Origin of the sequence: Citrobacter sp. Cb023 (genome assembly GCF_030336805.1) — a bacterium.
Lineage (GTDB): Bacteria > Pseudomonadota > Gammaproteobacteria > Enterobacterales > Enterobacteriaceae > Citrobacter > Citrobacter braakii.
In genome coordinates, this window is the sequence record NZ_JAOWCV010000025.1 from 458740 (window position 1) to 545160 (window position 86421).

Here is an 86421-nt window from a genome sequence, read left to right on the forward strand (position 1 = left end):
GCAGGTATCTTCAGCAAACGGAATCGGCTTCGCGGCCCCTTTCGCATTCCCCAGCAGACCGACGGCTTTTTTACGCATCGCGTAAATGCGTTCGACGCCTGCCAGCTCGGTACATAGCTGCCAGCCTATAACACCCGCTTCCTGACGCGCGATTAAGCCATCCAGCCGTTCGCACAGTGCGCTGACTTGCGAATCAATCAATGCTTCATCGTCACCGGCAAACTCCACAATATTCAGACCCAGCATCTCTTTATCCGCCACATCGGTAATCAATTCACTTACCGAGTGCCAGACAATATCTTCCCGTGCCAGGTTAAGCACTTTGGAGTCGACGGTTTCTACCGACAGCGCGCGCGCTTCCACCATCACCGGGGCATTACGCAATGCCGAGTCGAAAGAGTCGTACTTAACGTTAACCAGTTGTCTGACTTTGGGTAGTGGCGTGATATCCAGACGGGCTTCGGTGATAAACGCCAGCGTACCTTCAGAGCCAGTAAGAATGCGGGTTAAATCAAATTCGGTCATCTCATCGTTAAAGACGTGCCGCAGATCGTAACCGGTCAGGAAGCGATTAAGTTTCGGGAATTTATCAATGATCAGCTGTCGGTTGTCGCGGCAACGCTCATAAACCGTCTTGTAGATGCGGCCAATAGTGGTGTTGCTATTACCCAGCGTTTGGGCAAGTTCGACCGGCATTGGCTGGGTATCAAGAATATCGCCGCCCATCAGCACCGCGCGGATACCCAGCACGTGATCGGAGGTTTTACCGTAAACCAACGAGCCTTGTCCGGATGCGTCGGTATTGATCATCCCACCCAGCGTTGCCCGGTTACTGGTGGATAACTCGGGGGCAAAGAAATAGCCGTAAGGCTTCAGAAACTGGTTGAGCTGGTCTTTTATCACCCCGGCTTCAACCCGCACCCAACCTTCCTGCACATTGATTTCAATGATGCGGCTCATATAGCGGGACATATCAACAATAATGCCCTGATTCAGCGCCTGACCGTTGGTCCCGGTGCCGCCGCCGCGTGGGGTAAAAATCAACGAAGAGAAAAGAGGTTCCGCCGCCAGACGAGCAATGAGCGCCACATCTGCGGTTGAACGAGGGAATACGACAGCATCAGGAAGCAGCTGATAAATACTGTTATCCGTCGACATTGTCAGACGATCGGCATAGCTCGTTGCCGTATCGCCCGTAAATCCTTGCTGCTCCAGTGCCTGCAAAAAATTGAGCACCAGTTGAACGACACCTGGCGCCTGAGAAATTTGTGGAATCATTATAGTGACCCTTTCCTGCGGTCTGTGTTGTGAATTTAATCGTTTGCGTGTTGCTTTGTTTGTTGTATCACATTTTTTTCTAATACGCTCAGCAGATTTACAGGCAGAATCCGCCTGTTAAAAACCGCTGAAATTGCTCATCATTACAGGGTGTCATTTAAGTGTTCACGTCGCGTCAACGTTCTGGCGCAAAGACAAAGGTGAAAAGTATTTATGGTAAATTTCCGCCAGCCCAAGGATATTGCACAAGTGCTGCTATCGGCGCTGTTTTTAGCCGTCATGATTGTGGCCTGTCTTTGGATTGTTCAGCCCTTTATCCTCGGTTTTGCATGGGCGGGGACGGTGGTCATTGCGACCTGGCCGATCCTGCTACGCTTACAAAAATTGCTCTGGGGCCGTCGCTCGCTGGCCGTGCTGGTGATGACCCTGCTGCTGGTGCTGTTGTTCATCATTCCTATCGCGCTACTGGTCAATAGCATTGTTGATGGCAGCGGGCCATTGATCCATGCCGTAACCGCAGGCGATATGACCCTGCCGGATCTGGCGTGGCTGAACAGTATTCCGTTGGTCGGCGCAAAATTGTATGCCGCGTGGCACAGTCTGCTGGATATGGGCGGCGCGGCCATCATGGCCAAGGTTCGTCCTTATATCGGCACGACGACGACCTGGTTTGTTGGCCAGGCTGCTCACCTTGGCCGCTTTATGATGCACTGTGGTCTGATGCTGCTGTTCAGCGCCCTGCTGTACTGGCGCGGTGAACAGGTGGCGTTAGGTATTCGCCACTTCGCTTGTCGCCTGGCATCCAAACGTGGCGATGCCGCCATTCTGCTGGCAGCACAAGCCATTCGCGCCGTCGCATTAGGCGTTGTGGTCACCGCGCTGGTGCAGGCAGTGCTCGGTGGCATTGGTCTGGCGGTAACCGGCGTGCCGTACGCCACGCTGCTGGCGGTATTGATGATCCTGTCTTGTCTGGTGCAACTGGGGCCATTGCCGGTGCTGGTCCCGGCCATTATCTGGCTGTACTGGACGGGCGATTCAACCTGGGGCACGGTGCTGCTGGTGTGGAGTGGCGTGGTCGGAACGCTGGATAACGTTATTCGCCCGATGCTGATTCGCATGGGGGCCGATTTGCCGCTGATCCTGATTCTCTCAGGGGTCATCGGCGGACTGATTGCCTTCGGCATGATTGGTCTGTTTATCGGCCCGGTGGTACTGGCCGTGTCCTGGCGTCTGTTCTCTGCCTGGGTAAACGAAGCCCCTGCGCCAGGTAGCGATCCCGACGAAATCCTCGAAGAAATTGCTGAAATCGAACGCAATAAGTAATCCCACGTCAGGCGGCACCGCCGCCTGATTGTTTAACAATACTAATCAATTCCGCCCGCTTACTGAATAAGACCCAACGTTATCCTTCTTTAAATACTCATTTGCTTCGCAAATTATTTACAGTTTTTAAACTATTGAGATGAATCTGATCGACGTAAAAAATCAGTATGCCTACTATTAGCCCATGGCTTTAGATCAACACATTGATTTATAAGCATGGAAATCCCCTGAGTGAAACAACGAATTGCTGTGTGTAGTCTTTGCCCATCTCCCACGATGGGCTTTTTTTTGTCCTTCGCGCGCCTCGCCACCAACCTTACCGCACCACAGCTCCGCTCTTCCCCGTTGATAAACAAATAATATTGCACAAGATACTGTGACTCTCTTCAAGCCGAAATATCCACAGCAATGTTATTACTATTCCACCGTCTTTTATGAGGTGATCAAATAATGAACGCATTAGAACTCCAGGCTATCCGCCATATTTTTGCTATGACGGTAGAAGAAAGCGCTATGTATATCTCGCGGGATCACAATGTTGCCGCCTGGCAACAATGGGAGAATGGCGAAAGGGAAATCCCGGAAGACATCACGCGCATTTGTGCAGAAATGAAAGCCAGACGAAAGTTAAGAATTAACGCCATTATCGAAAAAATAAATAACCGTATCGGTAATAACACCATGCGTTTCTTTCCCGATCTGATCTCTTTTCAGGCGGTTTATCAGCACGATGATTTTCTCGACTGGAAAATCTATCAATCGGCCGCTGTTGAACTGTATGCCCACGACCTTGAGCGTTTGTGTTAAGAGACCGCAGCGCCACACTCATTTAGCCTCTTCGCTGAGTAACATATTATGAAAAACACCTATTTCTCCACTGCGATAGGGCTGTACTTTAATTACCTGGTACACGGCATGGGGGTCATTCTGATGAGCCTCAATATGTCTTCACTGGAACAACAGTGGCACACCGATGCCGCAGGCGTCTCAATTGTTATTTCCTCACTCGGCATTGGCCGTTTAAGCGTGTTATTGGTGGCGGGCATGCTTTCCGATCGCTATGGCCGCAGACCGTTTATTATTTTCGGCATGGCCTGCTACCTGCTGTTCTTTGTAGGCATCATCAATACTCACAGCATTTATATTGCCTATGCTTTTGGATTTTTAGCCGGAATGGCAAACAGTTTTCTTGACGCCGGAACTTACCCCAGCCTGATGGAGGCGTTTCCCCGCTCTCCCGGCACGGCTAATATCTTAATTAAAGCGTTTGTTTCCATCGGTCAGTTTCTGCTGCCGATGATTATCAGTCTGCTGGTGTGGGCAGAACTTTGGTTTGGCTGGTCCTTCCTTGTGGCGGCCGCGGTAATGCTAATCAATGGCATATTTTTGTTTCGCTGTCGATTCCCGGCCCATCCTGGGCATCAAGCCCACCTCAAGGCATTACCCGTTGAACAGAAAAGCATACAATCTGAACATCGTTGTTCTCTTCTCGATCTCGCCAGTTACACTCTGTACGGCTACATCGCCATGGCGACATTTTATCTGATAAGCCAGTGGTTGGCACAGTACGGACAGTTTGTCGCCGGGATGTCCTACACCTTATCAATCAAGCTGTTAAGCATTTACACCTGCGGTTCTCTACTGTGTGTGTTGATCACCGCGCCACTGGCACGAAAGACGGGGCGCGCAACCTCTCTGTTAATGCTGTACACCTTTATCTCATTTATCGCATTGCTGATGGTTTGCCTGCATCCGTCGATCTACATGGTGATCGTCTTCGCGTTTGTCATCGGTTTCTCTTCAGCCGGAGGCGTTGTACAAATCGGTTTAACGCTGATGGCCGCACGCTTTCCCGATGCGAAGGGCAAAGCTACCGGGATTTACTACAGCGCGGGCAGCATTGCGACCTTCACCATCCCACTGATAACGGCAAGACTCTCGCAGACCAGCATTGCTCACATCATGTGGTTTGATACCGGCATAGCCGCGGTAGGCTTCCTGTTAGCATTGTTTATTGGCTATCGCAGCCGTATCGCGACAAAGCAGCAACTAAACATGGCGACGGTCGTAAAATAATGCGGATGCAATATTGTTCTCCCCCGCTGCAAAATAATTGGTCGCGGTTTTAAAACTTCAGCAAAATGTTGGTTGAAAGAATTAAGTTTCACAGTTGAGCATGCAACATACCTGGTAACTTAAACGCCATGCTATGTAGGCACAATATCAGCGCCTCGGTATATTAATCACAAGGTCGCCGCAATTTAAACAAAATCGACGAGCACAGAACAATTTTAAAATCCGCAAGGAGTTGTGAACATGTCTCAAAATAAGACCTTTAATACGCCATTCCTTTTGGCGATAATCTGTATTTATTTAAGTTATTTTTTACACGGCATTAGCGTCATTACACTGGCGCAAAATATGAGCTCTCTCGCAGAAAAATTCTCCACTGACAATGCTGGGATAGCCTATTTAATTTCCGGCATTGGTCTTGGTCGCCTGGTGAGTATTTTATTCTTTGGCGTGCTCTCAGATAAATTTGGTAGACGGGCTATCATTCTGTTAGGGGCAATTCTGTACATGCTGTTTTTCTTCGGCATTCCCGCCAGCCCGAATCTGATGATTGCCTTTATTCTCGCTGTTTGTGTCGGCGTCGCTAACTCGGCCCTGGATACAGGTGGCTATCCGGCTTTGATGGAATGCTTCCCTAAGGCGTCTGGGTCAGCGGTTATCCTGGTTAAAGCGATGGTCTCATTTGGGCAGATGATCTACCCCATCGTCGTCAGCACCATGCTGCTCAACCATATCTGGTATGGCTATGCGGTCATTATCCCGGGGGTACTGTTCGTCGTCATAACGTTGATGCTGCTCAAAAGCCGTTTCCCCAGCCAGATGGTGGATGCGGGCATTGCAAAAGAGCTACCACAGATGAACAGTAAACCGCTGGTCTGGCTGGAAGGTGTAGCCTCCGTTATGTTTGGGGTGGCCGCATTTTCGACCTTTTACGTCATCGTAGTCTGGATGCCGAAATATGCGATGGCATTTGCCGGCATGGCAGAAGCCGACGCGCTGAAAACCATCTCTTACTACAGTATGGGTTCGCTGGTCTGCGTGTTTATTTTTGCTGTACTGCTCAAGAAAATGGTTCGACCCATTTGGGCGAATGTGTTTAACGCCGGACTGGCAACCCTCACCGCAGCGGTTATCTATTTATATCCATCCCCATTGGTGTGTAACGCCGGTTCATTTCTTATCGGGTTTTCTGCCGCAGGCGGTATTTTACAGCTCGGCGTTTCGGTGATGTCAGAGTTTTTCCCCAGGAGCAAAGCCAAGGTCACCAGTATTTATATGATGATGGGGGGCGTAGCCAACTTTATTATCCCATTAATCACCGGATACCTTTCAAACATTGGCCTGCAGTACATCATTTTGCTGGACCTCGCATTTGCTTTGCTGGCCTTCATCACCGCCATCATCGTCTTTATTCGTTACTACCGCGTATTTGATATTCCCAAAAATGATGTGCGGTTGGGCGAACGTTATTTTCAATAAATTGCTTAGAAGGAGTATCAAATGGACGTAACTGCAAAATATGAACTGATTGGTCTGATGGCCTACCCTATCAGACACAGCTTGTCGCCTGAAATGCAAAATAAGGCATTAGAAAAAGCGGGATTACCTTTTACCTACATGGCATTTGAAGTCGATAACTCCACGTTTGCTAATGCGATTGCCGGGCTGAAGGCCTTAAAAATGCGCGGTACCGGAGTCTCGATGCCCAACAAGCAGCTGGCATGTGAATATGTTGATGAATTAACGCCTGCAGCCAAACTGGTCGGCGCGATTAATACTATCGTCAATGATGATGGTTACCTGCGCGGCTACAATACTGATGGTACGGGTCATATTCGTGCCATCAAGGAAAGCGGTTTCGATATCAGGGGTAAAACTATGGTACTGTTGGGCGCAGGCGGCGCGTCAACGGCCATTGGCGCCCAGGCGGCGATTGAAGGCATCAAAGAAATCAAACTCTTTAACCGTCAAGATGAGTTCTTTGCCAAAGCGCAGGAATTCGCCAAACGTGTTAATGAAAATACCGATTGCGTGGTCACCGTTATCGATCTCGACGATCGACAGGCTTTTGCGGACGCACTGGCCAGCGCGGATATTCTGACCAACGGTACGAAAGTGGGAATGAAGCCGCTGGAGAACGAATCTCTGGTGACCGACGTTTCCCTGCTACGCCCGGATCTGCTGGTGACTGAATGCGTCTACAACCCGCATATGACCAAATTATTGCAACAGGCACAACTTGCCGGTTGCAAAACGATTGATGGTTACGGCATGTTGTTATGGCAAGGGGCTGAACAGTTTAAACTCTGGACCGGGAAAGATTTCCCTCTTGAGTATGTGAAACAGGTTATGGGTTTTGCAGCCTGATGGGCAAGCATTTGTAAAATAATTAAAGGGTAATCGATGAAAACCGTAACCGTAAAAAACCTCGTCATTGGCGAGGGTGCGCCGAAGATCATTGTCTCACTGATGGGTAAAGACATCGCAACGGTAAAAAGCGAAGCGCTGGCCTATCGCGAGGCGGATTTCGACATTCTGGAATGGCGCGTTGACCATTTCACCGAGGTGTCCTCCGTTGATGCCGTACTGGAAGCTGCACGCGCCATCCGCGAGGTGATAGCTGACAAACCGCTGCTGTTCACCTTCCGTAGTGCCAAAGAAGGTGGTGAACAGGCGCTGGCTGTCGAAAACTATATTGCGCTAAACCGTGCGGCGGTAGATAGCGGTCTGGTCGATATGATTGACCTGGAGCTTTTCACCGGTGACGAACTGATTAAAGCCACCGTCGAATATGCACATGCAAAAAATGTCGCCGTCATTATGTCGAATCATGATTTCCATAAGACGCCAGCGGCACAAGAGATTGTCCTGCGCCTGCGTAAAATGCAGGAGCTTGGCGCTGATATCCCGAAAATCGCCCTGATGCCGCAAAACAAGACGGATGTATTGACCCTGCTTGGCGCAACTCTGGAAATGCAGGAACGCTATGCCGATCGCCCGATCATTACTATGTCGATGGCTAAAACAGGGGTGATTTCACGTCTGTCCGGTGAGGTTTTCGGTTCAGCGGCAACCTTTGGCGCGGTGAAAAAAGCCTCTGCCCCTGGGCAAATTTCGGTCACCGACCTACGTACCGTTTTGACCATATTGCATCAGGCGTAATAGTACCGTTTATCCATATTAATATCAGTAATGCCCTGCCCCAGATATTCGCTTAATCACGAATATCGGGCAGATGGCCGGACATTATTAAATAACTCACATTATTATTGTCGAAGATAGCGACAGGTAGTCGCACGCATATAATCTGGAGTTCACATGAAATTATCAAGACCAAAACGCATTGATGGTCGGGTCCCCGTATTATCCGCAGCGGATGCCATTAATTATATTCCTGATGAGGCAACGCTCTGTGTATTAGGCGCAGGCGGCGGTATTCTCGAAGCAACAACATTAATTAACGCGCTGGCTGAAAAATATAAAAACGCACACTCCCCCCGAAACTTATCATTGATTAGCCCAACGGGATTAGGTGACCGTGCTGACCGTGGAATTAGCCCGTTAGCACAAGAAGGTTTAGTCAAATGGGCATTATGCGGCCACTGGGGACAATCACCACGAATTTCCGACCTCGCTGAGCAGAATAAAATTGCCGCCTATAACTATCCTCAGGGCGTATTAACCCAGACCCTGCGTGCCTCGGCAGCCCACCAGCCGGGTATTCTGAGTGAGATCGGTATCGGAACATTTGTCGATCCCCGCCAACAGGGCGGAAAGCTGAATGAAGTGACCACCGAAGATCTGATCAAGCTGGTGGAAATTGATAACAAAGAGTACCTCTACTACAAAGCCATTGCGCCAAACATCGCCTTTATTCGCGCCACCACCTGCGACAGCGAAGGTTACGCCACGTTTGAAGATGAAGTTATGTATCTCGACGCGCTGGTGATTGCTCAGGCCGTTCACAACAACGGCGGTATCGTCATGATGCAGGTGCAAAAAATGGTGAAGAAAGCCACACTGCACCCAAAAGCCGTGCGTATTCCGGGCTATCTGGTCGATATTGTGGTCATCGATCCCGATCAAACTCAATTGTACGGCGGTGCGCCGGTTAACCGCTTTATCTCGGGCGATTTTGTCCTTGATGACAGCCAGCAGACTGCCCTGCCGCTCAATCAGCGTAAACTGGTGGCCCGACGCGCCCTGTTCGAAATGCGTAAAGGCGCGGTCGGCAACGTTGGCGTGGGTATCGCCGATGGTATTGGTCTCGTTGCACGCGAAGAAGGCTGCGCTGACGACTTTATTCTGACGGTCGAGACCGGCCCGATTGGCGGAATTACCTCCCAGGGCATCGCTTTTGGCGCCAACGTCAACACCCGCGCGATTCTGGATATGACCTCCCAGTTTGACTTCTACCACGGCGGTGGGCTGGATGTATGCTATTTAAGCTTCGCCGAAGTGGATCGCCAAGGCAACGTCGGCGTACATAAATTCAATGGCAAAATTATGGGGACCGGCGGTTTTATCGATATTAGCGCCACCTCGAAGAAAATAATATTTTGCGGCACCTTAACTGCCGGAAGCCTGAAAACGGAAGTTGCCAATGGCAAATTAAATATCGTGCAGGAAGGCCGGGTGAAAAAATTCGTCAACGAACTACCTGAAGTCACATTCAGCGGAAAAATTGCACTCGAGCGCGGACTGGATGTGCGTTACATCACCGAGCGTGCTGTATTTACGTTAAAAGAAGATGGTCTTCATTTAGTCGAAATTGCGCCAGGTGTCTCTTTACAGGAAGACATTCTGGACAAAATGGATTTCCCTCCGGTTATTTCTCCGGAACTGAAACTGATGGACGAAAGATTATTTATCGATGCTTCGATGGGTTTTATATTGCCCGATGCCGCCAATTAAAAGGAGTACCCTGATGGATTTTTCATTAACTGAAGAACAAGAGCTGCTGCTTGCCAGCATTCGCGAACTGATTACCAGCAATTTCCCGGAGGAATATTTCCGTACCTGCGATCAGACGGCTACCTATCCGAAAGAGTTTATGCGCGCCCTTGCGGACAACGGTATTTCAATGCTGGGCGTTCCGGAAGAGTTCGGCGGTATCCCGGCAGATTACGTCACGCAGATGCTGGCACTGATGGAAGTTTCCAAATGCGGCGCACCCGCTTTTTTAATCACGAACGGTCAGTGTATTCACAGTATGCGTCGTTTTGGATCCGCCGAGCAGTTACGTAAAACGGCAGAAAGCACCATGGAAACGGGCGATCCGGCTTATGCGCTGGCATTAACCGAACCGGGAGCAGGTTCAGACAATAACAGCGCCACCACCAGCTACACCCGCAAAAACGGCAAGGTATATCTCAACGGGCAAAAAACCTTTATCACCGGCGCTAAAGAGTATCCTTATATGCTGGTACTGGCTCGCGATCCGGAGCCGAAAGATCCGAAGAAAGCCTTTACGCTGTGGTGGGTGGATTCGAAGAAACCCGGTATTAAGGTTAATCCGCTGCATAAAATCGGCTGGCACATGCTCAGCACCTGCGAAGTTTATCTTGATGATGTTGAAGTAGACGAAAGCGATATGGTCGGCGAAGAAGGCATGGGCTTCCTCAACGTCATGTACAACTTTGAGATGGAACGGTTGATCAACGCCGCGCGTAGTACCGGTTTCGCCGAGTGCGCCTTCGAAGATGCCGCCCGCTATGCTAACCAGCGCATCGCATTTGGTAAACCGATTGGCCATAACCAGATGATCCAGGAAAAACTGGCGTTGATGGCGATTAAAATTGAAAACATGCGCAATATGGTGTTGAAAGTGGCCTGGCAGGCCGATCAGGAACAGTCGCTGCGGACCAGCGCGGCGTTGGCAAAACTGTACTGCGCCCGCACGGCAATGGAAGTGATTGATGACGCCATTCAGATCATGGGCGGGCTGGGTTACACCGATGAAGCGCGAGTTTCCCGATTCTGGCGCGATGTTCGCTGCGAGCGCATTGGCGGCGGCACCGACGAAATTATGATTTACGTCGCCGGACGCCAAATCCTGAAAGATTATCAGAATAAGTAAGCGATAATCCGTGCCGGATAGCGCACAAGCGTTTTCCGGCACGAGCCAGGGTAATCAGACCTCTGGCATCAAACATTCCTGCTCAACCAGATTATTTTTAAACTGCTTGCGATAATCACTGGGGGTACAACCTACATGCCGCTGAAAGAGTTTGGCAAAGTGATCGACATTTTCATACCCTACTCGCCAGGAGATTTCCGCTAACGAAGCTTCCGTATTCGTCAGGGCAAATTTCGCCTCGGTCATTCGTCGCTGAATCACATAATTTATCGGCGAAATTCGATACTCCTTAGTAAATTCATGGCAGATATAACTCACGCTGGCCCGGAATTTTTTGGATAACTGATCGAGAGTAATTTTTTCACGGAAGTTATTATTTAAATAAACCAGCACATCTTTAATTAAGACATCTTTTTTAATATAACCTTGCTCAGAACGATAGGCATTTTTAAAGTTTTCGTAAAATAAAACGGTTAGAGCATAAGCAAAAGCGTCGTAGGCTGAAGATGTCAGGTTATTTTTGCTCTGGGGGAGCATAACCCCTAACTCATTAAAGATACTCTTAATAACCTCCTTCCCCTGAGTAACGCTAATCACCGGACACGAGTGCATCTGCAATAGCTGATTATCCTGCCAGCCGTTGAAACGAAAACCGTAGAGCGCGCAGGTGTAAGTCGTTGCAGGCGCGCTACTATCCGAAGCAACCGCATGGAGTCGCCCTTGCTCTATCACCACGATATCCCCGGCATGCGCGACATACAGCGACGAATCGATAATTAATCTTGCGACCCCTTTTTTGACATAAATAAGCTCTGTTTCATTATCGTGAACGTGATGACCCGACTCCCAGTTAGGGTCATCACTGATGACGAATCGCGAGAATCTCGGGGTTTTTCCCTGTTCAAAAAGGGTCTCCACGGCATTATCAAAGCAGCGTTGATACATGACAACCTCCACCTAAAGGCAGCAATTTTGGGATTATTAATATCAGAAAATAAAAATGATAATGACGTTATACAACGTTATTCCTTCCCGGCGAAACAAAATTATTTGCGCCATCTGCAAGATGACACCTTTTGCTTTGGTACATTGCTGTCATTGATTATTTGCGTTTTATAATAATCAAAAAGAATAAATGTTATTAAGTCTGCATTAATAATTTACATATAAGAAACAAATTCAGCGCAGAGGCGATTAAAAACATGACGCATTTCGCAATTATTTTCACTGTCTTTGTGTTCCCGTTTTTTCCTCTGGTACGCACCGTCTGATTATTGCTGATAAACCAGGCATTCCCGGGACGTTTTTTTTGCAAGATTGTTGGCAATGAAAACAGATTTCCCCGTCGAAAACAGCCCTCCCTCTGTCGCACACTATTTTCAGTCAATTTTCCCTACTGTCGATAATGACGCACCACGTCATCATCCACACGAGAATCACTGGAGATGCCATGAAAATAATAACCTGCTTTAAGTTGGTGCCTGAAGAACAGGACATTGTTGTTACCCCACAGCGCTCGCTTAACTTTGACCGGGCCGATGCCAAAATCAGCCAGTTTGACTTAAATGCGATAGAGGCCGCAGCGCAGCTTAGCGCGGAGGGTGATGAAATCATCGCCTTAACGGTGGGCGGGTCGCTACTACAAAACTCCAAAGTGCGTAAAGACGTGCTGTCCCGCGGGCCGGACAGTTTGTATATGGTGCAGGATGCACAACTGGAGCATTCATTACCCCGGGATACCGCTCAGGCGCTGGCCTGTGCGGCCAACAATATGGATTTCGACCTGATGCTGTTCGGTGAAGGATCGGGGGATATCTACGCGCAGCAGGTCGGCTTACTGGTTGGCGAACTATTACAGCTCCCGGTGATTAATGCCGTCAGCAGCATCCAACGTAACGGCGATCGCCTTGTGGTTGAGCGCACGCTTGAAGATGAAGTCGAAGTAATTGATCTGCCGCTCCCCGCCGTACTGTGCGTGACGTCGGATATCAACACACCGCGTATTCCCTCGATGAAGGCGATTCTGGGCGCGGGTAAAAAACCGGTCACCCCGTGGCAAGCCAGCGATATTGGTTGGATACCTGCGTCACCGTTAGCGGAGCTGGTGAGTCTTACCGTGCCGCCGCAAACCGAACGTCAGCACATCATTCTGGAAAATGACTCAGCAGAAGCCATTGCCGAACTGGCTGAACACCTGAAAAAAGCCCTGAACTAAGCCCAACGGAGAGAAATCATCATGAGTAAATTAGCCAACGTCTGGGTGTTCAGCGATAACGTAGAACGCTATGCAGAATTAATGGCCGGCGCTCGCCTGTGGGGTGAGCAGGTACACCTTATCGTACAAGGCAGCGACCAGGCCAATCAGTTGCAAGCCCTGGGCGCCGATAAGATAGTCGTGCTCGACGCAACCTCCGGTTTACAGCGTGTTGAAAATTACGCTGAGACCATCGCCGCCCTGATGCAGGAACACGCCGGGCTGCTGCTGATGTCCGCGACTAAACGAGCCAAATCCCTTGGCGCACGCTTAAGCATTCAGCTCAACGCAGCGATGGTGAACGACGCCACATCGGTAACGCTGGATGCAGGCATTTTGTTCGCCGAACACCGGATGTATGGTGGTCTGGCATTTGGCAAAGAAAAAATCAAAAGTACGCTGGCGATTATCACGCTTGCCCCAGGCCAGCTTGAACCGGTCGCGGAAAACGCCTTGCACAACTGCCCGGTTGTCTCAGCAACGTACATCGCGCCGTACCATGAAGTGATGTGCCTGGAGCGTCGCGCCAAATCCGTGAGCAGTGTGGATCTCAGCAAAGCTAAGCGCGTGGTGGGTGTGGGTCGCGGTCTGGTGGCGCAAAACGATCTGGAAATGGTGCGCCAACTGGCATCGGTGCTGGGTGCTGAAGTGGGTTGTTCACGACCGATTGCCGAAGGCGAAAACTGGATGGAACGCGAACGCTACATTGGCGTTTCTGGCGTGTTATTGAAATCAGACCTGTATCTCACGCTGGGCATCTCAGGACAAATTCAGCATATGGTCGGCGGTAACGGCGCGAAAGTCATTGTCGCCATCAACAAAGATAAAAAAGCCCCTATTTTCAATTACGCCGATTACGGTCTGGTGGGCGACATCTACAAAGTGGTTCCGGCCCTTATCGACCATCTCAGCCGCTAATCCCGTTAACGCACATCTCCCGCTGCCCTCGCGGCGGGAAAGGAGCATAAAGCATGTCAGATGAAAAATTTGATGCCATTGTGGTCGGGGCTGGTGTAGCGGGTACAATGGCAGGCTACGTTATGGCCCGGGCCGGACTGGACGTACTGGTCATTGAGCGCGGCAACAGTGCGGGCAGTAAAAATATGACCGGCGGGAGACTCTACGCGCATAGCCTTGAGCGCATCATGCCCGGATTCGCACAGGAAGCGCCTCTCGAACGTAAAGTCACCCGCGAAAAAATCTCCTTCCTGACCGAAGAGAGCGCCGTTACCCTCGACTTCCATCGTGAAAAAGACAACGCGCCAGCGCAGGACTCTTATACCGTTTTGCGCAACCGGCTTGACCCATGGCTAATGGAAAAAGCGGAACAGGCTGGCGTGCAGTTCATCCCCGGCGTGCGCGTCGACGCGCTAATTCGCGAAGGCAATAAGGTCACCGGAGTGCAAGCCGGGGACGATATCCTTGAAGCCAATATTGTCATCCTAGCCGATGGCGTTAATTCTATGCTGGGACGGTCGCTGGGAATGGTTCCCCCCTCTTCTGCGCAGCACTATGCCGTTGGCGTAAAAGAGCTGATCGGCTTACCGTCGGCGGTGATTGCGGATCGGTTCAATCTGTCAGGCAACGAAGGTGCAGCCTGGCTGTTCGCAGGCTCACCGTCTGATGGACTGATGGGAGGCGGATTTCTGTATACCAACCAGGATTCCATCTCTCTGGGCCTGGTGTGTGGTCTGGGGGATATTGCCCATGCCACGAAAAGCATTCCGCAAATGCTGGAAGACTTTAAGCGACACCCGACTATTCGTCCGCTGATTGCCGGCGGTGAACTGCTGGAGTATTCCGCACATATGGTACCGGAAGGCGGTCTGGCAATGGTTCCGAAACTGGTTGATGACGGGGTAATGATCGTCGGCGATGCCGCTGGTTTCTGTCTGAATCTGGGTTATACCGTGCGCGGCATGGATTTGGCGATAGCCTCCGCAGAAGCCGCCGCCCAAACAGCCATTGCAGCAAAAGAGCGCCAGGATTACTCGGCCAGTAGCCTGATGGATTACAAACGCGCCCTCGAACAGGGCTGTGTGATGCGTGATTTGCAGCATTTTCGCAAGATCCCGGCGCTGATGGAAAACCCGCGCCTGTTCACCCAGTATCCCCGCATGGTGGCCGATATCATGAACGATATGTTTACCGTTGACGGAAGCCCAAATCAGCCCGTTCGCAAGATGATCATGTCCCATGCCAGGCAGATTGGGCTGATGAACTTACTGAAAGACGGCATCAAGGGGGCCACCGCACTATGAATCAGGACACTAACGTTAACGTCGACGTCAAACTGGGCGTCAATAAATTTAATGTTGATGAAGGCCACCCGCACATCATTCTGGCTGAACATCCCGACCTTAATGAATTTCGCAAGTTGCTGAAAGCCTGCCCCGCCGGACTGTATAAACAGGATGAGAGTGGAAATATTCATTTTGATTCCGCAGGCTGCCTGGAGTGCGGCACCTGCCGGGTGCTGTGCGGTGACACGATCCTCACACAATGGGAATACCCGCTCGGAACATTTGGCGTTGATTTCCGCTACGGCTAACGGATTTTGCATGTTGTACGCCGGATTGGCCCCGCCTGGCCATCCGGTCAGATGTATGCCGAAATAATCCTGGGAATAACTTCATGAGTATCACACTTACGTTTAACGCCGAACGTCGCCAGGCCTGGCGACAACTGGGTTTATGGGGAGATGCTTCGCTTGGCGATTACTGGCACCAAACCGCCAGAGCCATGCCGGATAAAATCGCCGTGGTTGATAATCATGGCGCTTCATATACCTACGCTGCACTCGACGATGCTGCCAGCAGTCTGGCAACCTGGTTTGTAGCCTGCGGGATCCAACCCGGCGATCGCATTGCCTTTCAGTTGCCTGGCTGGTGCGAGTTCACCATTATCTACCTGGCCTGCCTGAAAACCGGAGCCGTTTCCGTACCACTGCTGCCTGCCTGGCGCGAAGCGGAACTGGTGTGGGTACTGAACAAATGCAAAGCGAAGATTTTTTTCGCACCGACGTTGTTTAAACAGACCCGACCGGTTGATCTGATCCTCCCCTTGCAAAACCAGTTGCCGCATCTGCAACAGATTGTCGCCGTAGATAAACTGGCACCGGCCACCGCCTCGCTGGCGTTCAGCCAACTGCTTCAGGCTCCGCCATTAACCCAGGTTATTAACGTTCACGCCGATGAACTGGCTGCCGTGCTGTTTACCTCCGGAACCGAGGGAATGCCGAAAGGCGTAATGTTAACCCACAACAATATCCTTGCCAGCGAACGCGCCTACTGTGCCCGACTCAATCTCACCTGGCAGGATGTGGTTTTGATGCCCGCCCCACTGGGACACGCTACCGGTTTTTTGCATGGCGTTACCGCGCCGTTTTTAATCGGCGCACGCAGCGTATTGTTGGATATATTCACCCCAACCGCCTGTCTTGAACTGCTCGAGCAACAACGCTGTACCTGCGTGCTCGGTGCAACCCCCTTCGTCTACGACATGTTGTGTAGTCTGGAAAAACGGCCCTGTGATCTCACATCACTACGTTTTTTCTTATGCGGTGGCACCACCATTCCGCAAAAGATTGCCCGTGACTGCCAACAGCGCGGCATTAAATTGTTAAGCATCTATGGTTCGACGGAGAGCTCGCCGCATGCGCTGGTCAATCTCGACGATTCACTTTCACGCATGATGAACACCGATGGATATGCCGCCGCAGGCGTGGAAATTAAAGTCGTCGATGAAGCGCGCAATACGTTGCCTGCAGGGGTCGAAGGTGAAGAGGCCTCGCGTGGCCCCAATGTTTTTATGGGCTACCTCGATGAGCCTGAACTGACCGCCCGCGCGCTGGATAAAGATGGCTGGTATTACAGTGGCGACTTATGTCGCATGGACGAAGCGGGATACATCAAAATTACCGGGCGTAAAAAAGATATTATTGTGCGCGGAGGGGAAAACATCAGCAGCCGCGAAGTGGAGGATATTTTATTGCAGCATCCGCGCATTCATGATGCCTGCGTTGTCGCGATGCCAGACGATCGGTTAGGTGAACGGTCGTGCGCTTATGTGGTGCTGAAACCGCCGCATCATTCGCTGTCGTTGGAATCAGTGGTGGCCTTTTTTAGCCGCAAACGGGTGGCAAAGTATAAATATCCGGAACACATCGTCATTGTCGAAACGTTACCGCGCACGGCGTCAGGCAAGGTACAAAAATACCAGCTGCGTCAGGATATCATTCAGCGTTTAAGCGTGGAGAGTGTGGAAAGCGTTGAAGGGTAAAGTACCGGATGGCGATGCTAACACCTCTAATCCGGCCTACGTTGCATACTAACCGTAGGCCGGGTAAGGCATTTACGCCACCATCCGGCATGATGTTACTTCTTCAGTTCAGCCAGGCTCAGCCAGGTCTGCACGACGGTGTCCGGGTTCAGCGACAGACTGTCGATCCCCTCTTCCATCAGCCAGGCGGCGAAGTCTTCGTGATCGGATGGACCCTGACCGCAAATACCCACGTATTTGCCCTGTTTCTTGGCTGCACGAATCGCCATCGACAGCAGCGCTTTCACCGCGTCGTTACGCTCGTCAAACAGTTCAGAAACCACACCAGAGTCACGGTCCAGTCCCAACGCCAGCTGCGTCATGTCGTTTGAACCGATGGAGAAGCCGTCAAAGTACTCAAGGAACTGTTCGGCCAGCAAGGCGTTGGACGGGATCTCACACATCATGATGATCTTCAGTCCGTTCTCACCGCGTTTCAGCCCCTGACGCGCCAGCTCTTCCACTACCGCTTTCGCCTGGGCAACGGTACGGACAAACGGTACCATCACTTCTACGTTAGTCAGGCCCATATCGTTACGGACACGTTTCACTGCGTCACATTCCAGCGCGAAACAGTCGCGGAAGCTATCAGCAATGTAACGGCCCGCCCCGCGGAAGCCCAGCATCGGGTTCTCTTCATGCGGCTCATAACGCTCACCGCCGACGAGGTTGGCATATTCGTTGGACTTAAAGTCTGACATACGCACGATAACGCGTTTTGGATAGAACGCCGCACCCAGCGTAGCGATCCCTTCCGTCAGACGACCAACGTAGAATTCACGCGGGGAATCAAAACCTTTCATCATGCCGCGGATTTCGTTTTGCAGCTCAGGCGTCTGGTCATCGAACTCCAGCAACGCACGCGGGTGTACGCCAATCATGCGGTTGATGATAAATTCCAGACGCGCCAGGCCGACACCTTCGTTTGGCAGACAGGCGAAGTCGAAAGCCCGGTCCGGGTTACCCACGTTCATCATCACCTTCAACGGCAGATCCGGCATGGTCTCCACGCTGGAACTCTTCACGCTGAAGTCGAGCATCTCAGCGTAAACATAACCGGTATCACCTTCGGCACAGGAGACAGTGACTTTCTCACCGTCCTTCATACGCTCGGTGGCATCACCACAGCCAACCACGGCCGGGATCCCCAGTTCACGGGCAATGATCGCCGCGTGACAGGTACGACCGCCACGGTTGGTGACAATCGCCGCCGCTTTCTTCATGATCGGTTCCCAGTCCGGATCGGTCATGTCGGTAACCAGGACGTCGCCAGGTTCGATACGGTTCATTTCGCTGATGTCCTGAATGACTTTGACCGGACCCGCGCCAATGCGGTGACCGATAGCACGACCTTCAGCAATAATTTTACCCTGAGCATGCAGCGTATAACGCTCCATCACCTGGCCGCGCGAGCGCACGGTTTCCGGACGCGCCTGCACAATGAACAGCTTGCCGGTATGACCGTCTTTCGCCCATTCGATGTCCATCGGACGACCGTAGTGCTTCTCGATCTGTACCGCCTGCTTCGCCAGCTCCTGCACTTCTTCGTTGGTCAGGGAGAAAATGTCGCGCTGCTCCTGCGGTACATCTTCAATCGTCACCTGCTTGCCGTGTTCCTGGGTTGGCGCGTAGACCATACGGATTTTTTTCGAACCCATTGTGCGACGGACGATCGCCGGACGGTTTGCCGCCAGAGTCGGTTTGTGCACGTAGAATTCATCCGGGTTAACGGCACCCTGCACGACCATCTCGCCCAGGCCCCATGCGGAAGTGATGAACACCACCTGATCGAAACCGGATTCGGTATCGATGGAGAACATTACGCCGGAAGACGCGAGGTCTGAGCGCACCATCCGCTGAACGCCAGCAGAGAGCGCTACGCCACGATGGTCATAACCCTGGTGAACGCGATAAGAGATTGCTCGGTCGTTAAACAGCGAGGCGAAGACGTGTTTGATAGCAACCAGTACGGCATCAAATCCCTGGACGTTGAGGAAGGTTTCCTGCTGACCGGCAAATGACGCATCTGGCATATCTTCTGCGGTGGCGGAAGAGCGCACGGCAAAAGAGGCATGGGCATCGTCTGCTGACAGCTGCGCGTAGGCATCGCGGACGGCATTTTCCAGCTCCGGCTGGAAAGGAGTGTCGATAATCCACTGGCGGATCTGTGCGCCGGCTTTCGCAAGCTCGGTGACATCGTCAATATCCGTTTTATCCAGCAGCTCATAAATGCGCTGGTTTACACCGCTCTGGTCCAGAAACTGGTTAAACGCATCGGCGGTCGTTGCAAAACCATTCGGTACGGAAACACCCATACCGGAAAGGTTAGTAATCATTTCACCCAGGGAGGCATTTTTGCCCCCAACTCTGTCTACATCATTCATGCCGAGTTGGTTATACCAAAGCACCAGCGGTGACGAGCCATTGTTGGACATCGAACAATCCTTATATATGAACGAGGTTAGGAAACTCAATTTTGCGTAATTATCTTTGCATATTTACTTCAGCGAAAAAAACGGTGAATCGTTCAAGCAACTTTATTTTTTATTTTTTCAGATTGTTTCCGCATTTGCGCAAACCCGCGAGCCACAGGGGATCACCACAAAAACTACCGGTATAAACATTTGTTCCGAAAAATGAAATGTACTTTTCAGTAAATATAAAAATACCGTTTCATTTTACAAAATAGATGCAGCAATATTCGCTTCTGGCGAATTTTAATTTATGCTTTCAGAGAATTATGTCAGCCCCAGGATGAGCAAAATGGATAATGCTGTTGATCGTCACGTATTTTATATTTCTGATGGTACGGCCATCACCGCCGAGGTATTGGGCCACGCGGTAATGTCGCAATTTCCGGTTACGATCAGCAGCATTACGCTGCCGTTTGTGGAAAATGAGAGTCGTGCGCGAGCGGTTAAAGACCAGATTGACGCGATCTATCAACAAACTGGCGTGCGCCCTCTGGTGTTTTACTCTATCGTTTTGCCGGAAATTCGCTCGATCATTTTGCAAAGCGAAGGATTTTGTCAGGATATCGTGCAGGCGTTGGTTGCCCCACTGCAACAAGAGATGAAGCTCGACCCTACGCCGATCGCCCATCGTACCCACGGCCTGAACCCCGGCAACCTTAACAAGTACGACGCGCGCATTGCCGCCATTGATTATACCCTCGCTCATGACGACGGTATTTCGTTGCGCAACCTCGATCAGGCGCAGGTGATCCTGCTTGGCGTTTCCCGTTGCGGTAAAACCCCGACCAGTTTGTATCTGGCCATGCAGTTTGGCATTCGCGCGGCCAACTACCCCTTTATTGCCGATGATATGGATAATCTGGTGCTGCCAGCGTCCCTGAAGCCGTTACAGCATAAATTGTTCGGCCTGACCATCGACCCTGAGCGCCTGGCAGCCATCCGCGAAGAGCGCCGGGAAAACAGCCGCTACGCCTCGATGCGCCAGTGCCGGATGGAGGTTGCTGAGGTGGAAGCGCTGTACCGAAAAAACCAGATCCCATGGCTGAACAGTACCAATTATTCGGTAGAAGAGATTGCTACCAAGATCCTCGACATCATGGGGCTGAATCGCCGCATGTACTAGAATGCTAGTGCATTGGTTCGATTTTTTGTTATTATGCTCGCCACCAGGCAGGATGAGTATGATATTGTGATATACATCACTTCCCGGTAGTCCTGCCGTTGAAGCAACAAATTTCTGAGACAAGTAATGAACAGAACCGATGAACTCCGTACTGCGCGTATTGACAACCTGGTCACTCCAGCAGAGCTTGCGCAACGGCATCCTGTTTCGTCCTCCGTCGCCCGTCATGTTACGGACTCCCGACGCCGGATAGAAAAAATTTTAAATGGTGAAGACGCTCGTTTACTGGTGATCGTAGGTCCCTGCTCGATTCACGATCTTGATGCCGCCATGGAATACGCGACGCGTTTACAGGCGCTGCGCGAAAAACATCAGGCGCGTCTGGAAATCGTGATGCGCACTTATTTTGAAAAACCGCGCACCGTAGTGGGCTGGAAAGGCTTAATTTCCGACCCAGATTTAAACGGCAGCTACCGCGTGAACCACGGCATTGAACTGGCACGCAAACTGCTGTTGCAGGTCAATGAACTGGGCGTACCCACGGCAACAGAATTCCTCGACATGGTGACCGGTCAGTTTATTGCCGATTTAATCAGTTGGGGAGCCATTGGCGCACGCACCACCGAAAGCCAGATCCACCGTGAAATGGCCTCTGCGCTTTCCTGCCCGGTCGGCTTTAAAAACGGTACGGATGGCAATACGCGTATTGCCGTCGATGCGATTCGCGCCTCCCGTGCCAGCCATATGTTCCTCTCTCCGGATAAAACCGGCCAGATGACCATTTATCAGACCAGCGGTAATCCTTACGGGCATATCATCATGCGCGGCGGTAAAAAGCCGAATTATTATGCTGAAGATATTGCCGCCGCCTGCGATACCCTGCACGAATTTTCCCTGCCTGAACATCTGGTGGTCGATTTTAGCCATGGCAATTGCCAGAAGCAGCATCGTCGTCAGTTGGACGTTTGTGATGATGTGTGCCAGCAAATTCGCAATGGTTCGACGGCGATTGCCGGGATTATGGCGGAGAGTTTCCTGCGTGAAGGTACGCAAAAAATCGTTAGCGGCCAGCCGCTGGTTTACGGCCAGTCCATTACCGACCCGTGCCTGAACTGGGAAGATACTGAACTGCTGGTTGAAAAACTCGCCTCTGCGGTTGATAGCCGTTTTTAATGCTGTTCGCCGGGTAACATCACGTTGCCCGGTGCTAATCCTTTGTTTTCCCCCTCCTTATTGTACAAAATCTATTCTCGTCACAATTATTTCACAAAAAGGCTTGCCGCAATTTTGCAGTCTGATGATAATGATTATCATTGTTAAATTGATTGTTATTTTTAAACACTATTCACGTATGGATAACACAACAACGCCCGCAAAAGAAAAAACACCGCCTGCCGTCGCGCCAAACGAGCGCCGAATTGACAGTAAAAGTCTGCTGGGCAAAGAGGGGCGCGTGATCATAGAACACGATGGTCAGCTCTATCTGCTGCGCCAGACACAAGCCGGAAAACTCATTCTGACCAAATAAACACCACTTTTCGCCAGCCACCCAGGTAGTACCCAGGCAGCCAGCGCTTTTCGATTTCCTAATGGAGAGTTGCTATGCCACACCTGCACACTGCATCCCTGCGCCCTTCGCTCTTGGCGCTGGCGATTATCAGTAACCTGCCCGCCGTCGCGTATGCGGCGGTAGAAGATATGACCGTCACCGCTACCGGCAATGCCCGAAGTGCTTTTGAAGCACCGATGATGGTCAGCGTGATTGATGCCACCGCGCCGGAAAACCAGACCGCCAGCTCGGCAGCCGACCTGTTGCGTACGGTTCCGGGCCTGACCCTTGACGGCACCGGTCGCACTAACGGCCAGGACGTGAATCTGCGCGGCTACGATCGACGTGGCGTTCTGGTGCTGGTTGATGGCGTTCGTCAGGGAACCGACACCGGACACCTGAACAGTACCTTCCTCGATCCGGCGCTGATCAAACGCATCGAGGTCGTCCGTGGCCCTTCTGCACTGCTGTACGGTAGCGGCGCGTTAGGTGGAGTGATCGCCTATGACACTGCGGATGCCAAAGATCTGCTGGAAGCCGGACAAAACAGTGGTTATCGCGTGTTCGGTACCGCGGCAACCGGCGATCATAGCCTCGGTATGGGCGCCAGCGCGTTTGGTCGCACCGATACGCTGGACGGACTGCTTGCCTGGTCCAGTCGCGATCGCGGTGATTTGCGCCAGAGCGACGGTACTACGGCGCCAAACGACGAAGCGATTAACAATATGCTGGCGAAGGGCAGCTGGAAAATCGACAGCGCCCAGACGCTGGCCGGCTCGCTGCGTTACTACAACAATGACGCCCGTGAACCTAAAAACCCGCAAACCAGCGCGGCGGATGCCACCAGCAACCCGATGACCGATCGCTCAACCATCCAGCGCGACGCGCAACTGACCTACTCGATTGCTCCAGCCGACAATGACTGGTTGAACGCGGATGCCCGCGTCTACTGGTCCGAAGCACGCATTAATGCGCAAAACACGGATAACACCGGCGAGTTTCGCAAACAAACCACCAAAGGCGGCAAAATCGACAACCGCAGCCGCCTGTTTACCGACTCTTTTGCATCTCATTTACTGACCTACGGCGGGGAATACTATCGTCAGGAACAACAGCCAGGCGGCGCAACCACCGGTTTCCCGGAGGCAAAAATCGATTTCAGCTCCGGTTGGCTACAAGATGAAATCACCCTGCGCGACCTGCCGGTTACGCTGCTGGGCGGTACCCGTTATGACTCTTATCGTGGCAGCAGCGACGGCTATGAAGATGTCGATGCCGATAAATGGTCGTCCCGCGCCGGGCTCACCGTTGCGCCAACCGACTGGCTGATGCTGTTCGGTTCATACGCTCAGGCCTTCCGTGCGCCGACCATGGGCGAGATGTATAACGATGCGAAACACTTCTCGATTGGCCGTTTTTACACCAACTACTGGGTGCCAAACCCTAACCTACGCCCGGAAACCAACGAAACCCAGGAATACGGATTTGGCCTGCGCTTTGACGATCTGTTGATGGCGAGCGATGCGCTCGAATTTAAAGCCAGCTATTTCGACACCAAAGCGAAAGATTACATCTCCACCAGCGTCGACTTCGCCGCCGCGACAACCATGTCCTATAACGTACCCAACGCCAAAATCTGGGGCTGGGACGTGATGGCGAAATATTCCGCCGATCTGTTCAGCCTCGACATGGCCTATAACCGTACGCGCGGCAAAGATACAGACACCGGCGAATACATTTCCAGCATTAACCCGGATACCGTCACCAGCAAACTGAACGTACCGGTTGCGCACAGCGGTTTCTCCGTTGGCTGGATAGGTACATTTGCTGACCGTTCAACGCATATCAGCAGCAGCTACACGAAACAGCCCGGTTATGCGGTAAACGATTTCTACGTGAGCTATCAGGGCCAACAAGCGCTGAAAGGCATGACCACCACGCTGGTACTGGGCAACGCCTTCGACAAAGAGTACTGGTCGCCGCAGGGCATTCCGCAGGATGGTCGTAATGGCAAAATTTTCGTGAGTTATCAGTGGTAATCACTTTTCCCCGGTTCGCCGGGGCAGCAATCTGGAAGGAAGAGACAATGAATCATTACACACGCTGGCTGGAACTGAAGAAAGAAAATCCTGGCAAATACGCACGTGATATTGCGGGATTGATGAATATTAGCGAAGCCGAACTGACCTTCGCGCGCGTAGGTCATGACGCCTGGCGCTTACGGGGCGAAGTGCGTGAAATCCTCGGCGCACTGGAAGCCGTCGGCGAAACCAAATGTATATGCCGCAACGAATATGCGGTGCATGAGCAGGTTGGTGCGTTTACCAATCAGCACCTGAACGGTCATGCCGGACTGGTACTCAATCCGCGCGCCCTCGACCTGCGCCTGTTCCTCAATCAGTGGGCAAGCGTGTTCCATATCAGCGAAACAACCGCCCACGGCGAACGTCAGAGCATTCAGTTCTTTGACCATCAGGGGGATGCGCTGCTGAAGGTCTATGCCACACAGAATACCCTCATTGAGGAATGGGCTGCGTTGCTGACCCGTTTCATCTTCGCTGAAAACCCGCCTCTGGCGCTGCAACCCGCCCCCCCTTCTGCTCCAGCCACCGTCACGGTCGATGCGCAGACCGTTGATCAAGAGTGGCGAGCCATGACCGATGTACACCAGTTCTTCGGTCTGCTGAAACGCCACGATCTCACCCGCCAACAGGCGTTTAACCTGGTGGGCGACGATCTGGCCTGTAAAGTCGCAAATAGCGCTCTGGCGCAGTTACTCGACACCGCGCGCCAGGATGGCAATGAAATTATGGTCTTTGTGGGTAATCGTGGCTGCGTACAGATTTTTACCGGTGTGATAGAAAAACTGGTGCCGATGAAAGGCTGGCTGAATATATTCAACCCGACATTTACCTTACACCTGCTGGAAGAGAGCGTGGCAGAAACATGGGTAACGCGCAAACCGACCGCCGATGGCCACGTCACCAGTCTGGAACTGTTTGCTGCCGACGGCACGCAAATCGCCCAGTTGTATGGTCAACGAACGGAAGGTGAACCGGAGCAGACGCAATGGCGCGCGCAAATTGACGCACTGACGCCGAAAGGGCTGGCCGCATGAAAAAACTGCTGGTCCTGATTGCGCTACTGCCCATCGTCGCGATGGCTGCGTCCAGGGAACGGGTTGTTGCTCTCGGTGGCGATGTCACCGAGATTGTATACGCACTGGGAGCACAGTCTTCCCTTGTGGCGCGAGACAGCACCAGCCAGTGGCCTGAAGCAGCAAACGCCCTACCTGATGTCGGTTATTTGCGCCAACTCAACGCTGAAGGGATCCTTGCCACCCGCCCTACGCTGGTCCTTGCCAGCGCGCAGGCGCAGCCCTCTCTGGCGCTAAAACAGCTCGAACAGAGCAACGTCAGGGTTGTGACGATCCCGGCAAGCAACGCGCTTAATGTGATTGATGAAAAAATTCGCGTCATCGCCGAAGCCACCCATAGGGAGGCCGATGGCGAAACGCTGCGCACCCGCTTCCGTCAGGAACTGGCGGCGCTGCCGTCATCTGAACTCAACAAACGCGTGCTGTTTATTCTCAATCATGGCGGGATGACCGCGATGGCAGCGGGCCAGCAAACCGCAGCCGATGCGGCTATTCGTGCCGCCGGTTTGCGCAACGCAATGCAGGGTGTTAACCGCTATCAGCCGCTGTCGCAGGAAGGCGTCATTGCCAGCCAGCCCGATCTGGTGGTGATTTCACAGGACGGCGTTAAGGCGATGGGGGGCGAAGATAACCTGTGGGCGCTGCCGGGCCTGGCGCAGACGCCTGCCGGACGGAATAAACAGGTATTGCAGGTTGACGATATGGCGCTACTCGGCTTTAGCGTACGCACCCCGCAGGCCATTTTGCAGCTTCGCGCTAAAGCTGAGCAATTGCCCTGATGTCGCGACGTATCCGTTGTTCTTTATGGACACTCGCACTCATGTTGGTCGTGATGACTATTATGGCTACCGGTTTTGGCGCGTTGCGCCTGCCGGTAAGTCTGCTGTGGCGTGATGGCGATGAGGCACTGCGTCAAATCTGGCTCACCATTCGCTTGCCCCGCGTCCTGCTGGCGCTGGTGATTGGCGGTTCTCTGGCGCTCGCGGGCTGCGTGATGCAGGGCCTGTTTCGCAACCCGCTTGCCGATCCGGGATTACTGGGGATAAGCAGCGGAGCCGCCTGCGCCGTCGCCCTGTGGGTAGTGCTGCCGGTCTCTTTGCCCGCGCTGCTAATGCTGTACGCCCCCATGCTGGCCGCTTTTCTCGGTGCGCTGGCAGCTACGGTGGTTATTTTTATCCTTAGCCAACAGCACGACGCTTCACTCTCACGTCTGCTGTTGGTCGGTATTGCCATCAACGCGCTGTGCGGGGCGGCGGTTGGCGTTCTGTCGTGGGTCAGTAATGACGCGCAACTGCGCCAGCTGTCGCTATGGGGGATGGGCAGTCTGGGGGCCGCGCAATGGTCCACGCTGCTGGCTGTCACTTCATTGACTGTCCCGACGGTGCTGATCATCTGGCGTCTGGCACCGGCGCTGAACCTGCTGCAGTTAGGTGAGGAAGAGGCGCATTACCTCGGCGTAGATGTGCGTACCGTTCAGCGTGTTTTGCTACTTTGTAGCGCATTGCTGGTTGCCGCAGCCGTGGCGGTAAGCGGCGTAATTGGCTTTATCGGGCTGGTTATCCCGCATCTGATGCGCATGTGGCTCGGCTCAGACCATCGGGCCGTTATCCCAGGTTCCGTGCTGGCGGGCGCATTTTTATTGCTGATAGCCGACACGCTGGCCCGTACGGCGGTTGCGCCTGCGGAAATGCCGGTCGGTTTGCTAACCAGTCTTCTCGGCGCACCGTGGTTTTTATGTCTTATTTTTCGTCAGCGAGGACCGCATGGCTGAACATTTCATCGCTGAAGGGCTTCACTATCGCGTCGCGGGCAGAGCGGTGATTGACGACGTCACTCTTGCTCTCGAAAAAGGTGAACTGGTGGCGCTCATCGGCCCAAACGGTGCGGGGAAATCCACCCTGTTGCGCCTGCTGACCGGTTTTCTGAAACCGGATACAGGGCGCTGCGTGCTGGCGGGTAAACCGCTGGATGAATGGCATAGCCAAACACTGTCGCGGCATCGGGCGGTGATGCGCCAGCAAACGCAACTGGGATTTGACTGGCCGGTAGAGGCCGTCATCGCGATGGGGCGTGCGCCCTGGACCCAGCGGTCGGAACCTCGACTTATCGCTCAGGTGATGGAAATGACCGGATGTACACCGCTGGCGGGCCGGCAATACGCCGCGCTTTCCGGCGGCGAACAACAGCGAGTACAGTTAGCCCGTGCACTGGCGCAACTTTGGTGCGACGGCGCGCCTCGCGGCTGGTTATTCCTTGATGAGCCGACCTCTGCGCTGGATCTTTACCACCAGCAGCATCTGTTGCGCTTGCTGAAGACGCTTACCGCTTCACAAGAGCTGCATGTGTGCATTGTGCTTCACGATCTGAATCTCGCCGCACTGTGGGCAGACAGAATAGTGTTGCTGCACAACGGCAGACTGGTGTCGCAGGGAACGCCTGAGGCCGTGTTACAGGCCGATGACCTGAAGCGCTGGTATGGCGCGCAGGTACACGTTGGCCAGCATCCGGCCAACGGATCCCCGCAGGTGTTTCTGGCCCCTTAGCTTGAACAGCTCACTTCCAGCCGTTTACCCCAGTCAGGTGGACGGCTGACATAGTCATCATCACGATCGACAAATGGGGTACGCAACGCTTCGTGTAACCGATGCAGCTCGGCGTAATCCCCCTGCTCTGCCTGATTAATCGCCCGTTGCGCCAACCAGTTACGTAATACCATCGTCGGATTAGCCGCCTTCATCTGCGTTTGTCTGACTGCGTCGGCAATGTTGTCTTGCTGCAGGCGTGAGCGATACCGTGTGAACCAGTCATCAAATGCTGCGCGGTCGATAAACTCATCGCGCAGCGGGGATTGCGCGCTGTGTTGTTCCGTCTGACTGAGCATGCGAAACGTTCGGGTATAGTCGCTTCTTTCCCGCGCCATCAGGTTAAACAGTTCACTAAGCAGTTCGTTATCGTTTTTTTGCTCGCTAAAGAAGCCAAGCTTTTGTCGCATCCGCTGACCGTAGCGTGTTAACAGCGCCAGTTGATAACTGTCCAGCGCATCATTAAGCGCCTCGACCGGGATAAATGGCGACAGAGTTTGCGCCAGACGTTGCAGGTTCCAAAGCGCCGCGGCCGGTTGATTATCGAAACTGTATCGCCCCTGGTTGTCTGAGTGGTTGCAGATAAAATCGGGCACGTAGTCATCAAGGAAACCGAATGGGCCGTAATCCATCGTCAGTCCCAGAATCGACATGTTGTCGGTGTTCATGACACCATGCGCAAATCCTACCGCCTGCCAGTCCGCGATTAACGTCGCAGTACGCGTGACAACATCGTTAAACCACAGCTGATACTTATCGGCTTCTTCCTGCCATTGCGGCCAATAATAGCGAATCGCAAAGTTAGCCAACTGGCGCACTTTTTCCGGCTCACGGCGATAGTAAAAATGCTCAAAATGGCCAAAGCGCATATGGCTTTGCGCCACGCGAATGAGCATCGCCCCTGATTCTACCGTTTCGCGATACACCGGCGTGTCGCTGGTAACAATCGACAATGCCCGCGTGGTCGGTATTCCCAGGTAATGCATCGCTTCGCTGGCCAGGCTTTCGCGAATTGTCGAGCGCAGTACGGCGCGACCATCCCCCATACGGGAATAAGGCGTAAGTCCGGCGCCTTTCAGGTGCCAGTCACACGTTGAGCCGTCAGCGAGCTGTTGTTCTCCCAACAGGATCCCGCGTCCATCGCCAAGCTGGCCCGCCCAGACGCCAAATTGATGTCCGCTATAAACTTGCGCTAAAGGCGACATCCCGGGAAGCAACGATTCACCGCCCCAAACACCGGCTCCGGTCGGAATATCAAATAGCGTCTCTGGAATAGCTAATTGCTCCGCCAGCGCATCGTTATGCCAGATCAGGCGCGCGTTTTTCAGGGGAGTGGGTGAAAGTGCTGTATAGGTTGCTGGTAATTCATCACGCCAGCGGGTGGTAAAAGACAGGGTCATAGGGCCTCCTGTCTCTAGTGTAGACTGTTAAAAGCCTGTTAAACACCAGCAAATATAAGGGTTATATCTTCGCGAGCGAAATTATCTGCGCGGGGGGCACAGCAGGCCACAGCGCGCCCTGCATGGCGCTGAATCCCAGAGGCAGTACGCGCGCTAACATCTCGGGTGTATCAATACCGCTAATGATAATTGACTCACTGCTGGGAAATAGCTGTGCCAGGATAGCCCGCATAAAGGGCTCAAACGAAATATGTGTAATCCTTTGTTGAACAAAGTTTTTATCGAGCACGACGCGTTTGAACAGCCCATCAAAAATTGCCCGATTTGATATGCCACCAGCACCATAGTTTGTCAGTACTAATGGAAATCGCGCCGCCAGTGCTGCCAGCGTTGGATTCGCTTTTCCATTATTTAACTCTGGATAGTTTTCATTAATAGCCAGTTCCAGAAATGACAATCGTTCAACTTGTGAAGCAAATTTAGCATCTGATAATAAAGTATTAGCAATTGCCGGCGTTAAATTAATCCAGGCAGAAACCTTTCGTTGAATAAAAAAATGTTGGCACGTTTCGATTAATTCAAGCTTTTCGGTAAATAAGCGACATTGCTCTTCGTCCGACATCCGAGGTAGGACCAGCTCGGTGGGTATACGCACATCCCTCTGCGCACTGGCAAAACTGGTAATGATATCTACGTATTCAAGATCGCCTTTTTCGTTTCTCGCAGGGAGAAAAGAGAACTCTGAATGGTAAAGAGTATCCATTGAAACAATCATCGTGCCAGCCCCTCTGCATAGGTGTTATCCGGCATCCTGTAGCAAAGGATGGAGAAATACGTTATTGCTGATGCAAGTAGAGGCCCTTTCATTTTTCCCTTTATAGCCAGTAAATCGAATCCCTTTTTTTTAGCTTATCCTGATTATAAGCGAATATCCAGCTTTGCACTTTTTAATATCTCGGAATAAATCATATTTTTAGCAAGATACGCTCTTAATGTTCAGGGGTATTGTCCGGCTGGCGGCAGAAATAAGAAGTTACTAACAAATGGAAATGTCGAGGCTGCTCAGCCGTAGGCAGCCTCGTGACTGATGAGGATTAAATACGTCGCGCCTGCCAAAAGTTTTTGCGCCAGTAAACGTTGTCCAGTGACGAGCGCATCACACCACGGCTGGTTGAGGCATGAATAAATTGATTATTGGTATCGTAAATTCCGACATGCAGACCGCTTTCCCCAGACCCGGTTTTAAAGAACACCAGATCGCCGGGCAGCAAATCATCTTTATCAATTTCGGTACCAATCTTTGATTGCGTGCGGGTATCACGCGGGAGTTGCAGATCGAATTTATCGCGCATTGTCATCAATACAAATCCAGAACAATCCACTCCGCTACGGCTCATGCCGCCATAACGATAGGGTGTGCCATGCCAGGTTTGTAGCTGGTCATTAAGCCCGGCGATAACGGCGATAGAATCCGACAAGCGGGCATTTGGCGCAGGAGCACGATGGCTGCTGCAGCCCGCCAAAAACAATGCTGTGATGAAAAGAAGCCAAAAGCGCATTCAGGACGAATCCTCTGAATTATATTTTTATGTCAATTTAGCGTGGAAATTATATGATTTTCAAGAACCCATTTAACTTAAGTGGTTGATATGAGCATTCTGTGGCCTTCAATATCCAAACGACGGAAGTTCACGCCATAAGCCGCAGACAGATTGGCCGGCGTTAGTACCGTATCACGAGCACCACTGGCAAGCAGCTTCCCGCGTTTGAGGAGCCAGGCCTTGTGCGCATGACGTAAGGTGTGATTAAGGTCATGGCTGCTCATTACAATCGCGATGCCCTGTAAACACAGTTGACCCAGCATCCGGTCCAGTGCATTTTGTTGCGCCACGTCCAGGCTGTTCATCGGCTCATCCAGCAGCAAAAGCTGGCCGAATGGATTCGCTTGTGGGCAAATCTGCAGGATAACCGCAGCCAGGCGCACGCGCTGCCACTCACCGCCGGAGAGCTGATTCACGCTGCGTCCCAGCTTATCCCCAAGCCCAAGCGCATCGGCGACTTCCTGTAACAGATCGGTGCGTGCTTTATCGGGTTGATGCAGCGTCAGAAAATGCCAGACCGGCATCGCAAACGGCGGGTTTTGCTGTTGCGCAAGATAAGCACGATATTGCGCCAGCTTTGCTGCCGGCCATTCATCCAATGACACATCACCAAAGGTGATGCTGCCCTTGCCAGTCGTCAGCCCCGCCATTCGCGCCAACAGCGTGCTCTTTCCTGCGCCGTTAGGCCCCACTAAATGCAGGATCTCCCCTGCTTTTATCTCACCAGAAAGCGGGCCAAGTCGGGTCGATTCTGCTACGTCCTGTAGCTGCATCAATCGAGACATTAGTTTGCCAGCGCCGTCTTGATGGATTGCACCAGAACAGGATCCTCAGGCGTCATATCGGGTGAAAATCGTTGCAGTACCTGACCATCCCGACCCACTAAAAACTTCTCGAAATTCCACAGAATATCGTCCGGGTAGAGCGGCGCCCGACCTTTACTCGCCATACGCTCATAGAATCCACTATCCGCAGGCGCAACGGCGGTTGGCGCGGCATCAATCAGTTTCTGATACAGCGGATGGCGTCCCTCGCCGTTGACCTCAATTTTGCTGAACATCGGGAAGGTAACGCCCCAGGTGGTACTGCAGTACGTTTTTATTTCCTCTTCACTGCCCGGCTCCTGGCCCAGAAACTGGTTGCAGGGGAACCCAAGAACGGTAAAGCCCTGCTGATGCCAGGCTTTCTGCAGATTCTCCAGTTGCTCATATTGCGGCGTTAGACCACATTTTGAAGCAACGTTGACGATTAACAGCACATTTCCGGCATACGGCTGCAGTGAGGTCACCTCGCCGTCGATGGTCGTCACGTCTGTATCGAGGATAGTGTTTTGCATAGTATCTCCAGAACAACAGGTGGATTTTCAGTTTTTAATCATAGACCGAATCAACGCGTTCTAGCGCGCGGCTTTTAACAATAGCCAGATAAATACCGGTGCGCCCATGGTGGCCGTCACCACGCCAATTGGCAGCTCAGCCGAGGCCAGCACCAGACGCGCGACAACATCAGCCAACAGTAATACGATAGCGCCAGCCAATGCGCAGCCCGGCAGTAACACGCGATGATCGGTTAAGCCGCACAGCCGCAGAATATGTGGGATCACAAGCCCAATAAAGCCAATCGCTCCTGCCAGAGCCACGCTTACGCCAACCATCCAGCCCGTGGCGACCACCAGCAGGTTGCGCCAGAACCATAATGGCAATCCCAACTGACGTGCAGAAGTCTCCCCCAGCGCCAGCATATTCATCGGCTGCGACTGACAGCAGATCCACACCAGCACCGGAATCAACGCCACCATGAGCCAGGCCTGATGCCAGTCAACGCCGCCAAAGCCCCCCATCATCCAGTACATTAGCTGTCGCAAATCAAAAGAAGTGGAGAAGTAGATGGCCCATGTCATCAGCGCGCTACAGATAATGCCCAGCGCCACCCCCGCCAACAGCAGACGGCTGGTAGACAAATGACGGCGGGCAAAACGGAGCAGAATAAGCGTGATAATCAGCGCCCCTGCGATGGCGCATAAACCCAACGCCCAGCCAGGGAGCTGCCCCTGCCCCAGCAGCACCGCCGCGATGAGCCCGACTCCCGCGCCATTCGACACGCCCAGTAATCCAGGCTCTGCGAGCGGGTTTTCAAAGAGAGCTTGCATCACTGCGCCAGATAAGGCCAACGCAGCGCCTACCAGCAAAACGGCGAGGGTACGGGGAAATCGGATTTGCCAGACGAACAGATCGCCGCGGGCGCTGAACCAGTCGCCGGGGGCGATCCACTGTTCTCCTGCGCATAAGCTAATCACGAGCATGACCAATAGCAACAGCGATAAAGTGCCTAACCAGTATCGGTCTCGCCGACGTTGTAATTGTGCAAAAGGTTGCATGTTTATACTTTTTTTATGGGTTATCTCATTAATTTTACGATGAAAGCAAAAAACATGGAAGGAAGCTCTACCGCAAATGAGGCAATGGCCCAAAACAGCATGAACCTTAGTCTTTTGCATAATGCAATGCTGGCAGCAATACCAGGTAGTAGCTGTCATTATTAATATCGTTCCTGAGATTAAATAAATAACCACAACCGGACAAGATGTCCGGTTGCAGAAGTTTTGTGTGATTGTCTTCTCATCAATACGTAAATATATTGTGTAGTCTTCATATCATCATAACACCCTCAGGAATTATCTTATGGATATAATTCTTTCGCTTATTGCCGGTGCAATTATTGGTTTCATATTTACATTAATAAAACTCCCCATTCCAGCCCCTGCTGCCTGGCCTGGTGTATTTGGTATCATCGGTGTACTTAGTGGTAATCAGATCTTTAATTATTTATTCAACAAATAAATTCATTCACCAAAGAAATTAACGTATAGACAAAATAAACTTATTACATGGACCTCTCATCACATTCATGAAAAGTGAGGATTAGATGCCCTGTCGTTACAAAAAACAGCGTCTTCGCTATATTTTAACACTACTCAAAAAACAAGGAAGTGTAAAAATATCATCTCTTGTTAAGGTACTTGATGTTACGGAAAGAACACTCCGCCGCGACATCAATGACCTCGTAAAAACAGGACATGTCCGCTCATGCTATGGAGGTGCTGTATATAATCACGACAATGCATTCCCATTATATGAGAATAACTCTCTTTATTTGCACCAAAACATCATCATTAACCAATCAAAGATCGAACGAGAAATATCAATGAACGAAAACAATGGGAAAGTTTACATTCTGGGTTCATTTAATACTGACTTAGTATATCGGCTTCACCGTTTTCCTATTTCAGGGGAAACTACGCGCGCGCTTTTTTCCTGTTGTTTACCCGGAGGGAAAGGCAGTAACCAGGCGATAGCATCCGCACAAGCCAATGCTCGCACTTATTTTACAGTCAAATTAGGTGAAGATGAGTTTTCAACCAAAGCCCAGCATTTTTTAAATGGCGTAGGATTAGAAAAGCTAACCATCTTTACCAAAAGTGATGCACCAACCGGCAGTGCCGTAGTGATGATATCCGAAGAGGCTGGCGATAATGTAATCGTTATTAATCCAGGGGCTAATCAGGAAATAACGAGTGAAGAAATTATATCCTGTTATGACGAGATAGGCACCGCCAATGTTTTTTTGACGCAGATGGAAAACAATCCTGACGCTACAGCTCAAGCTATTAAGTTCGCACATGCCGCAGGGGTGATGACAATCCTGAATCCAGCGCCATGGCGCAAGGAGGTGACAGACCTTCTCCGCTGGACACACATCCTGACCCCAAACCTCACAGAAGCAGAGGCGATTATTGGCAAGGCTATTCGTACGCCAGACGATATTCGTCAGGCCGCCGAAATCATGCACCAAATGGGACCACAATATATTCTAATTACGTTAGGCAAAGATGGGTGCTGGTTATTTGATGGATCTACACACCAACAGTTCCCGGCATATCCCGCCGTTAATATTGATACATCCGGCGCCGGTGATGCATTTAATGGTGCACTCGCTGCACGACTTGCCTGTGGAGAAAATATTGCCAACGCAATTCATTACGCCTGTGTATTTGCAGCACTGGCCGTAGAGCGTGAAGGCGCAGCCAATATGCCATCCCATGAACTCGTATTAAAACGATTAGCTTGTACTAAATACTGATATTAATCCACCACCAAAATAGGGATATAAAATGAAAAAAATCGCCTTCGGGGCTTTATTATCGTGCGTAGCTTTTTCCTCATTAGCTGAACAACAATACGGTTGGGGGAATATACATTTTGACTATCAATCCTGGGATGCCGGTGTTAAAGACCTCGAATATGAACAAGCCTTAATTGGTATTGAGGGAGGTATTGGTTTTGATTGGGGTGAAATGTACGGTTTTTATGATTTTGAAAATATTCTAGATGACGAGGGAAATCAGGGGCAGACTGCGAATGGTGAAATCCATACCTACCTCTGGAAAACAGGTGCCAGCTTATTTACAAAAGTCTATAATTCGCAAAGCCCCAATTTTAAAGAGACGAATCAATTTATTGGGCTTGGCTATACCGACCTGAAAGGCGATGGATGGTGGTTTAAACCCTGGATTGCTCGTCAGTACATTACCGCGCACAGTAATTTTGGCCCAGCTTATGATATTAATGGACTCAATGGTTTCTCAATCGGATGGAACGCTGGCTATGCTTTCAATCTTCTCAACCAGGACTTCTTACTGTCCAATTGGAATGAAATAGAACTTGACCGTAATGATGACTATACCGCTAACAATCATGGTAGCAATGGTTTAAACGGCGGCCTGAATATTACCTGGAAAATCATGCCTCATATATCCACCACATTAATGTATCGATACTTCTATAACAAACTTGGTGCGGATGGATATGGCGATATTCTCATTTATCGACTGGCCTACGACTTCTAACTTAAGGAACATTAACGATGTTAAGTATCCACTGGCCTGAATTAACTTCAGCGCAGCGTATTGCCTTAATTACGCCACCTAAGTATGGCAAAGTGCCTATCGTTATTGACAGCGATACCTACAATGAAATTGACGATCAGATGGCCATTGCCTGGGCATTCTTACACCCGGAGCGGCTCGATCTGCAAGCTGTATACGCCGCTCCGTTTACCAACCACTATTTTGGTAAAGAGGGCTCGCACACATATGTTGACGATCCCGCAGTAGGCATGCAACTGAGCGTCGATGAGATCTATCGCGTATTTAACAAACTCCCCCGCCGCGAAAACATACCGCAAATATTCCAGGGTTCAACACGCTATCTGAAAGATAGCAACCAGCCGGAGATGTCAGCAGCAGTACAGGATTTGATTAACCGGGCAAGAACGGCTGAGCAAACATTACATGTACTCGCAATCGCCGCGCCGACCAATATCGCTAACGCACTGCTCCTCGCGCCGGACATCGTCACAAAGATTCATGTCATCTGGCTTGGGGGTAACAGTTATGCCTGGAAAGATAATCATGAATTCAACCTGATGCAGGACATTGCGGCGAGTCGGGTACTTTTTGATAGCGGCGTAGCGCTCACCCAAATCCCCTGCTTTGGCGTGGCTAACACTATGGCCTCATCGGTCCCAGAGATGCAGCACTATTTTGCAGAGACCAGCCGCATTGGTAGCTACTTTGCTGAAATTGCCCCGCGATGCCCCTGGATTGGTTTTGCATCCCGCAAAGTCATTTGGGATATCACTACGGTTGGCTATGTCCTGAATCCTGACTGGTTCACCTGTGAATACCGTACATCCCCTTTGATCAATGACAATCTGAGCTGGAGTTTTGATAACCGCCGTCACGTCATTCAGGTCGCAAAATTTATTGAGCGGGATGCTCTCTTTAAAGATCTTTTCCGTAGCATCATTGATGCCGATGAGGGATAAACCATGCAGATACTCATCGTCATACTTGGCATTGTTGTCCTGTTACTCGTTGCCTGGCTATGTTCAGAAAATCGCAAAGCTATCCGGTTTCGCACCGTTGGCGGTGCCTTTGCAATCCAGGCTCTTTTTGCTGCATTTATCCTGTATGTCCCCTTAGGGGAAAAAATCTTACTCGCCATATCAAACAGTCTGTCAGGCATGCTGAACTATTCGTCGGAAGGGATTAACTTTCTCTTCGGTAATCTCGGACAGTTCAAAATGGGGTTTGTATTTGCCGTGCATGTTCTGCCGATTATCATTTTTATGTCAGCATTGTTCTCCGTGCTGTACTACCTGGGCATCATGCAGTGGATTATCCGTCTCATCGGTACGGGTATCCATAAACTGCTACGCACCAGCCCGGCAGAATCCATGGCTGCAACGGCCAATATTTTTGCGGGCAATACTGACGTCTTCGTCCTGATGAAGCCTTATGCGCCACGCATGACGCGCTCAGAACTGTTTGCACTCATGACAGGTGGTGTGGCCTCTATCGCAGGCTCAGTGCTGGTTGGCTATGCCAGTATGGGGATCGAAATTCGCTATCTGGTAGCCGCCTCTTTTATGTCAGCACCAGGCGGTCTGTTAATGGCGAAAATGCTGTTTCCAGAAACGGAACCCGAAAACACTGCCGACGTGACAGGCGATATGCTTGGTCAAGATGAAAAGCCTATCAACATCGTTGAAGCGGCTACAAATGGCGCGACTATCGGGCTGAAGCTCGCCGCTAACGTGGGGGCAATGCTTCTGGCACTGATTGCATTAATTGCTATGGTGAACGGCTTGTTGGGCTGGTTTTGTAGCTTTTTCGGCTATGGTAACGTCACGCTACAATTTATCTTTAGTTACCTCTTTGCTCCGGTTGCCTGGCTGTTGGGCATTCCCGCTAACGAAGTCTTGCAAATTGGCAGCCTGTTAGGTCAAAAATTGGTGTTGAATGAGTTCGTCGCGTATACCAGCTTTATTCCAATGAAAGACCAACTGTCGGAATATTCGCAGATAATAACGATCATGGCGCTGGCTGGGTTTGCCAATTTGTCCTCTCCTGCCGCATTGATTGGCGTACTGGGGGGGATTGTGCCGGGGAAAAAAAGTTTCATTGCTAAAATGGGGCTTAAAGTGATCCTGGCGGGCACGTTGTCTAACCTGCTGAGCGCAGCACTGACCGGGCTGTTTTTCCTTCTGGCCCACTAAGAAAAAAGGCCGCATTCGCGGCCTTTTTAGTTAGTTCAGATTACTCTTCTTTCGGCGTTGCGTTTTCAACCCGGCTTTTTAACTTCTGTCCGGGTCTGAAGGTCACCACGCGCCGTGCTGTAATGGGAATATCTTCGCCCGTTTTCGGATTACGGCCCGGACGTTGATTCTTATCACGCAGATCGAAGTTACCAAAACCAGAGAGTTTTACCTGCTCACCATTTTCCAGAGCACGACGGATCTCTTCGAAAAACAGCTCGACCAGTTCTTTGGCATCCCGCTTGCTAAGCCCAAGCTTATCAAACAGATATTCTGACATTTCAGCTTTTGTAAGCGCCATAGGTTCAATCCCTCAATGATGCCTGGAATCGCTCTTTTAATGCCTCTACACATTTGGCGACGGTAGCGGCAATCTCCTCTTCTTCAAGTGTACGGCTGGTATCCTGAAGGATCAGGCTGATAGCGAGGCTCTTATAACCCTCCGCAACACCCTTACCGCGGTACACGTCAAACAAGTTTACGCCAACTACCTGATTTACGCCAACTTTCTTACATTCGGATAAAATATCCGCAGCGGGAACGTTTTCTGCCACAACGACCGCGATGTCGCGACGGTTCGCCGGGAAGCGAGAAACTTCACGCGCCTGAGGCACCACGCGGTCTGCGAGCTTGTTCCACTCCAGTTCAAACACCAGAGTGCGACCGTTCAGATCCAGTTTACGTTCCAGTTCAGGATGAACAACCCCAATGAAACCAATGCGTTCACCTTTCAGATAAATCGCCGCAGACTGCCCCGGATGCAGTGCTGGATTCGCTTCAGCTTTGAATTGAATATCCGCCAGCTTGCCGGTCAGGTCGAGAACCGCTTCCAGATCGCCTTTCAGATCATAGAAATCAACAGTCTCTTTTGCCAGATTCCAGTGTTCATCATGACGGTTACCGCAGATCGCGCCCGCCAGCATCAGATCCTGACGGATTCCGAGGTTGGCCTGCGTGTCCGGTACGAAACGTAAACCCGTTTCGAAAATACGCACGCGGTTTTGCTGACGATTCTGGTTGTACACTACCGTAGACAGCAAGCCGGTCCACAGGGATAAACGCATTGCCGACATATCAATCGAGATTGGGCTTGGCAGCAACAGCGCTTCTTCACCCGGGTGTAGCAGCGCCTGGACTTTCGGGTCGACAAAGCTGTAGGTAATAACTTCCTGGTAGCCTTTGTCATTCAGCATGGTTTTTACGCGTTTCAGCGACAAATCCGCTTCACGATGCGTACCCATGATAAGACCCGCCTGAATTGGCGTATTCGGGATATTGTCATAACCGTATACACGGGCGACTTCTTCGACCAGGTCTTCTTCGATCTCCATATCGAAACGCCAGCTCGGCGCTACCGCTTTCCACTCATCTTGCCCTTCCGTGACATCACAACCCAGACGGCGCAGAATATCGCTCACCTGCTCATCCGCAATATGGTGTCCGATCAAACGATCCAGTTTGCTACGGCGCAGCGTAATGGTTGCGCGTTTTGGCAGCGAGGCTTCGTTCGTCACGTCAATGATTGGACCCGCTTCGCCGCCGCAGATATCGATCAGCAGGCGCGTAGCACGTTCCATGGCTATATGTTGCAGCGCCGGATCGACACCACGCTCATAGCGGTGAGAGGCATCGGTGTGCAGACCGTGACGACGTGCGCGACCGGTAATAGACAGCGGGCTGAAGAACGCGCATTCCAGCAGGACGTTTTGCGTTTCATCATTCACACCGGAGTGCTCGCCACCAAAGATGCCGCCCATTGCCAGCGCTTTGTTATGGTCCGCAATCACCAGCGTATCCGCATTCAGCTTCGCTTCGCTGCCGTCCAGCAATACCAGGGTTTCACCTTCTTTTGCCATGCGGACAACAATCCCGCCTTCAATGCGGTCTTTGTCGAATGCGTGCATCGGCTGGCCCAATTCGAGCAGCACATAGTTAGTCACGTCAACCACGGCATCGATCGAGCGGATGCCGCAACGACGCAGTTTTTCTTTCATCCACAGCGGGGTTGGCGCTTTAACGTTAATGCCTTTCACCACGCGGCCCAGATAGCGTGGGCAGGCTTCCACCGCGTCGACCTGAATCGGCAGGACGTCGTTAATGGTTGCGGCTACTGGCGCTATTTCCGGCTCAACCAGAGGGGCTTTGTTCAGTACAGCAACGTCACGTGCTACACCGATAATGCCTAAGCAGTCGGCGCGGTTCGGAGTGACGCTGATTTCGATAGTATTATCGTCAAGTTTCAGGTATTCACGGATATCGGTACCAATTGGTGCATCGACAGGCAGTTCGATAATACCGTTGTGATCGTCAGAAATACCCAGCTCGGAGAACGAGCACAGCATGCCTTCAGACGGTTCACCGCGCAGTTTCGCGGCTTTGATTTTGAAATCGCCCGGCAGAACGGCACCAACGGTTGCTACAGCCACCTTCAGCCCTTGACGGCAGTTTGGCGCACCGCAGACGATATCCAGCAGGCGGTCGCCGCCGACATTCACCTTGGTGACGCGCAGTTTGTCAGCGTTAGGATGCTGAGCGCACTCAACCACTTCACCCACTACAACGCCGTTGAACGCGCCAGAAACAGGATCCACACCGTCAACTTCCAGACCCGCCATCGTGATTTGGTTTGACAACGCATCGCTATCAATCGCCGGGTTTACCCATTCGCGTAACCACAGTTCACTGAATTTCATTGTTTTATCCTGCCTTTATTTAAACTGTTTGAGGAAACGCAGATCGTTTTCGAAGAAAGAACGCAAATCGGTTACGCCGTAACGCAGCATGGTCAGACGCTCCATACCCATACCGAATGCAAAGCCAGAGTAGATTTCCGGATCGATACCGACGTTACGCAGCACGTTCGGGTGAACCATTCCGCAACCCAATACTTCCAGCCATTTGCCATTTTTACCCATCACATCGACTTCCGCAGAAGGTTCGGTGAACGGGAAGTAGGAAGGACGGAAACGAACCTGCAGGTCTTCTTCAAAGAAGTTGCGCAGGAAATCATGCAGCGTGCCTTTCAGGTTGGTGAAGTTGATGTTGGTATCAACAATCAGCCCTTCCATCTGATGGAACATTGGGGTGTGCGTCTGATCGTAGTCGTTACGATATACGCGGCCCGGAGCGATAATACGGATCGGCGGCTGTTTTTCTTTCATAGTGCGGATCTGCACGCCGGAAGTCTGCGTACGCAGCAGACGCGTCGCATCAAACCAGAAAGTGTCGTGGTCAGCGCGCGCCGGGTGATGGCCAGGAATATTCAGCGCATCGAAGTTATGATAGTCATCTTCGATTTCCGGACCGGTTGCCACGGTAAAGCCCAGCTCACCAAAGAAACTTTCAATGCGATCGATAGTCCGCGTTACCGGATGCAAACCGCCGTTTTCGATACGACGCCCAGGCAAGGAGATATCGATCGTTTCTTCAGCCAGACGAGCATTCAGCGCGGCATTTTCTAATTCGGCTTTACGCGCGTTCAGCGCTTGCTGAACCTGCTCTTTGGCTTCGTTTATCACCGCACCTGCTGCCGGGCGCTCTTCTGCCGGCAGTTCACGCAGGGTAGTCATCTGAAGGGTCAGGTGCCCTTTCTTGCCCAAATATTCGACGCGGACATTGTCTAACGCGGCAACATCTGAAGCCTGGTTAATGGCGGCCGTTGCACTGGCAACCAGCTCTGCGAGATGTGACATGGTTTTCCTCGTTATGTTGCGATATTCACTAGTCGCTCGTATATACACAAAATCATTCTGGCTGAGTCAAGACAGCAGTAGAGCGCTAATCCTCAGACAAATATGTGACTGGGGTAAGCGACTGCAGCCAACGCAGAGGCAGCCTGAAGGATAACGTGTATAAAAAAAGCCTCCACCAGGGAGGCTTTTAGGCGCTGTTTTCCGTTTCTTCTTTCACGCGCAAGCCTCCTGAGTTCAGGTGCTAAAGTAAAAGAAGAAGCGGAAAATAGCAGCATTCATGCTTGCGTTACCTTGTGTGGTAAAAACCGGACAACCTTTATTGAAAAGGCTTACGGATAAATTGTCAACCAATTGATTGCACTACAAATAAAAGAGAGGGAGCCAGGCTCCCTCTTTTCACCGGCTTATGCCAGAGCTGCTTTCGCTTTTTCGACCAGAGCGGTGAACGCTACTTTGTCGAATACTGCGATGTCAGCCAGGATCTTACGGTCGATTTCAACAGAGGCTTTTTTCAGGCCGTTGATGAATTTGCTGTAAGAAATACCGTTCTGACGTGCTGCTGCGTTGATACGCGCAATCCACAGTTGACGGAACTGACGCTTTTTCTGACGACGGTCACGATAAGCGTACTGACCAGCTTTGATAACAGCCTGGAAGGCAACGCGGTATACGCGAGAACGCGCACCGTAGTAGCCTTTAGCTTGTTTCAAAATTTTCTTGTGACGTGCACGGGCAACTACACCACGTTTTACGCGAGCCATATGTGCTCTCCTGTATCTATATTCTTAGTAAAAAAATTAATTAAACGTTAACGGCTTATGCGTACGGCAGGCACGCGATAACCAGACCCAGATCGCCTTTAGAAACGAGGCCTTTTGGACGCAGGTGACGTTTACGCTTAGTAGATTTTTTGGTCAGAATATGACGCAGGTTTGCGTGCTTACGCTTAAATCCACCACCACCGGTTTTTTTGAAGCGCTTAGCAGCACCGCGTACGGTCTTAATTTTTGGCATTTTAATAACTTCCACTTCGCATTGTTAATAAACGAAACGTAGGCGAACAACGGCTGTGGAACCCGCAGGCTCCACAGACATTGCTACTTGAAGGCCTTACTGTTTCTTCTTAGGAGCGAGCACCATGATCATCTGGCGGCCTTCGATCTTCGTAGGGAAGGATTCGACTACTGCCAGTTCACTCAGATCGTCACGGACGCGGTTGAGCACTTCCATACCGATCTGTTGGTGGGCCATCTCACGACCGCGAAAACGCAGCGTGATCTTAGCCTTATCGCCATCTTCCAGAAAGCGTACCAGGCTGCGGAGTTTTACCTGGTAATCGCCATCGTCGGTGCCAGGACGGAATTTAATTTCCTTAACCTGGATAACTTTTTGCTTTTTCTTCTGTTCCTTAGAAGACTTACTCTTTTCATAAAGGAACTTGCCGTAGTCCATAATACGACAAACTGGCGGTTCGGCGTTAGGGCTGATTTCAACTAAATCTACTCCAGCTTCTTCAGCTTTTTCGATCGCTTCTCTCAGACTCACAATACCCAAAGCTTCGCCTTCCAGACCTGTTAAGCGAACTTCCAGGGCGCGAATCTCGCCATTGATACGATTCGGACGTGCCGTTTGAACTCGTTTTCCGCCTTTAATACCTTATTCCTCCAGTTGTTGAAGACTGCGGCTGCGAATCTCTTGTTGCAGCTTCTCAATCACTTCATTTACGTCCAGGCTGCCCAAGTCTTTGCCACGACGGGTGCGCACGGCAACTTTGCCTGCTTCTACCTCTTTGTCGCCACAGACCAACATGTAAGGGACACGACGTAAAGTGTGCTCGCGGATTTTAAAGCCAATCTTCTCATTTCTCAAGTCTGCTTTTACACGAATACCCGCATTTTGTAGTTTCTGCGTTAATTCGTTGACGTATTCAGACTGTGAATCGGTGATGTTCATGACGACAACCTGAACTGGCGCAAGCCAGGTCGGGAAGAAGCCAGCGAACTCTTCGGTCAGGATACCGATGAAACGTTCCATCGACCCAAGAATTGCGCGGTGAATCATAACCGGCACCTGACGCTCGTTGTTTTCGCCAACATAAGAGGCGCTTAAACGGGACGGCAGAGAGAAGTCCAGCTGTACAGTACCGCACTGCCATGCACGATCGAGGCAGTCATACAGGGTAAATTCAATTTTCGGACCGTAGAATGCGCCCTCACCCAGTTGGTACTCAAACGGGATGTTGTTTTCTTCCAGCGCAACGGCCAGGTCAGCTTCAGCACGGTCCCACATTTCATCGCTACCGATACGTTTTTCGGGGCGAGTGGACAGTTTGACGACGATTTTCTCGAAGCCAAAGGTGCTATACATATCGTAGACCATACGAATGCAAGCGTTAACTTCATCACGGATCTGCTCTTCTGTACAGAAGATATGTGCATCATCCTGAGTGAAGCCACGAACACGCATCAGGCCATGCAGCGCGCCTGACGGCTCATTGCGGTGGCAGCTACCAAACTCGGCCATACGCAACGGCAGATCACGATAGGATTTCAGACCCTGATTGAAGATCTGCACGTGGCCCGGGCAGTTCATGGGCTTAATGCAGTATTCACGGTTCTCAGAGGAGGTCGTGAACATCGCATCTTTGTAGTTATCCCAGTGACCTGTTTTTTCCCACAGCACGCGGTCCATCATGAACGGACCTTTAACTTCCTGATACTGGTATTCTTTCAGTTTTGAGCGAACAAAGACTTCCAGTTCACGGAAGATTGTCCAGCCATCATTGTGCCAGAACACCATACCCGGCGCTTCTTCCTGCATATGATACAGGTCAAGCTGCTTACCGATTTTACGGTGGTCGCGTTTGGCCGCTTCTTCCAGACGTTGCAGGTAGGCACTCAGGGCTTTTTTATCGGCCCACGCAGTACCATAAATACGCTGCAGCATCTTGTTATTGCTGTCGCCACGCCAGTATGCCCCAGCGGTCTTCATCAGTTTGAAGTGATGACAGAAACGCATGTTCGGCACGTGCGGGCCACGGCACATATCGACATATTCTTCATGATGGTACAAGCCAGGCTTGTCATCATGGGCAATGTTTTCATCAAGAATGGAGACTTTATAGGTCTCGCCACGCTTCACGAAGGTTTCACGCGCTTCGTACCAGCTGACTTTCTTCTTAATGACATCGTAGTTTTTCTCAGCGAGCTCGTGCATCCGCTTCTCGAGCGCGTCGACATCTTCCTGGGTTAGCGTACGGTCAAGATCGATATCGTAGTAAAAACCGTTATCAACAACCGGTCCGATCGCCATTTTGGTGTGCGGCCAGAGTTGTTTGATCGCGTGCCCTAACAGGTGCGCACAGGAGTGACGAATGATCTCCAGACCTTCTTCATCCTTCGCGGTGATGATGGAGAGCTTCGCATCATGCTCAATCAGATCGGAAGCATCTACCAGCTCACCGTCAACACGGCCAGCAATAGTGGCTTTCGCCAGACCTGGACCGATGTCCAGCGCAACATCCATGGGGCTTACAGCGTGGTCGTAATGGCGTTGGCTGCCATCAGGAAGAGTAATAACAGGCATGTTATATCCTTATTTGCAGTGGTGACCCACACGTAAGATCACATACAAAGAGAAAATGTATTTGTTTACAGTAAGTTGTGTAACCATCTAACCAACAATCGCTAAATTGGTACACAATCTGGTACACAAATGAAAAACTGACATCCGCAGTCCCTCACCCGGTAAAGTGATGGTAACACTAAAAAAGTGGTGATTGCACCACTCTGTTTCACATTGATTCAAAATGTCTTGCAACAATGGACGCGATCGACTAAGTAAGAGCAGCACAAAGCCTTGCAAGCCGATGCAAAGCTTTGTGTGTCCCGATTTGGTCTCACATTGCCTCTTCACTTATATGCTCATCATTACTGGATGATCTGCACATGTGGCATGTACACTATCACGCATCTGTTTGATTCGGATGTGGATTATAGAAATGCCCAGAGATCAAGGTATGGAAAAGAAGACGATTTTAAATATAGAAATTCTGCGGGTTATGGCTATTATTGCCGTTGTTTTGATTCATATGACAATACCATACTTCTATGATTTAAAATTAATGAATGAGAACTATACTGCGTGGGTTTTTAATAACCTTTACAATGCCATATCAAGGTTTTGTGTCCCTATATTTTTTATTATCTCTGCTTACTTGTCATTTAACGGGAATTCATCAAGCAAGATGAGCACTAGAATGATGAGGTTAGTCATACCGTATATAGTGTGGTCTGCTGTCTACTATATATATAATGGCGGAAATGATTTTATTGATTTCATAAAAAAGATAACAACCAGCAACACATCATTCCATCTATGGTTCCTGCCTCCATTTATAGGATATACACTACTACTTCCAGCCATTAAAAAGATTGTTAATGATGAAGATCCAAATAAAAATTATATAATTATTCTTATTATGACGTCCTCCATTATTATGCCGTCTGTAATATACGCTTTAAATACATTCTATGGTGATTATTCATTTCTGACTGGGTTCAATAATTTCGGGTTATCTATTACACCATTGCTTATTTATTCAATTGCATTTCCGCTTCTGAGAAGAAATACATCAGCTTTTAATGGAATTGCTTTATTTGTATTCATGTCTGTGGTCAATCTTGCAGTTAGTCTTCTTGTGTCAAGCAGTACAGGTAAAGCTGATACGTTTTTTTACGGATACACAACGCCATTAGTTTTCATATCATCATTCATTTTGTTTAATGCAATTATGAGCATTGATTTCTCTTTCATCGGTTCCAGAATGCGAAAAGTCATCATGGCTGTAGGTGATTGTTCTTTTGGAATCTACCTTACTCACTGGATTGTGTACCTTGTTTTAAGCAACGCAGAACTTACATTCAAAGGAAGAGCAATAGTTGATCCTTTGCTGAACACCATTATTGTATTGTTAGTTTCATTTTTGCTTGTGTATGTAATTAAAAAGGTTTATGCCTTGAGAAGGTGTGTATAAAGATAGTTATATAAATAGCTCATCTGCGCAACCTATACCAGATGAGCTATTTATTTTACGTGATTATTGCGCTGGCCATTGATAGTTACATGATGAACATTTGAAATAGTACCTGACAACTCCACCTATTGTTTTGCTGATAACCGTTACTGTTCCAGTAGAGCCGCAGCGCGGGCAAATTTCTGGAGGCACAGCCTGTGTAATTTCTGTCATATCATCCACCATATTTTTCATCAAGTTCAGCTATCTGCTGATCGTATCCTGCATTGAGTTCAAGAAGCTTCTGATAGATATCGTTCTTCTTCTGCTGCTCTTGTTCCCCATCAAATAGTCCTGCATTTAGATATGCTGAAGCTAATACTGATTTATCTTTCTCATATTTTTCATTAATTTCAGTGAGCTCTTTCTCGTAAAGTTCAGAATCATCAGGAGGGATAGCTGCATTTGGATCTTCAAATCTACCATTTACATATAGCCAGCCAATACCAACCTCTTGACCATCTACCTTCACGGAATCATATCCGTTGAAAATATCACCATCTCCGTCCCATGAAACAATGTTCACCACTACATCATTACTAATGATTGCGTAACGATCCATTATGCATACTCCCAAATAACCACAATGCCACCACCGCCAGGGCCACCACCGAACCCGCCTGCACCTATTGACTGTGCAGCACCTGAGCCACCAGACCCAAGTGTTCCGGCAATTCCAGACCCTCCGATTGCACCTGCGCCACTTTCACTTCCTGATAATTGAGATGCGCCGCCATTTCCACCAGACGGTATTCCTTGGGTTATGATTGCAGGCGACCCAATCCCGCCTTTTGAGTTATATAAATTTCCGCCTGTTGCAGTACCGCCAATCCCACTTCTTGCGTGACCAGTAAACGAAGTTCCACCAGATACAGCGTTGCTCGTTCCTACTGCACCACCATTAGCGATTATGGTTCCATCAAAAGATGAATTTCCTCCGGATGATGACACGCCCCCCGCTCCAACTACCACGGCCGCGCTTGATGGAACAGTCGTTAAATACGATTCAGCATATCCACCGCCGCCACCACCAGAACCTACCGTAGCTGAGGTTCCTGTACCTGAAGTTGCACTGCCTCCGGCACCTCCTCCACCCTGAACCTGAACAAGTATTGATTTTGTTCCTGGAGTTGAGGTGTAAGTACCTGAAGTTGTGAATGTCTTCACTCCAAGAAGCCTTCCAACATATCCACTGGAATTAGATAGCCCCAGGCTTTGAAGAGATGCAATTACAGCTGAAGATCCTCCAGCGGAAATTTCAGAAAGATTATTAGAAATCTGTAACGACTGGTTAATCTGAGCCAAAATGCTAAGCGTTCCCGCCGTCATCATGTTAGCTGCAATATCATTAGCAGACCATGCGCGTGGAGTTGTCCCCTCTTTTCCACGCTCAATCGTCATTACATCACCAGATCTTGCGGTAACGTGGACAATTTCTGTCAACAGGCCCGTGGCAGCATCAATAATAGTAAGTTTGAAATAACTCCCCCCTGGAGAAGGAATTGGAAATAATGCGCCAGTTCCTGAGTTAACGGTCAAAGACGTAGCTGAAGAGTTGATTCCTGCCGCCAGTACAGTTTGCGCGTTGTTGGCGGCTAAAAGAGTGAGTGCCATTTATCCTCCGGGATTTGGGCAACAAAAAAACCGCTCAATGGCGGCTTTAAGGTGTTAGTATTAATTTAAAAATTAAACGGAGTTGGATATGAACAATCTGTCAGTAGCTGTTACAAAAATACTGTTATCATCGTTTAGTGCAGTAACAATTTTTCTTTCTTCTTTCCTTATAATTTTAATTTTCAACATGTGGCTACAGGAAGGGCTCCCACCATTCGAAAATATAAAGTTCAGCGTTGCCTTGTTCTTCACAATCATGATGCTTCTTGTTATATGTCAATGCCTTAAGTACTTCACAGACATGGCAACAGATCGCAGGAATCACTTGAGAAAAGATAAATTAAGGAATGACAAATACATAAATGATAACGTCAGTATCTGACTAGCCAACAATCGTAACCGTAACTGGTTGGTAAAATGGCATGTGGAGCAGGCCGCTATCAAAGGCCTGCTTGAATAAAGAAGCAAACTCATATTCATTACTCTTTATGAGAATACTTTTTTTCTGGTTTAGTACTCCAGTATTGTATGAAAATGTATTGTACATAGACGTATCAGTTAACTTTCTGTAGCCCTTGATTATCGATATACTCGCGCCTGAACCTGAGAATAGTACTGATATACTCCACCTCTGGTCGTTAACAACATCCACACCATCAATACCAGTGAGAAATCGCATAATGCGTCTCTTCAGCCAGGGTATAGTGAAATAATAACCATCACCCTTATAGAAGTTCCATGTCATAATTCGCTTAAATAAATCATCAGAGACAACAACTTGCTCAGACTGATTTACAACCTTTCTACCATTGAAAGGAAGCTGGTTAAACAGCATTGCGTTAAATGGCCCATAGATGCTCTGCTTTCCGCTTACCAGAACGGGTGGCTTCACACCGTAAATCCCTCTGGCAATCCATTTAAGCTGTTCTCCCGCATTATGCCCACCCACAAAAATAGGAAGATTTGCGTTAGTCATCCATGAATAAATTTCCTGAGCCATGGCGTTATATGCAGAAACGAATGCCTGAATATCATCGTCATCGTTATACTGCGTATACAGGTAAGATTTAATGATATCTTCCAGCATATTAAACTCCGTCTACAATGACCCCGTCAGATGCGATAAACCAGTAGCTGTAAGGATCTCCACTGATAATATTGGTCCCGGCATCCACGTTCGTGATAACGCCATTCACAGTAACAATAACGTTCAGAGTAGATATCAGACTCATGTCCAGCGTGCTGTTTACTGACTGAAGGAAAACATCCTTAACGTTATTGATGTTCATCGGCTTCCCAGCGAATATCCCGTTCACATAGTTGATAACCGGTTGCGACACCAGCGAGGCGATAGTCGCGTCAGTCAGATAGTTTGCGCTTTCCGTGGCCCATTCAAACTTTATCGTTACCAATTGCTGCAACGGTATGACGAATGGAATCACATAATTATCCGGCCAGTCATTTATCGTTACTGTGTTATTCCTCAGATTCGGCGTGACTATACCCCCACCTGTCCATGTACCTGATGAATCGGTGTTGATGCCTATAGAGAAAGTGTGAGGGCCCAACACAGTAATGGTCAGCGGAACGTTATTAATTCCGCTCATACCGGTAACTCCTGTGATGTTAATAACCTGCCCTGAGCTGAATCCATGAGTGATATCGGTCGTGACAACTCCAGGATTTGCGTTAGTGATGCCTGTAATATTCAGATCAGTGCCTTTTAATCTGCTGATGTCACCTGCAGATTTGTAAATTGCACCGGCCATTTCATAGATATCACCGCCGCCACACATCACAATCCATGCATTACCGCTCTGAACCACAGAAACCAGCCGGGCATGAACATTGCTCAGGTCAGTAAGCTTCTGACGGATAAATCCAGGATACCCCTGAACGGTGGACATCTGACCTTCCCAGACACGCTCGCGAAACTCGTAGTTTGTTTCAGGTGTGCCACCAGGCGTACCGGCTACAGGGTTTGTACAGGTCATGGTAATGTCCGAGGGAAGACTGGTAAGTATCTGGTTAACTGATCCTACGGGAACAGCCCACGAACCCGTATTCGTTGCAATAGCTGTTACCATTGAACTGACACCTGAAGAAAGGACCACTGTCGCATCGGCGATCTGGTAGGTGTACGTTCCGTCGCTGACCAGAAAACCCTGGGGGATTACGAATCCCGCAGGTCCCGAGAACGTCACCGGAACGGTAGTCGACCCATCGGTTTTTTGCTCGCTAATTCCTGACTGCTGCGCCAGGAGGTTCAGCATGTACTTATTCGCTTTCAGCGGACCTACGGAGTTGATGAGGTCGACGCGGATTTGATCTGCAATAAGCAGCGCGCCAACGTCGGTACCTACGATATCCTCAATCAATGAACCAGGAAGATCTGTCGTGATACCCGGTGATAACTCAGTTGCTCTTGAAACAAGATCGGCGCGAAGCTCTTCTGATGTTTTCGGCACGGGACCGGCTGCGTCATAGCTAACGGACAAATCACTCATACGTTCACCGTTGTGATAATTTTTGAACCGGCGTTCGTTATCGCCGAAATGTTGTATACGGGTGGGTCATCGCTCACCAGGGCGATCTGCAGAGATGAGAAATACTGGCTAAATTGCCGTTGAAGCCTGTCAACATAGTAGGTTGGAAGTACCTGCTGAATGACGGAGCTCTGCGCCGGAATGCCATTATTTGCAAAAAATGGTGATTCCTGAGGTGCCAACTTCAGATTCTGGATCAGCGTAGTCAGGTAAATTGAATCGTTGAAGCCATTTTCATCCGGAACCACCAAGACCCAATTACCATTTTCGTCTCTTCCGTAGGTTCTCATTGCGTGATATTCCCGTTGAAAGTGGTAGTTGGAGAGCCAGTGTTTGAACCGCCATTACCGTTTGAATGCTGGTGAGTATTCAGCCATGCAACCAGGGACTCCCATCCGGAATGCATGATCGCTGGACTGGTGCTAGCTGTTGAGTCCTGCAGATTGCCAGCATCTCCAGTGATGCTCCACATGCCCTGTGTAAGGGTTAGGACGGTGCTTCCGACTGTGACCTTAAACTGATCCATGGCAGCGATTGTTACGCTGGCAGGCGTTAACATAAACGTCGTGTTACTTCCCTGGTCACGGATAGTCACGCCCTCAGGACCGTAGATAGTGACAACGTTCCCGTCTACGGCTTCCCATTCGGTGTTGCTTATCGGTAGGTATACCAGAGCGCTCAGGTTCGCAGGTGGCGTGAGGTCGGCAATGCCGCCACCCTGCCCGCTGACGCCGCCGAGATAGGTGTCAGCAGGGATGACAATGCCTTTATCACCTGGCTGCATCGGATAGCGGATGTACTGTGGTCCGAAAAGCGGAATGGTGACATTCGGGAAAACGTATGGCGTGTCATGCAGCTCGAAAGCCACCGTGACCATATTGCCTTTCTGCTCAACAATGCTGGCTGGAAGTATCTTCCCAGCTGCCTGGAACGCCTCATTAAACTTCTGCTCAGCGAACCTGTTCATGTTCCGCCCGAAATTTAGCTTCTGGTCAACACTCATTTTGTCTTAACCGCCTCCGCCGGGTATGCCTCAATCACAGTGATCCACGCTTCAGCTGTTGGCTGCCTGCTGTTACCAAGTAACCTCACCGATTGCACGACAAATTCACCGTTAAATGCCGAGTCGTCACGAAACTGGGAGTAAGAAGACGCCTGAATCATAGGCCTGGCCTTTTCTGGCATCAGGATGTGGTCGCCAGTCTGCAGATCTGCGCGCATAACGCAGATGACGCTGACGACGCCAAAACTGATCCATGTTGGCTGACCGACGAGGTCATTGAAATTTATCTGGATAGGATTTTTGCTTCTTTCCGTCGCGCCGGTTTTTGAACTCTGATCCGGGTGATTGGCGTAGTCGTTATCCCACACCCGGATTTCATTGCCATTTACCACGGCGATTTCCACCCCCGTGTAGCCCGGGTCTTTGATGCGCGATAATGAAAACGCCCTCAGGTTTTTTGCCAGATCAGCGAGGGATCCGCAAAACATTGGGCGATCGTAATTCAGCGTCAGCCTGTCGCTGATGCTTATGTTCGGTGTAAATCCCCCCATCGTCATGACACATTGTGTCAGCGCAGAGGAAAGTTTCTGCCCCATCGACCATGGCATGGTTAACTGAAGAGGAACCATCTGACCACGGGTGGTGGCATTAACCGGACCCGCAACAATGATGAAGTCCAGTCGCAGCTCTGTGCCCTGCCAGTTGCCGAACACCTGAAAAATGGTTCCCTCTATGGCAAGTTTTTTATCCCATACTCCCGCCAATGGCAGACCTTTAGACATCCCGGCAAAGATCTGAATTCTCTTACCGTAGAGATTCTGCCTGGCCTGCTGCATGTCTTTTGGCCCAATCCCCCAGACTGTAAGATGGGTTTCCCCTGCTGGCGTTGATTCGCCAAAGCGCATAATGTCGAATTCCACCATCAGCGCGCCTGGGTTATAGACTCCGTTCTTCAGGCTGGAGTATTGCTGGATTAAGGTATCGCCATCAAAAATGTTAATTTCGTAATAGCGCATCAGCTCGTTACCTCAATCTGCCCGTTTTTTTCACGCCAGATCATGGTTGTAGATGTGAATACCCCATTCAGGAGGTTTATACCTTTTGAAGATGATGAACCAACAACAGCGGTGTTCAGCACCGAGTTCCCGGCGCTGTTAGTTATCAGCAAATACCAGCGCTGAGCGGCGATGTTCCATTTCATCTGGCAGGTGTAGACCGTTCCGTCTAGAACTGGTGAGAACGTCATACTTTTACTCTCAAGCCCGGTAAACGGGTAATTGACGGTGCTCATATGCCAAATACCCCCTGCAGCTTGCCAATTACCCCCGTAATCGCCTCAGTAACTGATCCGCCAAGCGATGTGTTACCGAGTGCGCTGACGGTGTTTGTCCATGCGCTGCTATTGTTTTTGTCGCCTCCGTCAATTTTGCTGAGGAAGCTGTTTACTACCTGGTCAGCAGCGGTTTCAGTAATCAGTGGCTGTTCGAAATCCCAGATCCAAGACCGCTGAGGTAGCGGATCGTTGCCGGATGAGTTGTCCTTAACCGTTTTCAGGATACAGTTGTTGTAGATGATTGATGGCGTGGCCACGATGTAAGTTCCGCCCAGGTTGGCATGCGCCTGAAGCACCGCCTGCAGAGAACTTAGCGTTACCAGTTTAGTCATGGCACCAGTATTCTCGTTCACTGGTGCATCCATCATCAGGCTTACCCTCAGAGGCTGGGAAAGAAGCGCGTTGGCCGCAACAGTCTGGTTAGCAAATGGATAACGAGCTATGTCGTAGTCAACCATCGTTGCGCCCTGAACAGGCCGCCAGTGACAGAAATATTTGTCCAGATCGGTAAGGTTGATTGCCCCGCCGATCAGTCCGGTAACAAAGCTGGCGCTCTGGGTGAGCGCCACTATGGGCAGCATGCCGCCGGGTATAGACTCCGCAACTCCATTGCAGAGGATAACCGGGGATATTTCAAACCCGAGCCGGTAGAGTTCGCGAGTAAATGCCATTATCCAGTCACTCCAAGCTGTGATGATGAAACGATGGCATTGCCGCCTGTGTTGTTGAATATCTGGATAACAGCGCCCTCGCTAACCCGGTTTCCAGCTCCCTCTTTCGCTGACATAGCGGAAATGAGTTTTGCCAGAATCGCAGGGTCGTTGAGATTCAACTTATCGTTAGCGCCAAGCCCGGTCGTTTTGACGACGTGGCGAATGTACTCCACCGTATCGTTCTCGTTAGACGGAGCCCATTTTTTCGCTATATCGCTGACGGTATTGATACCGCGGGTGCCATAAATTTGCAGTTGCTTCGCCGACGCCAGTACGCCCTCATCGAGCGTAGGGAAAACGGCAAATTTTCCGCTCTGAGTGTTGTGTGTGCCGTACCCATCTGCCCATCGTAGGTTGGTCGGGTTATTGAAACGGTCGGCGATCGTCCTGCCTTTCGCAGAGACATCAGCAGGGGTTGGGTCTACAGGCTTAATATCGCCACTGGAGAAGAAGCGCTTAACACCCTTCAACCATCCCCAAACCCGTGGGTCATCTTCAGAGCCAGGCGTGTAGTTCTGCCCGGTCTTAGGGTCTGTGACTTTCTTGTCGCTCAGTATTGATGATCCGGAAGTCACATCCGATACGGAGATGTCAGTTTTACCCACAACCCAGTCGTAAACCTTCCCAATGAGGGACCCAAGCTTTTCAATGCCAGCCATGAAGCTGTCAACGTCCTTGGTGAACTCGGGAGACGCCAGGTAATTTCCGAAGCGCTCTATGCCTCCAGCCAGCCCGTCAATCCACTTACCCAGTTCTGGAGACTGCAGTACCGTATCAATGGCACCGGCCAGCGCGTCAGAAAGCTTGCTCAGTTGCGGGGCTAGAGGTCCAAGACCTCGTACAAATGTATTTCTTATGCTCTGACTACTGTAATCGAGCTGTACGTTGAAATCCTGCCACTGTCGAGCCTGCTGATCGGTGATTTGAAGTAACCTTGCATCCTTTTGCGCCCGCCGTTCCATAGCATCGATTTCTTCATCGCTCATGTTTTTAAAACGATTCAGGTCATCCAGACTGAAGAAGTTCGTTAGGCCATAAGCGTTTGCCCCCTGTAGGGTGCTCCCGTTTTTGACAAAGATATCTCGAGCATTCCGAATCAACTGCGGCAGGAGTTTAGCTGGGTCCTGGTCTGGGTTATTGATCCCCATAGCCTGAAACTGCCAGCGCTTAGACAGATCCATCTGGCTGTCGCGAATGGCACCAAGCGTCCCAGTCGGGTTGCCGAGTGCCTTCTGGTAGTTAATGGCTGTAGAGTCAAGTTCACCAATGCTTGTCCCGATCCCGAGGGATGTGAATCGCTGAGAACCGGTTGTGGCTGCCAGTCGGTTAATGCCGAATAGCCCACCGACCCCCAACACTCCAGTGAACAGGCCGACAATACCGCCCCATGAGAGCAGGCTTACTGTCGCGTCCTTGATATGGCCAGCCAGTGATTTTGCGTCCTTCTTCGCGTCACTAAAAAACCCCTTTGATGATCGGGTTTTCTTGTTGAAGTCATCCTGACTTTTATTCGCCCTATCCAGACTGTCAGTGAGCCGTTCCAGTCCACTATTTATCGACAGAATCGCGTTTGCCCCCTCAGAAAATGCCTTAGCCAGAAGGTCGCCCTCTGTTTTCGCTTTCGCCGTCTCTTTGGTGGCATCCGTGGTGCCCTGCACCAGTCCTCGCCATGCTTCAGGGAGTTCCTCAAGTGCGGCCTGATATTCCTTAAACTTCTCCATAAACGCGACAAACTTGTCGTCATTTACGTCAATATCGACAATAGACTTAGCCACCATTGAAGGAACCCCTGTCTTTTAGCGCGGAAATGATGTAACGCTGGCGGTACTGCGCCGGGCTGGCGAATTCTTCGCCGGTGATTTCCCTTATCACCCGCCAGAATCCCTCATTCGACGCCCAGTCTAAGAGGGTATATATGACGTTTCCGGCTGGGCATTCTGGGTCTGGGTATCGGTAGGCGGATTCGACGTCTGCAATGAATCTCGGAACGCCGTAACGCTTAATGATTTGAGTTGCCCACCGAACATATCGAGCACAGTTCCCACTGTCGGCGCGATCAGATGTGACTTCTGAATGGCAGAGGTAACCATAAAAAAAACCACTTCGCCCTCTACTTCGCGATATTCATCGGGAGAGATAATCCCCTGCTTCATCGCGGCGTCGAATGATGTCGTTTTCCAAATACCGCCGTCATTCCAGACCACTGAAGTAAGGCGCTGGATCTCGTCAACGATGGTTGGAGTCTGCTGAACCTGCTGGGATTGCTGGTCTGGATGGTTAGTCTCGTCCCTTAACTCCTGCTCGCGCTTGAGCTTTTTACGGAGCATCATCGCAGCGACCCGCGCCGCGCCCAGTCCTCCGACCTGAGAGATAAAGTTGGTGAAAAGATTGCCCAGCAGCAGGCAATGCTCTTCAACCACTTCATACGGGAATGGAGTCACATGCAGATACACGATTGACCCATCTTCCCGAGTGATGTTTGTTACCAGGTTGAGCTTTTTGTCAATTTTCACAATCAGATCCACATGTTGTCGTTAGCCAGGATATAACCGCTGATAGTCACCACATACCCGGCATCCATGCCGGTAAACGGCAGTTCGTTGAAGTTGACCAGATAAGCGTTAAGCACGGTGAAATTGCTCAGCGTGTTCGCATCAGGGGTGATAACCACCTCCCCAAGCGACGTATTGGTGGCGAAACGGTTTTTGTAGCTGTCACTAAGTCCCTGGGTACGGAGCAGATGAACGGTGACGGTCACCTGCTGATATGGAGCCTGACTGCCAACGGTTCCGGTCATCGTCGGGATGATATCCGTTGCTGCGTCATCAGGACGAATGCTGATCCCGTCCTTGCCAAGATAAGAGGCGGTGATGTTCAGCGCAGGCACGTCAGTTACCGATACCGCTCCGCGTACACGATTGAGGAATCCCTGCGGTACTAATGGGTTTGCCATTTTTTACGCCCCTACAAAGTTGGTTACGTTCACGTTAAACGTGATGGATTCGAATCCGCGGCGCGGTGTCATTACGGCGCTCAGACCATTGTATTTGCCAGCGGCATAGTCTGACGGATTCAGGCTGGTGTAATTCGAGAACGGAACGGCGTTGATGACAGCATTACCGGCATACGTTCCTTTCTCGTACTCAGTGTTGAAGTCTTCCTGAGTCAGGCCAGTACCAATCACACGTCCGAGGATCAGTCCGTAACTGACTCCGTTGCGCAGCGTTTTAAGGGCCCGGCGTTGCAGACGGTCGATGCCGTTCTGCTCGTAGTACAGCGGGTTAACAGTGGTGTTGGATCCATTGATAACCTCGTTAGCCAGATCTAGCTCAAGGTTGATCGCAGTCCAGGCCACTGCATACCAGTAGTTAAACGGATTACCATCCAGCATATGTCCAGCCACCAGCATTTTGTTGCTCAGCCCACCTTCTGCAGCGGTTCCGACGTAGTTGATGCTGTTATCCTGTAGTGTCTTCAGCAATGTGCCATTGCCTTCTACCGGGTACTCGGTTACGCCGTAGCCAAAGCGGTACGCCATCGGCGGCACCATGTTTGACGATCCAGGGTCGTTTGCCAGAGAGGACTGGAACGGGAACGCCATGGAAAACTCACCTGCAGGGATATTTGTCGACTCCACACCTGCAATCACAGATTTGTTTTTGGTGGCGACCCACGCCGGGTAAGTGGCTATCGTAGTGGTAACGAAGAAATAAACCAGTGACGCCGGGCTGGTATACAGGCCCGTCAGGGTCTTGAACGTCGGCTCACCGTCCCATTCGCGCGGCACCAGGTACGAGAAGAATTTCTGGTAGGTGTTTCCCAGAGAGATATCTTCATCGATGAAGTCTGACAGCGCGGCTACAGCATCAGCAACGGACACATCACCCAACTCCAGGACATATACCGCACGGGTCGTTCCCTGGGACCAGAACGTGGTGTTCATTTCGATGATTTCGTTTGCTGCCACGGATTTAACTGAACCCATGACTGTTGCCGTTCCCGGGTCTGTTGCCAGCGGATAAGTGAAGGCGGTAGATGTGGTCACGGTGGCTGTTACGGCGCGGTTATATGCTGATGGGGTAACGCCAGAGACAACCAGTGGGATAGTGTCGCCAATGTTCCATCCATGAGCTGCTGAAAGGGTCACGGTAACAACACCAGTTGTCCAAGTAATCGTTGAAATGGTCTTGGCTGATGAGGTGATATCCTTCAGATCATCTTTAGTCGTCAGTAGTTGATACTCACCTGCCGCCAGGGTTGTTCCGCCCATGGAGATCATCGCGCCGGATTTGAGCAGTTGAGAGGGCTTCGGTGGATTAGTCACCGAGACGTTAATGTTAACAATTGCCATTTATTTATTTCTCCGGGTAAATGGACGGAATCGCTGACGTGATCAGCTTGCGCGCGACGTTCCGCATGCGCTGCTGGTAATAGTTGACTTTGAACTTAATGGTTTTTCTCATGGCAATGATATTCAGCTCGTTCTGCGTGACGCGCTCGTCCTGAACTACCGGGATATTCATCACGCCCATTTCCGAGTCATCGCCGAGCGTGTACTGCTGTACGTACCTCAGGAAATCCTCAACCCCGGCATTGCGCAGGCCAGTGATGGAGATCGTCACATCCTCAGAAACCAGCTGATACTGATTCTGCTGCTCATCGAGGTAAAAGCTCCCGGCGATCGGCGCGGTGTTGCTGCACTTCACCGTTGCATACGGCGGTGACAGGTTCTGCGTCGACAGCATGGCCGGGAACATTGGCATGTACTGATTCAGCGTCAGCCATACCGGCAATGAGCTTGAAACCACCACATCAGACAGGTCGATATCGTTGGCAGAGTTGATGATCTGCGATCGCATGTAGGGGAATATTGCCTCCCCTGTGTAGTGGTAGAGATTGGCCGGTTCGTTCAGTCCGGTGCGCCGGGAGAAAGAAAACTGGAGGCCAAAGAACTCGCCGATATACAGGACGTCAGATCCGATATCGTTGAACGGGTCGATATCCGCCTGAGCGGTAAACGTCACGACGTTCCGGTCGTAAAGTTGCTCATCGTCCTGGATGGTTTCGGTCGTCAGGTGCAGATAGCCCTTAACGTCTACCGTATCCGGCTCGCTGCTTGGGTCGTCCGACAGTACAGAAGCCTTCACCCAGAAGACGAAACCATCGAGGGGTAGCACCTTGCGTATATACTTCGTGAACGTGACCGCCTGAAAGCGGCTCAGGTCGTCAAGCCCCTGCGTCAGCGTGGCGTTAAGCTCTGTTTTTGCAGTTTGCTGCAACTCATCCAGGGAAGGCATTTAGCACCCCGCTCACCCATGCGCGCATCGCGGCCTGATAGGTTCCGGTATCAATGAATGACGGCCGCGGTGGGCCTTTTTTGTTCTTGAATCGCCGGGATATACCGTCCAGCGCGCGGCGCGTAGGAACGCCCGGTAATCCGTTCATTTCTGTGTTGTCGAGGAAGGCGACAAACAGGTCATGAATCCGGGACATCGACTCTGCCAGAGGGTCTTTGGCTGGCGGTGCTCCGGCCATCATATTCTCAAGCGACGCGGCCATATCGTTCGCCATCAGGTCAGCAATGTCATTGCTGTACCTGTCGAAAAACGTCTGCATGATCTGGTACTTTTCCTCCAGATACTCGGCGACGTCTCCGGTCGTGGTGTTTTCGTCCTCATACGGGACATCAATCACCCCAAGATGGAAGGTGATCATGACAGCCCCCACAGGCTGCCGAACTGCTGGGCAATCATCAGGTACCGGCGTCCCCACGGGTCCTGCAGCATCTGCAGGTCAGCCAGCGACAGATCTTTGAAGAAGTCCGGCACCAGGCGCTGAGCGCTGGTTGAGTTATCCCCGGCACCAGTAATTACGCCAGCCTTGAAATTATTCAGGCCATACTCTTTCCTGAACTCGGAGAATACCGATTCGGTACCGTAGTTGACCAGGAAAGACGCGCCCAGGTTGTACACGGCAACGGTGTACAGATTCGGCGTGACGCACGCGATATCAGGGTTTACCCACTCAACCGCGCCGCCATATGCAAGGGTGAAAGATGGCGAGTCGTCGGGAACCTGCGCGGCGGTAACGCCCATGTCAGTTCGAACGAATTCGATAAATCCCGACAGGCTCGTTGTCATTTTTTCTTACTCCCGGATTTCTCAGTTACGATTTTTTCGTTAACCGTTTGGGTGTCTTCATTGTCTTCGCGGCCTTTGGCCTGCTCAGCGCTGACTTCCATCTCACCGGAATATCCGGTGCCACTTTCACGCAGAGAGCTATCAAGAGCTGCTACAGATGCCTGGCGGCGACCGTGTGCACCACGAGTAAGGTGAATATCGTTATCACGAATTGCCTTTTCGATTACCGACGACGGAACAGGTTTGTTCAGGCTGTAGCACAGGCCGACAAACGCCTGGCTCTGATCAATTCTCGTTGAGTCAACCAGCCCGTAAACCTGGTGATGCTGAACAACTGCATCAACTTCTTCAGTTGAACCATCCAGAACCATCATTTGTTCGCCGTGGTTAATAGGGAACTGAACAAGTCGGCCGGTCTCAAGCTTGCGGTAGGCAAAAATCTGGCGCTGTTTGGTGGTGTTAGCGATATAGAGTTTCATTGGTTACCCTCGTAAAAAATCCCCTGCTGAGTTTCCCCGGCAGAGGCTTAACCACTTCAAAGAATGGATCAGGCGCTGTACGCCATGGACAGGATGGTGATTGCTTCCGGACGAACGGCCCAGCCTGCGGTAGAACGCATTTCGGACAGAACATCGATGGCACCACCAGCGATCGGCGTCGGAATCTCACGCGGCGCGGCCATGTCGGTAAACATCAGCGCGTTCGCGGCAAGAGACGGGGTCAGCTTGGCAAATTCGTTGGTGTTCACAGTCGAGTTGACCATTGGCACTTCGACCTCAGGGATGGTGATCACCACCGCGTCGGCACCGCCAGCGCCAGCTCCGATCAGGGTATCGTCATACACCCAGTCAACCTGGACGTTTGCGCCTTTCAGCACTTCTTTCACAGTGCCTCCGACGGTGTCAGTACCACCACCAGGGCGCTGGTAAGAAGTCAGCTGAACGATCTGCTGAATCTCCATGGCACCGAGGACGCGCTGCGGCCCCAGGATAACAACACGCTGCTGGCGGCCCAGCTGCATGGTGCGGGTCAGTGCGGCCTGTACGTGGCCAAGCAGATATACCGCCATCTGGCCGTGATCATAGGTCAGCACAGTGGTGTTGCCGTTGCTGTCCGGTGGCAGGGACTCGGTAGTCGCGCCAGCGGTGTTCAACAGGCCTTCACCGCCAGCAGGGTTCATTCCGTACAGCAGGGCAGAACGCAGCTGTTGGAAAATACCCTGACGCATGCCCAGACGCTGAGCTTCAGGCAGTGCAAAGTTCCAGTTACCGGCAGCAGCCATGTCATGGTGATCGTAGATACCACGGCAGCGGAACAAGTAGGTTGGGGTGGAAATCATCTTCGCATCCAGCGCAACGCTCGGCAGCTGGTTACCGTTACCGGACTGGCTGGAAGTAGTCTGGGTGCGAATGTCCAGGCGACGCATGTAGACGTACTGGTCTCCTACGCCGAGACGGACTTGCGGGTTACCGCTGGCGATGGTTTCAAACGCACCTGACGCCTGCTGGTAACCAATGATCATCTCCGGCGCGATGTACGACGGATTGACGATGGTGTAGCTGGGGGTAATTGCAGCCATTTAATTCAGCTCCCGATTAAAGTAAGACCAGCGCGCAGCTGTCGGTGTTGTTCCAGGTCAGGAAGCCCGTCGCGCTGTCATAGCTGACAGTCTTGGAGTTGCCTGATTCGATGGCGAGCACTTTTACCGGCAGCGTGATGTCGGAAAGCGTAACTGCGCCGATGGTGCCCTGCGTGGTTGCAGCGCCGCCTGGTGCAGTTGCCGGTGCATAGGTGAATGTTGTTGCGTTCACGACTGACAGCACGACCACAGTGCCGTTGTACGCTGCAGGAGCGACGCCACTGATTTTCACGTATTGACCAGCTGTCAGGCCATGAGCTGAAGCGGTTACTGCTGTCGCCACGCCATTGGCATAGGTCACCGCGGTTGTCGCGATATCTGAGCCAGCGAAACCTGCCGCCGCCGCGGTGGTGATCTGATTGTTCACGAAATCCCAGGCCAGCGGCGTTTTCACTGAAGCACCATTGGTGCCCAGCGCAACAACCTGCGCAGAGGCTTTCAGCGGCACGCGCATGTTAGAGCCCAGGCGGTAGTACGAAACGCTCATGTCGGAGGCGTATAGCGGGACCGGCGACTGCGGAGTGGTCAGGCCGTTGTGAGCCTGATTGAAGACGGTGAAGCCTTCCAGTTCAGCAACAGACACAGCGCGACGGATGAATGACCCGCGCGGGCTTGAACTGGTACCAGGCAGAAGCTCAGCAACCGGCAGACCTCCCCAGAGAGGTTTGGTTTCCGTTGCCGCCACAGTGCCCGCCGCCAGGTTAAAGCGGTTGGCCGGGTCATCGAGCGCCACGCCCTGAATATAACCGTCGGACTGCACACCGAAGGAGCCCAGCGCATTCGTGGTTGCCATCGGGTTAAGAGATAAAGTAGCCATGCTTGAGAGCTCCCGTTAAGCCTGGTTGTTGAAACTGGTGACCTGACGCTTGCCGGACTGGAACGGAGCCCAGGTGGCAGCAGGATCGCCTTCAAAGGTGCTAATCTGGCGACCAGTAGCATCAGCGCGCTTAATTTCGCGCAGCATACCAGGACCAACCGACAGACTTGCTGATTTCTGCGCATCGGCGTAGATCTGTTTTTCTGCCACATTCAGCAGCGCGGAATCTGCGATAGATGACAGGTCGACAGACTTGAAGTCAGGCGAATGCTCCTGAAGCTGGATCATCAGGCGGCGGCGGTACGACAGCGGCTTTTCACCGGACAACGGCACAGGAGCACGTTTGCCAAAGCATGAGAAAACGCTGTCAGCCTTCACCTGTGCGTCGGCGACTTCGTTGCGCTCTTCATCGCTCAGCTCGGTTGGGATGCGGGAGCGCAGGTCGGCGATCTGCTGACGCAGTTCAGAATCAGCCTTTTCTTTCGCCATACGTTCCGCCTCTTCCGCGTCGGCCTTCTCTTTTTCCTCGGCGCCTGCTTTTTCTTTCGCGGCTTTCTCTTCCGCGTCAGCTTTGGCTTTCGCCTCTTCGGCCTCTTTTTCCTCAGCATCAGCCTTTTCTTTCTTAGCTGCTTCTTCGGCATCGGCCTTGGCTTTCAGGTCTGCTTCTTCTGAGTCAGCCTTAGCCATGCGTGCGTCAATCGCCTTATTGATTAGCGCTACGATTTTTTCCTCGTCCATTATTTCAGCCTCATTTGGAATGGAATCAGATTTAACACCAGTAGGGGCAAGGAGCTTGTCCCATACGCCCTGTTCACAAATTGCAACGTGGTCGAGCAGTACCGGGGAACCTTCCACCAATAGAGGCTGACCGTCGATTTTGATGATTGAGTCCTGCATTTCGCTGTACGTGACGGTTGGCGATGTACTCAGCTGCCTGGTCGCCATGATTTCGGCGGCCTCAGCGTCGTACACCCGGGCAATGGCCCAGACCTCGCCATTATCGGCAACCCAACTGTTCGTCAGGGTGCCGATAACACGCTTCGCAAATTCATCGCTATCGAGCTTGTTTTTCTCCGGGTGCAGCCAGATAAGCGGTACACCGGCAACTCGCTGGAGAAACTCTGGGGTGAGATAGTCGTCCGGGTTACGGAAGGCCATCTGTTGATCTGCGGAGCGCCAGGTAACCCCTGTCCCGGTCACCCGGATGGCGAACATCCACATGTTGATAAAGAATTGCGGGCTGCTTAGCGTCCCGTCAGCGATGAGCGCGGCCACTTCGGTTTCATTTAGCGCCTGCTGCGCCAGCATCTCAGCGAATGGCTGATGAAGCGGTTTTGGCAGATCGTCAACGTGGAACCATCCGGCTGCCAGCGATTCGTCGTTAAGCTTCGCCTCGAACCTCTCCGGCACTTCGGCGCGAAACGTCAGATAATCGCCGTAAACGCTGTGCGGAGTCAGTTGGCCATCGTACTGATAACCCACCTCTTCCATCACTTCTCGGCGCGCAGCGTCAATAGCCAGTTCACCCGGTTCGACCGTGCCACCGGGCTGACACCACGTGCCATCATCTGAGCGCTGGATCAGGAAGACGAACTTACCCTGACGGAACATTATCCCGCTGCCAAAAATAGCCACGTTGTAATGCTCCTATGCTGCTTTCTTCATAGACTCCATGAACTTCTGCCCCTTCTGGGTCAGCATGTATTCTGGAATACTGCGGAGGTTGTAGATGTAGGTCACATAGCAATCGCAGAAGACCTCTTCACCTGGCTGGGTAATCCCGTCGAGGTAACCGGCTGGACCGGCCTTCACGTACCCGTTTTTTTGCGCCCAGTTACCGCGAATGAGGTAATAAAGCTGGTCACGTTCTTTGTGGTCCTCGCGATAGTTGTAACCAGGTCTGCGCCAGTGACTGTGCCATATCGCTGCAATCGCGTTGTTGCTGGTTGCGATCACGTTGTCGATGTTGGCTATCAGTTTGTGGTTCTGGTCGATCATCACCCGGCGCGCTTCATAGTCCACCTTCTCGGCGGACTTCTGAATGTGCGCTGCTGTCTCCCGCATCGTTCCCTGAATGCCGGTCAGCGCAATGCTGTCGGCAGAGGGTATGCTGCTGGCCCAGCCGCTAAACCGCGACAGTGTGGTGTCGATGGCTTTTTTGCGGTTGAGCTGGATTAGGTCGGCGCTGGCGAGGATCCGCCTGTCCAGTTCCGTCCGCAGCTTCGGCTCAAGATAGTTGAGCGTAAACCTGGATATGCCCTGGTGGCGCTTCAGTGCGCCAGCGCGCCCAACCTGCAGGTCGTATGCTTTCGTCAGGTTGCGAGTGACCATCTCCATGTAGTCATCGGATGTTTCGCTTTCGGCAGCCTGGCGGATAATCGCCTGCCAGCGCTCCAGCTCTTCACGGGACGAATAGCCGTTGCGGAGAAAGAACTTCACCGCATCTCTCACTGTCCTGGTGAAAGTGTTCATAGCATCATCCCGCCGCCAGGCGCTTCAGCTTTCGGCGGCTCAGGTGGAGGGTTGTCCTTCAGCGAGTCGTAATCGAGGTTAAGCCGCTGAGGGAATAGGTTCTCGTTGGCGTTGGCGTTTTCACACGCCCACTCGATAAGCGTCGCGCGGTTTTCCGGGTCCGCTGTGAGCTGAGGCAGCACCACTTCCAACATGCTGACGATCGCCTTAAAGCGCGTCTCGTCGACTTTCACCTTCTCGCTTTCCGGCTCTTTCAGAGAGGAAGGCCAGCGATATTCGAAGTTGTTTATCCAGCTCGCGAAATACACGCTGTAGGTGTTTTTCAGCTCCGGGAAGTCGGCGCGAAGAGACTGGAAAAACTCAATGCTCCATGCTCGGTACTGGCACACACGGATGAAGAACGCATAAAGCTGATCCAGCCACTCACGGATGTTGTCGATGTACACCGCGACGGCGCGGGCATCTTCAGTTCCCTCACCAAATCCCTGGGCGAATGTCTCAGAGTTGAGGATGATCGCTGGCATGTCGGCGGCGGCGGCAATGTTCTCCAGGATGTGCTTACGCGCAGAGTCGAGAGGCTTTTCCAGGTTGCTCAGATCGATTGACTCGATACCATCCTGCGGTCCAATCTGCAGGACCTCACCAGTTTTACCTCGCTTCAGCAGCATGCGCTTGAATCCACCCAGCGCCTGCATAACTTTGTTAACAACCGCGCCAGCGCCTGCAATTTTGGTAATTAGCAGTCCGCCTTTAACCGCAACCATGTCATCAGTGCGCATGGTCTGAATGAAGGATTTCAGCGGGAAAAGCGCACGCTGATACACACTGCGGCCGGTGAACCCGAACGCTGCAGGGTTGTAAGCTAGATAAATAGGATCCTCGTTCTGCACGACGACACAGCGCGATTTGTGATACGGCTTGCCAGCCACCCGGATGCCGTCGACTTTCTGGAAGTCCTGGGCGTTCGGGTCCTGATTCAACACGATGCTGCCCGCGGTGTTCATCGGGTCCAGGATGTTAAAGCTGACGCTGTGCTTGTACAGCGTGCGGTAGTCCAGCGATTCATTCGGCTCCTGGTTATCCACCAGCATGGCAATCGCAGAGACACCGTAAATTCGGGCGATGCGCGCGGCATTGGCGATGTGCTGGTTAGCGCCCATCGCTTTCCATTCGCGCTCGAATGCGTCACGCAGGCGCTGCTCAAGACCATAGGACTGTGCAACATGCACGGTGCGCGGCTCGTTCATCGCCATTTTAATCGGGCGATCTACCATCTTGCCGCCCAGGGGGTGGAAAAGATAAATCGTCTTGCAGGCCTGATACCCAGCCGAGGAGCCTGGCTGAATATCGTCGCTGTCCAGCAATGCCATCAACTCTGGAGAGCAGCTGCCGATTTCGAAATCGTCTTCGTTCATTGGTTCTCTCGTCAGATTGCGTCGCCGCTGCCGAAGGCGATGATCAGCCCGTAGGTGTAATCATCGAGCAGGTCATCGGCGCGCTTATGGGCTTTCTTGTCGGCAAGGTGGAATCGGGAAACCTGCTTGTGCAGATGGTTTGCTGTTTCGCCCTTGAAGACGGCTGTCTTCTCGTAAGCGTGTCTGGATATTTTCGCCAGGCCGCGGTAGTGGTAACCGGAGGCCATAATGGCGCGCTCGTCCTTGCCTTTGCTGGTCAGGGCGGATTCAATTTTATTGACCGGCCATCCCAGACTTTCGCCTTTCTGAAGGAGGATGCTGCCCATGCTGGCGTCTTCAATGAAAACACCCAGGCTACCGTTAACAGCTACGCACTGGCCTGAAAGCGCGTTAAGCCGCTCAAATACAGACGGCATCCATGTTTCAAGAAGCGCACCGTCAATCTGAACTACATCCCAGTCGAGAATGGTCAGGCGCTGCCTGCCGGGTCTGGTGTCCACGGCATAAAACACAACAGCAGTGCCGTCATGTTCAGTCCCGCCCTTAACCGCCGTATCAAGAACAGCGAATACCGCTTCACATGTTTCAGGGTAATCGACAGGCTGATCCTGATTTTCACCCTCAAACCATTTGCGGACGTCGAACAGCGAAGCAGCGGACCAGTCCACGAATTCAGCCATAAACTCCTGGCGAAACACGCGCGGATCGTTGTTCTCGCGCTCCTTTTCCAGTTCTTCCGGCGGAACGAACGGGTTTGATGACGTTGGTGCGTGATGCTCAACGAAACCCAGCGATTTGTTGTTGCAGATAGCGTAAAAGAAGTTTTCTTCGTCCACACCGTCGGGGGTTGAAAAGACGTAGGCACGCCCTCTCGTTGTCAGCAGCGTCGGCTTAATCGACTTGGGCCATATCTCTTTCAACATCTCAGGCGATTTGGTGAATGCCGCTTCGTCGATCAGGATGATTTCGTATTCACGACCACGGCCAGCCAGTTTGTTGTCGTTGGTTACCCAGAAGTCGATTTTCCCGCCATTCTTTAGCAACAGGCGCTTTTCCTGTCGGCTGAAACTCTTTTTTAGCGGGAGTAGGGTTTCTTCCAGCTTGTCGTAAATCTCCTGGTACTGACGGTATTCAGCGGTGAAGATACCAACCCGCCCGCCGAGCAGGACATCCATACCTGGGCGCTTAAACTGTGCGGTGGCGTAGGTTACAGCCGCACTGGAAAGCATGAAGGTTTTACCCCAGCGGCGACCACACCGCACCGCATGAAGCTGATCATCCCACGAATCAGACCAGACCTTTAACTGCCCGTCATGGAGCGTTGGGAGGTAAATATCAGCCATGTCATCTTCCCGGTATTGGCAGCGTGTTATGGACGACTATTGCGTTATCGCTGTCGCCATCACGCATAACGTCGATTTCCATCTCCACTTTTTCAGTGGCAGCCTCACGGTATGCAGCATCGACCTGCATCTTGGCGATCGAGCCTTTCGTATACTCCAGAGACTCTATTCGCGCCGTGTTGCGGTGCATGGCCTTTTCAGCGGCGGAAATTAGCGAGTGTAAATCTTTCGCTTTATCATCAGTGGCCAGTTCCAGCTCTTCCCGCCAGCGACCAATATTCTCTGCCGCCGTGAGGTTTGCAGCTCTCAACCAGAACAGCTCATCGTCGAGGGTCAGCGCCTGGGCGTCTTCAGTGACTGCGTCAGATAGCAGCATCCGGCGACCGTATCCACCGTGCTTGAGGGCATACTGATTGCCAGGCTGGAATGGCTTTATAGGTGGAGCGTGGCGGGAGCCTCGAATAGGTTTCGCGCCTGGGGAAATCTCACCATCCTGCGAATCGCATTCTTCTGGCTTGGCCTTGTTATGCTCACGTTGCGATTTATTAGGCTTCTGCGAATTCGCACTTTTTTTCGCATTTCCTTTCTGCGAATTCGCACCGTAATTCGTAACCTTGATATAGCGCTTCGCACTTGAGTAATTCAGTCCCTGCGCTTCGCACCAGTCTCTTGGGGAAATGCCGGTTTTGGCATGCTCGGACAGGAACCGTTTTTGGAGGTCTCCCCAGTCCGGTTTTGCCATGTTGAATCACCTGCTGTTTGACATTATCGGAGCCACTTGGTGAATGGCTCCTGCAATGCCGTCAGTCGCGTAAATACTCTTCGGTTGTGAACCCGATTTCACCCGTATGGAAAATCGCGCTGGTAGGATCAATCACGATAATGGAATGAGGATTAGAGTTTTCATTCAGCCATTTAATTACCGGCTTTGTCACTTCTTCGAATGAAGAAGATAAGACTTTGTTTGTGTCTGTGACATTGCATTCACCAAGGCATGGACCATTATCAGTGAAGCAGTTAGTACATGCGTGGTCGTGAATGTGGTTCGCTGACTTTGGTTCTTCTTCGTAAACCGGAGTACAAACCATACTGTCGATACCGCATGTACGGATGGATATGGTTTCCAAAGTGCCGGGGGCAGTGAATAGCTCAATAACGAATTCAGCGCCAGGGCGAAAACGAGGTTTGTCTGTTGCGTAGCCTCCGAAAACCTGCACCTTGTTAATTCCGCCACCTGCCATAATGAGGGATGACTGATGATGCTGAAATAGCTTCACATGCCAGTACAAAATTTTACTCATCTTGATTTCCTTTTAGGTGTGAGCCTGTCGCACGGGAAAGCCGCCAGAGAGAAACGGTTTCCCCAGGCTCACGACTGAAAGACTCTCTTGTTTTGCGCGTGCGATGCGCGGACATTCCCGGCGCGGTGCCGGGTATTGGTATTATTGAAGGTGCAGCGGTCGCCACCATCTCACGATGTTGCTTAGCCACTTACGGCTTACCCGTCAGCAAGATGTGATCACCATCCTTGCGGGGTTACACAAATCATTATCAAGCCCACCAGGAGATGAGCTTTGTAATGAAGAGCCGTTGTGAAAGTGGCTCTCTTGGCGACGAGCTCAATTTTGAGCCGGTTACCCAGCTTTCGCTTCCATCAGCGTGACCATATCAGGATCCATCTGGCTGACGATCCGCTCACGCGCGGTCTTCGCGGCGTGACACGACCAGCAGAGGCTTTCAAGGTTGCTGTCTTCATCAGTACCGCCGTGGGCCTTCGCTTTGATGTGGTCCACACACGACGCCTGCTTCACGATCCCCTGCCGAAGATGGTTCTGACACAGCCCTTTGTCTCGCTTAAGTATCCGCTCCCGGATAACTTCCCACTTTGTTCCGTATCCACGCTGCTGTCGTGATTGACCTGGCTTATAGGACTTCCAGCCTTCACCTTTGTGATTTTCACAGTAGCCAGACGGGTCTGTTGTGGTGTTCCGACAGCCGCGAACGCGACAAGCCTTCGGTGTGCGCGGTGGCATATTCACTCCCCAAACGTATAGCATTATCGCAGGCACTCATTGAATGCCTGCTGTAATGTCGCGATCAGCCAATCAACAATTCTGGCTGCGTCACCTGCATGATGTGCTCATGCTCCAGTGCCAGGACGCGCTTTTCCTTCTTGCGTTCGTTCATTAAACGACTGCCGATCGTGCCTTTCAGCTTCGAGCGTGTTTCTTTGATGGCATAGCGGTGCTGCATTTCTTCGCCCATCGCCATGCGTCGGCTAAGTTGTTCGGACATCCAGTTGAATGCTGAGATATAACTCTCTTTGATTGCTGCAGCAGCTCTCCCAGTGAATCCCATCACAACCATGATCCAGCCATCTTTTGTCAGGCTGTACATCGGGCGAACCTTACCCTGCTCATCGATATAATCAGCCGACGCAAAATTGCGTTGGCCAAACTCACTCGAGCAATCGGACTTAACCTGCTCGATTTTCCTGAGCACATCGCCGTGTCGCTTGCCGAAGTACTTGGCAACTTTTCTGGAAGTGGTGACGACCTCTCCGTTTTTGGCTTGCACCATTTCGCGGAAGTCGAAGGCCGGAATAACTGACGGATTATTCATAGCGTTTTTACCTTTTAGAAAGATGAGCCTGTTCGCACAGAAAAGCCGCCCCGAGATGGTCGCCACCATATACGGCAGTTCTCAGGCTCAGCTTTCTGAAAGACTCGGGATTGTCATGCGCTGCGATGCGCGGTTTACTGCTGGTATAAAAAAGCCCCGCTATTGCGAGGCTGTTATTTCAGGCACTGCGTGGTGATGTATTCCTGCAGCGCCCTCAAGGCTGTTTGGTCGCTGACGATTCCGGACCGGATACCGAGAACGTTTCGTCCAGCAACTGCAGAGAGTTCGACGGTGGCATCATCGCCCATGCTGGCGGCGCCGGTGGTTTGGGTTGCGGCTGACACTGGACACTTGCCTTTGACGAGCACCCGACCACCATTATCAAGCTTACGCTGCAGAGCATCATTTTCAGCTTTAGCATCTGCCAGTTCCTTCGTGTATTTGGCATCCAGCGCAGCAACATCACGCTGCCGGGTTGTCATGTCGGTGATGGTGGCGTTAGCCAGATTCAGAGCCTGAGTTTTCTCATCGCGCTGCTTCTTGTATTCTGTGGCGTTATCGCGGTAGTGATTAGCCGCCCAGCCAAGCGACACGATGACGCAGACGACAACGGCAATGATGATTGCAGTTACTCGACTCATGACTTTGGCTCGTTTACCGTACCGCCAGCCTCTTTGAATTTGGCGATGAGGCTATCAGCCTTATGCTCAAACTGACCGTAACCAGCGCCGGGGAGTGATGCCCAGATATTGCTGCAGCGATCGATAGCCTGACGGATGTCGCCAGAGTCGATTAACTCCAGCGCGCGGCGTTCTTTAATCTGCTGCAATGCCACTGCGTCCTGGCTTTTGGGGGAGAAATCTTTCAGACCAAGCTGCTTGCGGTAGGCATCCCACCAACGAGACAGCAACTGATATCGACCGGCTGCCGTAGATTTAAGTTTCGGATTCAGTGTTACTAACTTGCGCGGGTGATCTGAATAATCAGTGAACAGCGAGCCACCGACAATCACATCGTATCCGTGGTTTTTTGTTGGCTGCCCTGGCTTATCCGTACCTTCTGACCAGGCAAGCATATCGAGGAACGCTTTTCGCTGGTTATTGCTTATCTGCATTGCCACCTCCGAAACGATTTCCAACATATCCAGACAGGAAGGTGCTGAGCTTCTTCACACCGACGAACCCGATAAATCCACCGATGCCAACAGTGAGTGCTTTCGGCACATCGAAGTAATCGAGAGCGGAATATGTGGTTAGCGCCAGTGCGCCACACATTAATCCTTCAAAGAACGTTTCTTTCCAGCTGCTGCCAGAATAAGCCATTCGCAGGACAGCCATCACGATAGCCATAATGACGCCACCGATAGGAACGTCACCGCGCCACCAGGACGCCAGAATTTCGCTGATGTCTGCCCATCCATGTGGAGTGTTAGGCATCTTCATAGTCTCTCTCCTCGCAAGTGAAGCGGGAGTTGTGTGTTTGTAGAGAAGCGCCTCACCCATTGCGTTCAAGGAGTAAGTGGTTAGCTGTATGGATGGGCGCGAATAAAAAAGCCAGCGGCGATGCTGGCAAGATGAGGGTAGTGCGTTGAGCTTTCGCTCTTATGGTCCTGGTAGGGATTTGGCGGGACAGGAAGGATTCGAACCTTCGACCAATCGGTTAACAGCCGATCGCACAACCTCTGTGCTTCTGACCCTGAATGCAAAAAGCCCCGCAATTGCGAGGCTCTGAGTTCTGATAGGTCAAACGCAAATACGGCAACCTACACTAAATATAATGCTCATTTGTTCATTGAAATGCAAGCACGTTGTGAACATTTTTTGCAACTTTCCTCACACTTTCACGACCGTTGAAAGCATTTTGCAAAGGTTGGTACAAACAGAACAATGCCGCATTGATGGTTTCTTTCACTTCTCTGCGTGTAGTAGAAAGGCTCGGGCGCTTGTACTGGTTACCGGCTCGCGTCTTCATCAAGCGCGGTTTGCTGACCTCATGCTGCCATGAGGCGATCCGTATCTCGCTGGAGTTGCAGACGTAGTATGCGAAGATAACCCGCCACGCATTTTCATCGACGTTCTTCAGGTAATGACGCAGCACTGCATCAATCAGCATGCCGTCATCATCACTACACATCGGGCGGCTTGACTGCTCACCTTCGACTGTCGCCATGAACTTGGCGATCATGTTAATCATCGATTTGTCGATTTTACCGGTCTGAGCCCACGCGCCCCAAAGGTGAAGCCAGTTATCAATCCAGCAACGTTGATCTGCAGTTAGTTCCAGTTTCATGCTGACGGCCCCTTGTTCATGTTTGCGCGGTTGATGATTTCACGGCGTAATTCGTTGTTCCGATCGATGCGTTTCTGAAGTTCTGCTGTCTCAACATCCAGACGGGCTATTTCACTTCTTGCGTAAGGAGTCAGCCTGGTAGCACGCTCTACTGACGAGCGCTGATAGTTGTCGATATCGGTGCGGTTCATTGCTGACACCTTAGAGCCGATGCAAGCTCTGCTTGTGGTATCGCCAGAAGAGTTTCACGCTGCTGTGAGGTAATGTTTCGCATGCCCATGAAAACAATCCCTGCAGGAGTCCTGACAGCGGCTACGTTCTTGCTGCGATACCAGTTAAGCAAGGCGAGTGTATTGTGGTGACTCATGCTGCTTCTCCCATGCGCAAAGTTATGTTCTGCTGATACCAGTCAGGCGCAGTGAACTCGATACGCCCTAACACGCCAGTAATCCGTAACTGCTTGAGTCGTACTAACTCCTGCTTGTAGTGCTGATAAAGCTCATCTTTCTGCCATGGCTTAATCTTCATCGGGTGCAGCGCGGCGCGGGATACCTGTTCTATGGTCATCACGCCATATTCGTATTCAGCATGACGGGCAAACTGAATCGGCTCTTCACCTAATCGACGGTGACAACCTACGCAGTGGGCCAGCGCGTTCAGTGGATGCCAGCGTGTAGCTGTGTGACGACGGCCATTGATGTGCGAACAATGCAGTGATGCGCGGTTGTTGCTGAAATCACGGCCACAACTTTCACAGCACCAGTTAGCGCGTTCGCGAACCAGTTCAGAAAAAATGGTGTCGTATTTGTCTCTTTTGAGTGCCATATGCTTTCCTTACTGGTCTTGTTGTTCGCGGAGTTGCTGAAATTCGCAGTTACTTGGGATAGTCAGTGCCAGGCCAAACTGAGCGCACCACGCCTCGACTTTGCAAAGGAAGATGTGCATCTCTCCGGTATCGAGTTGAGACGTGTGGCGAGGTTCCCAGGTTGTTTCTTTGGCGCCGGTGATGAAATCGGTGTAGGTGACTTCCTCGCAGCCTAGGTAAGTCTTTTTGAGGTTGCGCTTGACCCACTCAGGGGTAGCGTCAGTGCGGCCGGATTTAATCAGGTATTCGCTGATTTCCGTGTACCACATGTGGCTAAGTGCATTTTGACTAAGGCTACGCTTCTCTCTCCATGGCTTTAACTGGAGTCGATAGCATTGGCCGTCATTGAGATATGGTTGCAGGTGCTGACCGATGGCGGCGAAGTTGCCGGCATGCAGCTTGATACCCTGCTCTGGGATATTCATACGCCACCTCCGAGAGGTAACGCAGAATGCAGAAAATCGCAGGTGCATTTCTGCATCTGTGACAGGTGGTTTGAAGTACTCTTTGTGTTTCGCATCTAATTTCCCAATCAGATGCAGAGGTCACAGCCGGGTGCTCAATCCGACTGCGACATAATTATAACATTAATTTTGAGAGTGGGTAATGTTGCTTGACGTTGCAGAGGATGAGAATTCAGTTATGCGATTAACAAAAGCATTCATATCATTACTCATCAATCTTCGCAGTACCCTATCCCGACGAAATACACATAGCCTAGGCATGTTTTGCCGCTTTTCTCGAATTGGAAGTGATGATGAATTCCAGTAACGCTTCATCAGCGCACGGCCATGCTCCATGTCATACCCTGCTAACTCCTGAATGGTGCTAAATTTAGCCACGGTTCACCTCCTGCTGCGGTGCTGCTGAATGATGCCCAAGACCTTCGTCCGAGAACGAGAGGATTACCTTTGTAGGGTCAGCGCACTGAGGTTCCTCGCCATGCCTGAACACAACAAAACTGCAGCCATGTATCTCGGCCAGTTGCTCTGCCTCTACCTTCCAACCATCCGGAGTTACCGGAGAGTTGCCAGCCTGAAGCATGGCGTCGCGTAACTTACCAGGCACATCAGCCCACACGCCGGAATAATAACTAGTGCTGGGGTCTGTGTGCTCCAGAAGGTCTTCTATCGCTGAAGCAGCCATGCTCAGCAGCTCATCCGGCACTACCGGAGCTGGCGGTGCGGTGTAGAGCGCGATATCACGCCCCTGTGAATTATCAGGGAAACCGCGAAGATATAGACCGGTAGCCTGCATATTGGTGATTTCGCATTTTTCCGTCCACGCCACAGGCTCTGCACCAAACGCTGCAATAGCCACATCAATAACCTTCACAGCATCAGCCATTGCGTAGCCGAGATTACCGCCGTCGCTTTGTGCTGCTGCTTTGCTGAGTATTTCGCTTATCTGGTGCAGGCGATCGAGTGATACAGGACCGTTCGCCGGGTGGTTGTTAGTTGTCATGCAGTAGCCCCTTCTTGATATTTTTCGAACCAGAACACCACTGGGTCAGATTTCATTTCAACCAATCCCATACGAACTAGCGCTTTGCCTTTCCCGGAAACAAGGAATTCACGACGACCATCACCGATAATTCGCCGATAACCCTCCAGGCTACTGCAATGCTTGTGCAGATTGCATGGGTGGCATGCAGGAACCATATTGGCGATGTCGTCGCGCTCCTGGTGAAGCATCTGCCCATCAAAACGAATCACTGGCTTAACGTGGTCAGCGTGCCATTTCTCGCCAAGCTCGCAGCCGCAGTAGGCACAGCGACCGCCAAACTTCATGCGTAGCTCTGCACGTTGTTTTTTCGTCAGCGCCATCTCACTCCCCCTTCACGCCAATGCCAGCGGAGGTCAGTAGCGCGATAATTTCGGATTCCTCATAACATGCCACCTTGCCAGCCCACAATTTAGTAGTTGGTAGCTTCACAACAGGCTTATTGCGCTCCAGTTTGCGAATTAATTCTGATGCAGAATCGTGAGCCTCACGGAATGAGCGGGCTTGTCGGAGCATATCCTCATATCGTTCTTCTGCGGCTTCCAGCTCATCCAGCAGCGCCAGCACGGTCAAAGGAGTAGCGATGGCAACGAATCTCTTATTGGCCTCGATGCCTTTTGTGTAACGCTTGATGATGCCAAGCTCGTGCGCATCAGTTGCTAATTGGCGCAGCGCCTGTTTGTTGAGTGCTGTCATTGGGCTGCCTCCTGAACTGGCATCAGTGCGTTACGCACACATGGCTTGTAGTAGTGATGGAATGCGAACGTCAGGCCAAGTTTGGTTGCGCTCTGGTTCTTCTTGCTAAGCAGCCCGAGGTTCATGCAGATAGTCGTTGCCGTATATCCAGAGTGATAACCAGATGCCCGCTTCATAACTGTTTCAGCCAGAATGGTACGAAAGTCAGTACGACCGAAATTGGTACCTTCGAAAGCGGCGTTAACCACTTCGTCGGTCAGATGTGAATCGTCGACAATGCTCATAGCGCGGCTCCTTTGCGAAGTTGGTCGGCGAACTTAGTGGCGCGTCGTGCGATTGCTTTCATCAGTCCGTTTCCTTGTTCAGCACCCTCCGCATTCTTGGCAAACATCTCCACACCCTGCGCCCGCACTTCAGCCAGGAAAGCGTCGGTAGCTGGGGTTTCATTCATCAGGCGCTTTGACGTTGACCAGATTGCAGACAGCCACTCTTTATCCACCCACTTATCGCGATTTTTGAACATCTCATCGACAGTTTGGTGGCAGCGTGAAATTTCAAATTTGCATCGACCATTCTCCGCCGCCAGTTCCCTGCACTTGCTCTCGGCGTTAGCGAGCTGTAATGCAAGGTCCGCGCTCTGTGATTGCAACTCAGAGAACTTTCGCACCAGATACTGCGCATGGGTTTCATTGACTTTCATGTCTCCGGGCAGACATTTGCCACGGAGAAAACCTTCCATTTCGCATACGGTCATAATCCTACCCTCATAAAAAAGGCCCGCGATGCGAGCCTGTTAATCGATGTTTTTGCTATTTAATTTCATGATTTAAATGTTCAGGTTTGAAGGTGTGCCAGTAACCTTCCTCCCGGATTTCTTCTTTCTTTCTGCCGCAGCCATTGCAGCCGTAGTGAAAGATGATGGTTGGCTGCAACCCAGTTATAGATTGATAAGGATGGAGCTCTTTCTTAAACAGAACCCACTTATGTAAACCGATTAAGCAACGAATCTTCACCATTTCCTCCGGGCATAAAAAATGCCGACTATCACGGCCACGCTTGCAGATAGCTCTGCTATGTAGGCTTCAGTCATGCGCGATTTCCTCTGCCGGTGAACCAATCGAGCGCCTTTACAATGAGTGGGTTTTCCCACCATTCATCAATCCAGCGACGTTCGTTTTTGTCTCGATAAAACTCTGGCCCGCAGTAGTCATGCCATGACATGAAAACGCAGGTTCCGTCTTCAAGGCGCAAACGGTAAGTTGGATACGTGCAGATAATTCCGTTAGGTATTCGAATGCAGGTCATGCTCGCTTCACTCCGAATGTCTTAACCAGTGCCGACTCCATGCGACCTACACAGGATCGGATACGGGCTATCTCTGTCTCTGGAAACATGCTGGGTGCCATCTGCTCAAGTGCGCCTTTAAGTGGCTTGCTATCAACCTTTTCGATACGCGCCAGCGCAAAGGCCTTAAGCGACTGCTTGATGCTGCGACCGTCTACACGAGCACATGCGCGGCATAATTCAGCGTGGAGGATGGTTTCAGGGAATTCCGGGTACTCAGCTTCGATAATTTCCCGGGTGTTACGTGCTTCTTTGAAACTCATACGTCTGCTCCTTTGGCATAACGCTTTCCAGTTGAAGTATTGCTGGTTGAAATCATGCGGGCCTCATCCTGATCGCATGGCATGAAGTGACCGTTAACGAATCGCTGATACACAGTGCCAAGCGATCCAAAACGGTTTTTGGTAACGATGATTTCTGCAAATTTCGCCGCGGGACTATGCTCGTCGTATACCGCCTCTCGATAGAGCATGATGATGCAGTCTGCGTCCTGCTCTACGCTTCCTGAGTCGCGCAAGTCCGCGTTAACCGGTCGCTTGTTAGGCCGCTTCTCAACTTCACGGGATAGCTGGCTGAGAGAGATAACTGGCGTCTTAAGGTCTTTAGCCATAGCCTTCAGGCTGCCGGATATGTGCGCTATAGCCAGGTCATTTCGCTCTGCTTTTGGCTTCTCAATCAGGCCAAGGTAGTCAACCATGATGAGTGATAGCGCCGGGTTTTCCTGCTTGTGCCGTTCTGCAATGCTGCGGATTTCTTCGACTGTCAGTTTGGATGCGTCAACCATCCAGACATCAAGGTCTTTCAGGTGACATATGGCGTTGTAAACTCTCGCCCATCCTTCGTCGTCCATGTTTGCCGGGTTGCGCAGAACACTGACCGACATGTTTTCGCGTCCTGCAATGCTTCGCTCGGCGATCTGCAGGTTGCTCATCTCCATGCTGAAAATCAGCACCCCGCGCAAGGTGTCAGTTCCCGGAAGCGGTCGACTCGCCACGCCTTCAGCAATCTTCAGCGACAGCTCAGTTTTACCCATACCCGGACGGGCAGCGATAATCACCAAATCCTCAGCGTTCATTCCGCCGGTAATCGCATCCAGTTCGTCGATACCGGTTTTCATGGTGTCCGACTCTTCACCGTTTTTAAGCCTGTTCTCCAGTGTTTCGGCATAGTCATTCAGGACTTCTCCCAACCTAACTGGCTTAACCTCGCCTTTTGGCTTCCTGATGGTGCTCAGGCGGCGCATTAGCTCGTCCATTGCTGATGCTGCACCGTCCAGAGTTCCGTTGCTCACGTCGCCGCGTAGCTCGTCTATGGCGTGCAGGAACAATCTGCGCTGATGCTGGTCTGCCAGCATATCTGCGTAACCAGTCAGGTTTGCAGCGCTAGGGCATGCTCTGGCAGTCATCATCACATCGGTAGCATGCTGATCCCCGCATTCCTCAGCGACCATCAGAGCGTCAATCAGTTTACGATTTCTTGCCTGTTTGCGGATCACCTCAAAGGCTTTCCGGTAGAGTGGGATGGTGAACGCTTCAGCATCAATCCGGGCGAGAACGTCAGTTGCCGCCGGGGTAAGTCCGCCGAGAAGTAACCCGCCAATCACGCTGGCTTCGATGTCCTGTCTCATGCCATTCCCCTGTCAGCAAATTTTGCTTCCCGAACACCTGTCAGCGTATCGTCCCGCAGCAGGTAATCAAAATCCGCCGTCCATCCAGTGTTGTTATCGCCAAAGTAAAACGGCTTGGCCTGATGCACGAAAGCCCGGACGTATGCCCTGAACCCTTCGACGTTTGGTGTTTTAAGCTGGGGAATGATTTTCTTCAGGCGCCGCTTGCGCTTCTCGTTGACTGCCACAGCGTGTGGGAGTCTTTCGCCAACTTCAGCGTTGTAGGCTTCCAGGAAAGATTCGTAGTCGATTCTCTCTGGTTTGCGACGTTCAAGTTTTTCCTGCCCATCGTCGCCCCCGTCAGGGGGTAAGGGGGTATCTTTTATTTCTGTCTTTTGGATATTGTCTTTTGTGTTTACCTGATTCGGTAAATCACTATTTACCGTTTTGGTGAAGGTTTTCTTTACTGATTCGGTAAATGTTTTACCAATTCCGTTAACCTTTGTTTTCCACTCGGATATGTTCTTGTTCATTCCAACCTGACGACCTGTCTGAGTAAGAACTCCCATCCTGACAAGCTCGTTTTTTGCAGTAGAGCATTTAGTTGGCGCCATCCCGGTCAGAGCGGCGAATTGCTCATTGCCGATCCAGTCCATCTTCTTGTTGTATCCGTATGTCTTGCGCCACACAGCGATCACAATCAGCAACTGGTGTTGAGTGAGGCCTGACAGCATGACGGCCTCCATCAGTGCATTAGCGGTTCGCGTGTAGCCATCATCGAGATCTGCCACCTGACGCTCCACGGCCTCCAGTGATGGCCTGTAGTCTGCTAATTGCTTAACGACGCCCATGCTTCACTCCTGACTTAGCCATTGCGATCCGGATTACTCCAACAAGGCGCTCAGCGAACGCCTGATTCTTTGATGCAGCAACAATTAGTCCGTCAGGTGAATCAGGATAGCGACGCTCCTCATTTTCCTGGTATTTCTGCTTACGCTTTGCCATAATTACTCCTGCAACTTTGTTGACATGACACTGTGCTTTTAGGCGTCCAGACTGTTACCGCAGCTGGGCGCTTTATCTTTTGCGATAGCGTTTAACGCATGATGAAATGCCCGGCTAATTGGACTGATATCAGAGTCCATACCGAACGAGCACAAAACCGCTGCAATAAACCGCCAGTCCGTTCTGCTTATCTTCGATTCATGACACCCCACCATTTCAGCTAACCCTCGCTGGGTAACAGCTGAGAGGTTGATGAGTAAGTCAGTTTCAGCTCGATCTACATCTCGCTGTGTTGGTTTGCTGTAACTTGCGTGTTCCTTCATAGATAATTCCTTTGGTGTTGAAATAGTTAATGCGCATCCTGTGATGCGTAGTTGTTATCTCCACAAGGGCGGAGAGGATGAGCAGCAATGTTAAAGAGCGGTGTTTCTTATTTTTGAATTAGTGCTGAGCTTGGCGACTGTCGCCGAAGAGCAGCCATTCCGGATCGCACTTAAGCGCACGAGCCAACTCAACCAAATAACGTGGACGCTTCGTTGTCCCTGCCTCGATGGCCTGAAGGGACTGCTGTTTCATTCCTGCTAATGTTGCCAGCTGGGATTGAGACAGATTCATCTCTTCACGTTTTTGTTTGAGGCGCTGAGAAATTGTTTCCATATCACCTCCACAGTTTTATCTGTATTCTGTGACAGTTATTTCTGTTTGTCAATTACAGTTTTAGCTGTGACTATCAAGGCACACAGAAAGAGGTATTTATGAGCCTTGCAGAACGAGTAAAACAAAAAAGAACTGAGCTCGGATTGACGCAGACAGAGGCGGCTGAGAAGGCCGGGATCCGTCAGCAGTCATGGCAGAGCATTGAAGACGGGAAAACTCTCAAGCCACGGAATATAATTGGTATAGCCAAGGCATTGCGTTGTGATGCTGACTGGTTGATGAACGGTGGCGCATTTATGCCAATAGCCGAAGTGAACAGCAGGAGAGTTCCTTTGATTAGTTATGTGCAAGCTGGGGCCTTAGCTGAGAAGAACCCAATAGAGGCCTTCGATGGCAGCTTAGAGTACATCCTTACCGATCTTGATTTGTCAGAGCACAGTTTTGCCCTGCGCATTGAAGGTGATTCCATGGAACCAGATTTCAAAGCTGGTGATGTGATTATCGTCGATCCTGAAGTTGAGCCGGTTCCTGGTGAATTCGTAGTGGCTAAAAATGGTGGTGATCAGGCCACATTCAAAAAGTACCGCCCTACTTTTACTGATATGAATGGATGTCAGCACTTTGAACTTGTTCCATTGAACGATGATTACCCTGTAATTAACAGCAGCATCCAGCCCCTGACAATCATCGGTGTGATGATTGAACACAGAATTTATCGACGCAAGCGCTAGCACCACATGCCATCACCGAAAGAACCGGCTTAGGCCGGTTTTTTTACGCCTATACAAAAAATAAATCTCAATATTTTACAGATACATATGTTATCCATAAAAATTAATACAGTTTTATCTGTTGACGATAATACAGTTTTATCTGTATCTTTATCCCATCAGCAGGACGCACCACCGAGACAAGGAATTGAGTCTCAGCTCTTTAACACTGATGGGGTTACTTCTCCCGCCCTTGTGGGAGAGAAAAGTTTAACCAAACAGGAGGTGCCAAATGGTGCACTAACGCGGTTAGACCGCAGCCGAAAGGCAATGCAGTAGTCGTGATGCTGCCCTGAGTCGCCACTGAGCGAGCCTGTGTAGTGATGGGTCAAGGTTCTTATATCAAAACAAACTCCGGTAAAGCAGCGCGAACGCCAGATGCGCACCGGTTATTAGCGGCGAAGACGCGACAGATACTCAAGGGCATGAGCGCCGCCACTGCGAGAGTGTGGCCCAAAGGAAGTTGCTTTGGGATTGGATGAATGCGCAGGCTGATGCGCTGAGACGTCAAGATGATAAAGCTCAAGCTGCCTGGGAACGGTTCGCAAAATGGTGAGAGGCAGGTTTACCTAGCGAGAAATCATCAATGCCGGACGTGGTTCAGCACCGGCCATCCAATCACCAAAGCAACCACTGGAGGATGTATGACCAACTTAATCGCAAGCAACAGCGTTACACGGCGTTATCTGAAACGTGGCGCTCTAATGGCTAAGCGTCGCGCTGAGGCTTCTCAGAACGCGTCACAGACAGTTAAACATGATATGAGTCGCGTAGACAGAGCCACTTCGCTCGGTAGTCTGCGTGACAGCAATACAAGCGGATCTGCTTGCTTGCCAGATGTTGCGTTATACGCTGCTGGGCATCGCGGTAAGACTAAAAGCATTTATCCGGCGCGTTAATTAACTTATGAGGTGAGGCAATGGAAGGTAATTGCTTTCGATGTACCGGCCAGTGGAATGATGAAGAGTTCGATCGGGTTATTGAAGCGGAAGATGAAGGCGATGCGCGTGACCACTGGATGTACTGGTCATGGATAGCTGGAGCAACGCTGAAAAATCTGGAAATCAAACAGGCTGCCTAACTGGCGGCCTTTTTATTAGCTCACGATACAAACAGAGGGTAAGGCGATGGCAAAGGTTGTTTTAGTCTGGAATCCGCAAAAGACGGAATGCGTCGGTTTTGTTGAGCGTGAACCTAATGGTTCTACTTGGGATTGCGGGTCTGATGGTGATGCCGAGCATGCAGCAGGAGGGTGTCGATGGAATCCTGTGTCATCACTAGCTGATAGCTTCAGAGAGCAGTATGAGGACGTTGATGATGAATGCTTTATCCAGACGGTTGAGGTTAACCAAGACTTAGCAACAACGGTTGAAAGAGAAGAAGACGACTAACCCGCTCCTGCGGGTTTTTTATTGCCTCATACCTCAGCGGCTTCTCAGAGGACGCTTAGTTATGAATGGCGGCTATCCACCGCTTAACGATTCTGTAGCAAAGATTATTATTTTGCATGCAGAGGTCTTTAGCTCAGCGGCGCGGCTTAAGCGCGGAGATGATTATGACAAATACACCGGCACAAGGTGCCGCTTTCCCTATCGAGGGATACAGCAACGGAATTTCCATTCGTGACTACTTTGCGGCTAAGGCATTACAAGGCTGGCTTGCCAGTTACCCTGATGACAACAAGCATCCAGTAATCGCCGGTAATGCTGATGAAGTGGCATTGAATGCCTATCAAATGGCAGACGCAATGCTCCGCGCTCGGGAGGCATCATGACAGTCACCCACAACGGCAAGTTGTACCACGCATCAAAACTCAACGACAACGAGTGGCAATTTGTATCCGTCGACAAACCTCGAGAGAAAATAACAATGAACCGCCGGCAGATGCACATTGCCGGGTTATTGCAGCAGGTGGAGGGTAAATCATGATTTCACATTACGGAACGACACCAATGATTCGCCAGTGCGTAATGCCTGGAATGATGGCGCTTCACGAGGGCCGCACCTATCGCGTTTCAGCAGTCATCCAGGAGAGAAAATGGGTGTACCTGCACACCAATGCAGAGATTATCCGACTCACTGACTGCGTAATTGACGTCCTTCTCGACGGACGCGGCAACCCTATCCAGCACTAATTCCACACCATTCCCCCTACTCGTCCGGCTATCGCAGACGGGAAGCGCACAACCATATTTCAGGAGAGACCATGAGTGAAGTAACGGATTTAGTCGTTATCGAAAAATCGAGTGCAATGGCTGTATTCACCAATAACGAGCAACTCGATCCCATCATTGAAAAAATCGAGAAAGAAGCTCGCAGCCTGGTACCGGATGTATCTACCAAGAAAGGTCGTGATGCTATCGCGTCAATGGCTCACAAGGTCGCGCGTTCCAAAACGTATATCGACAACGCTGGTAAAGACCTTGTAGCAGAACTGAAAGCGCTGCCAAAGCAGATTGATGAGAGTCGCCGCATTGTTCGTGAACGTCTGGACGCGCTGAAAGATGAAGTGCGCCGACCGCTAACCGAGTGGGAAGCCGAGCAGGAAAGAATTAAGGCAGAGGAGGCCGCCAAGATTAAAGCAGAGGAAGACCGTAAGCGGTTTGAGTCCGACCACGAAATTGCCCTACTCATGAACGAAAAACATGACCGTGAAGCCAAAGAGAAAGCTGAAGAAGCCGAACGCCAGCGACTGGCTCATGAAGAAGAGTTAAAGCGTCAGGCGGCAGAACAGGCCAAGCGCGAAGCCGAAGAGAAAGCGGCAGCTGAACTGGCGGCAGCGAAGAAACGCGAAGAGGATGCGATTGCAGCAAAAGCTCAGGCTGAATTACTGGCTAAGCAAGCACAAGAACGCGCTGAGCAGGAAGCTAAAGACGCCGCTGCGAAAGCTGAAGCAGAGAAGAAAGCAGCCATTGAAGCGGAACAACGCAAAGCTCAGGAAGAAGCCGATCGCATTAAGCGTGAAGCTGAAGCGAAGGAATCAGCGCGCTTGGCCGAAGAGAAACGCAAAGCCGATGAGCAGGCAAAACGTGAAGCCGACGTGAAGCACCGCAAGACGGTCGGCACCAACATCGTTAACGCGCTCACCAGCAACACCAGCTTAACCCGCGAACAGGCTATCGAAGTGCTTACCGCTCTGAAAGATGACCTGATCCCTTGCGCGAAAATCCATTACTGAGGCAATCATGAACGCATTCCTCACTTACGACCGCATCGAAGATCGGCGATGGGTTGAGCAGAAACTCACCGAAGAGAAAGAGAAGTGGATCGACGACCGGGCGCAGCAAATCATTGACATGATGCCAAAAGAGCCGTCCGGCCTCTTCCACTTCACGGTCCCGATTGATTCCAGCCCATACGAAGGACTTCGCAGCGATAAAGCTGGCGAGGTCTACAACGATTTCATTTCGGCAGTTGCTTACGCCCAGGCGGAGCACGACTGGGAACACCGTACCGGCTGCCCGTTTTAATTTTTGAGGGGATTAACAATGAGCACTGCACTTTCCACCATGGCCGGGAAACTGGCAGCACGCCTCGGAATGGATGCCGGTACAGACCTGATGAATACGCTGAAGAATACAGCGTTTAAAGGTGGCAACGTAACGGACGAACAGTTTACAGCCCTGCTGATCGTCGCCAACCAGTACGGTCTGAACCCATGGACCAAAGAGATTTACGCCTTCCCCGATAAAGGCGGGATTGTCCCGGTAGTCGGCGTCGATGGATGGGCGCGTATTATCAACGAGCACCCGCAGTTTGACGGCATGGAATTCTCTTACGACAAAGAAGAAGGCGCATGCACCTGCAAGATTTACCGCAAAGACCGTAAGCACCCGACCATCGTCACCGAGTACATGGGCGAATGTAAACGTAATACTCAACCCTGGCAGTCCCACCCTACCCGCATGCTTCGCCACAAGACGCTTATCCAGTGCGCGCGCCTGGCCTTTGGTTTCGCTGGCATCTTCGATCAGGACGAGGCAGAGAGAGTTATTGAAGGAACAACGGCAGAGGTTCACGTGGGCCATGAATCAGATAGCCGTCGCCCGGAACTAATCGCAAAAGGTGAGTCTGCCGCGCGTCTTGGTACCGTCAAGTATCAGGAGTTCTGGGTGGCGTTAAGCGGAGAAGAGAAACAGGTGATCGGCGCAGTTGAGAAGCGCCGCATGTATGACATGAGTCTTGCAGTCGACAGTGCCGAACCTGTCAATGTCGCAGAGATGGAGGCTGAATGATGGAACAACGCACCCCTGAATGGTTTGCTGCGCGCTGCGGCAAGGTCACAGCCAGTCGCCTGGCTGATGTCATGGCCCGTACTAAGTCTGGCTACTCCGCCAGCCGCCAGAACTACATGGCAGATCTGATTTGCCAACGGCTGACCGGGAAGATGGAGGAAGGGTTTTCGAATGCCGCGATGATGCGAGGTACCGAACTGGAGCCAGTAGCCCGTGAGATGTATGCGCTAAATGAGTTCGATGCTGAAATCACTGAAGTTGGACTCATCGATCACCCAGCCATCTATGGATTCGCAGCCAGCCCGGACGGACTTGTTAACGACGACGGGCTTATCGAAATCAAATGCCCCAACACTTGGACCCATCTTGAAACGCTGAAAACAGGTGAGCCAAAGCGCCAGTACATGCTGCAAATGCATGCACAGATGATGTGCACCGGGCGGAAATGGTGTGATTTCGTTAGTTTCGATGATCGCTTGCCGCCTGATCTCGCGTATTTCAAGAAGCGTATTAATTTCGATGAAGAACTTGCGCGAGAAATCGAATCTGAAGTTAAGAGCTTTCTTGCGGATCTGGAATCTGAGATCCAGAAAATAAAATGCCATGGTAAAGCGGCATGAGCAGCGTCGCATGGCAACCGTGGGAAAACCTGTTCCT

103 protein-coding genes, 1 tRNA gene, 1 other RNA gene and 1 other annotated feature (1 of these 106 only partly in view) are annotated in these 86421 nt (G+C 51.2%); of the genes, 39 read left to right on the forward strand and 66 right to left on the reverse strand.

Going from position 1 to position 86421, the window contains the following annotated elements:
* A protein-coding gene (gene ydiJ, locus OGW44_RS03520) for a D-2-hydroxyglutarate dehydrogenase YdiJ (protein ID WP_047358869.1) crosses the window boundary here: on the reverse strand, nt 1-1278 show its beginning. Its footprint begins 1779 nt before the window's first position; the window shows 1278 of its 3057 coding nt (coding positions 1-1278); it begins with the start codon at nt 1276-1278; the stop codon falls past the left edge of the window.
* A gap of 213 nt (nt 1279-1491) precedes the next feature.
* Here ydiJ and ydiK point away from each other — a divergent pair, with 213 nt between their 5' ends.
* The 9 genes from ydiK (at nt 1492) to OGW44_RS03565 (ending at nt 10753) form a co-directional block, all read left to right on the forward strand.
* A complete protein-coding gene (gene ydiK, locus OGW44_RS03525; protein ID WP_016156362.1) occupies nt 1492-2601 on the forward strand; it encodes an AI-2E family transporter YdiK in 1110 nt (369 codons plus the stop codon).
* Between the two features lie 184 nt (nt 2602-2785).
* Nucleotides 2786-2893: antisense sRNA RprA (gene rprA / locus OGW44_RS03530), an RNA gene on the forward strand.
* Between the two features lie 158 nt (nt 2894-3051).
* The gene (locus tag OGW44_RS03535; RefSeq protein WP_016156361.1) at nt 3052-3408 is read left to right on the forward strand and encodes a YdiL family protein; all 357 of its coding nucleotides are present in this window, start codon (nt 3052-3054) and stop codon (nt 3406-3408) included.
* Between the two features lie 48 nt (nt 3409-3456).
* On the forward strand, nt 3457-4677 hold the full coding sequence (locus OGW44_RS03540) for an MFS transporter (RefSeq protein ID WP_047417808.1): 1221 nt from the start codon (nt 3457-3459) through the stop codon (nt 4675-4677).
* 240 nt (nt 4678-4917) lie between these two features.
* Entirely contained in the window at nt 4918-6153 is a 1236-nt protein-coding gene (locus OGW44_RS03545; protein WP_053390159.1) for an MFS transporter, read from the forward strand.
* A gap of 21 nt (nt 6154-6174) precedes the next feature.
* The gene (gene ydiB, locus OGW44_RS03550) at nt 6175-7041 is read left to right on the forward strand and encodes a quinate/shikimate dehydrogenase (protein ID WP_016156358.1); all 867 of its coding nucleotides are present in this window, start codon (nt 6175-6177) and stop codon (nt 7039-7041) included.
* Between the two features lie 36 nt (nt 7042-7077).
* On the forward strand, nt 7078-7836 hold the full coding sequence (aroD, locus tag OGW44_RS03555) for a type I 3-dehydroquinate dehydratase (RefSeq protein ID WP_019076674.1): 759 nt from the start codon (nt 7078-7080) through the stop codon (nt 7834-7836).
* A gap of 156 nt (nt 7837-7992) precedes the next feature.
* The gene (locus tag OGW44_RS03560; protein WP_185654570.1) at nt 7993-9588 is read left to right on the forward strand and encodes an acyl CoA:acetate/3-ketoacid CoA transferase; all 1596 of its coding nucleotides are present in this window, start codon (nt 7993-7995) and stop codon (nt 9586-9588) included.
* Nucleotides 9589-9601: 13 nt separating this feature from the next.
* Nucleotides 9602-10753, forward strand: a complete 1152-nt coding sequence (locus OGW44_RS03565) for an acyl-CoA dehydrogenase (RefSeq protein ID WP_003836610.1) — start codon at nt 9602-9604, stop codon at nt 10751-10753.
* 54 nt (nt 10754-10807) lie between these two features.
* Here OGW44_RS03565 and OGW44_RS03570 read toward each other — a convergent pair whose 3' ends face one another.
* Nucleotides 10808-11698, reverse strand: coding sequence for an AraC family transcriptional regulator (locus tag OGW44_RS03570; protein WP_016152891.1), 891 nt, complete (start codon nt 11696-11698; stop codon nt 10808-10810).
* 505 nt (nt 11699-12203) lie between these two features.
* Between OGW44_RS03570 and OGW44_RS03575 the strand changes: the two genes are divergently transcribed.
* From OGW44_RS03575 to fadK, 5 genes are all read left to right on the forward strand, one after another.
* Nucleotides 12204-12968 carry an electron transfer flavoprotein gene (locus OGW44_RS03575; protein ID WP_016156353.1) on the forward strand — a complete coding sequence of 255 codons (765 nt, stop codon included), beginning with the start codon at nt 12204-12206 and terminating at the stop codon, nt 12966-12968.
* Nucleotides 12969-12989: 21 nt separating this feature from the next.
* On the forward strand, nt 12990-13925 hold the full coding sequence (locus OGW44_RS03580) for an electron transfer flavoprotein subunit alpha (protein ID WP_016156352.1): 936 nt from the start codon (nt 12990-12992) through the stop codon (nt 13923-13925).
* 53 nt (nt 13926-13978) lie between these two features.
* Nucleotides 13979-15268, forward strand: coding sequence for an FAD-dependent oxidoreductase (locus tag OGW44_RS03585; protein WP_049040471.1), 1290 nt, complete (start codon nt 13979-13981; stop codon nt 15266-15268).
* Nucleotides 15265-15558, forward strand: a complete 294-nt coding sequence (locus OGW44_RS03590; protein ID WP_016152887.1) for a ferredoxin family protein — start codon at nt 15265-15267, stop codon at nt 15556-15558. The genes OGW44_RS03585 and OGW44_RS03590 overlap by 4 nt, the downstream gene beginning before the upstream one ends.
* Before the next feature lie 83 nt (nt 15559-15641).
* Complete coding sequence (gene fadK / locus OGW44_RS03595; protein WP_153646487.1) at nt 15642-17288, forward strand: medium-chain fatty-acid--CoA ligase; 1647 nt, start codon at nt 15642-15644, stop codon at nt 17286-17288.
* 95 nt (nt 17289-17383) lie between these two features.
* On the opposite strand, the gene ppsA is transcribed toward fadK, so the two are convergent.
* Nucleotides 17384-19762 carry a phosphoenolpyruvate synthase gene (gene ppsA / locus OGW44_RS03600; protein WP_019076667.1) on the reverse strand — a complete coding sequence of 793 codons (2379 nt, stop codon included), beginning with the start codon at nt 19760-19762 and terminating at the stop codon, nt 17384-17386.
* A gap of 328 nt (nt 19763-20090) precedes the next feature.
* Here ppsA and ppsR point away from each other — a divergent pair, with 328 nt between their 5' ends.
* From ppsR to OGW44_RS03640, 8 genes are all read left to right on the forward strand, one after another.
* Nucleotides 20091-20924: a posphoenolpyruvate synthetase regulatory kinase/phosphorylase PpsR gene (gene ppsR / locus OGW44_RS03605; protein ID WP_016152884.1), complete on the forward strand. Its 834-nt coding sequence runs from the start codon at nt 20091-20093 to the stop codon at nt 20922-20924.
* A 126-nt stretch (nt 20925-21050) separates the two neighbouring features.
* Nucleotides 21051-22097, forward strand: coding sequence for a 3-deoxy-7-phosphoheptulonate synthase AroH (gene aroH / locus OGW44_RS03610; protein ID WP_016152883.1), 1047 nt, complete (start codon nt 21051-21053; stop codon nt 22095-22097).
* A gap of 124 nt (nt 22098-22221) precedes the next feature.
* Entirely contained in the window at nt 22222-22452 is a 231-nt protein-coding gene (gene hemP, locus OGW44_RS03615) for a hemin uptake protein HemP (protein WP_072034386.1), read from the forward strand.
* Between the two features lie 74 nt (nt 22453-22526).
* Nucleotides 22527-24512 (forward strand): TonB-dependent hemoglobin/transferrin/lactoferrin family receptor, encoded by a 1986-nt coding sequence (locus tag OGW44_RS03620; protein WP_019076664.1) that lies wholly within the window; start codon nt 22527-22529, stop codon nt 24510-24512.
* A gap of 47 nt (nt 24513-24559) precedes the next feature.
* Entirely contained in the window at nt 24560-25591 is a 1032-nt protein-coding gene (gene chuS / locus OGW44_RS03625) for a hematinate-forming heme oxygenase ChuS (protein ID WP_016152880.1), read from the forward strand.
* Nucleotides 25588-26409, forward strand: coding sequence for a heme/hemin ABC transporter substrate-binding protein (locus OGW44_RS03630; protein WP_049268798.1), 822 nt, complete (start codon nt 25588-25590; stop codon nt 26407-26409). The genes chuS and OGW44_RS03630 overlap by 4 nt, the downstream gene beginning before the upstream one ends.
* Entirely contained in the window at nt 26409-27401 is a 993-nt protein-coding gene (locus tag OGW44_RS03635; protein WP_185654569.1) for a FecCD family ABC transporter permease, read from the forward strand. Before OGW44_RS03630 ends, OGW44_RS03635 begins: the two co-directional genes overlap by 1 nt.
* Nucleotides 27394-28173, forward strand: coding sequence for a heme ABC transporter ATP-binding protein (locus tag OGW44_RS03640; protein WP_049268799.1), 780 nt, complete (start codon nt 27394-27396; stop codon nt 28171-28173). The genes OGW44_RS03635 and OGW44_RS03640 overlap by 8 nt, the downstream gene beginning before the upstream one ends.
* Here OGW44_RS03640 and selO read toward each other — a convergent pair.
* The 6 genes from selO to btuC form a co-directional block, all read right to left on the reverse strand.
* Nucleotides 28170-29612 carry a protein adenylyltransferase SelO gene (selO, locus tag OGW44_RS03645; RefSeq protein WP_185654568.1) on the reverse strand — a complete coding sequence of 481 codons (1443 nt, stop codon included), beginning with the start codon at nt 29610-29612 and terminating at the stop codon, nt 28170-28172. The two genes, OGW44_RS03640 and selO, sit on opposite strands and share 4 nt — an antisense overlap.
* Nucleotides 29613-29673: 61 nt before the next feature.
* Nucleotides 29674-30387, reverse strand: coding sequence for an EAL domain-containing protein (locus tag OGW44_RS03650; protein WP_185654567.1), 714 nt, complete (start codon nt 30385-30387; stop codon nt 29674-29676).
* 319 nt (nt 30388-30706) lie between these two features.
* The gene (locus OGW44_RS03655) at nt 30707-31171 is read right to left on the reverse strand and encodes an NlpC/P60 family protein (RefSeq protein ID WP_003832591.1); all 465 of its coding nucleotides are present in this window, start codon (nt 31169-31171) and stop codon (nt 30707-30709) included.
* Between the two features lie 77 nt (nt 31172-31248).
* The gene (gene btuD / locus OGW44_RS03660; protein ID WP_016152874.1) at nt 31249-31998 is read right to left on the reverse strand and encodes a vitamin B12 ABC transporter ATP-binding protein BtuD; all 750 of its coding nucleotides are present in this window, start codon (nt 31996-31998) and stop codon (nt 31249-31251) included.
* Complete coding sequence (locus OGW44_RS03665; protein ID WP_016156341.1) at nt 31998-32549, reverse strand: glutathione peroxidase; 552 nt, start codon at nt 32547-32549, stop codon at nt 31998-32000. Before OGW44_RS03665 ends, btuD begins: the two co-directional genes overlap by 1 nt.
* Before the next feature lie 60 nt (nt 32550-32609).
* Nucleotides 32610-33590 carry a vitamin B12 ABC transporter permease BtuC gene (btuC, locus tag OGW44_RS03670; RefSeq protein WP_032931198.1) on the reverse strand — a complete coding sequence of 327 codons (981 nt, stop codon included), beginning with the start codon at nt 33588-33590 and terminating at the stop codon, nt 32610-32612.
* 304 nt (nt 33591-33894) lie between these two features.
* Between btuC and OGW44_RS03675 the strand changes: the two genes are divergently transcribed.
* From OGW44_RS03675 to OGW44_RS03695, 5 genes are all read left to right on the forward strand, one after another.
* On the forward strand, nt 33895-34053 hold the full coding sequence (locus OGW44_RS03675) for a DUF1427 family protein (protein WP_016152871.1): 159 nt from the start codon (nt 33895-33897) through the stop codon (nt 34051-34053).
* A gap of 85 nt (nt 34054-34138) precedes the next feature.
* Complete coding sequence (locus OGW44_RS03680) at nt 34139-35353, forward strand: PfkB family carbohydrate kinase (RefSeq protein ID WP_149380951.1); 1215 nt, start codon at nt 34139-34141, stop codon at nt 35351-35353.
* Nucleotides 35354-35384: 31 nt separating this feature from the next.
* Nucleotides 35385-36119 (forward strand): outer membrane protein OmpK, encoded by a 735-nt coding sequence (locus tag OGW44_RS03685; RefSeq protein ID WP_016152869.1) that lies wholly within the window; start codon nt 35385-35387, stop codon nt 36117-36119.
* Between the two features lie 17 nt (nt 36120-36136).
* Nucleotides 36137-37099: a nucleoside hydrolase gene (locus tag OGW44_RS03690; protein WP_080858713.1), complete on the forward strand. Its 963-nt coding sequence runs from the start codon at nt 36137-36139 to the stop codon at nt 37097-37099.
* Nucleotides 37100-37102: 3 nt separating this feature from the next.
* Nucleotides 37103-38332 carry a NupC/NupG family nucleoside CNT transporter gene (locus tag OGW44_RS03695; RefSeq protein ID WP_185654566.1) on the forward strand — a complete coding sequence of 410 codons (1230 nt, stop codon included), beginning with the start codon at nt 37103-37105 and terminating at the stop codon, nt 38330-38332.
* A gap of 40 nt (nt 38333-38372) precedes the next feature.
* Here the strand turns inward: OGW44_RS03695 and ihfA are convergent, their stop codons facing one another.
* From ihfA to thrS, 8 genes are all read right to left on the reverse strand, one after another.
* On the reverse strand, nt 38373-38672 hold the full coding sequence (gene ihfA / locus OGW44_RS03700) for an integration host factor subunit alpha (RefSeq protein ID WP_003030571.1): 300 nt from the start codon (nt 38670-38672) through the stop codon (nt 38373-38375).
* Nucleotides 38673-38676: 4 nt separating this feature from the next.
* The gene (pheT, locus tag OGW44_RS03705) at nt 38677-41064 is read right to left on the reverse strand and encodes a phenylalanine--tRNA ligase subunit beta (protein ID WP_047417855.1); all 2388 of its coding nucleotides are present in this window, start codon (nt 41062-41064) and stop codon (nt 38677-38679) included.
* Nucleotides 41065-41079: 15 nt separating this feature from the next.
* Nucleotides 41080-42063, reverse strand: coding sequence for a phenylalanine--tRNA ligase subunit alpha (gene pheS / locus OGW44_RS03710; protein WP_016152865.1), 984 nt, complete (start codon nt 42061-42063; stop codon nt 41080-41082).
* A 159-nt stretch (nt 42064-42222) separates the two neighbouring features.
* Nucleotides 42223-42347 (reverse strand) — a sequence feature (Phe leader region).
* Nucleotides 42298-42342, reverse strand: coding sequence for a pheST operon leader peptide PheM (gene pheM, locus OGW44_RS03715; protein WP_001386830.1), 45 nt, complete (start codon nt 42340-42342; stop codon nt 42298-42300). It overlaps the preceding feature by 45 nt.
* 120 nt (nt 42348-42467) lie before the next feature.
* The gene (rplT, locus tag OGW44_RS03720; RefSeq protein ID WP_003030578.1) at nt 42468-42824 is read right to left on the reverse strand and encodes a 50S ribosomal protein L20; all 357 of its coding nucleotides are present in this window, start codon (nt 42822-42824) and stop codon (nt 42468-42470) included.
* 55 nt (nt 42825-42879) lie between these two features.
* Nucleotides 42880-43077: a 50S ribosomal protein L35 gene (gene rpmI, locus OGW44_RS03725; RefSeq protein ID WP_003030583.1), complete on the reverse strand. Its 198-nt coding sequence runs from the start codon at nt 43075-43077 to the stop codon at nt 42880-42882.
* 96 nt (nt 43078-43173) lie between these two features.
* Complete coding sequence (gene infC / locus OGW44_RS03730) at nt 43174-43716, reverse strand: translation initiation factor IF-3 (protein WP_048997935.1); 543 nt, start codon at nt 43714-43716, stop codon at nt 43174-43176.
* 3 nt (nt 43717-43719) lie between these two features.
* Nucleotides 43720-45648 (reverse strand): threonine--tRNA ligase, encoded by a 1929-nt coding sequence (gene thrS, locus OGW44_RS03735; RefSeq protein WP_016152864.1) that lies wholly within the window; start codon nt 45646-45648, stop codon nt 43720-43722.
* 433 nt (nt 45649-46081) lie between these two features.
* Here thrS and OGW44_RS03740 point away from each other — a divergent pair, with 433 nt between their 5' ends.
* On the forward strand, nt 46082-47098 hold the full coding sequence (locus tag OGW44_RS03740; RefSeq protein ID WP_185654565.1) for an acyltransferase: 1017 nt from the start codon (nt 46082-46084) through the stop codon (nt 47096-47098).
* Nucleotides 47099-47161: 63 nt separating this feature from the next.
* Here OGW44_RS03740 and OGW44_RS25625 read toward each other — a convergent pair whose 3' ends face one another.
* From OGW44_RS25625 to OGW44_RS03980, 49 genes are all read right to left on the reverse strand, one after another.
* On the reverse strand, nt 47162-47332 hold the full coding sequence (locus OGW44_RS25625; protein ID WP_353622528.1) for a transposase: 171 nt from the start codon (nt 47330-47332) through the stop codon (nt 47162-47164).
* Nucleotides 47313-47699 carry a hypothetical protein gene (locus OGW44_RS03745; RefSeq protein WP_185654563.1) on the reverse strand — a complete coding sequence of 129 codons (387 nt, stop codon included), beginning with the start codon at nt 47697-47699 and terminating at the stop codon, nt 47313-47315. Before OGW44_RS03745 ends, OGW44_RS25625 begins: the two co-directional genes overlap by 20 nt.
* Nucleotides 47699-48751, reverse strand: coding sequence for a hypothetical protein (locus OGW44_RS03750; RefSeq protein WP_185654562.1), 1053 nt, complete (start codon nt 48749-48751; stop codon nt 47699-47701). Before OGW44_RS03750 ends, OGW44_RS03745 begins: the two co-directional genes overlap by 1 nt.
* A gap of 382 nt (nt 48752-49133) precedes the next feature.
* Nucleotides 49134-49838: a hypothetical protein gene (locus tag OGW44_RS03755; protein WP_185654561.1), complete on the reverse strand. Its 705-nt coding sequence runs from the start codon at nt 49836-49838 to the stop codon at nt 49134-49136.
* Between the two features lies 1 nt (nt 49839).
* Complete coding sequence (locus OGW44_RS03760) at nt 49840-51258, reverse strand: ubiquitin-activating E1 FCCH domain-containing protein (protein WP_185654560.1); 1419 nt, start codon at nt 51256-51258, stop codon at nt 49840-49842.
* The gene (locus OGW44_RS03765) at nt 51255-51587 is read right to left on the reverse strand and encodes a hypothetical protein (protein WP_185654559.1); all 333 of its coding nucleotides are present in this window, start codon (nt 51585-51587) and stop codon (nt 51255-51257) included. The genes OGW44_RS03760 and OGW44_RS03765 overlap by 4 nt, the downstream gene beginning before the upstream one ends.
* The gene (locus OGW44_RS03770; protein WP_185654558.1) at nt 51584-52300 is read right to left on the reverse strand and encodes a hypothetical protein; all 717 of its coding nucleotides are present in this window, start codon (nt 52298-52300) and stop codon (nt 51584-51586) included. Before OGW44_RS03770 ends, OGW44_RS03765 begins: the two co-directional genes overlap by 4 nt.
* Nucleotides 52297-53316, reverse strand: coding sequence for a hypothetical protein (locus OGW44_RS03775; protein ID WP_185654557.1), 1020 nt, complete (start codon nt 53314-53316; stop codon nt 52297-52299). Before OGW44_RS03775 ends, OGW44_RS03770 begins: the two co-directional genes overlap by 4 nt.
* Complete coding sequence (locus tag OGW44_RS03780) at nt 53316-53591, reverse strand: hypothetical protein (RefSeq protein ID WP_185654556.1); 276 nt, start codon at nt 53589-53591, stop codon at nt 53316-53318. Before OGW44_RS03780 ends, OGW44_RS03775 begins: the two co-directional genes overlap by 1 nt.
* Complete coding sequence (locus tag OGW44_RS03785) at nt 53588-54304, reverse strand: hypothetical protein (protein WP_185654555.1); 717 nt, start codon at nt 54302-54304, stop codon at nt 53588-53590. Before OGW44_RS03785 ends, OGW44_RS03780 begins: the two co-directional genes overlap by 4 nt.
* Nucleotides 54304-56124 carry a hypothetical protein gene (locus tag OGW44_RS03790; protein WP_185654554.1) on the reverse strand — a complete coding sequence of 607 codons (1821 nt, stop codon included), beginning with the start codon at nt 56122-56124 and terminating at the stop codon, nt 54304-54306. The genes OGW44_RS03785 and OGW44_RS03790 overlap by 1 nt, the downstream gene beginning before the upstream one ends.
* 123 nt (nt 56125-56247) lie before the next feature.
* On the reverse strand, nt 56248-56859 hold the full coding sequence (locus OGW44_RS03795; RefSeq protein ID WP_185654553.1) for a hypothetical protein: 612 nt from the start codon (nt 56857-56859) through the stop codon (nt 56248-56250).
* Nucleotides 56860-56861: 2 nt separating this feature from the next.
* Nucleotides 56862-57299, reverse strand: coding sequence for a hypothetical protein (locus tag OGW44_RS03800; protein ID WP_185654552.1), 438 nt, complete (start codon nt 57297-57299; stop codon nt 56862-56864).
* Nucleotides 57300-57302: 3 nt separating this feature from the next.
* Complete coding sequence (locus OGW44_RS03805; RefSeq protein ID WP_185654551.1) at nt 57303-58697, reverse strand: hypothetical protein; 1395 nt, start codon at nt 58695-58697, stop codon at nt 57303-57305.
* A 4-nt stretch (nt 58698-58701) separates the two neighbouring features.
* Nucleotides 58702-59643: a hypothetical protein gene (locus OGW44_RS03810; protein WP_185654550.1), complete on the reverse strand. Its 942-nt coding sequence runs from the start codon at nt 59641-59643 to the stop codon at nt 58702-58704.
* Nucleotides 59627-60061, reverse strand: a complete 435-nt coding sequence (locus OGW44_RS03815) for a hypothetical protein (protein ID WP_032656020.1) — start codon at nt 60059-60061, stop codon at nt 59627-59629. Before OGW44_RS03815 ends, OGW44_RS03810 begins: the two co-directional genes overlap by 17 nt.
* Nucleotides 60058-60486, reverse strand: coding sequence for a hypothetical protein (locus tag OGW44_RS03820; protein WP_185654549.1), 429 nt, complete (start codon nt 60484-60486; stop codon nt 60058-60060). The genes OGW44_RS03815 and OGW44_RS03820 overlap by 4 nt, the downstream gene beginning before the upstream one ends.
* Entirely contained in the window at nt 60483-60965 is a 483-nt protein-coding gene (locus OGW44_RS03825) for a hypothetical protein (protein WP_185654548.1), read from the reverse strand. The genes OGW44_RS03820 and OGW44_RS03825 overlap by 4 nt, the downstream gene beginning before the upstream one ends.
* Before the next feature lie 68 nt (nt 60966-61033).
* Nucleotides 61034-62065 carry a DUF2184 domain-containing protein gene (locus OGW44_RS03830; protein WP_185654547.1) on the reverse strand — a complete coding sequence of 344 codons (1032 nt, stop codon included), beginning with the start codon at nt 62063-62065 and terminating at the stop codon, nt 61034-61036.
* 16 nt (nt 62066-62081) lie between these two features.
* Complete coding sequence (locus OGW44_RS03835; RefSeq protein ID WP_185654546.1) at nt 62082-62942, reverse strand: hypothetical protein; 861 nt, start codon at nt 62940-62942, stop codon at nt 62082-62084.
* A gap of 15 nt (nt 62943-62957) precedes the next feature.
* Entirely contained in the window at nt 62958-64577 is a 1620-nt protein-coding gene (locus tag OGW44_RS03840) for an NUDIX domain-containing protein (protein ID WP_185654545.1), read from the reverse strand.
* A 12-nt stretch (nt 64578-64589) separates the two neighbouring features.
* On the reverse strand, nt 64590-65414 hold the full coding sequence (locus tag OGW44_RS03845) for a hypothetical protein (protein WP_185654544.1): 825 nt from the start codon (nt 65412-65414) through the stop codon (nt 64590-64592).
* Nucleotides 65411-66829, reverse strand: a complete 1419-nt coding sequence (locus tag OGW44_RS03850) for an anti-CBASS protein Acb1 family protein (protein ID WP_185654543.1) — start codon at nt 66827-66829, stop codon at nt 65411-65413. The genes OGW44_RS03845 and OGW44_RS03850 overlap by 4 nt, the downstream gene beginning before the upstream one ends.
* A gap of 11 nt (nt 66830-66840) precedes the next feature.
* Nucleotides 66841-68172, reverse strand: coding sequence for a terminase large subunit domain-containing protein (locus OGW44_RS03855; RefSeq protein WP_185654542.1), 1332 nt, complete (start codon nt 68170-68172; stop codon nt 66841-66843).
* Between the two features lies 1 nt (nt 68173).
* On the reverse strand, nt 68174-68914 hold the full coding sequence (locus OGW44_RS03860) for a hypothetical protein (protein WP_185654541.1): 741 nt from the start codon (nt 68912-68914) through the stop codon (nt 68174-68176).
* Nucleotides 68915-68975: 61 nt separating this feature from the next.
* The gene (locus tag OGW44_RS03865) at nt 68976-69473 is read right to left on the reverse strand and encodes a hypothetical protein (protein WP_185654540.1); all 498 of its coding nucleotides are present in this window, start codon (nt 69471-69473) and stop codon (nt 68976-68978) included.
* 333 nt (nt 69474-69806) lie between these two features.
* Nucleotides 69807-70205, reverse strand: coding sequence for an HNH endonuclease (locus OGW44_RS03870; RefSeq protein WP_185654539.1), 399 nt, complete (start codon nt 70203-70205; stop codon nt 69807-69809).
* A gap of 64 nt (nt 70206-70269) precedes the next feature.
* Nucleotides 70270-70794: a Rha family transcriptional regulator gene (locus tag OGW44_RS03875; protein WP_181562128.1), complete on the reverse strand. Its 525-nt coding sequence runs from the start codon at nt 70792-70794 to the stop codon at nt 70270-70272.
* A 173-nt stretch (nt 70795-70967) separates the two neighbouring features.
* Nucleotides 70968-71435: a lysis protein gene (locus tag OGW44_RS03880; RefSeq protein ID WP_185654538.1), complete on the reverse strand. Its 468-nt coding sequence runs from the start codon at nt 71433-71435 to the stop codon at nt 70968-70970.
* Complete coding sequence (locus tag OGW44_RS03885; RefSeq protein WP_185654537.1) at nt 71432-71908, reverse strand: glycoside hydrolase family 24 protein; 477 nt, start codon at nt 71906-71908, stop codon at nt 71432-71434. The genes OGW44_RS03880 and OGW44_RS03885 overlap by 4 nt, the downstream gene beginning before the upstream one ends.
* On the reverse strand, nt 71892-72236 hold the full coding sequence (locus tag OGW44_RS03890; RefSeq protein WP_185654536.1) for a phage holin, lambda family: 345 nt from the start codon (nt 72234-72236) through the stop codon (nt 71892-71894). Before OGW44_RS03890 ends, OGW44_RS03885 begins: the two co-directional genes overlap by 17 nt.
* Before the next feature lie 179 nt (nt 72237-72415).
* A tRNA-Asn gene (locus OGW44_RS03895) sits at nt 72416-72490 on the reverse strand.
* Between the two features lie 92 nt (nt 72491-72582).
* The gene (locus tag OGW44_RS03900) at nt 72583-73083 is read right to left on the reverse strand and encodes an antiterminator Q family protein (RefSeq protein WP_185654535.1); all 501 of its coding nucleotides are present in this window, start codon (nt 73081-73083) and stop codon (nt 72583-72585) included.
* Nucleotides 73080-73274: a hypothetical protein gene (locus OGW44_RS03905; protein ID WP_185654534.1), complete on the reverse strand. Its 195-nt coding sequence runs from the start codon at nt 73272-73274 to the stop codon at nt 73080-73082. Before OGW44_RS03905 ends, OGW44_RS03900 begins: the two co-directional genes overlap by 4 nt.
* 172 nt (nt 73275-73446) lie before the next feature.
* Nucleotides 73447-73908, reverse strand: coding sequence for a hypothetical protein (locus OGW44_RS03910; protein WP_185654533.1), 462 nt, complete (start codon nt 73906-73908; stop codon nt 73447-73449).
* Nucleotides 73909-73917: 9 nt separating this feature from the next.
* Nucleotides 73918-74373 carry a YbcN family protein gene (locus OGW44_RS03915; RefSeq protein WP_278085696.1) on the reverse strand — a complete coding sequence of 152 codons (456 nt, stop codon included), beginning with the start codon at nt 74371-74373 and terminating at the stop codon, nt 73918-73920.
* 162 nt (nt 74374-74535) lie between these two features.
* The gene (locus OGW44_RS03920; protein WP_376746174.1) at nt 74536-74790 is read right to left on the reverse strand and encodes a DUF7301 family protein; all 255 of its coding nucleotides are present in this window, start codon (nt 74788-74790) and stop codon (nt 74536-74538) included.
* On the reverse strand, nt 74783-75412 hold the full coding sequence (locus OGW44_RS03925) for a hypothetical protein (protein WP_278085697.1): 630 nt from the start codon (nt 75410-75412) through the stop codon (nt 74783-74785). The genes OGW44_RS03920 and OGW44_RS03925 overlap by 8 nt, the downstream gene beginning before the upstream one ends.
* A complete protein-coding gene (locus tag OGW44_RS03930; RefSeq protein WP_185655174.1) occupies nt 75409-75774 on the reverse strand; it encodes an HNH endonuclease in 366 nt (121 codons plus the stop codon). The genes OGW44_RS03925 and OGW44_RS03930 overlap by 4 nt, the downstream gene beginning before the upstream one ends.
* Before the next feature lies 1 nt (nt 75775).
* Nucleotides 75776-76147 carry an ead/Ea22-like family protein gene (locus tag OGW44_RS03935; RefSeq protein WP_185655175.1) on the reverse strand — a complete coding sequence of 124 codons (372 nt, stop codon included), beginning with the start codon at nt 76145-76147 and terminating at the stop codon, nt 75776-75778.
* A complete protein-coding gene (locus tag OGW44_RS03940) occupies nt 76144-76431 on the reverse strand; it encodes a hypothetical protein (RefSeq protein ID WP_221774893.1) in 288 nt (95 codons plus the stop codon). The genes OGW44_RS03935 and OGW44_RS03940 overlap by 4 nt, the downstream gene beginning before the upstream one ends.
* Nucleotides 76428-76901, reverse strand: a complete 474-nt coding sequence (locus OGW44_RS03945) for a YfdS family phage-associated protein (protein WP_260490316.1) — start codon at nt 76899-76901, stop codon at nt 76428-76430. Before OGW44_RS03945 ends, OGW44_RS03940 begins: the two co-directional genes overlap by 4 nt.
* A gap of 55 nt (nt 76902-76956) precedes the next feature.
* Nucleotides 76957-77163 carry a hypothetical protein gene (locus OGW44_RS03950; RefSeq protein ID WP_185655173.1) on the reverse strand — a complete coding sequence of 69 codons (207 nt, stop codon included), beginning with the start codon at nt 77161-77163 and terminating at the stop codon, nt 76957-76959.
* 285 nt (nt 77164-77448) lie between these two features.
* The gene (locus tag OGW44_RS03955; protein ID WP_185655172.1) at nt 77449-77754 is read right to left on the reverse strand and encodes a hypothetical protein; all 306 of its coding nucleotides are present in this window, start codon (nt 77752-77754) and stop codon (nt 77449-77451) included.
* Nucleotides 77751-79118, reverse strand: coding sequence for a replicative DNA helicase (locus OGW44_RS03960; protein WP_185655171.1), 1368 nt, complete (start codon nt 79116-79118; stop codon nt 77751-77753). The genes OGW44_RS03955 and OGW44_RS03960 overlap by 4 nt, the downstream gene beginning before the upstream one ends.
* A complete protein-coding gene (locus tag OGW44_RS03965; protein WP_185655170.1) occupies nt 79115-79948 on the reverse strand; it encodes a replication protein in 834 nt (277 codons plus the stop codon). Before OGW44_RS03965 ends, OGW44_RS03960 begins: the two co-directional genes overlap by 4 nt.
* Complete coding sequence (locus OGW44_RS03970) at nt 79935-80102, reverse strand: hypothetical protein (RefSeq protein WP_179957925.1); 168 nt, start codon at nt 80100-80102, stop codon at nt 79935-79937. Before OGW44_RS03970 ends, OGW44_RS03965 begins: the two co-directional genes overlap by 14 nt.
* A gap of 38 nt (nt 80103-80140) precedes the next feature.
* Nucleotides 80141-80425: a CII family transcriptional regulator gene (locus tag OGW44_RS03975; RefSeq protein ID WP_181634457.1), complete on the reverse strand. Its 285-nt coding sequence runs from the start codon at nt 80423-80425 to the stop codon at nt 80141-80143.
* Nucleotides 80426-80543: 118 nt separating this feature from the next.
* A complete protein-coding gene (locus tag OGW44_RS03980) occupies nt 80544-80759 on the reverse strand; it encodes a helix-turn-helix domain-containing protein (RefSeq protein WP_048220906.1) in 216 nt (71 codons plus the stop codon).
* A gap of 98 nt (nt 80760-80857) precedes the next feature.
* Here OGW44_RS03980 and OGW44_RS03985 point away from each other — a divergent pair, with 98 nt between their 5' ends.
* The 11 genes from OGW44_RS03985 (at nt 80858) to OGW44_RS04030 (ending at nt 86384) form a co-directional block, all read left to right on the forward strand.
* Nucleotides 80858-81490 carry a LexA family protein gene (locus OGW44_RS03985; protein WP_085049486.1) on the forward strand — a complete coding sequence of 211 codons (633 nt, stop codon included), beginning with the start codon at nt 80858-80860 and terminating at the stop codon, nt 81488-81490.
* 743 nt (nt 81491-82233) lie between these two features.
* Nucleotides 82234-82428, forward strand: coding sequence for a transcriptional antitermination N peptide (locus OGW44_RS25755; RefSeq protein WP_502873897.1), 195 nt, complete (start codon nt 82234-82236; stop codon nt 82426-82428).
* Nucleotides 82429-82448: 20 nt separating this feature from the next.
* Nucleotides 82449-82610 (forward strand): hypothetical protein, encoded by a 162-nt coding sequence (locus OGW44_RS03990; RefSeq protein WP_185655169.1) that lies wholly within the window; start codon nt 82449-82451, stop codon nt 82608-82610.
* Between the two features lie 46 nt (nt 82611-82656).
* A complete protein-coding gene (locus OGW44_RS03995) occupies nt 82657-82920 on the forward strand; it encodes a hypothetical protein (protein WP_185655168.1) in 264 nt (87 codons plus the stop codon).
* Nucleotides 82921-83084: 164 nt separating this feature from the next.
* The gene (locus OGW44_RS04000; protein ID WP_185655167.1) at nt 83085-83303 is read left to right on the forward strand and encodes a hypothetical protein; all 219 of its coding nucleotides are present in this window, start codon (nt 83085-83087) and stop codon (nt 83301-83303) included.
* Nucleotides 83300-83458 carry a hypothetical protein gene (locus OGW44_RS04005; RefSeq protein WP_185655166.1) on the forward strand — a complete coding sequence of 53 codons (159 nt, stop codon included), beginning with the start codon at nt 83300-83302 and terminating at the stop codon, nt 83456-83458. The genes OGW44_RS04000 and OGW44_RS04005 overlap by 4 nt, the downstream gene beginning before the upstream one ends.
* Nucleotides 83455-83664: a cell division protein FtsZ gene (locus tag OGW44_RS04010; protein WP_185655165.1), complete on the forward strand. Its 210-nt coding sequence runs from the start codon at nt 83455-83457 to the stop codon at nt 83662-83664. The genes OGW44_RS04005 and OGW44_RS04010 overlap by 4 nt, the downstream gene beginning before the upstream one ends.
* Nucleotides 83665-83735: 71 nt before the next feature.
* Nucleotides 83736-84707, forward strand: coding sequence for a coiled-coil domain-containing protein (locus OGW44_RS04015; protein WP_185655164.1), 972 nt, complete (start codon nt 83736-83738; stop codon nt 84705-84707).
* A 7-nt stretch (nt 84708-84714) separates the two neighbouring features.
* Entirely contained in the window at nt 84715-84999 is a 285-nt protein-coding gene (gamL, locus tag OGW44_RS04020; protein WP_069219607.1) for a host nuclease inhibitor GamL, read from the forward strand.
* An 18-nt stretch (nt 85000-85017) separates the two neighbouring features.
* Complete coding sequence (bet, locus tag OGW44_RS04025; RefSeq protein ID WP_069219606.1) at nt 85018-85764, forward strand: phage recombination protein Bet; 747 nt, start codon at nt 85018-85020, stop codon at nt 85762-85764.
* Nucleotides 85761-86384 (forward strand): lambda exonuclease family protein, encoded by a 624-nt coding sequence (locus OGW44_RS04030; RefSeq protein ID WP_069219605.1) that lies wholly within the window; start codon nt 85761-85763, stop codon nt 86382-86384. The genes bet and OGW44_RS04030 overlap by 4 nt, the downstream gene beginning before the upstream one ends.
* The last annotated feature ends 37 nt before the right edge of the window (nt 86385-86421 follow it).

Excerpts from the sequence above, each read along its gene's own strand:
- pheT (WP_047417855.1), bottom strand. The coding sequence starts at position 41,064 with ATGAAATTCAGTGAACTGTGGTTACGCGAATGGGTAAACCCGGCGATT.
- OGW44_RS03965 (WP_185655170.1), bottom strand. The coding sequence starts at position 79,948 with ATGGGCGTCGTTAAGCAATTAGCAGACTACAGGCCATCACTGGAGGCC.
- OGW44_RS03620 (WP_019076664.1), top strand. The coding sequence starts at position 22,527 with ATGCCACACCTGCACACTGCATCCCTGCGCCCTTCGCTCTTGGCGCTG.
- selO (WP_185654568.1), bottom strand. The coding sequence starts at position 29,612 with ATGACCCTGTCTTTTACCACCCGCTGGCGTGATGAATTACCAGCAACC.
- OGW44_RS03760 (WP_185654560.1), bottom strand. The coding sequence starts at position 51,258 with ATGAGTGATTTGTCCGTTAGCTATGACGCAGCCGGTCCCGTGCCGAAA.
- OGW44_RS03975 (WP_181634457.1), bottom strand. The coding sequence starts at position 80,425 with ATGAAGGAACACGCAAGTTACAGCAAACCAACACAGCGAGATGTAGAT.
- rpmI (WP_003030583.1), bottom strand. The coding sequence starts at position 43,077 with ATGCCAAAAATTAAGACCGTACGCGGTGCTGCTAAGCGCTTCAAAAAA.
- OGW44_RS03740 (WP_185654565.1), top strand. The coding sequence starts at position 46,082 with ATGGAAAAGAAGACGATTTTAAATATAGAAATTCTGCGGGTTATGGCT.
- OGW44_RS03825 (WP_185654548.1), bottom strand. The coding sequence starts at position 60,965 with ATGAAACTCTATATCGCTAACACCACCAAACAGCGCCAGATTTTTGCC.
- OGW44_RS03830 (WP_185654547.1), bottom strand. The coding sequence starts at position 62,065 with ATGGCTGCAATTACCCCCAGCTACACCATCGTCAATCCGTCGTACATC.
- OGW44_RS03970 (WP_179957925.1), bottom strand. The coding sequence starts at position 80,102 with ATGGCAAAGCGTAAGCAGAAATACCAGGAAAATGAGGAGCGTCGCTAT.
- OGW44_RS03880 (WP_185654538.1), bottom strand. The coding sequence starts at position 71,435 with ATGAGTCGAGTAACTGCAATCATCATTGCCGTTGTCGTCTGCGTCATC.
- OGW44_RS25755 (WP_502873897.1), top strand. The coding sequence starts at position 82,234 with ATGGCTAAGCGTCGCGCTGAGGCTTCTCAGAACGCGTCACAGACAGTT.
- OGW44_RS03865 (WP_185654540.1), bottom strand. The coding sequence starts at position 69,473 with ATGAGTAAAATTTTGTACTGGCATGTGAAGCTATTTCAGCATCATCAG.
- OGW44_RS04010 (WP_185655165.1), top strand. The coding sequence starts at position 83,455 with ATGATTTCACATTACGGAACGACACCAATGATTCGCCAGTGCGTAATG.
- aroD (WP_019076674.1), top strand. The coding sequence starts at position 7,078 with ATGAAAACCGTAACCGTAAAAAACCTCGTCATTGGCGAGGGTGCGCCG.
- OGW44_RS03535 (WP_016156361.1), top strand. The coding sequence starts at position 3,052 with ATGAACGCATTAGAACTCCAGGCTATCCGCCATATTTTTGCTATGACG.
- OGW44_RS04005 (WP_185655166.1), top strand. The coding sequence starts at position 83,300 with ATGACAGTCACCCACAACGGCAAGTTGTACCACGCATCAAAACTCAAC.
- OGW44_RS03785 (WP_185654555.1), bottom strand. The coding sequence starts at position 54,304 with ATGGCATTTACTCGCGAACTCTACCGGCTCGGGTTTGAAATATCCCCG.
- OGW44_RS03925 (WP_278085697.1), bottom strand. The coding sequence starts at position 75,412 with ATGACAACTAACAACCACCCGGCGAACGGTCCTGTATCACTCGATCGC.
- OGW44_RS03855 (WP_185654542.1), bottom strand. The coding sequence starts at position 68,172 with ATGGCTGATATTTACCTCCCAACGCTCCATGACGGGCAGTTAAAGGTC.
- bet (WP_069219606.1), top strand. The coding sequence starts at position 85,018 with ATGAGCACTGCACTTTCCACCATGGCCGGGAAACTGGCAGCACGCCTC.
- OGW44_RS03630 (WP_049268798.1), top strand. The coding sequence starts at position 25,588 with ATGAAAAAACTGCTGGTCCTGATTGCGCTACTGCCCATCGTCGCGATG.
- ppsR (WP_016152884.1), top strand. The coding sequence starts at position 20,091 with ATGGATAATGCTGTTGATCGTCACGTATTTTATATTTCTGATGGTACG.
- OGW44_RS03910 (WP_185654533.1), bottom strand. The coding sequence starts at position 73,908 with ATGGCACTCAAAAGAGACAAATACGACACCATTTTTTCTGAACTGGTT.
- OGW44_RS03640 (WP_049268799.1), top strand. The coding sequence starts at position 27,394 with ATGGCTGAACATTTCATCGCTGAAGGGCTTCACTATCGCGTCGCGGGC.
- OGW44_RS03540 (WP_047417808.1), top strand. The coding sequence starts at position 3,457 with ATGAAAAACACCTATTTCTCCACTGCGATAGGGCTGTACTTTAATTAC.
- OGW44_RS03780 (WP_185654556.1), bottom strand. The coding sequence starts at position 53,591 with ATGAGCACCGTCAATTACCCGTTTACCGGGCTTGAGAGTAAAAGTATG.
- OGW44_RS03560 (WP_185654570.1), top strand. The coding sequence starts at position 7,993 with ATGAAATTATCAAGACCAAAACGCATTGATGGTCGGGTCCCCGTATTA.
- OGW44_RS03835 (WP_185654546.1), bottom strand. The coding sequence starts at position 62,942 with ATGGCTACTTTATCTCTTAACCCGATGGCAACCACGAATGCGCTGGGC.
- OGW44_RS03815 (WP_032656020.1), bottom strand. The coding sequence starts at position 60,061 with ATGATCACCTTCCATCTTGGGGTGATTGATGTCCCGTATGAGGACGAA.
- OGW44_RS03570 (WP_016152891.1), bottom strand. The coding sequence starts at position 11,698 with ATGTATCAACGCTGCTTTGATAATGCCGTGGAGACCCTTTTTGAACAG.
- OGW44_RS03995 (WP_185655168.1), top strand. The coding sequence starts at position 82,657 with ATGGCAAAGGTTGTTTTAGTCTGGAATCCGCAAAAGACGGAATGCGTC.
- OGW44_RS03905 (WP_185654534.1), bottom strand. The coding sequence starts at position 73,274 with ATGAACCGCACCGATATCGACAACTATCAGCGCTCGTCAGTAGAGCGT.
- OGW44_RS03805 (WP_185654551.1), bottom strand. The coding sequence starts at position 58,697 with ATGGCAATTGTTAACATTAACGTCTCGGTGACTAATCCACCGAAGCCC.
- OGW44_RS03575 (WP_016156353.1), top strand. The coding sequence starts at position 12,204 with ATGAAAATAATAACCTGCTTTAAGTTGGTGCCTGAAGAACAGGACATT.
- OGW44_RS03820 (WP_185654549.1), bottom strand. The coding sequence starts at position 60,486 with ATGACAACGAGCCTGTCGGGATTTATCGAATTCGTTCGAACTGACATG.
- OGW44_RS04030 (WP_069219605.1), top strand. The coding sequence starts at position 85,761 with ATGATGGAACAACGCACCCCTGAATGGTTTGCTGCGCGCTGCGGCAAG.
- OGW44_RS03690 (WP_080858713.1), top strand. The coding sequence starts at position 36,137 with ATGTTAAGTATCCACTGGCCTGAATTAACTTCAGCGCAGCGTATTGCC.
- OGW44_RS03650 (WP_185654567.1), bottom strand. The coding sequence starts at position 30,387 with ATGATTGTTTCAATGGATACTCTTTACCATTCAGAGTTCTCTTTTCTC.
- OGW44_RS03580 (WP_016156352.1), top strand. The coding sequence starts at position 12,990 with ATGAGTAAATTAGCCAACGTCTGGGTGTTCAGCGATAACGTAGAACGC.
- OGW44_RS25625 (WP_353622528.1), bottom strand. The coding sequence starts at position 47,332 with ATGAAAAATATGGTGGATGATATGACAGAAATTACACAGGCTGTGCCT.
- aroH (WP_016152883.1), top strand. The coding sequence starts at position 21,051 with ATGAACAGAACCGATGAACTCCGTACTGCGCGTATTGACAACCTGGTC.
- OGW44_RS03790 (WP_185654554.1), bottom strand. The coding sequence starts at position 56,124 with ATGGTGGCTAAGTCTATTGTCGATATTGACGTAAATGACGACAAGTTT.
- ppsA (WP_019076667.1), bottom strand. The coding sequence starts at position 19,762 with ATGTCCAACAATGGCTCGTCACCGCTGGTGCTTTGGTATAACCAACTC.
- OGW44_RS03930 (WP_185655174.1), bottom strand. The coding sequence starts at position 75,774 with ATGGCGCTGACGAAAAAACAACGTGCAGAGCTACGCATGAAGTTTGGC.
- fadK (WP_153646487.1), top strand. The coding sequence starts at position 15,642 with ATGAGTATCACACTTACGTTTAACGCCGAACGTCGCCAGGCCTGGCGA.
- OGW44_RS03890 (WP_185654536.1), bottom strand. The coding sequence starts at position 72,236 with ATGAAGATGCCTAACACTCCACATGGATGGGCAGACATCAGCGAAATT.
- OGW44_RS03875 (WP_181562128.1), bottom strand. The coding sequence starts at position 70,794 with ATGAATAATCCGTCAGTTATTCCGGCCTTCGACTTCCGCGAAATGGTG.
- OGW44_RS03845 (WP_185654544.1), bottom strand. The coding sequence starts at position 65,414 with ATGAACACTTTCACCAGGACAGTGAGAGATGCGGTGAAGTTCTTTCTC.
- OGW44_RS03980 (WP_048220906.1), bottom strand. The coding sequence starts at position 80,759 with ATGGAAACAATTTCTCAGCGCCTCAAACAAAAACGTGAAGAGATGAAT.
- OGW44_RS03755 (WP_185654561.1), bottom strand. The coding sequence starts at position 49,838 with ATGCTGGAAGATATCATTAAATCTTACCTGTATACGCAGTATAACGAT.
- ydiB (WP_016156358.1), top strand. The coding sequence starts at position 6,175 with ATGGACGTAACTGCAAAATATGAACTGATTGGTCTGATGGCCTACCCT.
- OGW44_RS03860 (WP_185654541.1), bottom strand. The coding sequence starts at position 68,914 with ATGGCAAAACCGGACTGGGGAGACCTCCAAAAACGGTTCCTGTCCGAG.
- OGW44_RS03950 (WP_185655173.1), bottom strand. The coding sequence starts at position 77,163 with ATGGTGAAGATTCGTTGCTTAATCGGTTTACATAAGTGGGTTCTGTTT.
- btuC (WP_032931198.1), bottom strand. The coding sequence starts at position 33,590 with ATGCAACCTTTTGCACAATTACAACGTCGGCGAGACCGATACTGGTTA.
- OGW44_RS03885 (WP_185654537.1), bottom strand. The coding sequence starts at position 71,908 with ATGCAGATAAGCAATAACCAGCGAAAAGCGTTCCTCGATATGCTTGCC.
- rplT (WP_003030578.1), bottom strand. The coding sequence starts at position 42,824 with ATGGCTCGCGTAAAACGTGGTGTAGTTGCCCGTGCACGTCACAAGAAA.
- thrS (WP_016152864.1), bottom strand. The coding sequence starts at position 45,648 with ATGCCTGTTATTACTCTTCCTGATGGCAGCCAACGCCATTACGACCAC.
- OGW44_RS03870 (WP_185654539.1), bottom strand. The coding sequence starts at position 70,205 with ATGCCACCGCGCACACCGAAGGCTTGTCGCGTTCGCGGCTGTCGGAAC.
- OGW44_RS03935 (WP_185655175.1), bottom strand. The coding sequence starts at position 76,147 with ATGACAGCACTCAACAAACAGGCGCTGCGCCAATTAGCAACTGATGCG.
- OGW44_RS03750 (WP_185654562.1), bottom strand. The coding sequence starts at position 48,751 with ATGGCACTCACTCTTTTAGCCGCCAACAACGCGCAAACTGTACTGGCG.
- OGW44_RS03775 (WP_185654557.1), bottom strand. The coding sequence starts at position 53,316 with ATGCGCTATTACGAAATTAACATTTTTGATGGCGATACCTTAATCCAG.
- gamL (WP_069219607.1), top strand. The coding sequence starts at position 84,715 with ATGAACGCATTCCTCACTTACGACCGCATCGAAGATCGGCGATGGGTT.
- OGW44_RS04015 (WP_185655164.1), top strand. The coding sequence starts at position 83,736 with ATGAGTGAAGTAACGGATTTAGTCGTTATCGAAAAATCGAGTGCAATG.
- OGW44_RS03990 (WP_185655169.1), top strand. The coding sequence starts at position 82,449 with ATGGAAGGTAATTGCTTTCGATGTACCGGCCAGTGGAATGATGAAGAG.
- hemP (WP_072034386.1), top strand. The coding sequence starts at position 22,222 with ATGATAATGATTATCATTGTTAAATTGATTGTTATTTTTAAACACTAT.
- OGW44_RS03695 (WP_185654566.1), top strand. The coding sequence starts at position 37,103 with ATGCAGATACTCATCGTCATACTTGGCATTGTTGTCCTGTTACTCGTT.
- chuS (WP_016152880.1), top strand. The coding sequence starts at position 24,560 with ATGAATCATTACACACGCTGGCTGGAACTGAAGAAAGAAAATCCTGGC.
- OGW44_RS03945 (WP_260490316.1), bottom strand. The coding sequence starts at position 76,901 with ATGACCGTATGCGAAATGGAAGGTTTTCTCCGTGGCAAATGTCTGCCC.
- OGW44_RS03675 (WP_016152871.1), top strand. The coding sequence starts at position 33,895 with ATGGATATAATTCTTTCGCTTATTGCCGGTGCAATTATTGGTTTCATA.
- pheS (WP_016152865.1), bottom strand. The coding sequence starts at position 42,063 with ATGTCACATCTCGCAGAGCTGGTTGCCAGTGCAACGGCCGCCATTAAC.
- OGW44_RS03940 (WP_221774893.1), bottom strand. The coding sequence starts at position 76,431 with ATGAGCATTGTCGACGATTCACATCTGACCGACGAAGTGGTTAACGCC.
- OGW44_RS03955 (WP_185655172.1), bottom strand. The coding sequence starts at position 77,754 with ATGAGTTTCAAAGAAGCACGTAACACCCGGGAAATTATCGAAGCTGAG.
- OGW44_RS03985 (WP_085049486.1), top strand. The coding sequence starts at position 80,858 with ATGAGCCTTGCAGAACGAGTAAAACAAAAAAGAACTGAGCTCGGATTG.
- OGW44_RS03810 (WP_185654550.1), bottom strand. The coding sequence starts at position 59,643 with ATGCCTTCCCTGGATGAGTTGCAGCAAACTGCAAAAACAGAGCTTAAC.
- OGW44_RS03765 (WP_185654559.1), bottom strand. The coding sequence starts at position 51,587 with ATGAGAACCTACGGAAGAGACGAAAATGGTAATTGGGTCTTGGTGGTT.
- OGW44_RS03635 (WP_185654569.1), top strand. The coding sequence starts at position 26,409 with ATGTCGCGACGTATCCGTTGTTCTTTATGGACACTCGCACTCATGTTG.
- OGW44_RS03590 (WP_016152887.1), top strand. The coding sequence starts at position 15,265 with ATGAATCAGGACACTAACGTTAACGTCGACGTCAAACTGGGCGTCAAT.
- OGW44_RS03745 (WP_185654563.1), bottom strand. The coding sequence starts at position 47,699 with ATGGATCGTTACGCAATCATTAGTAATGATGTAGTGGTGAACATTGTT.
- OGW44_RS03960 (WP_185655171.1), bottom strand. The coding sequence starts at position 79,118 with ATGAGACAGGACATCGAAGCCAGCGTGATTGGCGGGTTACTTCTCGGC.
- OGW44_RS03900 (WP_185654535.1), bottom strand. The coding sequence starts at position 73,083 with ATGAAACTGGAACTAACTGCAGATCAACGTTGCTGGATTGATAACTGG.
- OGW44_RS03800 (WP_185654552.1), bottom strand. The coding sequence starts at position 57,299 with ATGGCAAACCCATTAGTACCGCAGGGATTCCTCAATCGTGTACGCGGA.
- OGW44_RS03680 (WP_149380951.1), top strand. The coding sequence starts at position 34,139 with ATGCCCTGTCGTTACAAAAAACAGCGTCTTCGCTATATTTTAACACTA.
- OGW44_RS03585 (WP_049040471.1), top strand. The coding sequence starts at position 13,979 with ATGTCAGATGAAAAATTTGATGCCATTGTGGTCGGGGCTGGTGTAGCG.
- OGW44_RS03685 (WP_016152869.1), top strand. The coding sequence starts at position 35,385 with ATGAAAAAAATCGCCTTCGGGGCTTTATTATCGTGCGTAGCTTTTTCC.
- ihfA (WP_003030571.1), bottom strand. The coding sequence starts at position 38,672 with ATGGCGCTTACAAAAGCTGAAATGTCAGAATATCTGTTTGATAAGCTT.
- OGW44_RS03545 (WP_053390159.1), top strand. The coding sequence starts at position 4,918 with ATGTCTCAAAATAAGACCTTTAATACGCCATTCCTTTTGGCGATAATC.
- OGW44_RS03915 (WP_278085696.1), bottom strand. The coding sequence starts at position 74,373 with ATGAATATCCCAGAGCAGGGTATCAAGCTGCATGCCGGCAACTTCGCC.
- OGW44_RS03655 (WP_003832591.1), bottom strand. The coding sequence starts at position 31,171 with ATGCGCTTTTGGCTTCTTTTCATCACAGCATTGTTTTTGGCGGGCTGC.
- btuD (WP_016152874.1), bottom strand. The coding sequence starts at position 31,998 with ATGTCTCGATTGATGCAGCTACAGGACGTAGCAGAATCGACCCGACTT.
- OGW44_RS03665 (WP_016156341.1), bottom strand. The coding sequence starts at position 32,549 with ATGCAAAACACTATCCTCGATACAGACGTGACGACCATCGACGGCGAG.
- OGW44_RS03565 (WP_003836610.1), top strand. The coding sequence starts at position 9,602 with ATGGATTTTTCATTAACTGAAGAACAAGAGCTGCTGCTTGCCAGCATT.
- OGW44_RS04000 (WP_185655167.1), top strand. The coding sequence starts at position 83,085 with ATGACAAATACACCGGCACAAGGTGCCGCTTTCCCTATCGAGGGATAC.
- OGW44_RS03770 (WP_185654558.1), bottom strand. The coding sequence starts at position 52,300 with ATGAGTGTTGACCAGAAGCTAAATTTCGGGCGGAACATGAACAGGTTC.
- ydiK (WP_016156362.1), top strand. The coding sequence starts at position 1,492 with ATGGTAAATTTCCGCCAGCCCAAGGATATTGCACAAGTGCTGCTATCG.
- OGW44_RS03850 (WP_185654543.1), bottom strand. The coding sequence starts at position 66,829 with ATGAACGAAGACGATTTCGAAATCGGCAGCTGCTCTCCAGAGTTGATG.